This window comes from Sphingopyxis flava (assembly GCF_900168005.1).
GTDB lineage: Bacteria > Pseudomonadota > Alphaproteobacteria > Sphingomonadales > Sphingomonadaceae > Sphingopyxis > Sphingopyxis flava.
In genome coordinates this window covers 1-114619 of the sequence record NZ_FUYP01000012.1, presented here as the reverse complement: position 1 = coordinate 114619, position 114619 = coordinate 1, and the positions used below count along the sequence as shown (strand labels likewise).

General features: G+C 65.1%; 103 protein-coding genes and 2 pseudogenes (1 of these 105 cut by a window edge). 44 read left to right on the top strand and 61 right to left on the bottom strand.

The annotated features are described in order from the left end of the window. A protein-coding gene (gene panC / locus B5X69_RS11580) for a pantoate--beta-alanine ligase (protein ID WP_079638856.1) crosses the window boundary here: on the bottom strand, positions 1–833 show its 5' portion. 7 nt of this gene lie to the left of the window's left edge; 833 of the gene's 840 nt are visible here — the first part of the coding sequence; it begins with the start codon at positions 831–833; its stop codon lies off the left edge, out of view. A gap of 84 nt (positions 834–917) precedes the next feature. Here panC and B5X69_RS11575 point away from each other — a divergent pair, with 84 nt between their 5' ends. The 7 genes from B5X69_RS11575 to B5X69_RS11545 all read left to right on the top strand — a co-directional run bounded on the left by B5X69_RS11575 (position 918) and on the right by B5X69_RS11545 (position 7683). Next, a complete protein-coding gene (locus B5X69_RS11575) occupies positions 918–1727 on the top strand; it encodes a division plane positioning ATPase MipZ (protein ID WP_079638855.1) in 810 nt (269 codons plus the stop codon). 22 nt (positions 1728–1749) lie between these two features. Then, positions 1750–3132 carry a phosphoglucomutase/phosphomannomutase PgmG gene (gene pgmG / locus B5X69_RS11570; protein ID WP_079638854.1) on the top strand — a complete coding sequence of 461 codons (1383 nt, stop codon included), beginning with the start codon at positions 1750–1752 and terminating at the stop codon, positions 3130–3132. Positions 3133–3247: 115 nt separating this feature from the next. Next, positions 3248–4060, top strand: coding sequence for an LPS export ABC transporter ATP-binding protein (lptB, locus tag B5X69_RS11565; RefSeq protein WP_079638853.1), 813 nt, complete (start codon positions 3248–3250; stop codon positions 4058–4060). Positions 4061–4074: 14 nt separating this feature from the next. After that, complete coding sequence (rpoN, locus tag B5X69_RS11560; protein WP_079638852.1) at positions 4075–5529, top strand: RNA polymerase factor sigma-54; 1455 nt, start codon at positions 4075–4077, stop codon at positions 5527–5529. 175 nt (positions 5530–5704) lie between these two features. Beyond that, positions 5705–6733, top strand: a complete 1029-nt coding sequence (galE, locus tag B5X69_RS11555; protein ID WP_079638851.1) for a UDP-glucose 4-epimerase GalE — start codon at positions 5705–5707, stop codon at positions 6731–6733. Positions 6734–6848: 115 nt separating this feature from the next. Further along, positions 6849–6974 carry a type B 50S ribosomal protein L36 gene (ykgO, locus tag B5X69_RS11550; RefSeq protein ID WP_003046794.1) on the top strand — a complete coding sequence of 42 codons (126 nt, stop codon included), beginning with the start codon at positions 6849–6851 and terminating at the stop codon, positions 6972–6974. A gap of 97 nt (positions 6975–7071) precedes the next feature. Next, entirely contained in the window at positions 7072–7683 is a 612-nt protein-coding gene (locus tag B5X69_RS11545) for an HAD-IA family hydrolase (RefSeq protein ID WP_079638850.1), read from the top strand. On the opposite strand, the gene B5X69_RS11540 is transcribed toward B5X69_RS11545, so the two are convergent. From B5X69_RS11540 to B5X69_RS11530, 3 genes are all read right to left on the bottom strand, one after another. Then, positions 7668–8639 (bottom strand): S41 family peptidase, encoded by a 972-nt coding sequence (locus tag B5X69_RS11540; protein WP_079638849.1) that lies wholly within the window; start codon positions 8637–8639, stop codon positions 7668–7670. The two genes, B5X69_RS11545 and B5X69_RS11540, sit on opposite strands and share 16 nt — an antisense overlap. Further along, a complete protein-coding gene (locus tag B5X69_RS11535) occupies positions 8636–9097 on the bottom strand; it encodes a MarR family transcriptional regulator (RefSeq protein ID WP_079638848.1) in 462 nt (153 codons plus the stop codon). The genes B5X69_RS11540 and B5X69_RS11535 overlap by 4 nt, the downstream gene beginning before the upstream one ends. Before the next feature lie 73 nt (positions 9098–9170). Beyond that, the gene (locus tag B5X69_RS11530) at positions 9171–11321 is read right to left on the bottom strand and encodes a S9 family peptidase (RefSeq protein WP_176141583.1); all 2151 of its coding nucleotides are present in this window, start codon (positions 11319–11321) and stop codon (positions 9171–9173) included. Between the two features lie 82 nt (positions 11322–11403). On the opposite strand from B5X69_RS11530, the gene B5X69_RS11525 reads away from it, so the two are divergent. The 5 genes from B5X69_RS11525 (at position 11404) to B5X69_RS11505 (ending at position 16051) form a co-directional block, all read left to right on the top strand. Next, positions 11404–13242 carry an aminopeptidase P family protein gene (locus B5X69_RS11525; RefSeq protein WP_079638847.1) on the top strand — a complete coding sequence of 613 codons (1839 nt, stop codon included), beginning with the start codon at positions 11404–11406 and terminating at the stop codon, positions 13240–13242. Positions 13243–13255: 13 nt separating this feature from the next. Continuing rightward, positions 13256–13714: an acyl-CoA thioesterase gene (locus B5X69_RS11520; protein WP_079638846.1), complete on the top strand. Its 459-nt coding sequence runs from the start codon at positions 13256–13258 to the stop codon at positions 13712–13714. A gap of 250 nt (positions 13715–13964) precedes the next feature. Then, the gene (locus B5X69_RS11515) at positions 13965–14438 is read left to right on the top strand and encodes a hypothetical protein (protein WP_245798704.1); all 474 of its coding nucleotides are present in this window, start codon (positions 13965–13967) and stop codon (positions 14436–14438) included. Between the two features lie 35 nt (positions 14439–14473). Then, positions 14474–15418, top strand: a complete 945-nt coding sequence (ribD, locus tag B5X69_RS11510; RefSeq protein WP_079638876.1) for a bifunctional diaminohydroxyphosphoribosylaminopyrimidine deaminase/5-amino-6-(5-phosphoribosylamino)uracil reductase RibD — start codon at positions 14474–14476, stop codon at positions 15416–15418. A gap of 6 nt (positions 15419–15424) precedes the next feature. Beyond that, positions 15425–16051 carry a riboflavin synthase gene (locus tag B5X69_RS11505; RefSeq protein ID WP_079638845.1) on the top strand — a complete coding sequence of 209 codons (627 nt, stop codon included), beginning with the start codon at positions 15425–15427 and terminating at the stop codon, positions 16049–16051. 45 nt (positions 16052–16096) lie between these two features. Here B5X69_RS11505 and B5X69_RS11500 read toward each other — a convergent pair whose 3' ends face one another. The 6 genes from B5X69_RS11500 to B5X69_RS11475 form a co-directional block, all read right to left on the bottom strand. Further along, positions 16097–16588, bottom strand: coding sequence for an MmcB family DNA repair protein (locus B5X69_RS11500; RefSeq protein WP_079638844.1), 492 nt, complete (start codon positions 16586–16588; stop codon positions 16097–16099). A gap of 114 nt (positions 16589–16702) precedes the next feature. Continuing rightward, positions 16703–17227 carry a single-stranded DNA-binding protein gene (gene ssb / locus B5X69_RS11495; protein ID WP_079638843.1) on the bottom strand — a complete coding sequence of 175 codons (525 nt, stop codon included), beginning with the start codon at positions 17225–17227 and terminating at the stop codon, positions 16703–16705. Between the two features lie 30 nt (positions 17228–17257). Next, a complete protein-coding gene (gene feoB, locus B5X69_RS11490; RefSeq protein WP_079638842.1) occupies positions 17258–19129 on the bottom strand; it encodes a ferrous iron transporter B in 1872 nt (623 codons plus the stop codon). Beyond that, entirely contained in the window at positions 19126–19380 is a 255-nt protein-coding gene (locus B5X69_RS11485) for a FeoA family protein (protein WP_079638841.1), read from the bottom strand. Before B5X69_RS11485 ends, feoB begins: the two co-directional genes overlap by 4 nt. 39 nt (positions 19381–19419) lie before the next feature. Continuing rightward, a complete protein-coding gene (locus tag B5X69_RS11480; protein WP_079638840.1) occupies positions 19420–20091 on the bottom strand; it encodes a COQ9 family protein in 672 nt (223 codons plus the stop codon). Next, positions 20091–20999 (bottom strand): DMT family transporter, encoded by a 909-nt coding sequence (locus B5X69_RS11475; protein WP_079638839.1) that lies wholly within the window; start codon positions 20997–20999, stop codon positions 20091–20093. The genes B5X69_RS11480 and B5X69_RS11475 overlap by 1 nt, the downstream gene beginning before the upstream one ends. Before the next feature lie 114 nt (positions 21000–21113). Between B5X69_RS11475 and B5X69_RS11470 the strand changes: the two genes are divergently transcribed. Continuing rightward, positions 21114–22199, top strand: a complete 1086-nt coding sequence (locus B5X69_RS11470) for an alkene reductase (RefSeq protein ID WP_079638838.1) — start codon at positions 21114–21116, stop codon at positions 22197–22199. 42 nt (positions 22200–22241) lie between these two features. Here the strand turns inward: B5X69_RS11470 and B5X69_RS11465 are convergent, their stop codons facing one another. From B5X69_RS11465 to B5X69_RS11450, 4 genes are read right to left on the bottom strand one after another with little or no spacing between them, the layout of a single operon-like run. Beyond that, positions 22242–22850: a hypothetical protein gene (locus tag B5X69_RS11465; RefSeq protein WP_079638837.1), complete on the bottom strand. Its 609-nt coding sequence runs from the start codon at positions 22848–22850 to the stop codon at positions 22242–22244. Next, positions 22843–23268: a 6,7-dimethyl-8-ribityllumazine synthase gene (ribH, locus tag B5X69_RS11460; RefSeq protein ID WP_079638836.1), complete on the bottom strand. Its 426-nt coding sequence runs from the start codon at positions 23266–23268 to the stop codon at positions 22843–22845. The genes B5X69_RS11465 and ribH overlap by 8 nt, the downstream gene beginning before the upstream one ends. After that, the gene (gene ribB, locus B5X69_RS11455; RefSeq protein ID WP_079638835.1) at positions 23268–24545 is read right to left on the bottom strand and encodes a 3,4-dihydroxy-2-butanone-4-phosphate synthase; all 1278 of its coding nucleotides are present in this window, start codon (positions 24543–24545) and stop codon (positions 23268–23270) included. The genes ribH and ribB overlap by 1 nt, the downstream gene beginning before the upstream one ends. Before the next feature lie 57 nt (positions 24546–24602). Next, positions 24603–25214: an ankyrin repeat domain-containing protein gene (locus tag B5X69_RS11450; RefSeq protein ID WP_079638834.1), complete on the bottom strand. Its 612-nt coding sequence runs from the start codon at positions 25212–25214 to the stop codon at positions 24603–24605. Between the two features lie 77 nt (positions 25215–25291). On the opposite strand from B5X69_RS11450, the gene B5X69_RS11445 reads away from it, so the two are divergent. The 3 genes from B5X69_RS11445 to B5X69_RS11435 are packed head-to-tail and all read left to right on the top strand — an operon-like array spanning position 25292 to position 27091. Further along, positions 25292–25936: an SCO family protein gene (locus B5X69_RS11445; protein ID WP_139375765.1), complete on the top strand. Its 645-nt coding sequence runs from the start codon at positions 25292–25294 to the stop codon at positions 25934–25936. Beyond that, complete coding sequence (locus B5X69_RS11440; RefSeq protein ID WP_079638833.1) at positions 25924–26373, top strand: YcgN family cysteine cluster protein; 450 nt, start codon at positions 25924–25926, stop codon at positions 26371–26373. Before B5X69_RS11445 ends, B5X69_RS11440 begins: the two co-directional genes overlap by 13 nt. Then, the gene (locus B5X69_RS11435; protein ID WP_079638832.1) at positions 26363–27091 is read left to right on the top strand and encodes a M48 family metallopeptidase; all 729 of its coding nucleotides are present in this window, start codon (positions 26363–26365) and stop codon (positions 27089–27091) included. Before B5X69_RS11440 ends, B5X69_RS11435 begins: the two co-directional genes overlap by 11 nt. On the opposite strand, the gene B5X69_RS11430 is transcribed toward B5X69_RS11435, so the two are convergent. From B5X69_RS11430 to hisN, 9 genes are all read right to left on the bottom strand, one after another. Continuing rightward, complete coding sequence (locus tag B5X69_RS11430; protein ID WP_139375764.1) at positions 27081–29165, bottom strand: transglycosylase domain-containing protein; 2085 nt, start codon at positions 29163–29165, stop codon at positions 27081–27083. The two genes, B5X69_RS11435 and B5X69_RS11430, sit on opposite strands and share 11 nt — an antisense overlap. A gap of 183 nt (positions 29166–29348) precedes the next feature. Further along, entirely contained in the window at positions 29349–29753 is a 405-nt protein-coding gene (msrB, locus tag B5X69_RS11425) for a peptide-methionine (R)-S-oxide reductase MsrB (protein WP_079638830.1), read from the bottom strand. A gap of 158 nt (positions 29754–29911) precedes the next feature. Then, complete coding sequence (gene pheT, locus B5X69_RS11420) at positions 29912–32299, bottom strand: phenylalanine--tRNA ligase subunit beta (protein ID WP_079638829.1); 2388 nt, start codon at positions 32297–32299, stop codon at positions 29912–29914. After that, a complete protein-coding gene (pheS, locus tag B5X69_RS11415; protein ID WP_079638828.1) occupies positions 32296–33396 on the bottom strand; it encodes a phenylalanine--tRNA ligase subunit alpha in 1101 nt (366 codons plus the stop codon). The genes pheT and pheS overlap by 4 nt, the downstream gene beginning before the upstream one ends. Before the next feature lie 152 nt (positions 33397–33548). After that, on the bottom strand, positions 33549–34460 hold the full coding sequence (locus tag B5X69_RS11410; protein WP_079638827.1) for a helix-turn-helix domain-containing protein: 912 nt from the start codon (positions 34458–34460) through the stop codon (positions 33549–33551). 329 nt (positions 34461–34789) lie between these two features. Beyond that, positions 34790–35155 carry a 50S ribosomal protein L20 gene (rplT, locus tag B5X69_RS11405; RefSeq protein WP_079638826.1) on the bottom strand — a complete coding sequence of 122 codons (366 nt, stop codon included), beginning with the start codon at positions 35153–35155 and terminating at the stop codon, positions 34790–34792. 13 nt (positions 35156–35168) lie between these two features. After that, positions 35169–35372 carry a 50S ribosomal protein L35 gene (gene rpmI / locus B5X69_RS11400; RefSeq protein ID WP_053555918.1) on the bottom strand — a complete coding sequence of 68 codons (204 nt, stop codon included), beginning with the start codon at positions 35370–35372 and terminating at the stop codon, positions 35169–35171. A gap of 141 nt (positions 35373–35513) precedes the next feature. Next, positions 35514–35864: a GFA family protein gene (locus B5X69_RS11395; protein WP_079638825.1), complete on the bottom strand. Its 351-nt coding sequence runs from the start codon at positions 35862–35864 to the stop codon at positions 35514–35516. 15 nt (positions 35865–35879) lie between these two features. After that, positions 35880–36662: a histidinol-phosphatase gene (gene hisN, locus B5X69_RS11390; RefSeq protein WP_079638824.1), complete on the bottom strand. Its 783-nt coding sequence runs from the start codon at positions 36660–36662 to the stop codon at positions 35880–35882. Between the two features lie 117 nt (positions 36663–36779). Here hisN and B5X69_RS11385 point away from each other — a divergent pair, with 117 nt between their 5' ends. Together B5X69_RS11385 and B5X69_RS21475 are read left to right on the top strand one after the other, a co-directional pair. Then, positions 36780–37322, top strand: coding sequence for a TetR/AcrR family transcriptional regulator (locus tag B5X69_RS11385; protein WP_079638823.1), 543 nt, complete (start codon positions 36780–36782; stop codon positions 37320–37322). A 66-nt stretch (positions 37323–37388) separates the two neighbouring features. Continuing rightward, complete coding sequence (locus tag B5X69_RS21475; RefSeq protein WP_176141581.1) at positions 37389–37547, top strand: hypothetical protein; 159 nt, start codon at positions 37389–37391, stop codon at positions 37545–37547. 178 nt (positions 37548–37725) lie between these two features. Here B5X69_RS21475 and B5X69_RS11375 read toward each other — a convergent pair whose 3' ends face one another. Beyond that, the gene (locus tag B5X69_RS11375) at positions 37726–38661 is read right to left on the bottom strand and encodes a ribose-phosphate pyrophosphokinase (protein WP_079638821.1); all 936 of its coding nucleotides are present in this window, start codon (positions 38659–38661) and stop codon (positions 37726–37728) included. A 181-nt stretch (positions 38662–38842) separates the two neighbouring features. On the opposite strand from B5X69_RS11375, the gene B5X69_RS11370 reads away from it, so the two are divergent. The 4 genes from B5X69_RS11370 (at position 38843) to rpmG (ending at position 43129) form a co-directional block, all read left to right on the top strand. Then, the gene (locus tag B5X69_RS11370) at positions 38843–40504 is read left to right on the top strand and encodes an NAD+ synthase (protein WP_079638874.1); all 1662 of its coding nucleotides are present in this window, start codon (positions 38843–38845) and stop codon (positions 40502–40504) included. 35 nt (positions 40505–40539) lie between these two features. Continuing rightward, positions 40540–41850: a glutamate--tRNA ligase gene (locus tag B5X69_RS11365; protein ID WP_079638820.1), complete on the top strand. Its 1311-nt coding sequence runs from the start codon at positions 40540–40542 to the stop codon at positions 41848–41850. Between the two features lie 201 nt (positions 41851–42051). Next, positions 42052–42753: an energy transducer TonB gene (locus B5X69_RS11360; RefSeq protein WP_079638819.1), complete on the top strand. Its 702-nt coding sequence runs from the start codon at positions 42052–42054 to the stop codon at positions 42751–42753. 208 nt (positions 42754–42961) lie between these two features. Continuing rightward, positions 42962–43129, top strand: coding sequence for a 50S ribosomal protein L33 (gene rpmG, locus B5X69_RS11355; protein ID WP_003042331.1), 168 nt, complete (start codon positions 42962–42964; stop codon positions 43127–43129). Between the two features lie 191 nt (positions 43130–43320). Here rpmG and B5X69_RS11350 read toward each other — a convergent pair whose 3' ends face one another. Then, complete coding sequence (locus B5X69_RS11350) at positions 43321–43983, bottom strand: YggS family pyridoxal phosphate-dependent enzyme (RefSeq protein WP_079638818.1); 663 nt, start codon at positions 43981–43983, stop codon at positions 43321–43323. A gap of 59 nt (positions 43984–44042) precedes the next feature. Between B5X69_RS11350 and B5X69_RS11345 the strand changes: the two genes are divergently transcribed. After that, on the top strand, positions 44043–44669 hold the full coding sequence (locus B5X69_RS11345; RefSeq protein WP_079638817.1) for a thiamine phosphate synthase: 627 nt from the start codon (positions 44043–44045) through the stop codon (positions 44667–44669). On the opposite strand, the gene B5X69_RS11340 is transcribed toward B5X69_RS11345, so the two are convergent. Then, positions 44642–45355, bottom strand: coding sequence for a hypothetical protein (locus tag B5X69_RS11340; protein WP_079638816.1), 714 nt, complete (start codon positions 45353–45355; stop codon positions 44642–44644). The two genes, B5X69_RS11345 and B5X69_RS11340, sit on opposite strands and share 28 nt — an antisense overlap. Positions 45356–45642: 287 nt before the next feature. On the opposite strand from B5X69_RS11340, the gene B5X69_RS11335 reads away from it, so the two are divergent. The 4 genes from B5X69_RS11335 to holA are packed head-to-tail and all read left to right on the top strand — an operon-like array spanning position 45643 to position 50268. Further along, positions 45643–46104 (top strand): DUF3576 domain-containing protein, encoded by a 462-nt coding sequence (locus B5X69_RS11335; RefSeq protein WP_053555929.1) that lies wholly within the window; start codon positions 45643–45645, stop codon positions 46102–46104. Between the two features lie 48 nt (positions 46105–46152). Further along, the gene (gene leuS / locus B5X69_RS11330; protein ID WP_079638815.1) at positions 46153–48702 is read left to right on the top strand and encodes a leucine--tRNA ligase; all 2550 of its coding nucleotides are present in this window, start codon (positions 46153–46155) and stop codon (positions 48700–48702) included. 1 nt (position 48703) lies between these two features. Beyond that, on the top strand, positions 48704–49240 hold the full coding sequence (gene lptE / locus B5X69_RS11325) for an LPS assembly lipoprotein LptE (protein ID WP_079638814.1): 537 nt from the start codon (positions 48704–48706) through the stop codon (positions 49238–49240). After that, a complete protein-coding gene (holA, locus tag B5X69_RS11320) occupies positions 49237–50268 on the top strand; it encodes a DNA polymerase III subunit delta (RefSeq protein WP_079638813.1) in 1032 nt (343 codons plus the stop codon). The genes lptE and holA overlap by 4 nt, the downstream gene beginning before the upstream one ends. Before the next feature lie 35 nt (positions 50269–50303). Here holA and B5X69_RS11315 read toward each other — a convergent pair whose 3' ends face one another. The 6 genes from B5X69_RS11315 to B5X69_RS21470 all read right to left on the bottom strand — a co-directional run bounded on the left by B5X69_RS11315 (position 50304) and on the right by B5X69_RS21470 (position 60502). Then, complete coding sequence (locus tag B5X69_RS11315; RefSeq protein ID WP_176141580.1) at positions 50304–52121, bottom strand: cation:proton antiporter; 1818 nt, start codon at positions 52119–52121, stop codon at positions 50304–50306. Positions 52122–52225: 104 nt separating this feature from the next. Further along, on the bottom strand, positions 52226–55012 hold the full coding sequence (locus B5X69_RS11310; RefSeq protein ID WP_079638812.1) for a TonB-dependent receptor: 2787 nt from the start codon (positions 55010–55012) through the stop codon (positions 52226–52228). A gap of 157 nt (positions 55013–55169) precedes the next feature. Continuing rightward, on the bottom strand, positions 55170–55886 hold the full coding sequence (gene pdeM / locus B5X69_RS11305) for a ligase-associated DNA damage response endonuclease PdeM (RefSeq protein WP_079638811.1): 717 nt from the start codon (positions 55884–55886) through the stop codon (positions 55170–55172). A 39-nt stretch (positions 55887–55925) separates the two neighbouring features. Next, a complete protein-coding gene (locus tag B5X69_RS11300) occupies positions 55926–56990 on the bottom strand; it encodes a retroviral-like aspartic protease family protein (protein ID WP_079638810.1) in 1065 nt (354 codons plus the stop codon). Between the two features lie 90 nt (positions 56991–57080). Then, positions 57081–59489 (bottom strand): ligase-associated DNA damage response DEXH box helicase, encoded by a 2409-nt coding sequence (locus tag B5X69_RS11295; protein WP_079638809.1) that lies wholly within the window; start codon positions 59487–59489, stop codon positions 57081–57083. 104 nt (positions 59490–59593) lie between these two features. After that, positions 59594–60502, bottom strand: coding sequence for a hypothetical protein (locus B5X69_RS21470; RefSeq protein ID WP_176141579.1), 909 nt, complete (start codon positions 60500–60502; stop codon positions 59594–59596). Between B5X69_RS21470 and B5X69_RS11285 the strand changes: the two genes are divergently transcribed. Continuing rightward, complete coding sequence (locus B5X69_RS11285) at positions 60491–61420, top strand: glutaminase (protein WP_079638807.1); 930 nt, start codon at positions 60491–60493, stop codon at positions 61418–61420. The two genes, B5X69_RS21470 and B5X69_RS11285, sit on opposite strands and share 12 nt — an antisense overlap. A 3-nt stretch (positions 61421–61423) precedes the next feature. On the opposite strand, the gene B5X69_RS11280 is transcribed toward B5X69_RS11285, so the two are convergent. Further along, positions 61424–61858: a septal ring lytic transglycosylase RlpA family protein gene (locus B5X69_RS11280; protein WP_079638806.1), complete on the bottom strand. Its 435-nt coding sequence runs from the start codon at positions 61856–61858 to the stop codon at positions 61424–61426. Positions 61859–61962: 104 nt separating this feature from the next. Further along, positions 61963–64509: a DNA topoisomerase (ATP-hydrolyzing) subunit B gene (gene gyrB / locus B5X69_RS11275; RefSeq protein WP_079638872.1), complete on the bottom strand. Its 2547-nt coding sequence runs from the start codon at positions 64507–64509 to the stop codon at positions 61963–61965. 106 nt (positions 64510–64615) lie between these two features. Here gyrB and B5X69_RS11270 point away from each other — a divergent pair, with 106 nt between their 5' ends. Further along, entirely contained in the window at positions 64616–65062 is a 447-nt protein-coding gene (locus B5X69_RS11270; protein ID WP_079638805.1) for a hypothetical protein, read from the top strand. Positions 65063–65099: 37 nt separating this feature from the next. Here B5X69_RS11270 and B5X69_RS21465 read toward each other — a convergent pair whose 3' ends face one another. From B5X69_RS21465 to B5X69_RS11230, 8 genes are read right to left on the bottom strand one after another with little or no spacing between them, the layout of a single operon-like run. Beyond that, positions 65100–65618, bottom strand: a complete 519-nt coding sequence (locus tag B5X69_RS21465) for a hypothetical protein (RefSeq protein WP_079638804.1) — start codon at positions 65616–65618, stop codon at positions 65100–65102. After that, positions 65615–66316, bottom strand: coding sequence for a nitroreductase (locus tag B5X69_RS11260; RefSeq protein WP_079638803.1), 702 nt, complete (start codon positions 66314–66316; stop codon positions 65615–65617). The genes B5X69_RS21465 and B5X69_RS11260 overlap by 4 nt, the downstream gene beginning before the upstream one ends. Then, positions 66303–67178, bottom strand: a complete 876-nt coding sequence (locus B5X69_RS11255) for an RDD family protein (protein ID WP_079638802.1) — start codon at positions 67176–67178, stop codon at positions 66303–66305. Before B5X69_RS11255 ends, B5X69_RS11260 begins: the two co-directional genes overlap by 14 nt. Next, positions 67175–68209 (bottom strand): stage II sporulation protein M, encoded by a 1035-nt coding sequence (locus B5X69_RS11250; protein WP_079638801.1) that lies wholly within the window; start codon positions 68207–68209, stop codon positions 67175–67177. The genes B5X69_RS11255 and B5X69_RS11250 overlap by 4 nt, the downstream gene beginning before the upstream one ends. Continuing rightward, a complete protein-coding gene (locus B5X69_RS11245) occupies positions 68209–69540 on the bottom strand; it encodes a DUF58 domain-containing protein (protein ID WP_079638800.1) in 1332 nt (443 codons plus the stop codon). The genes B5X69_RS11250 and B5X69_RS11245 overlap by 1 nt, the downstream gene beginning before the upstream one ends. Then, positions 69537–70502 carry an AAA family ATPase gene (locus tag B5X69_RS11240; protein ID WP_079638799.1) on the bottom strand — a complete coding sequence of 322 codons (966 nt, stop codon included), beginning with the start codon at positions 70500–70502 and terminating at the stop codon, positions 69537–69539. The genes B5X69_RS11245 and B5X69_RS11240 overlap by 4 nt, the downstream gene beginning before the upstream one ends. Beyond that, positions 70492–71724 (bottom strand): hypothetical protein, encoded by a 1233-nt coding sequence (locus tag B5X69_RS11235; RefSeq protein WP_079638798.1) that lies wholly within the window; start codon positions 71722–71724, stop codon positions 70492–70494. Before B5X69_RS11235 ends, B5X69_RS11240 begins: the two co-directional genes overlap by 11 nt. After that, a complete protein-coding gene (locus tag B5X69_RS11230) occupies positions 71721–72416 on the bottom strand; it encodes a DUF4129 domain-containing protein (protein WP_079638797.1) in 696 nt (231 codons plus the stop codon). The genes B5X69_RS11235 and B5X69_RS11230 overlap by 4 nt, the downstream gene beginning before the upstream one ends. Positions 72417–72573: 157 nt before the next feature. Between B5X69_RS11230 and B5X69_RS11225 the strand changes: the two genes are divergently transcribed. Both B5X69_RS11225 and B5X69_RS11220 read left to right on the top strand, forming a co-directional pair. Continuing rightward, positions 72574–74784 (top strand): dehydrogenase E1 component subunit alpha/beta, encoded by a 2211-nt coding sequence (locus B5X69_RS11225; protein ID WP_245798703.1) that lies wholly within the window; start codon positions 72574–72576, stop codon positions 74782–74784. A gap of 80 nt (positions 74785–74864) precedes the next feature. After that, the gene (locus tag B5X69_RS11220; RefSeq protein WP_079638796.1) at positions 74865–75920 is read left to right on the top strand and encodes an acyl carrier protein; all 1056 of its coding nucleotides are present in this window, start codon (positions 74865–74867) and stop codon (positions 75918–75920) included. Here the strand turns inward: B5X69_RS11220 and B5X69_RS11215 are convergent. Beyond that, the gene (locus B5X69_RS11215) at positions 75870–76505 is read right to left on the bottom strand and encodes a TetR/AcrR family transcriptional regulator (protein ID WP_079638795.1); all 636 of its coding nucleotides are present in this window, start codon (positions 76503–76505) and stop codon (positions 75870–75872) included. The two genes, B5X69_RS11220 and B5X69_RS11215, sit on opposite strands and share 51 nt — an antisense overlap. A 33-nt stretch (positions 76506–76538) precedes the next feature. On the opposite strand from B5X69_RS11215, the gene B5X69_RS11210 reads away from it, so the two are divergent. The 3 genes from B5X69_RS11210 to B5X69_RS11200 are packed head-to-tail and all read left to right on the top strand — an operon-like array spanning position 76539 to position 80520. Beyond that, entirely contained in the window at positions 76539–77702 is a 1164-nt protein-coding gene (locus tag B5X69_RS11210) for an aromatic ring-hydroxylating oxygenase subunit alpha (protein WP_079638870.1), read from the top strand. Further along, complete coding sequence (locus B5X69_RS11205; protein WP_079638794.1) at positions 77690–78919, top strand: FAD-dependent oxidoreductase; 1230 nt, start codon at positions 77690–77692, stop codon at positions 78917–78919. The genes B5X69_RS11210 and B5X69_RS11205 overlap by 13 nt, the downstream gene beginning before the upstream one ends. Next, positions 78916–80520 (top strand): phytoene desaturase family protein, encoded by a 1605-nt coding sequence (locus tag B5X69_RS11200; RefSeq protein ID WP_079638793.1) that lies wholly within the window; start codon positions 78916–78918, stop codon positions 80518–80520. Before B5X69_RS11205 ends, B5X69_RS11200 begins: the two co-directional genes overlap by 4 nt. Here the strand turns inward: B5X69_RS11200 and B5X69_RS11195 are convergent. From B5X69_RS11195 to B5X69_RS11170, 6 genes are all read right to left on the bottom strand, one after another. Continuing rightward, the gene (locus B5X69_RS11195; RefSeq protein ID WP_079638792.1) at positions 80497–81741 is read right to left on the bottom strand and encodes an amino acid permease; all 1245 of its coding nucleotides are present in this window, start codon (positions 81739–81741) and stop codon (positions 80497–80499) included. The genes B5X69_RS11200 and B5X69_RS11195 overlap by 24 nt on opposite strands. A gap of 58 nt (positions 81742–81799) precedes the next feature. Next, the gene (locus B5X69_RS11190; RefSeq protein WP_079638791.1) at positions 81800–84181 is read right to left on the bottom strand and encodes a TonB-dependent receptor; all 2382 of its coding nucleotides are present in this window, start codon (positions 84179–84181) and stop codon (positions 81800–81802) included. Positions 84182–84326: 145 nt separating this feature from the next. Beyond that, a complete protein-coding gene (locus B5X69_RS11185) occupies positions 84327–86141 on the bottom strand; it encodes a tetratricopeptide repeat-containing sulfotransferase family protein (protein ID WP_079638869.1) in 1815 nt (604 codons plus the stop codon). Between the two features lie 11 nt (positions 86142–86152). Further along, positions 86153–87748 carry a thioredoxin domain-containing protein gene (locus B5X69_RS11180; RefSeq protein ID WP_079638790.1) on the bottom strand — a complete coding sequence of 532 codons (1596 nt, stop codon included), beginning with the start codon at positions 87746–87748 and terminating at the stop codon, positions 86153–86155. A 54-nt stretch (positions 87749–87802) separates the two neighbouring features. Continuing rightward, a complete protein-coding gene (locus B5X69_RS11175; protein WP_079638868.1) occupies positions 87803–89206 on the bottom strand; it encodes a M48 family metalloprotease in 1404 nt (467 codons plus the stop codon). A 188-nt stretch (positions 89207–89394) separates the two neighbouring features. Continuing rightward, the gene (locus B5X69_RS11170; protein WP_176141578.1) at positions 89395–92025 is read right to left on the bottom strand and encodes an Rne/Rng family ribonuclease; all 2631 of its coding nucleotides are present in this window, start codon (positions 92023–92025) and stop codon (positions 89395–89397) included. Positions 92026–92757: 732 nt separating this feature from the next. On the opposite strand from B5X69_RS11170, the pseudogene B5X69_RS11165 reads away from it, so the two are divergent. From B5X69_RS11165 to B5X69_RS11135, 7 genes and pseudogenes are all read left to right on the top strand, one after another. After that, positions 92758–93576: pseudogene (locus B5X69_RS11165) on the top strand (N-acetylmuramoyl-L-alanine amidase family protein); the annotation flags it as partial. Between the two features lie 63 nt (positions 93577–93639). Further along, a complete protein-coding gene (locus B5X69_RS11160; protein WP_079638788.1) occupies positions 93640–94893 on the top strand; it encodes a D-arabinono-1,4-lactone oxidase in 1254 nt (417 codons plus the stop codon). Then, positions 94890–96035, top strand: coding sequence for a DSD1 family PLP-dependent enzyme (locus tag B5X69_RS11155; RefSeq protein ID WP_176141577.1), 1146 nt, complete (start codon positions 94890–94892; stop codon positions 96033–96035). Before B5X69_RS11160 ends, B5X69_RS11155 begins: the two co-directional genes overlap by 4 nt. Beyond that, entirely contained in the window at positions 96032–96643 is a 612-nt protein-coding gene (locus tag B5X69_RS11150) for a TetR/AcrR family transcriptional regulator (protein ID WP_079638787.1), read from the top strand. Before B5X69_RS11155 ends, B5X69_RS11150 begins: the two co-directional genes overlap by 4 nt. 58 nt (positions 96644–96701) lie before the next feature. Then, positions 96702–99218 (top strand): penicillin-binding protein 1A, encoded by a 2517-nt coding sequence (locus tag B5X69_RS11145; RefSeq protein WP_079638786.1) that lies wholly within the window; start codon positions 96702–96704, stop codon positions 99216–99218. 61 nt (positions 99219–99279) lie between these two features. Next, positions 99280–100407, top strand: a complete 1128-nt coding sequence (gene prfB, locus B5X69_RS11140; RefSeq protein WP_079638785.1) for a peptide chain release factor 2 — start codon at positions 99280–99282, stop codon at positions 100405–100407. Further along, positions 100407–101132: a class I SAM-dependent methyltransferase gene (locus B5X69_RS11135; protein ID WP_079638784.1), complete on the top strand. Its 726-nt coding sequence runs from the start codon at positions 100407–100409 to the stop codon at positions 101130–101132. The genes prfB and B5X69_RS11135 overlap by 1 nt, the downstream gene beginning before the upstream one ends. Here B5X69_RS11135 and B5X69_RS11130 read toward each other — a convergent pair. The 8 genes and pseudogenes from B5X69_RS11130 to B5X69_RS11095 form a co-directional block, all read right to left on the bottom strand. Further along, entirely contained in the window at positions 101129–101494 is a 366-nt protein-coding gene (locus B5X69_RS11130; protein WP_079638783.1) for a DsrE family protein, read from the bottom strand. The two genes, B5X69_RS11135 and B5X69_RS11130, sit on opposite strands and share 4 nt — an antisense overlap. After that, a complete protein-coding gene (locus B5X69_RS11125) occupies positions 101482–102231 on the bottom strand; it encodes a HesA/MoeB/ThiF family protein (protein WP_079638782.1) in 750 nt (249 codons plus the stop codon). Before B5X69_RS11125 ends, B5X69_RS11130 begins: the two co-directional genes overlap by 13 nt. A gap of 87 nt (positions 102232–102318) precedes the next feature. Next, positions 102319–102780 (bottom strand): annotated as a pseudogene (gene dut, locus B5X69_RS11120) (dUTP diphosphatase); the annotation flags it as partial. Continuing rightward, positions 102743–104005: a bifunctional phosphopantothenoylcysteine decarboxylase/phosphopantothenate--cysteine ligase CoaBC gene (gene coaBC, locus B5X69_RS11115; RefSeq protein ID WP_079638780.1), complete on the bottom strand. Its 1263-nt coding sequence runs from the start codon at positions 104003–104005 to the stop codon at positions 102743–102745. The pseudogene dut and the gene coaBC, both read right to left, overlap by 38 nt. A gap of 2 nt (positions 104006–104007) precedes the next feature. Next, on the bottom strand, positions 104008–104304 hold the full coding sequence (locus tag B5X69_RS11110; RefSeq protein ID WP_079638779.1) for a CcdB family protein: 297 nt from the start codon (positions 104302–104304) through the stop codon (positions 104008–104010). After that, entirely contained in the window at positions 104304–104549 is a 246-nt protein-coding gene (locus B5X69_RS11105; RefSeq protein ID WP_079638778.1) for a type II toxin-antitoxin system CcdA family antitoxin, read from the bottom strand. Before B5X69_RS11105 ends, B5X69_RS11110 begins: the two co-directional genes overlap by 1 nt. A 45-nt stretch (positions 104550–104594) precedes the next feature. After that, entirely contained in the window at positions 104595–106139 is a 1545-nt protein-coding gene (ubiB, locus tag B5X69_RS11100) for a 2-polyprenylphenol 6-hydroxylase (protein WP_079638865.1), read from the bottom strand. Continuing rightward, entirely contained in the window at positions 106136–106873 is a 738-nt protein-coding gene (locus tag B5X69_RS11095) for a class I SAM-dependent methyltransferase (RefSeq protein WP_079638777.1), read from the bottom strand. The genes ubiB and B5X69_RS11095 overlap by 4 nt, the downstream gene beginning before the upstream one ends. Positions 106874–106968: 95 nt before the next feature. On the opposite strand from B5X69_RS11095, the gene mutM reads away from it, so the two are divergent. The 3 genes from mutM to dnaA all read left to right on the top strand — a co-directional run bounded on the left by mutM (position 106969) and on the right by dnaA (position 110068). Next, positions 106969–107781: a bifunctional DNA-formamidopyrimidine glycosylase/DNA-(apurinic or apyrimidinic site) lyase gene (gene mutM / locus B5X69_RS11090; RefSeq protein WP_079638864.1), complete on the top strand. Its 813-nt coding sequence runs from the start codon at positions 106969–106971 to the stop codon at positions 107779–107781. A 178-nt stretch (positions 107782–107959) separates the two neighbouring features. Then, a complete protein-coding gene (gene rpsT / locus B5X69_RS11085; protein ID WP_053555971.1) occupies positions 107960–108223 on the top strand; it encodes a 30S ribosomal protein S20 in 264 nt (87 codons plus the stop codon). Positions 108224–108703: 480 nt separating this feature from the next. Beyond that, the gene (gene dnaA, locus B5X69_RS11080) at positions 108704–110068 is read left to right on the top strand and encodes a chromosomal replication initiator protein DnaA (protein ID WP_217699113.1); all 1365 of its coding nucleotides are present in this window, start codon (positions 108704–108706) and stop codon (positions 110066–110068) included. Positions 110069–110188: 120 nt separating this feature from the next. Here dnaA and B5X69_RS11075 read toward each other — a convergent pair whose 3' ends face one another. From B5X69_RS11075 to secB, 4 genes are all read right to left on the bottom strand, one after another. Beyond that, positions 110189–110884 carry a DUF4136 domain-containing protein gene (locus tag B5X69_RS11075; RefSeq protein WP_176141575.1) on the bottom strand — a complete coding sequence of 232 codons (696 nt, stop codon included), beginning with the start codon at positions 110882–110884 and terminating at the stop codon, positions 110189–110191. 124 nt (positions 110885–111008) lie between these two features. Further along, positions 111009–112025, bottom strand: coding sequence for a tryptophan--tRNA ligase (gene trpS, locus B5X69_RS11070; protein WP_079638774.1), 1017 nt, complete (start codon positions 112023–112025; stop codon positions 111009–111011). A 3-nt stretch (positions 112026–112028) separates the two neighbouring features. Continuing rightward, positions 112029–113639 carry a murein biosynthesis integral membrane protein MurJ gene (murJ, locus tag B5X69_RS11065; RefSeq protein WP_079638773.1) on the bottom strand — a complete coding sequence of 537 codons (1611 nt, stop codon included), beginning with the start codon at positions 113637–113639 and terminating at the stop codon, positions 112029–112031. A 176-nt stretch (positions 113640–113815) separates the two neighbouring features. After that, positions 113816–114334, bottom strand: a complete 519-nt coding sequence (secB, locus tag B5X69_RS11060; protein WP_079638772.1) for a protein-export chaperone SecB — start codon at positions 114332–114334, stop codon at positions 113816–113818. Positions 114335–114619: the final 285 nt, after the last annotated feature.

Here is a 114619-nt window from a genome sequence, read left to right as displayed (position 1 = left end):
ACCGGCCAATTGTCGATCAGCCGCGTCGCCCCGATCCGCGCCGCCGCGAGGAGGCGCGCGGGCTGGCGGAGCTGCGTCAAGCGTTCGAGGCTGTTTGCATCGGCAAGCGCGACATAGTCGACGCGATCGAATCCTCCAGCCAAGATCGCGGCTTCGGCCTCGGCAAGCGTCTCGCCGACGTCGGAACCGCCGGCAATCGACCCGGCGGCAGCCTTCAGCGCGCGCGGGAAGGCGGCGGCGGCGGCGCGCTGCTCATCGGTCAGATAGGCGTTGCGCGATGACAGGGCGAGACCGTCGGCGCCGCGCGCGATCGGGGCGCCCAATATGTCGAGCCCGAAGTCAAGGTCGCGCGCCATGCGGCGGATGATGGCGAGTTGCTGCCAGTCCTTCTCGCCGAAGATCGCCATGTCGGGGCGGACCTGATTGAACAGCTTGGCGACCACTGTCGCAACGCCGTCGAAATGGCCGGGGCGCGCGGCGCCGCAATAATCGGCGCCAAGCTCGGCGACTTCGATATGCGTGCTATGACCCTGCGGATACATGGCGGCGACGTCGGGTGCCCAGAGCAGCGCGGTCTGTTCTTCGACCAATAATGCAGCGTCGCGCGCCTCGTCGCGCGGATAGGCGGCAAAATCCTCGTTCGGGCCGAACTGGGTCGGGTTGACGAAGATCGACACGACGACATGGTCCGCGACGCGGCGGGCCATGCGCACGAGCGACAGATGTCCCTCGTGCAGCGCGCCCATCGTCGGTACCAGCGCCACGCTTTTCCCGCCCTGCTTCAGTGCCGAAACGGCACGGTGAAGCGTGGCAATATCACGGATGATTTGCACCCTTGCCCGCCCTCCGATATTGGCGGCGCCTATACGCCACCGATGCGGCTCCCATGCGCCGCCAACAGGAAAATCGCAACGGTCATGACGACGCCCGAACCGCACCGCATCATCTTTGCCAATGAAAAGGGGGGGACGGGCAAATCGACCTGCGCGGTGCATTTCGCGGTAGCGCTCGCGAGCCTTGGCTGGCGCGTCGCGGGAATCGACCTTGACCCGCGCCAGCGGACTTTCCACCGTTACCTTGAAAACCGCGAGAATACGGCCAAGCGCCGCGGCATCGAGCTGCCGACGCCACGCTTTGAGGTGTTCGAAGGGTCGACGATCGAGGAACTCGACGCGCAGGTCGCGCGGTTGGTGGAGGGGGCCGACTATTTCGTGGCCGATACGCCGGGACGTGACGATATGTTCGCGCGCCACATTGCGACGAGCGCGGACACGCTGGTTACCCCGATCAACGACAGCTTCATCGACTTCGACCTCATTGGTCAGGTCGATCCCGAGACTTTCCAGGTCACCCGCCCGAGCTTTTACTCGGAGCTGATCTGGGACACGCGCAAGGCGCGGGCCAAAACCGATGGGCGGACGATCGACTGGATTGTGCTACGCAACCGGCTCCAGCATGTCGATGCGCACAATATGCGCCGTGTCGGCGAGGCGCTGACCCAGCTGTCGCGCCGTGTCGGCTTCCGCGTCATCCCGGGTCTTGGCGAACGGGTCATTTATCGCGAACTTTTCCCGGCCGGGCTGACGCTGCTCGACAAGGCGCATCTTGGAGGCATGGGCATTGGTCATGTTGTCGCGCGGCAGGAATTGCGCGAGGCGATGGGCGGATTGAACCTTCCCGCCCGCGAGCGGTTGCATCCGGATGGCGACCTGTTCGCCGCTGCCTGACCCGTTTTCGCTGGAGTACCCTATGACGCATGTTTTCGACCCGACACTGCTGCGCGAATATGACATTCGCGGTGTGGTGGGTGACACGCTTTTGGCGGACGATGCCCGCGCGATCGGGCGCAGCTTCGGCACGCTGATCGCCCGCGCGGGAGGTAAGCGGGTCGCGGTCGGCTATGACGGGCGTCTCTCCTCGCCGATGCTCGAGGCGGCAGTGGTCGAAGGGCTGAACGCTGTCGGCGTCGACGCCCTGCGCATCGGCCTGGGGCCGACCCCGATGCTCTATTATGCCTCGGCGACCGAGGAGGTGGCGGGGGGCATCCAGATCACCGGAAGCCACAATCCCCCCGACTACAACGGCTTCAAGATGGTGTTCGAGGGTCGACCCTTTTTTGGCGCCGACATTCAGCGGATCGGTGCAATGGCCGCGGCCGGCGACTGGGAGGTCGGTGAAGGCACGTCGGAGCGTGTCGATATTGTCGATGCCTATGTCGCTCGGCTCCTCGAGGGGTTCGGCGGCGGCGCGTATCGAATCGGCTGGGATGCGGGAAATGGCGCAGCAGGTGCCGTGATCGAAAAGCTCACCGCCAAGTTGCCCGGTGAGCATCATTTGCTGTTTACTGATATCGATGGTCATTTCCCGAACCACCATCCCGACCCGACAGTCGAGGCGAATCTCGCCGATCTTCGCAAGCTCGTAGCCGAAAGGGCTCTCGATTTCGGGGTCGCTTTCGATGGCGACGGGGACCGTATCGGGGCGATTGACGGCAAGGGGCGGGTGATCTGGGGCGATCAGCTGTTGCAGATCTTTGCTGCCGCGGTGCTGAAGGATCAGCCGGGAGCGACGGTCATCGCCGATGTAAAGGCGAGCCAGGCCCTGTTCGACCGCGTCTCCGAGCTCGGTGGCACGCCGCTGATGTGGAAGACCGGCCATAGCCTCATCAAGGCAAAGATGAAGGAAACGGGCAGCCCGCTCGCTGGCGAGATGAGTGGGCATATTTTCTTCGCCGACCGCTATTATGGCTATGACGATGCGCCCTATGCTGCGGTGCGCCTGATCGAGGCGGCGACGAAGCTCGGCAAGAGCGTCACCGAATTGCGCGGTGCGATGGCGCCGATGGTCAATACGCCCGAGCTGCGATTCCAGGTCGATGAGGTGCGCAAGTTCGCGATTATCGATGAGGTTCTGGATCGCCTCACCGCGTCGGGGGAGACAGTCGATCGCACCGACGGCGCGCGCGTTCGCACCGAGGACGGCTGGTGGCTGCTGCGCGCCTCGAACACGCAGGATGTTCTCGTCGCGCGCGCCGAGGCAAAGGACGAGGCGGCCCTCGGCCGCCTCATCGCCGCGATCGACGATCAGCTCGCCCAGTCGGGCGTCGCCCGCGGGGAATCGGTGGGACATTGACCTCTTTCTGATCCCTCCCTGACGGGGAGGAGGCAATGCAAAAATCTTGCCAGATTGACCTTCGGTCTGCGCCTGGGGTAACGCCCAACGGGGCTAGAACGGATCCAAGCTGAGCATGACCGACGATTCCACTCTGGTGAAGCTTTCCGAAGGCGACCACGGCGTTGCCGAGCACACCGCGCATGTCCAGCACGACGCCGCGGCCGGCAACGGGCTCGCAGTGGTGTCGATCGCCAAAAGCTATGACAAGCGCGTCGTGCTGTCCGATGTATCGCTCTCGGTGGGCAAGGGCGAGGTCGTCGGATTGCTCGGTCCCAACGGCGCGGGCAAGACGACCTGCTTCTATTCGATCATGGGGCTAGTGCGGCCCGACGCCGGACGGATCATGCTCGACGGGGCCGACATCACCGCGCTTCCCATGTATCGGCGCGCGATATTGGGTCTCGGCTATCTGCCTCAGGAAACCTCGATCTTTCGCGGCATGACGGTCGAGCAGAATATTTCGGCGGTGCTCGAACTTGCCGAACCTGACAAGATCGCGCGCGAGCGCCGCCTCGATGAGCTGCTGGAAGAATTTGGCCTGACCCGTCTGCGCAGCGCTGCAGCGATGGCGCTGTCGGGAGGCGAGCGCCGCCGTGCCGAGATTGCGCGCGCCCTCGCCGCCAACCCGTCGATCATGCTGCTCGATGAGCCTTTTGCCGGAATCGACCCCATTTCGATCAGCGACATTCGCGACCTTGTGGCCGACCTCAAGACGCGCGGCATCGGGGTTCTCATCACCGATCACAATGTTCGCGAGACGCTCGACCTGGTCGACCGCGCCTGCATCATCTACGACGGCAAGGTTCTGCTCGCCGGGTCGCCCGCCGAACTCGTCGCCGACCCCGAGGTGCGCCGGCTCTACCTCGGCGAGGGTTTTTCGCTTTGACCGCTTGAGGCGCGATGGCACTGGGTCCCCGCCTCGACTTACGCCAGTCGCAATCGCTGGTGATGACGCCGCAGCTTCAGCAGGCGATCAAGCTGCTCGCCCTGTCGAACCTCGAAGTTGAGGCCTATCTCGCCGAAGCTCTTGAAGGCAATCCGCTCCTCGAGACGGCGCCTGGCGATGAGGGGAGCGGTCCCGACGAACCGGGCGACGAGCTGCCCACGCCCTTGGTCGAGGCGCCCGATACCGATCAGGCACTTGCCTCCGAGGCCGGAGTGGCGGACGATCTCGACGTCGATTTGGCCGAGGAGCGCTTTCACCACGACAGCGCAAGTGACAGCGTCGGCCTGTCGGGGGCGGGCGAGGAGATTGATTTCGACAGCTTCGCCGAGGCCGAAGGAACGCTCTACGACCATCTGCTCGCGCAGGTGGGCGAGCGTTTCTCCGGGGTAGAAGCGATGGTCGCCGAGCAGATCGTCGCGTTGATCGACGAGGCGGGGTATCTGCGCGCCGATCTCGCAGACTTGGCGGACCGGCTCGGCGTGCCGCTTGCGCTGGTCGAGAGGCTATTGGCCGAGGTCCAGAGCTTCGACCCTTCGGGCGTTGGTGCGCGTGACCTTGCCGAATGTATCGCGATCCAGGCGCGGGAGGCCGACCGTTACGACCCCGCGATGGCCACGATGATCGCGCATCTCGACCTTGTCGCCAAGGGTGCCTTTGCGCAGCTGAAGCGCATCTGCGGAGTCGACGAAGAGGATCTCGCCGACATGATCCGCGAGCTTCGCGGCTATGACCCGAGGCCCGGCCTCAAATTCGGCGGGGAGCGGGCGCAGGCGATCGTGCCCGACCTTTATGTCCGCCGGACTGCGAAAGGCTGGGTCGTCGAGGTCAATGGCTCCACCCTGCCCCGCCTGCTCGTCAACCGGAGCTATTATGCCGAACTCGCCAAAGGAAGCGCCGCCAAGAGCAGGGCGTGGCTGTCCGAACAGCTCGCCGGTGCGAACTGGCTCATTCGCGCGCTTGACCAGCGTCAGCGCACGATCGTCAAGGTCGCGAGCGAGATCGTCAAGCAGCAGGAGGGCTTCTTCCTCCACGGTGTGGCGCATATGCGTCCCTTGACGCTCCGCCAAGTCGCTGAGGCGATCGGGATGCACGAATCGACCGTCAGCCGCGTGACCAGCAACAAATATCTCTCCTGCGCGCGGGGATTGTTCGAACTCAAATATTTCTTTTCCTCAGGCATCGCTGCGGTCGAAGGCGACGGCGCGGTGTCGGCCGAGGCGGTGAAGAGCCGCATACGGGCGCTGATCGAGGCCGAGGATCCAAAGGCGATCCTCTCGGACGAAGCCATCGCGCAGAAACTCGCTCAGGAAGGCCATGACATTGCGCGGCGCACCGTGGTCAAATATCGCGAGGCAATGGGCTATGGCTCATCGGTGCAGCGCCGACGGCAAAAGGCGCTGGCGGGCTAGCTGACAGACAGGATTTCGGCTCACGCGTGCCCTTCCCTGATGATCGAGAAGCGTAGCGGGCGGCGTTCCGCCACGCGAATCGGCGCTCTCTGGGAGCGACGACGCCCTCCCCTCGCTGCTAACCAATCCCTAACCACTCTCGGGCTAGTTTTTCGGCCAAAGGAGCCGAAAAGCCGTGACCCCTGCCAACCTTTCGTCTGCGCGCCCCTTCACCGTTCTTGTCACCGGCGGGGCTGGTTATATCGGCAGCCATGCCGTCCTTGCGCTGCTCGATGCCGGGTGGCGCGTGGCCGTGCTCGACAATCTGGTCACCGGCTTCCGCTGGGCGGTTCCCGCCGGCGCGAGCTTCTATGAAGGCGATGTCGCCGATGCAGCGCTGGTCAGCCGGATCGTTGCCAAGCACGACATCGGCGCGATACTCCATTTCGCAGGGTCTGTGGTCGTGCCCGAATCGGTCATCAATCCGCTCAAATATTATGACAACAACAGCGCGCGCAGCCGGACGCTTATCGACACCGCGGTCCATAGCGGGGTGCGACATTTCATCTTTTCCTCGACGGCGGCGACCTACGGCATTCCCGACGCGGTGCCGGTGCGCGAAGACGCACCGCAGCGACCGATCAACCCCTATGGCATGTCGAAACTGATGACCGAGGCGATGCTGGCCGACGTCGCTGGGGCGCATGATTTCAACTATTGCGCGCTGCGCTACTTCAACGTTGCGGGGGCCGATCCCGATGCGCGCAGCGGCCAGTCGACCGCGGGGGCAACGCATCTGATCAAGGTTGCGGTCGAGGCGGCGCTCGGCAAGCGCAGCCATGTTGACGTGTTCGGAACCGATTTTGCGACTCCCGACGGGACGGGGGTGCGCGACTATATCCACGTCAGCGACCTTGCTGCCGCGCACCTGCTTGCGCTCGAAGCGCTGATCGCTGATCCCGTCACGAGCCATTGCCTCAATTGCGGCTATGGTCGTGGCTTCTCCGTCCTCGAAGTGCTCGACGCGGTCGACCGCGCGGGCCCGGGCAAGCTCGAGCGTCGGCATTCGGGACGGCGTCCGGGAGACCCCGACGCGCTGGTTGCGGACAATGCGGCGATTCGCGCCCAGTTCGACTGGACGCCGCGCTACGACGATCTCGACACGATCGTCGCGCATGCGCTGGCGTGGGAGCGCCAGCTCGAAGGAAGGCGGCTCGCGGCCTGACCCTTGCCGGCTTTGCGCGGACGATGATTTGCCCTTCCCCCCGGTTGACTTTTCGCCCGCTTCCCCATAGGTGCGCCGCTTCGCGTGTAACGCTGAAAATTTACGGACAAGAGCAATGAAGATTCGCAACAGCCTGAAGTCGCTGAAGGACCGTCACCGGGACAACCGCGTGATCCGCCGCCGTGGCCGGACCTATGTGATCAACAAGACCAACCGCCGTTTCAAGGCGCGCCAGGGCTGATGCTCCGGCGCGGGGCGCGTGCGTCCCGCTTGCCTTTGATGAAAAGCGTTACGCCGTCGGATGCTTCCGGCGGCGCTTTCGCGTGTCTGGAGAGCGCATGATCCGCCGGAGCGTAATTTTCGATGTAGGGCGCGTCCTCTTCGACTGGGATTTGCGGCACCTCTTCGCAAAGCTGATCGATAACAAGGATGAGCTCGAATGGTTCGTCACGCATGTCGTCACGCCCGAATGGCATTTCCAGCACGACGCCGGCCGCCCGCTTGCCGACATGCTTCCCGAGCGCAAAGCTCAGTTTCCGGGATATGATGCGCTGATCGACGCCTATGCAGCGCGCTTCAACGAGACGATTCCGGGCCCCATCGCCGGTAGCCTCGAACTGGTGGAGAGGCTCGATGCTGCGCGGGTTCCATTGTTCGCGATTACCAATTTCGGGCATGAGTTCTGGGAGATTTTTCGTCCGACCCAGCCGATCTTTGACCGCTTTTGCGACATCATTGTCTCCGGCACCGAAAAACTGATGAAGCCCGATCCCGCAATCTTTGCGCTCGCAATCGAGCGCTTTGGAATTGATCCAGCGGGCGCGCTGTTTGTCGACGACAATGGCGCCAATGTCGCTGCGGCCGAAGCCGCGGGAATTGCGGGACACCGGTTTGAGCATGCGGCGGCGCTCGAAGCCGACCTGGTGGCGCGGTCTTATTTGCCCCGCTGAGCCGCGACGGCGTCGCGGGCAAGCGCGAGCGCCTTCTCGAGGGCCTGTTCGGGCGGGACGGCGACGTCGGGGATCACCCCCACCCCTTGCCAATTTGTACCGGTAATCGGGTTGATCGATCGCTTTTCGGGTAGGCTGAGCGCGAAATGCGGGTGAACGCGCCGATATTCGAAGGGGTTTGCGCCGCCGCCGCTCACCGCCCCGACAATCGTCGCGCGATTGAGCGCCTGAAGGTCATAGGCGAGCGCTTCGGCGGCGGAGAAGCTGCGCGGGCCGATGAGCACATAGATGGGCTTGGTCTCGCCGAAGCGCCGCCCGGGAACCCACATGGGCGAGACGCGCGGCGTCAGCGTGTCGGTGGGGCGATCGTAGATACCGCTAAGCGGTGAGCCGGGAGGCAGCACATGCCCGAGGATGATCTCGATTGTCTCCATTCCGCCGCTATTGTGTCGCAGGTCGATGATCAGCGCATCGCCCTGCGCGGCGACTGTCATCATCGCGGTGATCACCTCGCCCGCCAGCGCGGGCGGCGGAAAGACGCGAAGGTCAATAAGCATGATGTTGCCATCAAGCCGCTCGATCTTTTCGACGCCATGGTTGAGCTGCGCGCCGTAGAAGCGTTCGATCTCCTCGGCGGTGAACGCCTGGTCGCCGCCATCGGCGGGGATGGCGTCGACGCTGTAGGTGACCGCCAGATGGCCGTCGCCCGATTGTTGTCGTAACCAGGCGGTGAGCGCGTCCGCGAAAGCGGGGCCATCGGTGGTCACCCTCAACTTTTGTTTCGCCTTGCGCAAAGAGCGCGCAAGCTGCGAGCCCATTTCGGGGTCGACGTAGCGCGACTCCAGCAGGGTGGCGACGGCGTCGAGGGTCTCCGTCCGGTCGGTCGCGCTGATCGGCTGGCCCGAGGCGGGGGCTGCGAGAAGCAAGAGGCAAAGCGTCGCGAGCAGGCGTTTCACGGAATGAGCTCCCTCATAATCAGCGCATGAAAGGATTCGCGATCAAGGCTAGCAAGCGCGGCGTCGATCGTGGCGGCGAGCGGGGCTGGCAGTGCGGCATCAAGCGCCTCGGCGGCGCGGGCAATGGCGTCCCAGATCGATTGGAGTTCGGGCACCCTGCCCCGCGCCGCCGCGCTCAGGGCATAGCGATGCTCACGGCGGTCCTCGCCCGGCACGACCTCGATCCACCCGGAGCGCGCCATCAGCTGCAGCGTCTGGGTAGCAGCCGGCTGGGTAAAGCCGAGGTCCGCGGCACATTCGCCGACTGTAGCCGAAGCGCGGTTCATCAGGAGCTGGAAATAGGGAAAATATCGCGGCCGGAAATCGAGGCCCGCCTCCCGGTAAACGCGCTCGACAGCGTCATCAAGCGCGGCGGTCAACAGACGGAGGCGGGTCCCAAGGCCGGCGGGGCGAATCATATATAAGGGCTTATATAATATGAATGCGCCGCGCAACCTTCCAGAAGAGCAACGTCCGCGAACTTGCGCCGCGTCAGTCTTCGATTCCCAGCTGGGTCAGAACGAAGGCATATTCCTCGGCATCTTCGTGCAAGGCGCCCCATCGGCCTGATTTGCCCGCATGGCCCGCGCCCATGTTGGTGCGCAGGAGCAGCAGAGTGTGGTTGGTGCGCGTCGCACGAAGCTTTGCGACCCATTTGGCGGGCTCCCAATAGGTCACACGCGGGTCGTTGAGTCCGGCCGATACCAGCATCGGCGGGTATGCCTTGGAGGTCACATTGTCGTAGGGGCTGTAGGAGAGGATATAATCAAACGCCGCCTTGTCGGTAAGCGGATTGCCCCATTCGGGCCATTCTCCGGGTGTGAGCGGCAAGCTTTCATCGACCATGGTATTGATCACGTCGACGAAGGGCACGCCGGCAAGCACCGCGCCCCACAGCTCCGGCGCCTCATTATAGACGACACCCATCACCTGTCCGCCCGCCGAGCGGCCCTCGATCGAAATCTTGCCGGCGCGGGTGTAGTCCTTTGCAATCAGTCCCCTTGCGACGTCGATGAAATCGTTGAACGTATTCTTGCGCTGGCTCGTCTTTCCCGCAAGATACCAGGCGCGCCCCAGGTCGTCGCCGCCGCGCACATGGGCGATCCCATAGATCATTCCCCGATCGACAAGGCTCAGTCTTGTCGTCGAGAAGCCCGGCGCGACCCGGTAGCCGTATGAACCATAGGTATAAAGGTGGAGAGGCGCCTTGCCATCGCGTTTCGTGTCCTTGCGATAAACGAGCGAGACGGGGATCGTCGTCTGACCGTCGCGGCTCGCAATATTAACCCGTTCGGTTACATATAGGGATGGATCATAACCTGAGGGGATCTCCTGCACCTTGAGGGTCTCAAGCGTCCCCGACCCTACATCATAATCATAGACGGTTTCCGGTGTGATCATCGATTCATAATCGATACGCAGCTTATCCTGATGATATTCGGGATTGTCGCCGAGCCCCGCCACATAGGTCGCCTCGGGGAAAGCGATCCGACCGGGGGTCAGGGGCTCGTCATAGCTGCGGATATCGACCTGATCGAGCCCGTCCTCGCGCGCCTCGAGGACGAAATAGTCGCGGAACACCGAAAAGCCGGTAATATAGCTGTGGTCGCTGCCCGGGATCAGTGTCGTCCAATTGCCAGGATCCTCCACGCTCGCGGTGGCGACGCGGAAATTGGGATGTTCGTCGTTGGTGACGATGTACAGGGTTCCGTCGCGCTCATCGACACTGTATTCGCGGCCCTTTTGCCGCGCCGAGACGAGCTGCATCGGCGCCACGGGATTGTCGGCGGGCAGGAGATACACCTCGCTTGTTTCGTTATCGCCGGCCGCGATGACGATATAATTGTCGGCCGCGGTTTTGCCGATGCCGACGCCGAAACCGATATCTCTCTCCTTGTAGAGCAATAGATCCTCGGCGATCGGCGTCCCGAGCTTGTGCAGGCGGACATTGTCGGTGCGCCAATTCTCGTTCGCAAGGCCATAGAGGATTGCGTCGCTATTCGCCGACCAGACGAGCGCTGACAATGTTCCCGGGATGACATCGGGCAGAAGTTCGCCCGTGCTGAGATTGCGAATGCGGGCCTCGAATCGTTCGGATCCATTGTCGTCGAACGAATAGGCCATCAACGCGCCGTTCGGGCTGATCGACACTTCGGCAAGGCGGAAATAATCCTTGCCCTCGGCCATCGCGACCTCGTCAAGGATCAGGACGGGCTCACCGCCCGAAGCGGGTCGGCGATACCATTTCTTATATTCGGCGCCCTCCTCATATTCGACCCAGTAAAGCCAATCGCCGTCCTTCTGCGGCACGCTCGCGTCAATCTCCTTGATGCGGCCCTTCATCTCCTGAAACAGCGTCTCGACGAGCTTCGCATGCGGCCTCATCGCGGCATCGAAATAGGCGTTTTCCTGCCGGACATAGTCGAGGACATCGGGGTCGTTGATCTCGGGATAGCCGGGATCGCGCAGCCAGTGCCACGGGTCGTCGATCGTCCGGCCGTGCAAAATCACCTGGTGGGGGCGCTGGTCGGCGACGGGGGCAGGGGGCAGGGCAGGGGCGTTTTCGGTCAATTCAGTATCTTCCTCTTGGGCCAAAAGCGGAGGCGACGTGACAAGCGGGGTGGCAATTGCCGCCAGAAACATCCAAATGAGGCGCATGGAAAACTCCCGCGGCACCGCCCCCGGTAGGCCGGATCGCCCGCGATGTAGGAACAAGGAACGCCGCATGTCTACCCCCCGGCCCAGCGTCAGCCCCGCCGAACGTCTCGCCCGCCTGCGCGCCGAGCTGCAGGCGCGCGGTCTTGACGGATTCATCGTGCCGATCAGCGATGAGCATTTGAGCGAATATGTCGGCGGCTATGCGCAGCGCATGGCCTGGCTGACAGGTTTCGGCGGTTCGGCAGGGACTGCGGCCGTGCTGCCTGAAAAGGCCGCTGTGTTTGTTGATGGCCGCTACACCGTACAGGTCCGCGCGCAGGTCGATGGCAGCCTTTATGACTATGTCGGCGTGCCGCAGTCGAGCGTTGCTGAGTGGCTGGGCGCGAACGTCAGCGCGGGGCAGAAGGTTGGCTATGATCCCTGGCTTCACAGCATCGACTGGGCGCGCGCGCTGGCAAAGGCGCTCCGCGCCCGCGATGCCGAGCTGGTCGCGGTGGAGAGCAACCCCGTCGACGCGGTGTGGATTGACCAGCCGCCGCCGAGCGGTGCGCCGATCATGGTCCACGACACCGCGCTTGCTGGGCAGGCGGCGGCCGAGAAGCGCTCTGTCATCGCGGACTGGTTGAAGACGAGGGGGCTCGACACGACCGTGATGACCGCGCTCGATTCGATTGCCTGGACCTTCAATATCCGGGGCTCGGACGTCACGCATACGCCGGTGGGGCTCGCCTTCGCGCTGCTCAATGCTGACGCGACCGCCGACCTTTTCATCGCGCCCGAGAAGATTACCGACGCGGTCCGCGCCCACCTCGGCAACAGCGTCCGGATTCACGACCGCGACGCCTTCGAGGCCGCGCTCGCCGGCCTTTCGGGCAAGAAGGTAGCGGTTGATCCCGACCGCGCGGTGGCCGCGATCTTTACCGCGCTCGAAGCGGCAGGCGCGACCGTCGAACGCCACCGCGATCCTGCGGTGCTCCCCAAGGCGATCAAGAATGAAACCGAGCTCGACGGCACCCGCGCTGCCCATGCTCGCGATGGCGTTGCGGTTGCACGCTTCCTGAAATGGATGGAGGAAACCGCTCCGCAGGGCGGTCTCGACGAACTCGGCGCCGCGGCGAAGCTGCGCGAATTTCGCGACCAGAGCGGTGCGCTCGTCGATCTTTCATTCGACACCATCTCGGCGGCGGGACCGAACGGCGCCTTGCCGCATTACAAGGTCGACGAAACCACCAATCGCGCAATCGAGGCCGGCACCCTTTATCTGGTCGACTCCGGCGGCCAATATACCGACGGCACGACGGACATCACGCGCACCATCGCGATCGGCACGCCGACCGCGGAGATGCGCCGCCGATTCACCCAGGTACTCAAGGGCCACATTGCGCTTGCAACGGCGCGCTTCCCCAAGGGGACGCGCGGCAGCCAGCTCGATATTCTCGCGCGGCAGTATCTGTGGGCGGACGGTGTCGATTACGCGCATGGCACAGGCCATGGCGTCGGTGCCTATCTTGCAGTCCACGAAGGGCCGCAGCGAATAGCCAAGCCATCGGGCGGACAGGCCGGAACCGAGGAGCCGCTCCATGCGGGCATGATCCTGTCGAACGAACCGGGCTATTACAAGGCTGGCGCCTTCGGCATCAGGATCGAGAATCTCGTCGTCGTCGTGTCTCAGAGTATCGCGGGCGCCGAGGAGGAGATGCTCGGGTTCGAGACCATTACCTTCGCGCCAATCGCGCGCAACCTGATCGAACCCGACCTGCTCTCGCCGGCTGAGGCGGACTGGCTTGACGCCTATCATGCCGCGGTCTTTGAAAAGCTTGCGCCAGCGATGGACGAGACCGATCGCGCATGGCTCGAAGCGGCATGCGCTCCGCTCGAGCGCGCTCCCACTGCGCTCGCCGCCTGAAGGACCCGGGAGAATGAGCGATCGCAGCGAAGTCCCGCTTTGCGACTTTCCTGTGCAGGAGCGCGTGCGCGTGCGCTACAGCGAGATCGACGGCCAGAATATCGTCTTTAACGGCCATTATCTCACTTATGCCGATATCGGGGTGACCGAATATTTTCGCGCCTTGGGCGAAGGGCAACCGGGGCCGTATTTTCACCAATATGGTACAGACATTCGCGAGACGCACTGCGAGATCGATTATCGTGAACCCGCGCGCCTTGATGAGCTGATCACGATTGCAGCGCGAATCAGCCGCTTCGAACGGACCAGCTTCACGTTTCATTGCGGGATTTTCCGTGATTCAACGCGGCTGACCGACATCGAGATCAGCTATGCGCATATCGATCGCGATAGCGGACAGCCGACAGCTCTGCCCGGGAGCTTTATCGCGGAGGTACGCCGATTCGAAAAGCGAACCCCAGCGCAGGACTGATTCGCACAAACCGAATCGACCCTCTCAACCAAAAAGGTCGAAAAAAAGGGCCGCCCAAGGGCGGCCCGTGAAAGTTTTGGGAGAGGATGCCTAAAAGGCAAGTGTGATATTGCACTGCACAACGAATTACGCAACTGCGAAAAGCGTATCCGCGATTGCAATTTTTGCAATCCAGCCGCGGCGGAGCCTCGTCCGATCTGTCATCTTACGGCCCTCGCAAATGGGCGCGATATCGCCTAAATTGGTTCGCATGGGAATGTTCAACAATTGGGATGTGAGCGGCGGGCTCTCCGACTTCTGGGGCTATATCCGCGAGCCGCGCCCACACCGCTGGACGAGCTGGGGAGTCGCGATTGCTTTTGCAATCGTGCTGTTCTGGGGTTTCAGCAAATATCTGATCCCCTATGAGAAACCACAGCCGCAGATCATTTACTTTGAGAATTGGACGGCGAATCGCAGCGAGGCCGAAGTTCACGCCGACTGGGTCGCGCGCGCGAAGGAGACGACGCGTGAGAATGCGAAGCGCCGGGCCGAATTTCAGAAGCTCGCCGACATGATGGGGGTCGAATATGACTCGACCGAGGCTGACAAGGTGACGCGCGAAACGCTCGGCGAGGAGGCCGACGCTCTCGCCAAGAGCAGCACGGCCGCGCCGCCCAAACGCTCGACGCTTGCCGAGCGCGCGGCGCGCCGGCCGCAGCCTGCTCCGCCTGCGCAAAAATAGCCTCGATGCAGCGCTCGCCCGCCGACGCCGACTGGATGGCCGCTGCCGTCGCGCTTGCCGGACGGGGACGCGGGCGGACGGCACCCAATCCCAACGTCGGGTGCCTTCTCGTGCGCGATGGCCGCATCATCGGTCGCGGCTGGACGCAGCCGGGGGGGCGCCCGCATGCCGAAGCGATGGCGATAGCCGCGGCGGGCGAGAATGCGCAGGGCGCGACGGCTTATGTTACGTTGGAGCCCTGCGCACATGCCAGTGTGCGCGGACCTTGTTGCACCAGTCTCCTGATCGAAGCCGGGGTCGCGCGCGTCGTGGCAGCGCTCAAGGATCCCGACCCACGCACAGACGGGCGCGGAATCACGCGTCTGCGCGATGCGGGAATCGCTGTCGAAGCCGGGATTCTGGCGGATGCCGCCCGCGCGGCGATGGCGCCGTGGTGGACGCGCCGGGCTGCGGGGCGGCCGTTCGTGACCCTGAAGCTTGCGACCTCACTCGATGGCCAGATCGCCCTCGCAGATGGGTCGAGTCGTTGGATCACCAGCCACCGCGCCCGCGCACATGTACACCTCGAACGCGCGCGGCACGAAGCCATCCTCGTTGGGCGCGGGACGCTGGAAGCCGATGCCCCCAGCCTCGACGTGCGCCTGCCTGGCCTTGAAGGCCGCAGCCCGCAGCGCTTTGTCCTGACGCGAGGAAGCGCGCCCGAGGGTTGGACCGCGGCGGCGTCGCCCGAAGCGACCGGCGAGGTCCACTCGCTTTTCGTTGAGGGTGGAGCGGGGGCGGCCGCGGCCTTTCTCGCTGCCGATCGGGTCGACCGGCTGCTTCTTTATCGTGCTCCGATCCTGATCGGCGGCGGCCGTGCGGCGATCGGCGACATCGGCCTCGGCGACCTCGCCGACGCGCATGGCCGCTGGCGGCTCTCCGACAGCCGCCTGCTTGGCAGCGACCGGCTCGACGTCTACGAGCGGACCCGAAGGGAATAGGCATTCATGTTCACCGGCATCATCACCGATATCGGCACCATCAGAACGCGTGAGGATCGCGGAGACGTCCGGCTCGTCATCGATACCAGCTATGACGTCGCCGCGATCGACCTCGGCGCATCAATCGCCTGCTCGGGCGCCTGTCTCACAGTGGTCGACAAGGGCGTCGACGACCGCAACGGCACCGCCGGCTGGTTTGCCGTCGATGCGAGCGCCGAGACGCTGGCGCGCACCGCGCCCCATATGTGGGATGCGGGGCGGCGCCTCAACCTTGAACGCGCACTGCGCGTTGGCGACGAACTCGGCGGACATATCGTTACCGGTCACGTCGATGCGGTTGGGCACATGGTGGCGGTCGAGCGCGTCGGTGACAGCGTGAAGATCACTGTCGCGGCGCCCCCCGCGCTTGCACCGCATATCGCCCCCAAGGGCTCGATCACGCTCGACGGCGTATCGCTGACGGTCAATGAGGTCGCCGACCAGGCGGACGGCAAAGCGCATTTCACGCTCAATATCATTCCGCACACCCAGGCGATGACGACACTGAGCGAAGCGGCGGTCGGCCGGCCGGTCAATTTGGAGATCGACGTCCTGGCGCGCTATCTGGCGCGGATGCAACAGGTGCGGGGATAAGGCCAGGATCCTTCTCGCCGCGCATTTTCATCAATCGGCCTCGGGTCATCCCTCCGTCCAGCCACCCGCAAGTTCGGGATCGGCCGCGATCATCGTTCGCCGCATCGCGAGGCGGCCGATGCGCAGCAGCTCGGCTTTTCGCCGCGCCGGGGCGAGGTGGCAGGCCGCAGCTTCGCGCACCACGGCGGCGCCGTAGCGGTCGGCGACAATAAGGCCTGAGGTTTGAGGGCGATATTCCGGAGTTTCGAGGATCGCGGGGTCGAGCCCGGCGGCGAGCGCCCAATAGAAGCGGTCGCACCAGTCGCAATAATCGGGCCATTTTGCGTCGCCGTGCAGATCGGCGCGGCTGACCTTGATCTCGACGATGGTGATGTGACCCTTGGCGTCGATCGCGGTGAGGTCGGTGCGCCGTCCGTTGGGCAGCGGCACTTCGGGAATAGCGACGAGCCCTGCCTGCGCGAACAGCCGGCAAACGCCGCGTGTGACATCGGCGGCAGTAGGAGCGGGCTCCAAGCGGGTTCGAGCTGACCGGGCCATGGCTTCACCCCATGCCGTCCGCCCTGAACTTATGCAAAGGCTGCTCTTTCGCCCTGAAGCCGGGGAACGGCCGCGGCTTGGGCAAGCTCAGCGCGAACAAATCTGGCATAGATCTCAGAACGGAACATCGTCGTCGAGATCATCGTCGAAGGGCGGCCGACCGCCAGCCGAGCCCCCGCCGCCCTGATTCCAGCCGCTACCCGAGCTTCCGCCCTGATCCCAGCCGCCGCTCGAGCCGCCGCCCTGGTTCCAGCTATCCCCGCCGCTGCGCGATCCGCCGCCGCCGGGCGCGCCGTCGAGCATCGTCAGCGAGCCTCCCATGCCGGCGACCACGACCTCGGTCGTGTAGCGGTCGTTTCCGTCGCGGTCCTGCCATTTACGGGTGCGCAGACTTCCCTCGATATAAACCTTCGATCCCTTTTTGAGGTAACGTTCGACCACGCCGACCAGCCCGTCGCCATTGATCACGACATTATGCCATTCGGTGCGTTCCTTGCGCTCGCCGGTCATGCGATCCTTCCAGCTTTCGGAAGTCGCGATGCGGATATTCGCGATCTTGCCACCGTTCTGGAACGATTTGATTTCAGGATCGGCACCCAGATTGCCGATGAGAATAACCTTGTTGACGCTGCCAGCCATCGCCGTCCGCTCCGCTCGAGTGTTGGAGGATCAGCCGAGTCCGAAGGCGACGGCCGTCCAGTAGGTAATACCTGCAGCGGCATAGGCGAGCAGGAACAAATAGCCAACCATGAACATCGGCCATCTCCATCCGTTGGTCTCGCGTCGGGTGATGGCGATGGTCGAAATGCACTGCGGCGCAAAGACGAACCAGGCGAGAAAGGCGAGGGCGGTTGCGATGCTCCAGCGTCCCTGGAGGCGCTCGCTCAGCGATTGGGCCATCGCATCCTCGTCGTCGCCAGCGTCGATCGCGTTTGCGGTTGCGAGGGCCGAGACCGCGACCTCGCGCGCCGCCATCGCCGGGATCAGGGCAAGCGCGATGTCGTGGTTGAAACCGACTGGCTGCACCACGGTTTCCAGACCGCTCGCGATGCGGCCCGCGATACTGTAATCGACTTGCCGCAGCTCGCTGTCCGCAGGCGCTTTGGGAAAGCTGAGCAGCATCCAGAGGATGACCGTGGTCATGGCGATGATCGTTCCCGCGCGGCGCAAGAAGATCCACGCGCGCTGCCATAGGCTGATCGCAATGTCGCGCAGCCGCGGCCATTGATAGCGCGGCATCTCCATCATGAAACCCGCCGCATTGCCCTTGGTGACCGAGCGCCGCAGCGCGAAGGCGACAAGGAGCGCGCCGACGATACCCGCCACATAAAGGGCGAAGAGGACGAGTCCCTGCAGGCCGACTGGCGACCCGCCCACAGAGCGCGCGGGAATGAAGGCGCCAATGATCAGCGTGTAGACCGGCAAGCGCGCCGAGCACGTCATCAGCGGCGCGATGAGAATGGTCGTCAGCCGGTCCTTGGCATCCGGGATCGCACGCGTCGCCATGATCCCGGGCACCGCGCAGGCGAAGCTGGAGAGCAGCGGGATGAAGCCGCGTCCCGACAGCCCGACCTTCGCCATCAGCCCGTCCATCAGAAAAGCGGCGCGCGTCATATAGCCCGACGCTTCGAGCAGCAGGATGAAGAGAAAGAGGATCAGGATTTGCGGCAGGAAGACGACCACCGCGCCGACCCCCGCCAACAGACCTTCGACGATTAGACCGCGCAGGAAGCCGTCGGGTAGCGCGCGCCCTGCGGCCTCCTGCATCACGGCGATTCCGTTCTCGATCCAGCCGATCGGCGCCTCGGACCAGGCATAGACCGCTTGGAACATCACGAACATCAGTGCGAGCAGAATCACAAAGCCCGCGACCGGGTGGAGGACGACCGCATCGACGCGCTGGGTCCAGCGTCGCCCCGGCGTCTCGGAAAGCGTTGCCGCGCGGGCGATCGCGCGCGCGCGCTGGTGGAGCGCGGCGTCGGTTGGCGGCGGTGCGGGATCCGCGTCCTCTTGCGCCTGGTGCGACAGGATCGCGCCATCGATCGCGGCGAGCAGGTCGGCGAGCCCGCGCTTGCGTACGGCAACGGTCGGGACCACCGGCACGCCCAATTCCTGCGCCAGCCGCGCAGGATCGAGCGCCAGGCCGTCGCGCTCGGCAAGGTCGAGCATGTTGAGCGCGACCACGGTCGGCAGTCCCAGCGCAATCAGTTCCAGCGCGAAGCAGAGATGATTGTCGAGATTGGCGGCATCGACGACGACAACAAGCGCATCGGGACGCCGCTCCCCCGCCTGCCGGCCGAGCACGACGTCGCGCGTCACTGCCTCGTCGGGGCTTGCGGGGGTCAGGCTGTAGCTGCCGGGAAGATCAATGAGAGCCAGCGGCCGGCCGTCGGCGAAGCTTGCATGTCCCGCCTTGCGCTCAACGGTGACGCCCGGATAATTGGCGATCTTCTGCCGCGCGCCGGTCAGCGCGTTGAACAGGCTCGACTTGCCGGCGTTCGGGTTGCCGGCAAGCGCAATGGTGGGAACGGCGCCGGTCATGCTGTTGCCGCGGGCTCCACCTCGATTGCCGCCGCCTGGCGGCCGCGGATAATCACCTGCATGCGCCCGATGCCGAGCGCGAGGGGTTCGCGCGAAAAGAGACTGCCGCGATGGAGCGGCTTTACCTCGACCCCCTCCAGCAGCCCGAACTCGCGGAGCCGCCGGCCCTCGTCGTGCGACAGAATATCCCAATCGATACGGGTAATACGCACGGCGGTGCCGAGCGGGGCGGAATCGAGCTTCGAAGTCATTTGCGAGCGATTATCAATAACAGCTGCGCAGCGCCAGCCCTAACTTCCGCGGTAGCGAAGACGTCCGACGAAACGCGCGAGGCTCGGGCGCTGGACGCGTCGCGCGGCGCGGCGATGCTTCCAGCTCTCGAAACGCATCACCGCGTCGATCCGTCGCGAGAGAAAGGCGCGCGTAGCGGTAAAATTTTCGCTTTCGTCATCAAGAAACACTGCCATCGTGGAGGCGTAGACCGCGCCGAGGATCGCGCGCTTGCTGTAATGATTATAGTCGGTTGCGGTGTCACCTGCGAGCCGCCACATCGCGTCGGCGGCGCGCCATCCAAGCTTTGCGGCAAAGGGGACATTGGTGGGCAGCGCCAGCAACGCCAGCGCGCGGCGAAGCGACTCGCGGCGGTGCGCGAGGGTGTTGAGCCGATCCTCGACGAGCGCCGTGATCCGCTCCCGGATCTTGAGCGAGGCCAGGCGTTCTGCGGGCCACCGCGCGGCCATGTCGGCATCAATCCATGTAAACCAGGCATCGACCATGTCACGGCCACCGCCCGGAAAGGCGAGGCGTGCCACGTCGGGATCAACGCCGACGCGCGCGGCGGCATCGGCGAGGGCTGCGTCGCCGAACCCGTCGAACGCAGCGTTTTCGGCGATCAGCGGAGCAAGCGCTGCGCGGATCTCGTCAAGGGTCGGATCGGCGGGCAGAATGGAAGCCATGATCATCAGATAGGCTGCGCGGCGCGGTTGGGCAACCGGATCAACACCAGCGCCGCACCGAGCATCGATCCACCGACGAGGTCGATCGCGGTGAGCCGTTCGCCAAAGATCATCCAGCCCGCGAGGGCTGCAATGGCGGGTTGGACGAGCAGGGTAAGCCCCACGACGAGCGGCGAGAAGCGCGGCAGTGCCCAGATCATCAGTCCCTGGCCGATGATCTGGCTAGACAATGCGAGTGCGATCAGCGGACCCCAGTTCCTGGGAACGATCACTTCACCGAGCGCGATGGCCGCGCTGAGCAGGATCGGAAGCGTCGCGGTCGAGGCGATACCGAGCGCCGTCCAGGCCGGGAGCTCGCCGCGCACCCGCTGCATGAGGATGACGTAGAAGGTGTAGAAAACCCCAGCGAGCAGACTCAAGAAGTCGCCAACAAAATAAGCGGGCGCAAGCTCGTAGCTTTGTCCCATGAGGAGCGCTGAGCCTGCGAAGGCGAGCAGCACCGAGAAAGCCTGCCAGCCGCGCGGCAGCGTGCGGGCCAGGAAAATTCCCCACAGAACCAGCAAGAGGCTGGCGCAATTACCGAACAGGGTCGCATTGGCGATCTTGGTGCCCAGGATGCCGAGGTGCCACGCGGCGAGGTCGAGCGCGAAGAAAACCCCGGCCGCCGTCGCAACGCCGATCGCGGTGCGCGACGGCATCCGCCCGCCCGTCTCGCGCCACGCCAGCCATGCGAGGGCAGGCAAAGCGATCGTCATGCGCCAGAAGCCCGAAGCAACCGGCCCCGTGTCGGCCAGTCGGACGAGCGGCGCGCCCAAGGCCAGGACCATATTGCCAGCGAGCAGTGCCGCGAAGGCCCAGCGGCTTTGCTGACCCGTCCCTTTCCGTCCGTGGGGGGCGTCGCTCTTCGATGCCATATAGATTTTCTTTTGCTACCCACTGTTGTCTTGGGCGCCGCGCGTCCATAGCTCGTGTGGCCCATAGCGGCGGCCCGCCGGGGCGTCGCGAAGAAAGTGAAAGCCGGAGGATATATGACCGCAACGCTTTTCGACCCGATCACGCTTGGCGCCATCGAAGCGCCGAATCGCATCATCATGGCACCGCTGACACGCGGGCGCGCCGGCCCCGGTTTCGTTCCCAATGAGCTCGCGCGCGAATATTACCGCCAGCGTGCCTCTGCGGGGCTGATCATTTCCGAAGCCACCGGCATTTCGCAAGAAGGGCTGGGTTGGCCCTCCGCGCCGGGCCTGTGGAGCGATGCGCAGGTTGAGGGGTGGAAGCCGGTGACTGATGCCGTGCACAAAGCGGGCGGCCGTATCGTTGCGCAGCTTTGGCACATGGGGCGGCTGGTCCATTCGGTATTCAACGACGGAAAGCCCCCGGTGTCGGCCTCGGCGACGCGAGGTCCCGGCAAGGCGCACACCCCGGCTGGCCGGCTCGAGTATGAAGTCGCGCGCCCACTCGAGCTCGCTGAAATTCCGCGCCTCATCGACGATTATGCCAAGGCGGCCGAGAATGCGAAGCACGCCGGTTTTGACGGGGTGCAGCTCCACGGTGCCAACGGATATCTGATCGACCAGTTCTTGCGCGACGGGTCGAACCTGCGCGACGATGATTATGGCGGTTCGGTCGTAAATCGCATTCGCCTGCTTCGCGAAGTCACCGAGACGCTGATTGCGGTGTGGGGCAAGGACCGTGTCGGTGTGCGGCTTTCGCCCAATGGCGAGACGCAGGGCGTCGACGACAGTGCGCCCGAGAGTCTTTTCCCCGCCGCGGCCGCAGCACTCGATGCGCTGGGCATCGCCTTCCTGGAGTTGCGCGAACCGGGACCCGAGGGCACGTTCGGAAGAACCGACGTGCCCAAGCAATCGCCTGCGATCCGAGCTGTCTTCAAGGGACCGCTTATCCTCAACAGCGACTATGATGCGGCGCACGCTGAGGCTGATCTTGCGAGCGGCGTTGCCGACGCGATCAGTTTCGGCCGCCCCTTCATCGGCAACCCCGACCTCGTCGAGCGCATCCGCAGCGGTGCCGAATGGGCAGCTGACAATCCGCAGACATGGTACTCGCCGGGTCCAGGAGGCTACACTGACTATCCGGCGCTGGTCGCAGCCTGATCGTTCCAGCCGTCCTTGCGCATGCAAGGGCGGCCAGAGAGGCTAGTCGCGCGTCGCAATCGCCTTGTCGACGATCCGCGCGCCTGCTGGTCCCACGATTTGCCCGCCGAAGCGAGCGAGCAGGAAGGCGGCGACGAAGAGCAGGGGCAGTGCGACGAACGCCGCGATAATCGCCGCAACCGACGCCCCGAAGAAAAGCGCTAGGAAATTGCCGGTAAGCTCGGCCTGACCTTTAGGGCCGAGCGTGATCGTACGCGGCCCCTTCGCGTCCCACCATTTGCTGGTTGTCATCGTCTTGAGGCCCCCTGTCTGCGCCCGCGGCGGCCGAACGCTCCGCAGGGGCGCGGTCGGCCTACCGTCGTTCCACGGCCGCTTGCGGTTGTCCGCCGCTATGGCCCCCTCTTCCTGGGAATTGGCGGACGAAACGGGCGGCTTCGTCGCGCGTTCAATCCTGTCAGGGGCAAGGTCCGAGACGGCATCTTCCGGCGGGCGGTTTGGCGGGCGCATTGGCTCGTGCCCCATGCGGCGATCGTGCGCTGCCATGCGTTCGGCGGCACTTGGCGGCGTGGTGCCGGTCTCCCTGTCGATTACCACAAGCCGCGCGCCGCGCTCGACGACAGAATAGCGGCTGGGTGGCGGACGGTCAGGCAACGCCGAACTTTTCCTTGAGCGCCAGCATCGCGAGCGCGGCCTTCGCTGCCTCGCCGCCCTTGTCCTTGCGCGTCTTGTCTGCGCGTGCGAGCGCCTGGCCTTCGTTCTCGACCGTCAATATTCCGTTGCCGATCGCCAGTCCGTCAAGCGTCAGCGCCATGATCCCGCGCGCGCTTTCGTTCGAGACCACCTCGAAGTGATAGGTCTCGCCGCGGATCACGACGCCGAGCGCGACATAGGCGTCATAGCGTCCGGTATCTGACGCGAGCGCGATGGCGGACGGAACTTCGAGCGCGCCCGGTACCGTTACGGTTTCGTGGCTGTGTCCCTCAACCTCAAGCGCGCTGCGCGCGCCGTCAAGCAGCATATCGTTCAAACGACTGTAGAAACGTGCCTCGACGATGAGAACATGCGCCATTATTCGGTCTCCCCCGGGATCGATCGTTCGCCAACGATCGATAGGCCATAGCCTTCGAGACCTACAATATTGGTGTGCGACGGCGTAAGAAGCTCCATGGCATGGACACCAAGATCGGCGAGAATCTGAGCGCCGATGCCATAGGTCCGTAGATCCATGCCCCCCGAGGGCGGCGGGCTCGCTTCTGCCGTGGCCGAGCCGGGCAGGGGGCGCATCAGCATGACAATGACACCCGCGCCCGCTTCGCCGATCGCTTCCATCGAGCGTTGCAGGCGGCGTTTCCTGGGTCCCGGCCGGCCCATGACATCATCGAAGATCGAGACGGGATGCATGCGCACCAGCGTCACGCCTTCGGGATCGATAAGCCCCCTTTGCAACACCAGATTGACGCTGCCATCGATCTTGTTGCGATAGGATTTGAGGCGCCAGTCGCCGCCATAATCCGATTCGAACGGTTCGTCGGAAACGCATTCGACCAGCCGATCGGTGCGGTTGCGATAGGCGATAAGGTCCGCGATCGTCCCGATCTTCAGCCCGTGGCGCCGCGCGAAAGGAATGAGGTCATCGAGACGCGCCATCGTCCCGTCATCGTTCATGATCTCGCATATCACGCCCGACGGATTGAGCCCGGCGAGGCGCGCGATGTCCACCGAGGCTTCGGTGTGGCCGGCACGCACGAGCACGCCGCCGTCGCGCGCGATCAGCGGGAATACGTGCCCCGGTGTAACGATGTCGTCGCGGTCTTTCGAAGCATCGATCGCGACCGACACAGTGCGCGCGCGATCAGCGGCGGATATTCCGGTGGTAACGCCCTCACGCGCCTCGATCGACGTGGTGAATGCGGTTTCGTGCCGCGTGCCATTGTTGCGGCTCATCAGTTCAAGTCCCAGCGCCTCGACCCGGCTGCGCGTCAAGGTAAGGCAGATGAGTCCTCGGCCGTGCGTCGCCATGAAATTGATTGCATCGGGCGTCGCCATCTGCGCCGGAATGACAAGATCGCCCTCATTTTCGCGGTCCTCGTCGTCGACGAGGATGAACATGCGACCGTTGCGCGCCTCGGCGATAATTTCCTCGGGCGTTGCCATCGGCGACAGGTCGCTGCCGTGGGCGAGCCAGTTTTCCAGCTTGCGTAGCGTGTCCGCGGTGGGGTTCCAGCTATCCGAATCGAGGTCGCGAAGGCTGTTCGCATGAAGGCCCGCCGCGCGCGCAAGGCCTGAGCGGGACATGGTCCCTTCCACGACGATGGTGCGGATGCGGTCGATGAGCTGCGTAGACATGTCGCCGCCATTTCACATCATAATGTGATTGTCAATTCGCAATTCACATTAGCTAGATCAATTGGGGCCGAATGCCGCCCCCGAATCGCGCGGGGCCCCGTCGGCCTTGACATCGAGCAGCTCAAGCATCTGACCGCCGCGGTCGTCGCGCTTCGCATAGTCGCGAGCCGACATGCCCGCGATATGATCGGCCTTGTCGGGATTTGCGCCGCGCCGCACGAGCAGTCGCACCATGGAAGCGTTGCGCGCCTGCACCGCCAAGATCAGCGCCGTTTCGCCTCGCCGGTTGGTCTGGTCGATCGGCGCCTTGCGGTCGAGCAACTCGCTCGCGCCTTCGGGAAAGCCGATCAGCGCCGCGTGCATCAGCGGGGTCGTGCCCTGGCGGTCGGCGATCGAAGGATCGGCCCCCTTGCCGAGAAGGAATTTGAGCCAGGTAAGATCGCGACGCTTGACGACGATGGCGAGCGCGGTCTCGCCATTGTCGGGGCTGCGCGTATTGACGATTCGCGCGTCATTGTCCGTCAGGAGCTTGGTCGCCTTGTCGCCGTCGCGGCTCTGGACGGCCTGCAGGAAGCTGTAGGTGTCGCTGAATTGCGCCGCCGCGGGCGACGCCGCGAGTCCGGCCAGCAGGAAAAGCGAAGCGAAACGCAGCTTGGCGTGTCGAGACATGAGCGACCTCGGTCAATGGGCGCCGCTGTGCGACGCAAAGGTTGATTTTCAGCGCCTACCCCCGCAAGGCTGGCCCGATGATGAATATCGTGAATATGGGCCAAAAGCTGTTTCGTGCAAGCCTGCTCCTCGCTTTCAGTGCGGCCCTGGCGGGCTGTGACGGTACCGCGCCTGCTCCCGATGCGAGCCCGCCGCTTGAAGGCGCGCGGATCGGCGGACCCTTCACGCTGACCGATCAGAACGGCCGTAGCGTGAAAGACAGCGATTTCACCGGCCAGTATCGCCTCATCTATTTCGGCTACAGCTTTTGCCCCGACATTTGTCCCGTTGACCTGCAAAAGCTGATGCGTGGGCTCGCCCGGTTCGAGAAGGATGCGCCCGAACGCGGCGCAAGAGTGCAGCCGCTGTTCATTACCATCGATCCGGCGCGAGACACACCCGAGGCGTTGAGAGCCTTTGTCAGCCGTTACCATCCGCGCCTGCTCGGCCTCACTGGAACACCCGAGCAGATCGCGCAGGCCGCCAAAGCCTACGTCGTCGTCTACAACAAGGTCGAGGGTTCGGCGCCCGATCGCTATCTGATGGCGCACACCCAGATTGCTTTTCTGATGGACCCCGAGGGCAAGCCGCTCGCAATGTTGCCGGTCGACGATCCCACGACCGATGGCGATGAGGGTGCTCCGGAGAAGGTCGCCGCCGAGCTCGCGAAATGGGTGAAGTAAGACCGGCCGCGCGCCCCTTCTGGGAAGCGCCACTTGCGAGCCTTGACGCCGGCGAGTGGGAGGCGCTGTGCGACGGATGCGGCAAATGCTGCCTGCACAAGCTGGAGGATGAGGAGACGGGCCGTATCTATCCGACCAATGTCGCATGTCGCCTGCTCGACCTCAAAACCGCGCGCTGCGGCGATTACAAGCACCGGCGCCGCCATGTCCCCGACTGTCTCACGCTGTCCAAGGGCAAGGTTGCCGACATAGAATGGCTTCCGCAAAGCTGCGCCTACCGCCTGCGCGCCGAGGGACGGCCGCTGCCCGAGTGGCATTATCTGGTCTGCGGCGACCGCGATGCCGTGCACCGCGCGGGCGAATCGATCGTCGGCTGGACGGTGAGCGAAGACGTTGCAGGCCCGCTCGAAAACCATCTGGTGCAACATGTCGTCTGAAGCGGGCTGCGCGGCCGATGGTCCGCATATCCGGATCGGTGAGGCGGCCTGGCCGGTGCGCCTTGTTCCTCATGCGCGAGCGCGTCGCTATCGGCTTGTTTTCGATGCTGCGCGCGCCGAGCTGCGGTTGACGCTGCCCCACCGTGCGAGCCGCGCCAAGGCCCTGCAATGGGCGGGTGAACAACATGAGTGGATCGCGGCCCAGGTCGGCAAGGCGGTGGCGCCGGTCATCGTCGGTCCCGGCACTTGCATTCCCTTCATCGGAATCGAACGTCGCATCGAGTGGGATCGAGCACGCCCCAGGGCGCTGTGCCTCACCGATGATGCCCTCATTCTCGGCGGGCCGGCCGAAACTGTGGGGCGCCGCGTCGAGCGCTGGTTGAAGACCGAGGCGCTGGCGCTGATGGAGCGCGAGAGCCGCGAGATTGCCGCGGCGGCCGGGCTGCGGGTCGGGCGCGTCGGCATCGGTGATCCCCGAAGCCGCTGGGGCAGCTGCACTTATGCGGGCGATCTGCGCTATAGCTGGCGGCTGATCATGGCACCGGGGCATGTCCGGCGCGCAACCGTCGCGCATGAGGTCGCGCATCTGCGCCATATGGACCACAGCGCGGCATTCCACGCGCTGGTCGATACGCTCCACGACGGTGACGTTACCGCGGCGCGCGGCTGGCTGCGGCGTGAAGGCCGCAGTCTGCACCGCTTCCGCTTTACGGCCTGACTTCGCCTGCCGCACTGTCCTGCGGCGCGCGTGCCGGCGGAATGCGAACCGCCGGCGGCGCGGGCCGGGCTGGGGGCGGTTGAACGGTTTTGGGTCCGCCGCTGCCTTCGGGTGAACGTCGACGCCCCGTTTGCTCCTCGATCCATTGTTGGTCGAGAACGGGCCCGTCGTCGATAGGCGGCGGCGCGACGCCGTCATCGGGGGGCAGGCCCATGCCGGGCAGCTCGATGGGCATGCCGTTCTCGTCAACCAGCCCGTCTTCTTCGGGCGCGCCGAACATGGCACCGTCATCCTCTTCAAGCTGCCACTCGGGCAGCTTCACCTCGGTATCGAATGCCTCGACAGGGCGGCGCGCCACGGCGATGCGCATATAGTCGGCAAAGGCCTTGGCAGGCGCCCGCCCCCCCTGCAGCCCGCCGACGGGTTTCGCATCGTCGCGGCCCATCCACACGCCCGTCGTCAGCCCGCTCGAAAAGCCCAGGAACCAGCCGTCCTTGTTGCTCGACGTTGTTCCGGTCTTGCCTGCGACAGGCCGGCCGATCTGCGCCGCGCGCCCGGTACCGGTGTTGACCGCAGTCTGCAGCAGGTCGGTGATGCCCGCCGCGACCCAGCTATCGACGAGCTGCTGCCCGCCCTCGGGCTTGCGCTGATAGAGGAGGCGGCCGTCGGCGGTTGTCACCTTGGTAATGCCGTAGGGATGCACCGACACGCCTCTGCGCGCGACCGCAGCGAAGGCGGCGGTCATGTCGATCACGCGAACCTCAGCGCTGCCCAGCACCATCGAGGGATGGGTGTTGATCGGCGTTGTGATGCCGAAGCGGCGCGCCATATTGGCGACTGCCGAAAAACCGATTTCGCTCCCCAGCTTCGCTGCAACCGTGTTGACCGAATAGGCGAATGCGGTGCGCAGGCTCATCGGTCCGGCGAAGCGGCCCGACGAATTGCGGGGCGACCAGCCGGCTATCGTCACCGGCTCGTCGACCACTTCGTCGTCAACCTTATAGCCCGCCTCCAGCGCTGCCATATAAACGAACAGCTTCCACGCCGACCCCGGCTGCCGAACCGCCTGCGTCGCTCGATTATAGTTCGACGCGACATAGTCCGAGCCGCCCACCATCGCCCGCACCGCGCCGTCGCGATCGAGCGAGACGAGCGCGCCTTGTACCCCGCTTGGGACATTAGCCTGAATTGCCGCGGTCGCCGCGCGCTGCATGTCGAGGTCGATCGTCGTATAGACGTCGATTGGTTCATTGCCCTCGTCGATCAGCATGTCGAGCTGCGGCAGCGCCCAGTCGGTGAAATAGCGTGCGCTGTTCTGGCCCGTTTCCTGCGCCAGCTCCACGTCGGCAGGCTTGGCGGCATCGGCCTGCGCCCGGGTGATCACCCCTGCATCGACCATGACATTCAAGACAACCCCGGCGCGGCCCAGCGCCGCCTGTGCGTCGGCTGTCGGCGAATAGCGCGAGGGCGCCTTGACCAGCCCCGCGATTACCGCGGCTTCCGACAGGCTCATGTCGGTCGCGCTATGGCCAAAAAAGCGCCGGGATGCAGCGTCGATGCCATAGCTGCCGCCGCCGAAATAAACCTTGTTGAGATAAAGCTCGAGGATCTCGTCCTTCGAGAATTTCCATTCGAGCGCCATTGCCAGCACCATCTCGCGCAGCTTGCGCGACCAGGTGTAGCTGTTTGAGAGAAAGACGTTACGCGCGAGTTGCTGCGTGATCGTCGAGGCGCCCTGCATGCGCCGCCCGCTCCCATAATTCTCGACCGCGAACACCCCCGCGCGCGCGAGGCCTACCGGGTCGACGCCCGGATGGTAGCGGAAGCGCCGGTCCTCGACCGCTACCATTGCGTCCTGCATGACCCTCGGCGTTTCGCGCAGGGTCAACCATCGCCCATAATTGGGGCCGAGCGAGAAAAAGATCGTGCCATCGGCAGCGTGGATGCGCACGGTCTGGCCGGCGGGCGATTTTTTAAGTTCCTCAAAGCTTGGAATGCGTTGCGCTGCAATTCCAACCGCGACCGCGATGGCCACCAGAGCGACGATTGCAAGGCCGATGCCCCAGCGGGCCATGCGGCGCACCCAGACCCGCAGGCGCGAGGGCTCGCCGCGGCCTGCTGAGCGGCCCTTTTTGCTTCTCGATGGTGATTTACCCGACGATGCCTGCTGTCTTTCGCGGCGCAAAGCCTCTGTTCCTTCCCTCGCCGCGCCCCTGCCGGTGCGACCCGTTGACGTCGGCCCCCCGGCGGCGTTCCGCTATTGCCGGCTCTCTGCCTCTTCCTGCCCGCGCTCGGCGAAGTCAAGCGCTGCGCTGTTAATGCAATAGCGCAGTCCTGCTGGCCCGGGTCCGTCGGGAAAGACATGCCCCAGATGGCCTTCGCACCGCGCGCAGCGTACTTCGGTGCGCATCATCCCGTGGCTGGTGTCGGTCAACTCGGTCACCGCGGTCTCGGTGGCCGGCGCCGTGTAGCTCGGCCAGCCCGAGCCGCTGTCATATTTGGTCCGACTGTCGAACAATGGTGCCCCGCAGCCCGCGCAGCGATAAATGCCATCGCCCTTGTGATCGACATATTTACCAGTGAAGGCGCGTTCGGTGCCACCTTCACGCAGCACATGGCGCGCCATCGGATCAAGGTCGCGGTCGGCTCTGGGATCGGTCATGGCATGAACTCCTCTGGGCGCGTCCGATGCCGGAACGCCGTTCTGTCCCTCATATCGTCCCGCGGCCGTTCCGTCGCAAGGGCCGTCTGTCCCTGCTGTCGATGCGGTGGGGCCGCCTTGCGGTGATCAGCGACGGCAGACGCTCGCAAGCATGGTGGCTAGCCCCGCAGCGCGGCGCCCAGTTTCGCAGCCGCGGCGACCACCTTGTCGGCAATCGCCTTGAGCTCGGGATCGGTGAAGCTCTTGTCTTGTGGCTGCAGCTCGACCTCTACCGCGAGGCTCAGCTGACCCTCGGGGACGCCCTCACCCGCAAAGCGGTCGAACAGGCGTACGTTGACGATGTTCGTCTTGTCGGCACCGCGGATCGCGCGGACGAGGTCCGCCGCGGCGAGTGTGTCGGGGGCGAGGAAGGCAAAGTCGCGGCGCACCGATTGCAGCGCCGGCGGCATGAAGGCCGCGCGAGCCGGACCGCTCGCGCGTTTCGCGGGGATCGCATCGAGAAAGATCTGCGCCGCCATCACCGGGCCCGCAACGTCGAAATGCCGGGTCAGCGCGGGGTGGAGCGCGCCGAATTCGGCGAGCACTGCCTTGGGGCCGAGACGCAGCGTTGCTGACTGGCCGGGATGCCAGATCGCGCCTTCGGCGTTGGCCGCCATGACCTGCAGCCGATCGGCGGGTGCCCCCGCGGCCTCGAGCAGCGTGAGCGCGGCGGCCTTTGCGTCAAAGGCGTCAAAAGGCGCGGCCTTCCCCGTCTGCCAATCGCGCGCGCGCTTCTCGCCGGTCATCAGCACTGCGAGCGTGGGACGCTCGGCATCGGCGAGGTAGCGCCGGCCGATCTCGAACAGACGGATGCTCGCGGCGCCGCGATTCTGGTTGCGCGCTGCTGCCGAAAGCAGGCCCGGGAGCAGCGAGGGACGCATGACCTTCATATCCTCGCTGATCGGATTGGCGAGCGACCACGCCCCGCCGCCGAAGGGGGCTGCCTCCCGCTCCGAAACGAAGCTCCAGGTCACTGCTTCGTGAAAACCTGCAGCTGCAGCAGCGCGGCGAAGGCGGCGCTCGATCAATTGCTCGGTGGTAGCGGTCGGCTTTGCGACGCCCTCGGCGCGCGGCAGCGGGGTCGACGGAATCGCCTCGAACCCGTGAATGCGCACGACCTCCTCGACGATGTCAGGGGGGCCATCCATGTCGCGGCGCCAGCTCGGCACGGTGACATGCCACAGCGCCCCCAGCTCCATGATGGTGAAGCCCAGCGCCTCGAGGATCGCGCGCTGTCGGTCCTCCGGAATAGCGACGCCGCCCAGCGCTTGCGCAAGCGCTGGGTCATAATCGATGTGCCGAGAGGCGACGGGCGGCGTTCCCGCGCGCGTCACGGTCGAGGGGGTGCCGCCGCACAGGTTGAGAATATGACCGGTGACAATCGCGGTCGCATCGTCGAGGAAAGCCGGGTCGACGCCGCGCTCGAATCGGCTGCGCGCATCGCTCGTCAGGCCAAGTGCCTGACCGGTGAGCGCGATACGCTCAGGGGTGAACCAGGCGATTTCTACGAGCACGTCGGTCGTCGTTTCGCTGCACCCCGAATGTTCGCCGCCCATGATGCCGGCGATGTCGTGGACGCCATTGTCGTCGGCGATCACTGTCATCGTGTCGGTCAGACGATAGTCCTTGCCATTGAGCGCCGTGACCGTTTCGCCCGCGCGCGCGCGCCGAGCGACGAGTGCGCCCGACAGCTTGGCGCGGTCATAGATGTGGCTCGGACGGCCGAGGTCAAACATCACATAATTGCTGATGTCGACGAGCGCGGAGATCGAACGCTGCCCGATTGCCTCCAGCCGGCGCCGCATCCATTCGGGGGCGGTGCCGTTGGTGACGCCGCGGATCGTGCGGCCGTAAAACGCCGGGCAGCCATCGGGGTCGTCGGTCCGGATTTCGGTCGCGGGCGCGTCCTCGCCCTCGATCGTCGGGACGTCGAGCGGCTTCAGTGTGCCGAGCCCAGCGGCGGCAAGGTCGCGCGCAATTCCGCGCACGCCCATGCAATCCTGCCGGTTCGGCGTGATCGAAACCTCGATCACCGGGTCATCGACGCCCGAATAGTCTGCGAAGGGCGTCCCGACTGGCGCGTCGGCAGGCAGCTCGATGATCCCATCATGGTCGTCGCCTAGCTCAAGCTCGCGCGTCGAGCACATCATCCCGTTCGATTCAACGCCGCGCACGGCGGCGACCTTCAGCACCAACTTGGTGGCGGGAACGACTGCTCCCGGCAGGCCGAGTACGCCGACAAGACCCGCGCGCGCATTGGGGGCACCGCAGACGACCGTGATCGGCGCGCCGCCCTCGCCGGTATCGACGCTGAGCACCTGCAGCTTGTCTGCCTGCGGATGCTTTTCGGCGGTCAGCACTTTGGCGACGCGAAATCCTGCGAACTTCTCGGCGGGATATTCGACGCCCTCGACCTCGTGGCCGATGCGATTCAGGGCCGCAACGACGTCGTCCACGGCGAAATCGCCATCGAGATGTTGGCGAAGCCAATCAAGCGTGATCTTCATGCCGAAATCCCCCCGGAAAGCGTCGGGACCGACAGAGCGCCAAACCCATAATGCGACAGCCAGCGGAGGTCGCCGTCGAAGAAGGCGCGCAGATCGTCCATGCCATATTTGAGCATTGCGAGCCGATCGATGCCGGCGCCGAAAGCGAAGCCCTGCCATTCATCGGGATCAAGCCCGCAATTGGCGATGACGTGGCGGTTGACCATGCCGCTGCCGAGCAGTTCCATCCACGCATGGCCTTCGTCGTCGCCCGACCCGCCAACGATACGGCGACCCTTTTCGACAGCATAACCGACATCGACTTCCGCCGACGGCTCGGTGAAAGGGAAATAGGACGGGCGCAGTCGCAGCACGATGTCGTCGCGCTCGAAATAGGCTTTGAGGAAGGTCTCGAGCGTCCACTTGAGGTGCCCCATGTGGATGCCGCGGTCAATGACGAGGCCTTCCACCTGGTGGAACATCGGCGTATGCGTCGCGTCGCTGTCGCTGCGATAGACACGGCCCGGCGCTATGATTCTGATGGGAGGCGCTTTTTCCATCATCGTCCGGATCTGCACCGGCGATGTGTGCGTCCGCAGCAACATCGCGCGGCCCTCGGCATCTTTCATTTGCGATGGAAAATAGAAGGTGTCGTGCATCGCGCGGGCGGGGTGCGTTTCGGGAATATTGAGCGCAGTGAAATTGCGCCAGTCGTCCTCGATCTCGGGGCCTGTCGCGACCGCGAAGCCCATGTCGGCGAAAATTTCCGCCAGTTCGTCCATCACCTGGCTCACCGGATGGACACTTCCCCGCGGGGTCTCGGCGGCGGGGAGGGTCATGTCGAGCCGCTCATCCGCAAGCTTGGCTTCGAGCGCGGCGCCTTCGAGCGCGGCTTTGCGCTCGGCGATTGCGGTGGTGACGGCCTCGCGCAGTGCGTGGATCTGCGGCCCCTGCTCCTGCCGCTCCTCGGTGCTCATCGCGCCCAGCGTCTTCAGAAGCGCTGAAACGCTGCCCGTCTTTCCGAGCGCGGCGACACGCAGCGATTCGAGCGCATCGAGGTCGGGTGCCGCGCCGATGTCGGCCACGAGCCGGGCCTGCAATGCCGGATAATCACTCATCGTCGTTCGTCCTGCGGCGGCGGTGCGCAGGCGGCGCCGCCACGTATCATGCCTGGTTTGTCGAGCTGCTGGCGGCGGAAGACCCGCTGTCGGCCCGCCGCCGCTTGCACCGAAGCAGCCGGGCGGGTCAACCCCAAGCTTGGCGCGGCGCTCTAGCCCTGCGGACGGTGCAATCCCTGGACAGCCTCCCCTGCGGCAGCGGCGCGGGCGAGCGCGGCGGCGCCGAGGATGGGCTTGGGGCGCGCTGCATACACGCGCGGGCTCATCCCCATGAAGCGCTGGAAGTCGCGGGTGAACTGCGCCTGGTCGTGATAATGATGATCGAGCGTCGCGGTCCACGCCATCGACGGGTCGAGCATGAAGCGCGCGAGGCTGCGCAGAAAACGCTGGCGGCGTAACAGCAGTTTCGGGGGAAAGCCGAATGCGCGGCGGCTGAGCCGTTCAACCGAGCGCTCGGAAAGATTGAGCGCGGCTGCAAGGTCGGCGACACTGCGCAGATCGTCGTCGACCAGCGCGCGATGCGCGGCGAAGATCGCAGGATCGTCGGGAGGCGCCTCGGCAAGCAGCCCGACGAGATGCTCATCGATCGTGCGCGCGTCCTCTTCGGGGCTGGTGGCTGCGGCAAGCCGGAGCCCGAGCGGCGCAAAGGCGGCGAAGGCAGGATGCGCGGCGCCGTCGCAGAAACGATCGGCGAGCGCCTCGGCGGATAATGGAACAAATTTGGCCCATCCCATCGGAAGCAGGCCAATGCCCCAGGCGCGCATCGTTCCCGCTGAAAAATAAGTCGCCATGCTCGTCGGGCCTGCCGCGATGAAGGCTGGGGCGGTTGCGGGAGTTGCACCCGCGATAGCCGCCAGCGGCGGCTCACCTGCGATGAAGCGCAGATTGGCCCATTCGGGGTGGAGATAATCCTCCACCCGTTCGCCGGGAGGCGCGTCTACCTCCGTCAGATAGATGATGCTGGCATAGGGGCGCAGTGCTGCGGACACGGGAAAGAAGCGCGTGGCGACGCGCGTTTCCGCTCTACCCGGTCCGGCCGCGGCGATACACTTCCCCACCGTCATCGGGTGATGGTGTCAGGTTCCTCGGAAAAGACAACAAGCTAGGCGGGCGCTTGTCGGATTCTTACAATTTTTTCCGGCCATGGGACGCTATGGGTCGGCGCCTGTGGGCACGCCTTGTGCCAAATTGTGGGGAACTTCCGCCGGCCGTCCAGCTTTCTGCGACCCACGGCTTATCGGTTCGGAGGGAGGGGGCGATGAATCCTCGCGGATCATTGCCGAGACGGCGCGGGAGGTTCGCCTCCGGCGCCGTCTCATTTTGGGGCCATGCGCATGTGAAAAGGGGCGGCCCGCCGGGACCGCCCCTTTTGATTGGGCAATGCAGCTGAAGTTCAGGCTGCCTTGGGCAGCGCTGCCTTCGCCTGCGCGATGATCGCGGTGAACACCCCGCCTTCATTCATCGCGAGGTCGGCCATGACCTTGCGATCGAGTTCGATCCCCGCCAGTTTCACGCCGTGCATGAACTGCGAATAGGTTAGACCCTCGGCGCGGACCGCTGCATTGATGCGCTGGATCCACAGTGCGCGGAAGCTCCGCTTCTTCACCTTGCGGTCGCGATAAGCGTACTGACCCGCCTTTTCGACGGCCTGCTTGGCAATACGGATCGTGTTCTTGCGGCGACCGTAATAGCCCTTCGCCTGCTTCAGGATCCGGCTGTGCTTGGCGCGCGTCGTCGTGCCGCGTTTGATGCGTGACATGCTCTGGCGCTCCTTACTTCAGGCCGTAGGGCGCCCAGAGGCGCACATGGGCCGCGTCCGAATCGCTGAGCACGCTGGTGCCGCGGTTGGTGCGGATATATTTTGAATTGTGGCTGATCAGGCGGTGGCGCTTGCCGGCGACGCCGTGCTTCACCTTGCCCGAGGCGGTGAATTTGAAGCGCTTCTTCACACCGCTCTTGGTCTTCAATTTGGGCATTTTGGTCTCCTTTGGAAGTCCGTTTGGTACCGGCCTGGCAGCCCTTGTAGCCAGCCGACACAATCGGAAGGCGCGCGCTTAGGGGGATTCGCGCGGAAAAGCAAGCATAGCGATCTTTGCAGGCTCGTGCGCGCGCGTCGTTCAGAAGCTCGCCCCATCGACCTTCTGAATATGCAGCGCCTCAAGGTCGGCGTCGGGAACGCAGCGCAGGTTCACTGCAGCCATCTTCGACCCATCGGGGCCGGTGCCGACGGAAAAGCCCTGGCACCCGCACTCGGTGCAGAACTGGTGGTCGATATTATGCTTGTGGAACCGATATGTCTTGAGCTTGTCGGACCCGCTTTTGAGGCGGAATTGGTCGACCGGCACGAAGCTCAGCAAAAAGCCCTTGCGCCGGCAATGCGAACAGTTGCAGCTCATTGCTGTCCCGGGAATTTCGCCCTCGACTGTAAAGGTTACCGCGCCGCAGTGGCAGCTTCCGTCATAGGCCATGGTCGATCCTCCCGGTCAGTGGTTGCAGGCGAGCCCTTCGATAACGTCCTCGAGCCGCGCTGGATCCCCCAGCGCGACGACATGGCCGTCGCTCTCGGCGTGGAGCGGCTCGCCATTCCAGTCGCACATCGTCCCGCCTGCGCCCTCGACCACCGGCACCAGCGCGGCGAAATCATGAAGCTTTAGCCCCGCCTCGACAACCAGGTCGACATGGCCGCTTGCGAGCAGACCATAATTATAACAGTCGCCGCCGAACACCATGCGCTTGTGTGCGGTCTGCGCGGCGAGCGCCATGAAATGCTCGCCGTCATGATCGGCAAAATATTGCGGCCCTGTCGTTGCGAGGGTCGCATCGGCGAGACTGCGGCAGGTGCGCGTCCCTGCGACCTTGCCGTTGAACAGTGTCGGCCGACCTGCCGCGCCCACCCAGCGTTCGCCAGCGATAGGTTGGTCGATGATGCCGAGTATCGGCCAGCCGTCCTGCAAAAGCGCGATCAGCGTACCAAAGATTGGCCGCCCCGCCATGAAGCTGACCGTGCCGTCGATCGGGTCGAGCACCCACTGACGCGCGGCGCCGGCGCGCTCGGTACCAAATTCCTCACCGATGATACCGTCGCGCGGCGCCTCGGCCTCCAGCAAGCGGCGCATCGCTGTCTCGGCGCTGCGGTCGGCGTCGGTCACGGGCGAAGCGTCGGCCTTTGCCTCGTGCGCACAGTCGGCACGGAAGAAGGGGCGGATGGCCGCGCCCGCTGCATCGGCGAGGCGGTTGGCAAGCGCGAGATCGGATTCGAGCGACATGTGCGCAGCGCTAGCCGAGCCGCGCCGAACCCGCCAGCCTCAACCGCGCCCACGCCGAGCGGAAGAGGATTTTGACCTGTTTTACAATTCTTATATAATCTGTACATTCGTGCCCGAATGGCCGAAAGCTTTCCTCTCGATCCTGTCATCGCGACCTTTGCGCGTTACGGGCTGCGCCGCACCTCGATGACCGATCTCGCGCAGGCGCTCGGCGTGTCGCGCCAGTCCCTCTACAACCACTTCGGGTCGAAGGACGCCCTCGCGCGCTGGGCGGTGCAGGCGCTCATAGACCGCTCGCTTAGCGAGGCGCTGCGGGCGCTCGAGCAGCCGGCGCGGACGCTCGCCGATCGACTCGCCGATTCTCTCGACGCCTGGGTCGGGCGACACCGTGATGCGCTCCACGCCTCGCCCCTCGGGGTAGAAATAGTCGCTGTCATGCAGCCTCACCCGCCAGAAGCGGTGCGGATCGCCGAACGGCGGCTCGTCGCGGCGATGACCGAGGCGATTCGGCTCAGCGGCCCGGGGTCCGCTGTGCCGCGTGCGGGCAGCATGGCGCAGGCACTGTGCTGGACGGCCCGCGGGCTGGTTCATGCTGTCCCAGACCATAAGAGCTTCCGCCGCCAACTCGACCATATAGCCGGCGCGCTCGTGGCGCGTTGATCGAGAGGTCGACGGGCTCGCCCGCTGGTCAGCGTTGCCGCCCACCCCTGCCCAAAGGAGATCCGATTGGCTTTCCGGGTCGCCCACTCAGAATCCGCGCTGGCCATGAAGTTGCTCGCGGGGCGGGCGGCAACGCTCGGCGGGGAGTCCGCGAAGCCGGGATTCCAGTTCGGCAAAGAGCCCGTCGGCGTCGGCCTCATCGACATGGTCATGCGCGCAGCCTGACGGTTTGCGCGCGCCTGTCTCCAGATCGAGCAAGCGAAAGGTGATGCGATTCCCGTTCGACAGCCGCCCTCGCCCTTGCAGAGAATGAAACCAGCGGCTCGGGAAAAAGGTCAGCGCAGGCTTCATCGCGGCGACACCCAGAAAAGATGTCACCTGAATGAGGCCGGATAGCGGGACATCAGTCGAACAGCGAGGAGACGCTTGTTTCGTCAGCGATGCGTTTGATGGCTTCGCCAAGCAGCGGCGCGACGGTCAGCGCGCGAACCTTCTTGCTATCGTTCACCGCGTCGGTCGGCTGGATCGAGTCGGTGATGACGAGCTCTGTCAGCTCACTTGCATCGACACGCGCGACCGCGCCGCCTGACAGGACGCCGTGCGTGCAATAGGCAACGACGCCCTCGGCGCCCGCGGCTCGCAGCGCTGCAGCGGCGTTGCAGAGTGTTCCCGCCGAGTCGACGATGTCGTCGATCAATATGCAGAAGCGCCCAGCGACGTCGCCGATGATGTTCATCACTTCCGACTCGCCCGCGCGCTCGCGCCGCTTGTCGACGATTGCGAGCGGGGCGTTGTCGAGGCGCTTGGCGAGCGCGCGCGCGCGCACCACGCCGCCCACGTCCGGGGACACGACCATCAGATTCTTGCCAGCGAAGCGCGCCTGAATGTCGGCGCTCATCACCGGCGCGGCATAGAGATTGTCGGTCGGAATGTCGAAAAAGCCCTGGATCTGTCCGGCGTGCAGGTCGATGGCGAGGACGCGGTCGGCGCCCGAGGTGGTGATGAGGTTCGCGACCAGCTTTGCCGAAATCGGGGTGCGCGGCCCGGGCTTCCGGTCCTGACGGGCGTAGCCAAAATAGGGGATGACTGCCGTGATTCGCTTCGCCGAGGCGCGTCGTAGCGCATCGGTCAAGATCAGCAGCTCCATCAAATTGTCGTTCGCCGGGAAGTTGGTGGGCTGCACGACGAACACATCCTGGCCGCGGACATTCTCGTGAATCTCGACGAAAACTTCCTCGTCAGCAAAGCGGCGTACGCTGGTATCGGTCAGCGGTAGCTCGAGATAATCGGCGATCGCACGGGCCAGCGGCAGGTTGCTGTTGCCGGAGATGAGTTTCATGGGGTGCGACGCCCTTTCGCGCGGGGTGGAATTGCGGGCCCCCTTAACCAGCAGGCGGGCGAAGGGGAAGGGGGTAAAGTATCGCGCTGCCCGGCGCCGCCGACCAAGGACGGTCGGGGCCGAGGCCGGGGACGCTTCTCTTCGGTTGAACGGGCAGGGCGGTTGCGCCTACACCCTCGGCATGACAACCGAGCTCCTTATCGTTCTGTCCCAGATGACCCAGGTCGTCGGCGACCTTGCCGCCAACGCTGCCGCGATGCGCGCAGTGCGCGCGCGGCATGAGGCCGCTGACCTTATTGTCTTTCCCGAACTGCAGCTTGTTGGCTATCCGCCCGAGGATCTGGTGCTGAAGCCCGCGCTCGCCGAGCGGGCGCGGGCGATGCTCACCGACCTCGCGGCCGAGACCGCTGCCGGCGGCCCGGCGATGCTCGTAGGCTCGGTTGAGCGCGACGACGAGGGGCGGCTCTACAATATCGTTGCCCTGCTCGATGAAGGTCGCGTCGTGGCGACGCGGCGCAAGCATGAGCTTCCGAACTATGGGACCTTTGACGAAAAGCGCGTCTTTGCTTCCGGTCCGCTTCCCGAGATTGTTGAATGGCGCGGGGTGAAGCTTGGCCTGCCGATCTGCGAGGACGGCTGGTTCCCGACCGTTTGCGGACACCTCGCAGCACAGGGCGCTGAGCTTCTGATCTCGGTCAACGGCAGCCCCTATGAGATCGACAAGGACGACCGGCGGCTCAGCCAGGTCTTCGGTGCGCGGGTCGCCGAAACCCGGTTGCCCCTCATTTTTCTCAACCGTGTCGGCGGACAGGATGAACTGGTGTTCGACGGCTGCTCCTTCATCCTCAATGCCGACGGACGCCCCGCGCACCGGCTTGTGGACTGGGAGGAGGAGGAGCGCGTCACCCGCTGGACGAAGCGCGGGACCGGTTGGACTTGCGAGGCCGGTGCGATTGCCGAGTGGGAGGCGCACCCCGCCGACATCTACAGCGCAATGATCCTCAGCCTGCGCGACTATGTCGAGCGCAACCGTTTCCCGGGCGTCGTGCTGGGACTTTCGGGCGGGATCGACTCAGCGCTCTGCGCCGCCATTGCCGCCGATGCGCTTGGTCCCGACAAGGTCTGGAGCGTCATGCTGCCCAGCCGCTTTACCAGCCCGGCGAGCCTTGAGGATGCGGCCGCCTGCGCGGCGATGATCGGCTGCCGCCTCGATACGATCCCGATCGTCGATGCGATCGATGCGTTCGACGCGATGCTGAGCGGCACCTTTGCCGGCCGAACCCCCGACACCACCGAGGAGAATGTCCAGTCGCGCATCCGCGGCGTCACCTTGATGGCCCTCAGCAACAAATTCGGCCCGATGCTGCTCACCACCGGCAACAAGAGCGAGATGAGCGTCGGCTATGCGACCATCTATGGCGACATGGCGGGCGGCTACAATCCGCTGAAGGACGCCTATAAGACAACCGTCTTTGCCGTCGCGAAATGGCGTAACGCGAATCTCCCGCGTCTATCGCGCAACCCGGTGACGCCGGTGATGCCCGAGTCGATCATCAGCAAGCCGCCCAGTGCCGAGCTTCGCCCCGACCAGAAGGATGAGGACAGCCTGCCACCCTATGCCGATCTGGACCGGATGCTCCACATGCTCGTCGAAGAAGAAGCGAGCGTCGACGATGTGGTCGAACGCTATGGTTTCGAGCGCGACGCGGTGGCGCGGATCGAGCGGCTGCTGATGATCGCTGAATATAAACGCCGCCAGGCGCCGCCCGGTGTCAAGCTGTCGACCCGCAACTTCGGGCGCGATCGCCGCTATCCGATCAGTCACGGATTCCGGACGGGCTGACTCGCCTTCACGGCGAATCGGGCTATAGGCGCGCCATGACCGTCACCACCCGCTTCGCCCCCTCGCCGACCGGCCACCTCCACGTCGGCAATGTTCGCACCGCGCTCCACAACTGGATGTGGGCGCGCAAGCATGGGGGGCGCTTTCTGCTCCGCATCGACGACACCGATCTTGAGCGGTCGAAGGAGGAATATGTCGAAGGCATTCGCGCGGACCTCGCGTGGCTGGGACTCGATGTCGACGGCGAGGAACGCCAGTCGGAACGCTTCCCCCTCTATGAGGCCGAATTTGAGAAGCTGAAGGCGGCGGGGCGCGTCTATGCCTGCTACGAGACCCCCGAGGAGCTGGAAGTCCGCCGCAAAATCCTCCTCTCCCGGGGCTTGCCGCCGGTCTATGAGCGCAAGCCTGCAGGCGCGCCGGCGCCCGACGGCGCCGCGCCGCACTGGCGCTTCCGGCTCGATCATGACGCGCCGATCGCATGGATCGATCTGGTTCGCGGGCCGCAGAATTTCGACCCGAAGACGCTCTCCGACCCCGTGGTGCGGCGCGCCGACGGCAGCTGGCTCTATCTTCTCCCCAGCGTCATTGACGATATCGCGATGGGGATCAGCCATGTTGTACGCGGCGAGGACCATGTTTCGAACACCGCGACGCAAATCCAGATGTTCGCCGCGCTGGGCGCCGAGCCCCCGCAATTTGGGCACGAGGCGCTGCTCGTCGGCACCGAGGGCAAACTGTCGAAGCGGCTCGGCGCGCTTGGCATGGGGCAATTGCGCGACGCGGGGATTGAGCCGATCGCCCTCGCGGCACTGCTGGCGCGGCTCGGGACAAGCGATCCGGTCGAGCCGGTGACAAGCCTCGCGCCGCTGATTGCGGGCATCGATTTTGCGCGCTTCGGGCGCGCGCCCGCGCGTTTCGATGAAACCGAGCTTGCGCTGCTCAACCAGAAGATCCTCCATCACACCGATTATCATGCGGTCGCGCCGCGACTGCCCGCGGCGATCGACGAAGCCCGCTGGAATGCGATCCGACCGAACCTGATGACCGTTGCTGAAGCGGCGGACTGGGCGGCAATCTTCGACGGGCCCTTCGCACCGCCTGTACCCGATTCCGCGGACCGCCCCGTGCTCGCCGCCGCAGCCGCGGTGGTGGATTCGCTGGACTGGTCCGCCGATCCATGGGGCGCGCTGACAGACTCCGTGAAAGCGGCGACGGGGGCAAGCGGCCGGGCCTTGTTCCTCCCTCTCCGCCGCGCGCTTACCGGGCGCGACCACGGCCCCGACATGCGCGAACTGCTTCCGCTCATCGCGAAAGCGGAAGCCGCCGCGCGCCTCGCAGCCGTCTAATCTCGGCCGGCTCCCTCCCGCTCCCCATGCTGACGCGGATCCTCATTCGGGGATGACGCCTCGCGCTTTCTGTCTCCGATTGACAAGGAGAGTGATGTTATATTATCACACGCCCTGGATCCTTCCTGATATTGCGCGGCACGTTCGCTGACATCCGCGTGTCAGCATTGATCGGGGGGCCACAGGCTGAGGAGAGAGGCCATGACGCTGATACCCTTGATTTCCGCCCTCACCGTCACTCCCGAGCGAGCTTTTGTCGGCGCAACTGGTTATGATCCCGGCGCCGGGCATCGACCGATCGCCGCGGCATTTGCGATCGGGCTTCCGGCCGCGCTCGTGGTCGCCGTGGCGCTATCGCCGATGATTGTCGAGCCCGCACCGGTGATCGCCCCGATCCAGGGGACGCTGATCGAGCTGCCTCCCCCGCCCGCGCCGCCGCCCGATCCGAAACCCGAGATCAAGGCGCAGCCGAAGAGCGCACAGGCGACTGAAACCCTCGATACCCTCGTCAAGCTGCCCACAGCTCCAGACAATAGCGTGATCAAAGGGCCGCCGGTGCTCGACCCGCCGCCGCCCATCGCCGGTCCTGTCCATCTCGACCCCGCCCCGCCCAAACTCGTGCTGGCGGAGGTGGACCCCCGCTTTGCCGGGCAGTTCCAGCCCGAGTATCCGCTTCGCGAACAGCGCGCGGGGTTGGAAGGCAGCGTTACGCTGCGCGTGCTGATCGGCACCGACGGGCGCGTGAAGGCAGTTGAACTGGTGCGCGCCGATCGACCTGGCTTTTTCGAGGCAGCAAAGAAGCGCGCGCTGTCCAAATGGCGCTTCCGGCCCGCGACGCGCGGTGGCACGCCCGAGGAAAGCTGGAAGGAAATGACCGTTCGCTTCCAGATCCAGGACGGATGAAATTGCGGCCGGACGAAGGGGCCTTGGCGCCCTTCGCCCGCTGCTTTTGCTTGACAGAGCCCGCGAATCCCGCCAATGGCGCGCGGATAAATGGGGGCGGCGCCCAGAGCGCGGCCCTCTTGTTTTTCACACCGACCGCCGGGGCCACCAGTCCCGCCGCATCGGCCGGACGCCCGGCAGATGTGCCAATATTTCGAGGAACAGGGCCATGGCCAAGCCGACGACCGTCAAGATCAAGCTGGTGAGCACCGCCGATACGGGCTTCTTCTATGTCACCAAGAAGAACCCCCGCACGATGACCGAGAAGATGTCGGTGCGCAAATATGACCCGCGTGCCCGCAAGCACGTCGAGTTCAAGGAAGCCAAGATCAAGTAATGCTGACCTCTGCGCGGCTTCGCCGCGCGGATGGAGATGTTCTACCCCCGCTTCGAACCGGGATCTGAAGGGCGGCCGTGTGCCGCCCCTTTTCATGTGGGTGATGAATTCGGGCGGTGACGTCGGGCGGCGGGCGTTGGTGCGTCGCCGCTCGCGAGGGGAATGAGTCGACCCGCCACCGTTGACCTCGCCTAAGCCCGCGTCCCGAAAAGCGCGGTTCCCACGCGGACATGCGTCGCGCCCAGCATCACCGCGGTTTCATAATCGCCGCTCATGCCCATCGAGCGGAGGGGAAGACCCTGGCGCTTAGCCAGTTCGTCGAGCAGGGCGAAATAGGGCGCAGGTTCGACGTGGGCGGGGGGGATCGCCATCAATCCGTCGATCGTCAGTCCCGACGCTTTTGCTTCGGCGAGCAGGCCGGGCAGGCCCTCCACCGCGCACCCGCCCTTTTGTGCCTCGTCGCCGACATTGACCTGCACGAACAACTGCGGATGTCGGCCTGCCTTGGTGCATGCCTTGCCGAGGGCCTGGACGAGCGAGGAGCGATCGACCGAATGGATGGCGTCGAACAGCGCCACCGCGTCCTCGGCCTTATTCGACTGGAGCTGGCCGATCAGATGGAGTTTGATGTCAGGCGCCTCGGCGCGCAGCGCGAGCCATTTGGCGGCCGCCTCTTGAACACGATTCTCGCCGAAGTGCCGTTGGCCCGCGGCGATCAGCGGACGGATCGCCCCGGCATCGTGCGTTTTCGACACCGCGATCAGGCAGACGTCGTCCGCGTGCCGCTGCGCCCGTTTGGCCGCTCCGGCTATCGCCGTGCGCACCTTTGCCAGCCTGTCCGCCGCGTTGCTCATCCTGCCTCCTGTTCCGCGCGCCCGTTGCGCGCCGTGGCCCGGCGCCTATAGAAAGCGCGATGGCCCGACACCAGCCCCCGCTGCCCATGCTCTGGTTGCTGAGCGACGAACGCATCGGGGCGCCTCTCGCGCGGCTGGCGGTTGAGCTGCCGCCGGGCAGCGGCATCATTCTGCGTCACGACACACTGCCCGATGCCGAGCGCTGGCGCCTGCTGCGACGACTGAAACATATCGCGGCGGGGCGCAGACTCGTCGTCATTCTCGCGGGAACACCTGCGCTCGCCCGGCGCTGGGGCGCCGACGGTGTTCATCTGCGCCAGCATCAGGCGGCGCAGGCGCGTGCGGCGCGCCGCGCCAGGCTGCTCCTGACCATGCCGGTTCATGACGCTGCCGAAGCGGCCGCTGCGCGCCGCGCCGCCGCTCGAGCCGTCTTCGTTTCTCCGCTTCATCCGACGCGGTCGCATCCCGGCGCCGCGGCCCTGCGGACCGCAGCCTGGCTCAGGCTTGCACGGCGGGCGGGAGGTCAGGCGATCGCACTCGGCGGGATGACACCGGCCCGCGCGCGCGCGCTGCGCCTGCAAAGCACAAGCAGTCAAATCCAGCCTGGCTGGGCGGCGATTGACGCGTGGGCGGAAAAGGCGGCGCAGCGCCGGAGGCTTCAGAAGCGGAACTGCGTTCCAACATAGACCGCCTGACTGTCGCGCCGGGCGTCGGTCAGCGGTTCGAGGCGGTCGTCGGCCTTGTAGCGGACGCCGGCAGTGACATCGAGGTTGCGCGTGATGCGATAGCTGCTGACGACGTCGACGGACTGAGTTTCGCCCGGCGCGGTCACGCGGTCGGTTGCACCCGCGGGGTCGCTCGTCCGATTGATCATGCGCGTCGCAAAACGCGACCTGCGTTCGGCCTGCTCGGGCGCACGCGCGACCGGAAGATTGCGAAGGTCGGTGCCGCGCGGCAGTTGCGGCGTTACGAATTTCTCGAATCCGACCGAAGCTCCGAGGTCATAGGCGACCGGTGCGATCGCGACAGGCGCAGTACGTCCTTTGGCAAGCGCGGCGGTGCGCGCGGCGCTCGACGCGTCATCGCGGGCGCGAATCACGACGGTGATCGCGCGATTCTTGCGGCTGTCATCGGTGACGGCGGGCGTGAAGCTGAAATTCCGGCGGGCCGCTTCGGATACTTTGGCGTAGCGAGCAATGAGCCGCGGGTCGCCTGCTGCAGGTGTGAATTCGCCAAGCAAAGTCTTGGAAATCGACAATTTTTGAACGCTGTCGGAGCGCGTCATCGCGGCAAGCGCGGGGGGTAGCGCAAGCGAAAGCCCCGCCGCAACGACGAGACCCCCCTGCCAAAAATGTCGCGGCGATCGCGCCATCTCTCTGCGACTCCAACCCCAATTCGATCGATAGATAGGCGGGCTTGCTCGACAATTCCAGTGATTCGCGATTCTTTGTTGTCGGCGTTCCGATTTTTGCCCTGGTTGTTGCGCGATGACCACAGTCGGCGCATTTTTCTGACCCGACCCTGACTGCCGCCTGAACCACGACGAACGGGAAATTGCCGCGCTTGCCGGACGGCGGCAAGGGCGATAGAGACGCTCCCAATCCGCAGCAACGCGGCCGGGTCCGCCCGCATCCCGCGTCCAAGATAAGGTGTTTCGGCATGTCTCAGCTTTCCGCCCTCGCCGCGCTCGGTCGCCGTCCCGCCACCATCGCGCTGCTCGGGCTCGCGGCGCTCGGTCTCACGGGCTGCGGCGGTAAGGAACGGCCGCGCGCCGACCTCGCCGCGTCGCAGGTCACGACCATCGGCGTGAACAGCTATTTGTGGCGCGCCTCGCTCGATGCGCTCTCGTTCATGCCGCTACTCCAGGCCGATTCGTCGGGCGGGGTCATCATCACCGACTGGTATGCAAACCCGCAGAACCCGAACGAGCGGATGAAGGTGACGGTGTCGATTCTTGACCGCGACCTGCGTGCCGATGCGCTGCGCGTTGCAGCCTCGCGGCAAGTCACGCAGGGCGGCACATGGGTCGATGCACCGGTGGAAGCGGCGACGGTGCAGAAGCTCGAGGAAGTCATCCTCACCCGCGCCCGCGATCTGCGTCGTTCGGCCATCGAGGGCTAATCTTGCGGCGCGCGCGCCGCTCTATGATGATAACGGGGTAAGACAGAAATGACCCGCGAAACGCGCTTTGGCGCCCTGGCCGCCGACGCCCGATGGCAGGCGGCGTGGGAGCGTGCGAATAGCTTTGCCACCACCGATTCCGGCGACAAGCCCAAGGCCTATATTCTCGAGATGTTCCCCTATCCGTCGGGACGCATCCACATGGGGCATGTGCGCAACTACACGATGGGCGATGTGCTTGCCCGCTTCAAGCGGATGACCGGGCATGACGTCCTTCACCCGATGGGCTGGGACGCGTTCGGCATGCCCGCCGAAAATGCGGCGATGGAAAAGGGTGTCCACCCGAACGGCTGGACCCGAGCGAATATCGAGGCAATGCGCGGCCAGTTGAAGCGGCTTGGTCTCGCGATCGACTGGAAGCGCGAACTCGCGACGTGCGACGCCGACTATTACGGACAGGAACAGGCGCTGTTCCTCGACCTTTTCGCGGCGGGGCTCGTTACGCGCAAGGAAAGCTACGTCAACTGGGACCCCGTCGACATGACCGTGCTCGCCAATGAGCAGGTGATCGATGGCCGTGGCTGGCGCTCGGGCGCGCTGGTCGAGAAAAAGAAGCTGTCGCAATGGTTCCTCAAGATCACCGAATTCGCCGATGCGCTGCTCGAGGGGCTGAAGAGCCTCGAGAAGTGGCCCGACAAGGTGCGGCTGATGCAGGAAAACTGGATCGGCAAGTCGCAGGGGCTCGAATTCTCGTTCAAGCTCGCCGGCGGTGCGCCGGGGTTCGAGGTGTTCACGACCCGTCCCGACACGCTCTACGGCGCAAGCTTCGCGGCGATTTCGCCCGACCATCCGCTTGCCGAACGCCTCGCGAAGGATTCGCCCGAACTCGCGGCCTTCATTTCCGAGTGCCGCCGACAGGGGACCTCGGCCGAGCAGCTTGAAACCGCCGAGAAGCTGGGCTTTGACACCGGTCTCGCGGTCCAGCATCCGCTCGATCCCGACTGGCACCTGCCCGTGTGGGTCGTCAATTATGTGCTGATGGATTATGGTACTGGTGCGATTTTCGGCTGTCCGGCGCACGACCAGCGCGACCTCGACTTTGCGCGCAAATATGACCTCCCCGTCCACCGCGTCATCGCTGACGGTGAAGAGGATGGGCAAGTCTTTCACGGCGAGGAGGCCTATGTCGGCCCCGGGCGCCTCGTAAATAGCCATTTCCTCAACGGCATGAGCATCGATGAGGCCAAGACGGCCGTGATCGCGCGCGCCGAGCATGAGGGCTGGGGCAAGGGCACGACCGTGTGGCGTCTGCGCGACTGGGGCGTGTCGCGCCAGCGCTATTGGGGGACCCCGATCCCCTTCATTCATTGCAGCACCTGCGGGCTGGTGCCCGTGCCGAAGAGCGAGCTTCCCGTAACCCTGCCCGAGGACGCCGACTTCTCGGCGCCCGGCAATCCGCTCGACCGTCATCCAACGTGGAAGCATGTCGCCTGCCCGTCGTGTGGCGGCGGAGCATTGCGCGAAACCGACACGCTCGACACCTTCGTTGATTCTTCCTGGTATTTCTTGCGTTTCGCATCGGCCCCGTCGGACCGGCCTTTCGATCCGAAGGTGATCCAGCGCTGGTTGCCTGTGGATCAATATATCGGCGGCATCGAGCATGCGATCCTCCACCTGCTCTACGCGCGCTTCTGGACGCGTGCGCTCCACAAGCTCGGGATGATCGATATCAAGGAGCCCTTCGCCAGCCTCTTTACGCAGGGCATGGTGACCCACGAAACCTATTTCCGCGCACAGGGCGAGGGGCTGCCGCCGCTTTATTTCACTCCCGAGGAGGTGGCGCGCACCCCTGAGGGCGCGACGCTTCTCGCAGATGGTGCGCCCGTCGAGGTCGGCCGCGTCATCAAGATGTCGAAGTCGAAGAAGAATGTCGTCGATCCTGACGCCATCCTCGATCAGTACGGCGCCGACGCCGCGCGCTGGTTCATGCTCTCCGACAGTCCTCCCGAGCGCGACCTGCCGTGGAGCGAGGCGGGGATCGAGGGGGCCTGGCGCTTCGTTCAGCGCTTGTGGCGCCTGTTCGGCGAAACAGAGACTGCTGGCGACGGCGGCGAGGATATCGCGCTCGCTCGCAAGCTCCACCGCGCAATCGCGGGGGTCGCCGCCGATATCGAGGCGCTGGGCTTCAACAAGGCCGTGGCAAAGATTCACGCGCTTGCCAATGACATCGAAAGGGCAATGCCCTCGGCTACCCGCGCTGAGGCGTGCCGGACCTTGATCCTGCTCGTCGCGCCAATGATGCCGCATCTTGCCGAAGAGGCGTGGGCTGCGCTCCCCGACGCGCAGCGGACCGCCGCGTTGGTCGCGGACGCAGCCTGGCCTACCGCAAATCGGGCACTGCTCGCCGATGACGAGGTCACGATCGTGATCCAGGTCGCAGGCAAGCGCCGTGACGAAATCACGCTCGCAAAGGGGCTGGACAGGGTTGCGGTCGAGGCTGCGGCGCTCGCGCGCCCGCGCATCGCGGAACTGCTCGGCGGTGTAGCTCCGAAGAAGGTGATTGTGGTCCCCGACCGTCTGGTCAATATTGTCCCCTGAGATGCGCGCCCTCCTTGTCTCCTGCCTCGTTGCCCTTTCGCTGCCGCTCGGCGGCTGCGGACTCCGTCCGCTCTACGCGAGCGGCGCGAAGGGCGGGGTGGCAACGATGCTCGCCGACATCGATGTCGGTCCGATCGAGGGACATTCGGGTTGGCTCGTCCGCAACGCGCTGCGCGACCGCTTTGTCGCGGCGCAGGGTGGGCGGGGCGAAGGCAATCGCTACCGGCTCGACGTCAGGCTTGAGGACAGCATCACCGGCTTCGGCGTGCGCTCCGACGACGCGGTGACGCGTGAGCGGCGGACGCTGCGTGCGCGCTACCAGCTTGTTGATTCGCAAACCAACCAGGTTCTGCTCGACGCGACCGCCGCGCAGGACGCCGGCATCGACGTCGTCGGTAGCGAATATGCGACGATCGCTGCCGAAAATTCGTCGCTTGAACGACTGGCATCGGGGATTGCCGACCAGATCGTCGCGCGGCTCGCGGTCTATGCGAACCGCGGCGGACCCGCGGCAGCACCGACCAACCCCACTCCGTGAAGACGGTCAAGCCCGCAGAGCTTGAACGCCAGACCCGGCTCGACCCCGCGGTTCGCCTGACCCTGCTGACGGGTCCGGATGACGCGACAATGAACGCTGTCGCGGCGCGGCTCGTTGCGCTTGCGGGCAAGGAGGCCGAGCGGCTCGACCTTTCCTCATCGCAGCTTGGGCAGGACCCCTCGCTGCTTGCTGGCGAAGCGGCGTCGATGTCGCTCTTCGCCGCTCAGCGCGTGATTCGGCTCGAGATCACGGGGAGCGGCGACGATTGCGTCGAGGCGGTCGCGGCGCTGATCGCAGCCGAAACCGCCGTCAATCCGGTAATAGCGACTGGCGCCACGATAACCGCCAAGTCCAAGCTGGTGAAGCTGATCGAAGGGGCGGACCATGCGGTCGCTGCCATCTGTTACCAGCCCGACCGCCGCGCGCTCGTGGGCATTGCGATTACTGCAGCCGAAGAACAGGGGCTGAAGCTCTCCAATGCGGAGGCTCAGCTACTCGTCGATCTTGTCTCGGGCGATCAGGCATTGATGCGGCGCGAGCTGGAAAAGATCGCGCTCTATCTCGACGCGGCGCGCGATCGGCAGCGGCAGGTTGCCGCCGCCGATATCGTCGCGCTGGGGGCCGCGACCCACGAGGAAGATGTCAGCGAGTGCATCAACGTCGCGCTCGGCGGCAAGGTGCGCGAACTTCCGGACATGCTGGCAAAGGCGGCGGCGGTCGGAGTTGCCGAGATCCGTATCATCCGTGCGCTCGCCATTCGCACGATGCAGCTCGCGCGGCTGCGCGCCGAGGTTGACGCGGGCGCGCATCCTGCAACGGTGGTGTCGGCGCGCAGCAGCGGGGTCTTCTGGAAAGAGCGCGATGCCGTCACTGCACAACTCCACATCTGGGATTCGCTCCGCATCGCTCGGCTGATGAGCCGGCTGCTCGACTGCGAGCGAGCGCTCAAGGCGTCGGGCACCGCGGGCGCCGTGCTGTTTCGAAAGCTAATGACCGATATCGCCTGGCAGGCCGCGCGGGCACGCTAGGGGCCGTTCTCTTTCGCTAAAGGGAAAGTGGCGCGCTATGCCGCGACCTCGCGCGCTTCGAGCCGAGCCTTGGGGTCGTCGGGCGGTACAAAGGTCCAAAGCGTATCGCCTGCATCGATGCTCGGCCGGTGCTGGACCGAAAATACCGCAAGGTCGCCCGAGGCGCGCACCACCGCCAGCGTGTCGCCGCCCGACGCCTTCATCCGTGCGACGAAATCGGCATAAGTGAACTTCTCCGTGATCTTCGTCCGGCCAAAGGTCCAGCCGGCCAGCAGCCGGTCGAGTTGTTCTTCGATCGGCGTGCCTGCGAGCGTGAGCACGCGCCCGCGCCGCTGGTTGCCGGGCCGGGCTACGCCGATCATTCGGCTGACCCGGTCATGCCCGACCTCGGGCGCCAGCTCGCTGCACACCAGTGCGTTATAGGCGTCATTGTCGGTCGCCGCGATCAGCTGCTGATAACGGCCCATGTCGAGCCGGTCGTCATGCGTCTCGTCCAATATGTCGCCGTGATAGACCGGCAGACCGGCGCGCCGCGCGCGGCGCAGCGCAAACAGGCTCGTGTCGGCGATGAGTACGTCGCGCCCCTGCGCCTTGATGAACTGGGCAAAGGCGACCGTCCAGCTGTTGGCCCCGACGAGCAGCACGCCGTCGCCCTTGCCGCGGTCGAGCCCCAGCCAGCGAGCGAAGGGAGCGGCTGTGAAGCCGTGGGCAAAGATTGTCGCGATCACCACCGCAAAGGAAAGCGGCACCAGCGCCTCGGCGCCCGGGATGCCATAGTCGGACAGGCGCAGCGCGAACAGGCCGGTTACCGCTGCGGCGACGATACCGCGTGGCGCGATCCACGCGACGAAAAGTCGCTCCTTGAACGGAATGCGTGTGAAGAGCAGGGCGAACATGATCGTCAGCGGACGCACGACGAACAGCAGCAGGACCAGGAAGACGACAAAGCGCGCCTGGAAATTGGTCACCACGGTCCAATCGAGCGTTGCCGAAAGAATGATGAATACGCCCGACACGAGGAGGACGGTCAGATCCTCCTTGAAGCGCAGCAGCATGTGGCTTGAGTCGGTTTCGCGGTTCGCCATCACCACGCCCATCACGGTGACGGTGATCAGGCCGGTTTCGTGCATGATCACATCGGCAAAGACGAAGGCCGCGATCACCGTGGTCAGCAGAACCGGCGCCTTCAGATATTCTGGCACCCACCCCCGTACGAAAGCGGAGGTCAGGGTGAAAGCCGCGCCGCCGCCGATCAGCATTGCGAGCACGCTCGCCGCGACGACGTCGGTGGCAATGGCGATGCCGTTCGCCTGCGCACCGCCGTGAGTGATATAGGCGTAGATACCAACCGCGAGCAGCGCCCCGATCGGGTCGTTCACGATGGCTTCCCATTTCAGCATATGCTTGACGCGCGGGGTAATATTGAGCGAGCGGAGCAGCGGCACGACCACCGTCGGACCCGTGACGACCATGATGCCGCCGAACAGCGCTGCGATCTCGAGCGGCAGGCCTGCCCCGTAATAGGCGGCTGCGGTGCCGAGCGCCCAGCCTACTGGCACGCCGACGAAGACGAGCATGAACACCGCGACGCCAGCGTGGCGAAGCTCGCGAAACTTCAAGGTCAGCCCGCCCTCGAAGAGGATAACCGCGACCGCGAGCTTGATCATCGGTTCTCGCAGCGCGCCGAAATCCTGCTCAGGGTGGAGGAGCCCCAGAACCGGGCCGGCAATGATGCCCGCGATCAGCATCAGTGCAATCGCCGGCCGTCCGGTGCGCCACGCGATCCACTGGGCGCCGATGCCGATGACCCCGATCAGGGCGATTTTGACGAGCAGGGAGTCGATTGCAAACATGCCGCGGAGCCTAAGACATGGCGCGAAAAAGACGCCACAAAAAAGCGACCGCCCGCTTGCCGCAAGGAAAGCGGGCGGCCCCTTCTTTCAGCGAAGCTGTGCGATCAGAATTTGCCGCGCAGCGTCACGCCATAGGTCCTGGGCTCCGCCAGGAACTGCGAGAAGATCTGGCCTCCGCCAGGAAATTGAGGGTCAGCGAAGGCGGCGCCAGTCGACGTCGCGCCTTCCTGGAAGGGCGAGTTGAAGGCAACCTGTGCATATTGCTTGTTGAACAAATTCTGCGCCCATAGCTCCAGCGCCCAGCGCTCGCCTGGACCGCGCACGCCGACGCGCGCGTTGACGATCGCATAGCCGTCCTGCTCCTTCTGCGGGAACAGGTCGGAGCCGGTGTTATAGTCGCTCGAGAGGCGGCCATCGAGATAGACGAGGCCGGTCAGTCCGCTGCTGCCGATCTCGGGCGTCCACGCGACGCTGCCGGTCGCAACCAGTTCAGGCGCGTTCGACATATTGTCGCCCGGCAGCTTGCGCAGCGCCTGATCGAGCGGTTCCCCACTGCTGTTGCCCACGAGATTGTCGCGATATTTGGTTCGGGCATAGGTCAGGCCCGCAGTCATGCGGAAGCTGCGCGCGGGAACCAGCGAGGCCTCAAGCTCGAACCCCTGTGAGCGCACGCCCCAGCTCACGTCATCAGCGGGACAGGCGCCCGTGGTCGCCGCAGCTGCATTATAATTGGGCGCGCCCGCGAACTTGCTCTGATCGCGGTCGGCACCCCCCAGATCGCTCGAGCAACCGTTGATCATCTGGACGATATAGGTCGATCCGTTGAAGGTGTTGAGCTGGAAATTTTTGAAGTCAGACCGGAAGAGAGCCAGCCCCACGCTGAACGGCCCCGTCGCATATTTGGCGCCCAGCTCATAGCTGTTCACCAGTTCGGGGTCGAACTGCAGGTTTCCTACGAGCGCCTGCGTGCCTGCCTGTCCGCCGAAAGGAATGATAGGGGATTTCAGTGCCGAGCGGTCAAGATTGAAGCCGCCCGCCTTGTAGCCGCGCGCATAGCTCGCATAGACCAGAAGGTCCGGGGTCGGCTTCCACGACAGGATCGCCGTTCCGGTGAACTCGTCCTCGCTTCGCTGGTCATTGATCGACACGCCATTGAGTTCGGCCGTCGAATTGCCCTGACAAGCAAGGCCGATCAGTCCGCCGGCAAGCGCCTTGGCGGTTGCGTTCGATGTCGCGCTCGTCAGGTCGTCAAGCACCAGCCCCTGGACCTGTGGGCAGACCACATTGTCGTTGGTGAAGCTTGCCGAGAACTTCTTCTTGTCGTGGGTGTACCGCAGGCCGAAGGTGAAATCGATCGTGTCGGTGACGTGGAAAATATTGTGGGTGAACAGTGCCCAGTTGGTGTCATTCTGATAATAGCGATCATTGATGCTGCCAAGGTCGCTGAGCCCGTCCAGCAGATTGAAGGCGGCGATGATGTCGGGGCCCGACGCGCCGCTGGCGGCGGCGATTGTCGCGGGACCGACGCCGGGGACGGCGCACAGCGGACTGTTGGGCGAATAAAGACCCGCAAGTCCGCCGCCCGAAACGATACGGCAGCTAGCAAAGCGGCCATATTGTGTGCCGAAGCGAATATTATCGCGTACCGTCAGCTTCTCGTTGGCGTAGAAACCGCCGATGAGCCAGTCGAGCTTGCCATTGAAGGCCTCGCCGTTCAGCCGCACTTCCTGAGTGAAAGTGTGGAACTGGCGATAGGCGTCCGGATCGTCGGCACGATAAAGAATGTCGACCGAGCCGTAATCGAGGTCGCCGGCCTGGCTTGACCGGTATTCGCGATAGGCGGTAATCGAGGTCAGCGTTGCGCCGCCAAAATCATAATCGATCTGGCCCGAAAAGCCGTAATCCTTGGTCTTGCCAGCGTAGCTGCGGCCCGGCGTAACCGACAGGGTCCGCTGATAGCCTTGATTGAAAGCGCCCGGATCCTGGCCGAGATCGATCAGAACTTGCGTGATGCTGTTCGTCGTCGGCGTTGCGGGAATTCCGGGATTATTGAGGTCGCCGATATAGGGATTGACGCTGTTGTCGATATAGATCGCGCCGCAGCATTTCTCGTCGCGGAAGGTATAGTCGGCGATCAGCCGGATCGACAGCGCGTCGGTTGGTTCGAACAACAGCTGGCCGCGCAGGAAATAGCGGTCGCGGTCATTGATATCGGTGTTGTTCGCCGGATCCTTGTAGAAGCCGTCGCGCTTGACCCAAACCCCGTCGAGGCGAGCGGCGAGCGTGTCGCTGATCGGCCCGGTCACGCTCGCGGCGGCGCGCCAATAGTCATAATTGCCATAGGTGACCTCGCCGGTTCCGCCGAAGGTGAATTCGGGCTTTTTCGAATAGATGCTGATGAGGCCCGCTGACGAGTTGCGTCCGCCCAGCGTGCCCTGCGGCCCGCGCTGGACCTCGACGCGGTCGAGCTCGCCGAGCTCGTTGAGGCCAATACCTGAACGCGAACGATAAACGCCGTCGATAAAGACCGGGACCGAGCTTTCGAGGCCGGGGTTGTCGCCGACAGTGCCGATACCGCGGATACGCGCCGACCCGTTGGCCTCGCTGCCGGTTGACGACACGAGCAGCGACGGCGCGACCTGGTTGAGCTGGCGGATGTCGTTGGCCCCGCTGTTCTGCATCGCCTCGGCGCCCACCGCCGAGATGGCGACCGGAACGTCGGAAAGCAGCTGCGCGCGGCCCTGCGCAGTGACGACGATGACGTCGCCTGAGGAATCATCGGCGGCCGTGTCCTGCGCAAAGGCGGGCGCCGCGGCCGCAGCAACCGCGAGTGAAACCCCGAGCGCGCTGGTACGCAAAAGACGGGCAGCAAGAAGGGAAGATGATTTCATGGTGGCACTCCTCTCAACAATTTTTTTTCGTTGCGCACAGAAACATACTCAAACTGCGCGCCTGTTCCAGCGACGGCGAGCGGCTTCGAGCGATTGTTTTTCGGAGTGATGCAATAAGGCCACAGCCCTGAAAGACAGGGATTTTCCTCGCTTGAAGCTAGGCCCGGGCGCGAACCCGGCGTGCCGTAGCGTCATCGCGCTCCCGACCGTTGCACGGAAGGCGGAGCAGCCGTCCGCCCGCCGCAAGCATCGCCTGATAGGGGCCGGCGAAATTTGCCGCGATCGCGTCATGGTCGACGTCGAGGCCGCCGGTAAAGCTGCCGAAGGCGGGGAGAATCAGCCGCTGGTCATCGCCTGCGACGCAGGGTCGCGACACAGCGCGCCCGCGTACCGTCAGGCGGAGCTTGGGGTGGAAATGCCCTGATACTTCGGCGCGCGTCTCATCGGCGCGGCACTGGTGGCGGAACACAATGCCGTCGATAATCATCTCTTCGGCAACCTCGCCGCCCCATGCGCCGCCCGTAAGGCCGTCGTGGTTGCCCGCGATCCAGACGATCCGGGTCGCAGCCGCCTGCGCAGCGAGCCGCGCCGCAACCGCAGGAGCCATGCGCTCTGCCGCCGCGACATCGTGGAAACTGTCGCCAAGACACCAGATCGCGCGCGCGCCCGTTTCGGTTGCCAGGCGCGCCAGTCGGTCGAGCGTGTCGTGGCTGTCATAGGGGGGCAGCGGCTGGCCGTGTCCAGCGTACCAGCTTGCCTTTTCCAGATGCAGGTCGGCGACGATCAGCGCCGCATGACGGGGCCAGAAGAGCGCCCGGTCGGCGAGCAAGACGAAGGTCTGGCCGGCAAAAGAAAGGGTAGCGGCGGGCGGCATGCTGACGCTATGACGCGGCCGGCGTTCCGCGGCAAGCGGCTATCCTCCGCGCTGCCAGTCCGCCGCGGCATAGCGTTGCCCGGTCTCGCGCCGCGCGCCGCTCGGCATGTCGAGCACGACGCGCTTGTTGGGAAAGTCTATCTCGACGCGGTCGAATAGCGACAAGCTGTCCATCCCGAGCAGAAGCGCGGGCCGCTTGTCGAGGCCGAGTGCATCGAACGCCTTTGAATCGGCGAAGGAGACGGGCAGATCGTTAATCGAGATACCCTCGATCTCGATCCGCTTGATTGCTGTGCGCCGCGCTGGCACGTCCTCACCTGTCACTGCCCCCAGTACTGCAGGGTAAAAGGGCATGCTGTTCTGGCTCCGCGCAGCAATCAGTCTTTGCAGCGCGAGATTTCCGACGCTCGACTGGGCTCCGGTATCGACGACCACGTCAATGTGGCGACCGTCGATGCGGGCGTTGGAGAGGATCAGGCGTCCCGCGCTGTTTCTCGCGGTTACGACGATCGCGTCGCTGCCGCGGATGAGCGGCCGAGCATGCCGGCGGCTTGCCAAAATCTCCATCGTCTCCTTGCGGAAATCGATGAGCAGGCGGCGCTTCTCGAGCATGTCGACCCCGATCAGTCCCGCTGCACCGATATGGCGCCCGGCAAAGGCCGGCGCATCGAAGGGGCTGAGCCGAAGATCGGTCATTTCGAGCGAGGCAACGCGAAAGCTCGGCGCGACCGCGACCGAGGTGCCGATCGTTGCCAGCCGCAGCCGCTCGCTTCGGTCGAGCCCAAGGCGGGCTGCGAGTTCGCGCGCGATGATGGTACGCTCCGCCCCCGTGTCGACGAGGAAGGAAAAAGGCCCTTGCCCATGGACCATCACGGGAACCGACATGCGACGTGTCGCATCGAGATCGAATGGCTGGACGAAGGGGACGACATTCTCGAGATTCTCGCCTAGAAGCGCAGGATCCTGAGGGGATGCAGCAGCCGGCGCGCTCGCTTCGCGCCCGGGCGGGGCTGCGGGTGTCGTCGGTCCCGGCGTCGCCCCGCCGAGCAACGGTGCGGCGAGCAGCAAGGGCCAAAATGGTGACCGGACGGCAATCGGCGTCATATCGGCATCCCCTCGTCATTTTCCTGGAGTTTACGCCTGATCGGGCACTCCGGCAAGCGAGGGCTCGAGGGAAGAAAGTCCCCCCGCTGCTTAATGCGCGCCCATCGCCCTGTCGGCGAGAGCGTCGGCCAGCTCGCCGAGCAGCAGATCATCGAGATCGGGGCCTGCAACGCTCTCGCGCCCGATCAGCATCAGCACCGGAACCGCGAGCGGGCTGATCCGGTCGAGCCGCCTGTGCACCATCGTCCCCGCCGCGCGGTCGAGCAGGTCGCCTAGCCGCGCCACGTCGGTCAGCCGTTCGCGCGCATCGGCCCAGGCAGCCTCGAGCAGGAGGTGATCGGGCTCATATTTCCTGAGCACATCGAAGATCAGATCGGTGGAGAAGGTCACCTGCTTGCCCGTCTTGCGCTTGCCCGGATGCTGGCGCTCGATCAGTCCTCCGATTACCGCGACCTCGCGAAAGGCACGCTTGAGAAGATGCGACTGCTCGACCCATTCGACGAACTCGTCGGACAGGATTTCAGCGTCGAGCAGCGCCTCGGGATGCGTCACTTCGCGTAGCGACCAGACCGCAATCGCATAGTCGGTCGCGACAAAACCCGCCGGCTGAAGCCCCATCCGCGCCATCCGCTTGGTAATCAGCATGCCGAGCGACTGATGCGCGTTCCATCCCTCGAAGGGGTAGCAGACCATGTACTGGTGGCCTTCGTGCGGAAAGGTTTCGACCAAGAGTTCGCCGGGACGCGGCAGCACCGATCGGCGCGCCTGCATTTCCAGCCAAATGCGGACATCCTCGGGAAAGCGTTGCCAGCTTGCCGGATCGGCCAGGAAATTACGCACCCGGTCGGCCAGCCGCGTCGAGATGGCCAGCCGCGCGCCCATATAAGATGGGATGCGCGCAGGGCGGGACGTCGCGCGTACGATCAGGTCGGTGTCGCGGATCGCCTCGACCTCAAGGCTGAGCCCGGCAAAGGCAAATGTGTCGCCCGCAGTCAGCGTGCTTGCGAAATATTCTTCGACCTGACCGAGGCGCCGACCGTTCCGAAAACGAACCGACGCCATCGGCGCCTCGACGATGATTCCAGCGTTGAGGCGGTGCTGCGCTGCAAGGCGTGGATGCGAAATGCGCCAGCGCCCGCGTCCGTCCGGGGCGAGACGCCGGAACCGGTCATAGCTTTTGAGCGCATAACCGCCGTCGCGCACAAAGCCGAGCAAGCGGCCGAAAATCTCGGCATCGATCCACTGATAGGATGCAGCGGTGCGGATTTCGGCGAGCAGTTCGCTCTCCTCGAACGGCGCCGCGCAGGCGAGCGCCATCACATGCTGCGCCAGCACGTCGAGTGCGCCGGGACGGAACCGGTCAGCATCGCGCTCGCCCGCCTCGACGGCATCGAGCGCCGCGCGCGCCTCCAGATATTCAAAGCGATTGCCCGGGACAATCAACGCGCGGCTGGGCTCTTCGAGGCGGTGATTCGCGCGCCCGATGCGCTGGAGCAGGCGCGAGGATCCTTTGGGCGCACCCATCTGGATCACACAATCGACATTTCCCCAATCGAGCCCGAGGTCGAGGCTTGCCGTGGCGACCAGCGCGCGCAGCCTCCCTTCGGCCATCGCCGCCTCGGCGCGCTGCCGCGCCTCGCGGTCGAGGCTCCCGTGGTGGATCCCGATCGGCAGGCCGAGGTCGTTGACTTTCCAAAGCTCCTGAAAGATCAGTTCGGCGAGGCCGCGGGTATTGCAGAAGATGATCGTGGTGCTGTTCCTTGCGATCTCCGCCATCACCTGATGCACCGCATAACGTCCCGAATGCCCGGCCCACGGTACCGCGCCTTCGGGCAGCAGGATCGCGATTTGGGGCTCGGCGCCGGGCTCACCCTCGACGATCGTCACCGCTTGCGCATCGGCATTGGGTGCAAGCCACGCCGCATATTGCGCAGGGTCGGCGATCGTCGCCGACAGGCCCACGCGGCGCAGGGCGGGGGCCAGCCGCTGAAGCCGCGACAACGAAAGCGACAGAAGATCGCCGCGCTTGCCGGGCGCGAAGGCGTGGATCTCGTCGATAACCACCGACTTCAAACCGGCGAACATCGCGAAGCTGTCGGGATAAGAAAGGAGGAGCGAGAGCGATTCGGGGGTGGTAAGCAGGAGGTTCGGCGGCCTGGCACGCTGCCGCGCCTTCTTGTCCGACGAGGTATCGCCGCTGCGGCTCTCGACGCTGATATCGAGCCCCATTTCTGCAATCGGCCCGAGCAGATTGCGCTCGACGTCGGCGGCGAGTGCCTTCAGCGGCGAGACATAGAGCGTGTGGAGTTGGTCCGAGGGGTGCCGGGCGAGATCGACGAGCGTCGGCAGGAATCCCGAAAGCGTCTTGCCTGCCCCCGTGGCAGCGACCAGCAATGCGTGCTCCCCGCGCTCCGCCGCCGCCAGCATGTCGGCTTGGTGCCGCCGCACCCGCCACCCGCGGACGGCGAACCAGTCGGAAAAGGGGGAGGGAAGCTCCATGGACCCGATGTGGCGTTCCGGGAGCGAGCGGGCAAGGTCTGCTCGCATCGTGCGAGACATCGCGATCGCGATGCGACAGAAGGGGCAAGCCTTCCAGTCAAGCCCTACCGGCGCGCGGACCGCCGCCCGACGCCATAATCGATCCGGATTCGAACCCAGCTCCCCACCAGCAGCTGTCCGTTGCGCCGCGGGGGCCGCACCCGGAACTGCCATGCGGCGGCGAGCACCGCGCGATTGATCTGCGATCCGAACGGATATTCGTCGAGCCCGACGCAATCCTCGACCCGATAATCGGGCGCGGTGCGGCACGCAATCAGACCCCAGCCTGGCCCGCTTGCCGTCGAGAGATATCCGCGCAGCTCGGAATCGCTCGGCTCGCGGTACCAGCTCGCGGCATAGAGCGGCTCGCCATTGGGCGCGGTGCCGACCTGTTCGGTATCGCGCGACGCTGATCCGCCGATATTGGGCGGCCCGTAGACCCGGCCGTCGGAGGGGCGCAGGATCGCCTGGGAGGCCGGCGCCGCCGGGGGTGTCTCGCTCGGCTGGGGCAGCAGCGGTGGAGCCTCGGGCGAGCGGAGCGGCGTGGGCGGAGGCGCGACAACCTCGGGCTGCGCCCGTCCCGGCGTCGTCTTCGCCGGCGGGGTTTCGGGCGCGGCGGGATCGGGCGAGGCATCCGAGCTCTCGGCTGTTTCCAGCGTCACGAGCGTGACGGCCTCTTCCCGGATCACGCTTCGCTTTGAAAAACCAAAGCTTAAGAGCAGGACGAGCAGTCCGCCGGTAATGAGCAAGGCGAGGCCGACGGCCACCGTGCGCCGCGCCGCACCAATCCCGAGCGTATGGCGGTCATGATCAGCGAGAGTGCCCGGCGGAAGCCATCCGGGGAAGCGGCGAGCGCTGATTGAGAGGCCCGGCGGCACCATCCGCGCGGGGATAGGGACCACCTGCGCCGATGACAAGGTGCTGGGTCGTCGTGCGCGCGGGAAGTTGCTAGGGGAGGCCGAATGAAGGATCATCTCGCCCGCTGCGTTGCCGAAGCCTATGCCCAGGCTCTGCCTCACCGCGGGTCGGGGCGCGTTGCCGACTATATCCCGGCGCTGGCAAAGGCCGATCCGAACCGCTTCGGTTTCGCCCTCGCTCTCCCCGACGGCACCGTCCATACGGCGGGCGATGCCGACGAGCCCTTCTCGCTCCAGTCGGTATCAAAGGTCTTCACTCTCGCGCTCGCGCTGCGCCGCGTTGGCAGCGCGCTATGGGGGAGCGTCGGCCGAGAGCCGTCGGGAAGCGCTTTCAACTCGATCGTCCAGCTCGAAAGCGAAGGCGGCCTTCCGCGCAATCCGCTGATCAACGCCGGGGCAATCGCGACCAGCGACCGGTTGATCGACGCGCGCAGCGCCGACGCGGTGGTCAACGAAATTCTCGATTTTGTTCGCGCCCGTGCGGGCGATGCCAGTATTGCGATTGACCCTGAGGTCGCGGTGTCCGAATCCGAAACCGGCGCGCGCAACCGCGCGCTTGCCCATTTCATGGCCTCGTTCGGCACTCTTCGTCATCCGGTCGAAACGGTGCTTTCCGTCTATTTCCGCCAATGCGCGATCGCGATGAACTGCCGTCAGCTCGCCCGCGCAGGGCTGTTTCTCGCGATGGGCGGCCGCGACCCCTTGACCGGCGAACAGCTGATCGAGCCGCACCGCGCGCGGCGCATCAATGCAATCATGATGCTCTGCGGTCACTACGACAATTCGGGCGAATTCGCATTTCGCGTCGGCCTGCCCGGAAAAAGCGGTGTTGGCGGCGGCATCCTGTGCATCGCACCGGGGCAGGGATCGATCGCGGTCTGGTCGCCGGGGCTTACCGAGGCGGGCACGTCGCTCGTCGGCGCGATTGCGCTCGAACATTTCGCCTGCGCGGCGGGCTGGTCGGTTTTCGATTGAGGATCAGTCGGCGATGCCGACTGAGCCAGCAGCTCGGCTGCTTTCGGCAAGTTTCGTGTCCGCGTCGAGCAAGGTCATGCTGACTTTCGCGGTGCCGCTGCGATGCATGCCGATCTCGCGCGCCGCGGCGCTGCTGACGTCGATCACACGGCCGCGGCTAAATGGGCCCCGATCATTGATGCGTACGACGACGCTCTTCCCGTTTGTCATGTTGGTGACCCGCACGCGACTGCCGAAGGCGAGGGTGCGATGCGCGGCGGTGAACTCGTCGGGGTCGAATCGCTCGCCGCTCGCGGTGCGGTTGCCGGCGAGCTCATTGCCGTAATAGCTCGCCACTCCGCTGCCCATCTCGGTGCCGTCGTCCCCCGCAATCTGCTCCTGCGCAGCGACCGGGATCGCAAGCAGAAGCGGCAGGGCCATGACCGTGAACCGGCGCATATCAGCCTCCCCTTGTCAGGTGGGCGGCATGAAGCAGCGTCCGGCCGGGGTCGCAAGCCGTCAGCGCCGCGCTGGGCGGAAACTGCGGCTAGCCGTTTTGGCGATCAGACGTCGAGATTGGCGACCGACAGCGCGTTCGTCTGAATGAAATCGCGCCGCGGTTCGACCTCGTCGCCCATCAATCGCTCGAAGATTTCATGGGCGATATCGGCTTGCTCGGCCTCGACCCGCAATAGCGAGCGGTTGGCGGGGTCGAGCGTGGTTTCCCACAATTGCTCGGCGTTCATCTCGCCCAGCCCTTTGTAGCGGGAGATGCTAAGGCCCTTGCGGCTGTGCGCGAAGATTGCCTCGAGCAGTTCGGACGGGCGGGTGACCGGACTCGCCTTCGCAGTCGGCGACGCGGTGGCTTCGCCTTCACTCTCTTCGTCGGCGGGATCGGCCTCGACCGCAGCCGCCCCGCCGGCCTTTACGAGCCGTACCGGGGTCGCATAGGTTTCGGTCTGTTCGCCCGCGAGCTTGTGAAGACGACGCGCCTCCTGGCTCGCAAGGAAAGCGGCATCGACGGCGTGATGATCGCTAACCCCGCGCCAGCGGCGCTCGAGCGTATATCCACCGCCTTCGACTGCTTCGACGGTCCACGTCGCCTCATTGCCTCCGCTCTGCGCGCGCTCGGCGGCGCGCAGCCACCGTGCCGCGGTCTCGGCGGCGCTATGGCGCCCGGCAGCGTCGAGATCGGGATCGAGCGCGCCGGTCAACGCCAGCGCCTCGACGAGGCCGTGGTCGAGCGTGCGCGGGACATAGCGCATCAAGGCCCGCAATCGCCGCGCATGGTCGATCAATCCGCGCAGATCCTGGCCGGATCGCGCCCCGCCCGCGCTTTCGAGCAGCAGGGCGTCGATACCGGCATCGACCAGATAATTTTCCAGCGCATTGTCGTCCTTGAGATAGACCTCGCTGCGCCCTTTCGAGACTTTGTAGAGGGGGGGCTGGGCGATGTAGAGATGACCATTCTCGATGATCTCCGGCATCTGACGATAGAAGAATGTCAGCAGCAGCGTGCGGATATGTGCGCCGTCGACGTCCGCGTCGGTCATGATCACAATCTTGTGGTACCGCAGCTTGTCGATCGTGAACTCGTCGCGAATCCCGGTGCCAAGCGCCTGGATCAGCGTGCCGACTTCCTTTGACGAGATGATGCGATCGAAGCGCGCGCGCTCGACGTTCAGGATCTTGCCCTTTAGCGGCAGGATCGCCTGGACATGGCGGTCGCGGCCCTGCTTGGCCGACCCGCCTGCCGAGTCACCTTCAACCAGGAACAGCTCGCATTTTGCAGGATCGCGTTCCTGGCAATCAGCGAGCTTGCCAGGCAGGCTTGCGATGTCCATCGCCCCCTTGCGCCGGGTGAGCTCGCGCGCCTTGCGCGCCGCTTCGCGCGCCGCGGCGGCATCGACGATCTTCTGGATCACTGTCTTGGCATGCGAGGGGTTTTCCTCCAGCCATTCGGACATCCGGTCGGCCATCAGGCTTTCCAGCGGCTGGCGGACTTCCGAAGAGACGAGCTTGTCCTTGGTTTGCGAGCTGAATTTGGGGTCGGGCAGCTTGACCGAGACAATCGCGGTCAGGCCTTCGCGCATATCCTCGCCGGTCAGACTGACTTTCTCTTTCTTCAACAGCCCCGACTTTTCGCCATAGCTGTTGAGCGTGCGCGTCAGCGCGGCGCGAAATGCGGCGAGGTGGGTGCCGCCGTCGCGTTGCGGGATGTTGTTGGTGAAGCAGAGGACATTTTCATAATAGCTGTCGTTCCACTCGAGCGCGACGTCGATGCCGATGCCGTCGCGCTCGCTGCTGATTGCGATCGGATCGGGCAGCAGAGGCGTCTTGTTGCGGTCGAGCCATCTGACGAAGGCCGCGATGCCGCCTTCATAGAAGAGATCATGGACGACATGTTCGGTGCTTCGGGCATCGACCAGCTTGATACGAACGCCCGAATTCAGGAAGGCGAGTTCACGATAGCGATGCTCGAGCTTCTCGAAATCAAATTCGGTGACATTCTTGAAAGTCTCGGTCGAGGCCAGGAAGGTGACGCGGGTTCCCTTCTTTCCCGCGGGTGCCGGACCGCGAACCACAAGCGGTGCGACCGAATCGCCATGCTCGAAGCGCATCCAATGTTCTTCGCCATCGCGCCAGATCGTGAGTTCCAGCCATTCCGACAGCGCGTTCACCACCGATACGCCGACGCCGTGAAGGCCACCAGACACTTTGTAAGCGTTGTCGTCGTTCGTATTCTCGAACTTTCCGCCGGCGTGGAGCTGGGTCATAATGACCTCGGCTGCCGAAATGCCTTCCTCGGCATGGATGCCGGTCGGGATTCCGCGGCCGTTATCCTCGACGCTGACCGATCCGTCGCTGTTCAAGGTAATGAGAACAAGATCGCAGTGCCCGGCGAGCGCTTCGTCGATTGCGTTGTCCGAAACTTCGAACACCATGTGATGCAGACCCGACCCGTCGTCGGTGTCACCGATATACATGCCGGGGCGCTTGCGTACCGCGTCAAGGCCCTTGAGCACCTTGATCGAATCGGCGCCATAGGCGTTGGCATTGGGCTGCTTGGCGCCGCCTTCGGGCGCCGGATTCTCAGGGGTGTCCGTCATGCCCATCATATAGGGTCGAGGGGCGCAAAACCCAAGCGAAAATGCGCCTCTAAGCGTTGTCGTGCGGGGCGTTGCGCCCGCGCCCCACCGAGGCTAGTTTCGGGTCATGACCTCACGCCTCCCGCTTCGCCCTCTTCTTTGCACCTTCGTCCTTTCTGCGCTCGTGCTCGCCGGTTGCTCGCAGCCCGCACCGCCTTTGGACAATGCGAAGCTCGCGGGGGGCGAACCCATTGCGACGCGCGCCGTGATGATCGGGACCGAAGGACCGACGCTTCCCGCCTGCTCGAGTATCAGCCGCGTCCAGGATGGTGGCACCGACGTCTATTGGGCCCCGGACGAAACGCGCGTCGTCAAGGCGCGGCTGGCCGGAGGCACGCCCGTATCCCTGTGCGAGGCGGCCGAGAACGATGCCTGGTTCGGTATCGTGTTCGCAGCACCCGGCACCGACAAGGATCTATGCGGGATTGGCCGTTCGGTCGCCAGCGCGCGCGAATATCAGGGACCGTGCCGCTGGGGCTGGATCCGCGGTGGAACCGTGCGACTGGGCGCCTGACCCGGGCTCCTTACCCCGGCCTTGCAAGGGGCACTGATTACCGGCAATCCTCGATGACGCGGCCGATCTCCGAGTGCACCGGCAGAGTGAGGGCACGGCCGTTGCTTGCCTCCAGCGCAAAGCGACCACGGCTGAAGGCTATGCGGTCGAGTCTTCCGTCATTCGCAGGCAAGGTGATGCCCGTCCCGTCGAAGCGCATCCGGTCAGTGCCCGTACTGGTGAGCAGCACCACGTCGATCGGCTGCCCTGCCGGGCCGAGCCCGGCTGAAAGCCGGATTCCGTTGCCGCGGCACGCCAGCGTGACGAGCGGATTGGCGGCTCCGGTCTGGACGAAGGCTGCGGTGCGGCTGCCTGCATCGTAGCGCCAGGCGCCATTGTCGAGCGCGCGCTGGTCCCATGGCAGGGCAGGGCTCGCTGCTGGGGGCGGAGCCGGCGGTGTCGCCGGAGGCGGCGCGGGCGGAGGCGCCTCGGGCGTCGGAATCGCGGTGCAGCTCGCGGCCAATAGCGCCAGCGTTGCGGCCAGCGTATAGTGGGTAGCGCTCTTCCATCGCCTCATCGGTCGAACCCCCGCCAGTCGATCACTTCGTCCAGTTGAACGCGGGGCACCGGCCATTGGTTCACCGCCGCGCCGGTGTCGGCATGGCCGATTGCGAGGCCGGTGAACAATATCTGATCCTCGCCCAGCCCCAGCGTCTGGCGCACCTTTGCGCCATACATCGCCCAGCATTCTTGCGGGCAGCTTGCAAGGCCGTGCTCGACGAGCAGTAGCATCACCGATTGCAGCCACATGCCCATGTCGGCCCATTGCGGCGGTCCCATGATGCGCGAGCAATGGAGAAAGAGCATCACCGGCGCACCGAAGCCGCGGTAATTTTCCATGAACTGGCCGAGCCGCGCCTTCTTGTCCTCGCGCGGAATTCCGAGCGAGGCATAGAGCGCCTCTCCCACCCTGAAACGTCTGCTTTCCCAGGGATCCGTAAGTTCCTTGGGGTAGATGTCATATTCGGGTTGATAGCCCTCGCGCCCCATGGCGATGCGCGCCGCAACCGCGTCCTTCACCGCCTGCCATGGCGCGCCGGTGAGGAGCGTCGCCTGCCATGGCTGCAGATTGCCCCCCGAGGGGGCGCGCTGCGCGGCTGCCAAAACCGACGCCAGCACCGAAGGGTCGACCGGTTCGCTGGTGAAGGCCCGCACCGACCGGCGGCGATGAAGGGCTTCGGTTACGCAAAGAGAGAGTGTGTCAGTCGCTGGCATATTTGTCCTCACGGCGCTTGCCGAACAGCAATTTGCGTTCGAGCCGGGCCTTCAATTGGCGATAATAGGAAAGCAGGAAGACGTCATCCTCTTCGGCGACGGGGCGCCCGATCTTCGCGCGGATCGTATCCGCGACCTCGCGCATCGCGCGCGCGTCGGCGGCGCGAATCACACGCTCAAGCTCCTGCAACTCGAAAATGCCATATACGGCAAGCTCGGCATCGCTGAAGGTCAGCGCCCCGGCCGCCGCCTCGGCGGCCGCGGCAATGTCGCGGTCGAGCGTCACACGCTCTGCCATCACGACCCAGGTTCCGGCGATCAGGTCGCCCATCCGCATTCGGTCGCGATTGAACAAGAGGAAGAGGCTGAGGGTCAGTGACCAGACAAAACCCGCGAGCATTGTCCACCAGTTCACCATTTCCTCGGCGGCGCTGAATCCGATGAAGGTCAGCGGCAGGAAGATTTCGAGCTCACGAATCAGGTTCCGCGCCACAACGGCGTCGGCGGTCAGTCGACCGCCGTCGCGCGCAACTACACGGATTCCGACGAGCCTTTTGCCCGGCGTTGCTGCGCGCTGCCCGAGCTCGAACCCGATGAACCAGAAAGTACGCAGCAGAAAGGCGCCGAGCATCCAGATGCTGATCGCGATCGACGACTGAGACGCGCCCAGCACCCAGATCATCAGCAAGGTGAAGCTAAGAAGGATGAGCTGGATAAGACAGATGTCGATGAGCAGCGCGCCCAGGCGGAGCCCGGAACTTGCAATCCTGAGCTCGAGATCGACGCCCTCGGGAGTCACGAACTGGCGGATCTTGCTCTTGCGCAGCGCCTGCGCGCGCGCATTGACAGCGGCTGTGGTCATATGCCCGTCTCCGGACGCGGCAGGTAGTAATAGCCGAGCCAGAAGAGCAGCATCAGTGTGCCGATGCCATAGCGCAGCAGCGTGTCGGTGATCAGCTGCCGGCCGAAGCCTTCGAGCAATCCGGCGGCAAGCAGCATGATGATCACGCCGACCATTACCTTGCCTGCGGTACGCCCGGCGTCCGCTGCCGCCTGAAGCCGCCCGCGCGCGCCGGGAAAGACAACCGCGGCTCCGATTCGCAGCCCCGCTGCGCCCGACAGCGCGGCGGCGAACAGCTCGGTGGTGCCGTGGATGAAAAGCCAGCCACCGAAATCGAACCCCAGCCCTTTCGATGTGAAGACGGCGATCATCGCGCCAAGGCTGATGCCTTGATAATATTCGAGCATCATGGTCGGAATGCCGAAGGCGAAACCCAGGGCAAAGGACATGATCGACACCTGGCTGTTATGGGTGAACAAGTAGGTCGCGAACATGTGGAGCGCTCCCTCCTGTTCGCCGGCGGCCCTGCCGTGGCCGAGGGTGCCTTGCAGGAACTCGGCGCTCGCGCGCGGATCGCGTCCACCCGCCAGCTCTTCGGGGATGAAATTATAATACCACTCGGGGTTGTGGGTAACGAGACTCCAGCTCGTCAGCGTGCCGAGCAGCAGGATCAGCACGATTAGGAGCGTCTCCTTCCACACCGATCGCACCGCCGCAGGCCAGTCGTGAAGCAAAAAGCGCTTCATCCGGTCGAGCCGCGACTGGCGCACACCATAAATCAGGAAATAGCCGCGGATCGAAAGCGCCTCGAGATGGTCGAGCAGTGCCTTGTCGAGGCTCGTGGCACGCGCGATCGACAGCGACGAGAGGGTTGCGCGATAGAGGAGCGGGAGTTGCAGCAATTCCTCGCTGGACAGCGCTTTGGCACCCTTCTTCTCGAGCCGCGCGAGCAAGGCGTCGAATGCGATCCAGTCAGCCTCGCGCTCGGCCCTGAAGCGGCTGGTCGAGAAGGCCGGGGTCGCGGGAGCCGAGCCGGAAATCGAGGGCCGCATCAAAGGCCGCCCTGCTGCTTGATGCCGAGATAGGCCTCAACAACGCTCGCTCCCATCGCGTCTGCTGGCACCTCGATCACGTCAACGCCCAGCCGCTGCAGCCGCGCAATGACGAGCTGGCGGTCCAAGAGCAGCGCTGCCGCGACATTGGCGCGCGTGACGTCGGCGGCACATTCGGGGCGGCGACGCTCTTCGCTTTCCAGCTCCTCATCGCGCATCACCACGCAAAGCAGCCGATGCGTTTTCACGAGCCGGCCCGCGGCGCGTATCATGAGGTCGGCGCTGGTCGCGTCGGTGAACTCAGTGAACAGGATGATGAGCGAGCGGCGGTTGAGGGCGGCGGACAGCGTTGCCAGCGCGAGCGTGAAATTGCTTTCGACATGCGCATAGTCGATCCGGCTCGCGGCACGCTGCAGCGACGGGAAATCCTGCGTGTGCATATAGGCCGGGGTCAGCGCCTGCGGCTGCGCGGCGAAGGAGAAGAGGCTGATCCGATCGCCAAGCTTGAGCCCTGCATAGGCAAGCAGCAGCGCTGCGGATACGGCGCGGTCGACGCGCGGCATGCCGCCGACAGGTTCGGCCATCGTGCGTCCAGCGTCGATCGCGAGCACGACGCGGTTATCGCGCTCGACCCGATATTCCTTGGCAAGCAGCTTGACGTGCCGCGCCGAGGCGCTCCAGTCGATCGCGCGGCGGTCCATCCCCGGATGATATTCGGCAAGTGCTTCGAACTCGCTGCCTTCGCCCCGCAGCCGCTGTTGCCGGAGACCGAACCAGCTGTTGCGTTGGAAAAGCCGCCGGCCTTCCTCGCTCACTGCGCGCAAGCTGGGGACGACGGCGATCGAGCGGCCTATTGCGAAGCGACGCTGCTTCCAGACAAGGCCGAGCGGCCCGGCCCAGCGGATCCAAAGGGCCGCAATCTCGGCCTGGCCGCGCCGGGTGGCTGTGAGCGAGAGCCGGCGCGTCAGCATCCGGGCATCGCCGCCTTCGCCCTCGGGGGCGCGTATTTCATCTGCAATGCGGCCCCCCGGCGCGATCCGTTCGTCGGCAGCGAGTGCGATTTCGGCGCGGCGCGGCACCGCACGCGGCCCGCTCGCGTTGATCGAGAGGTCGAAGGGTTCGCCCACGCCAATCTGGTGCGGAAAGCGCGCGTCGAGCGCGAGCTGCTGCGGGCTTGCCCCCGCCATTGCATCGAGACACAGGCACGCAAGCAGGAAGCCGATCCAGCCTGGCGCGACCAGCCACAGCTCGGGCCGGATCAGCCCGAGGGCGAGCGCGGTCGGCGCGCCCACCAGCAGCAGATAAATGGCCCGGCGGGTCGGGTATATCACCGTGGCACCTCTTCCAGATCGAGCAGCGACGCCACGACCTGTTCGACGCTGCGACCTTCGATCTCGGCCGCCGGCGACAGGATGACGCGGTGGCGGAGCACGCCCGCGGCGAGCCGCTGGACGTCGTCGGGGATCGCATAGTCGCGTCCGTCGAGTGCCGCCGCGGCGCAGGCCGCGCGCGCGAGCAGCGTGGCGGCGCGCGGGCTCGCTCCACACTCAAGATCGGCGCTCTCGCGCGTCGCGCGGACGAGCCGGACGATATAGTCGATGATCTCGTCAGCGAGGCGCACCGTCGCAATCGTGTCGATCGCCGCCGCGATTGCCTTGGCGTCGGCGACCTGCGTGACGCCGAAATCGCCGACCGCCGGGCTTTTGAAGCGCCCGCCGTGATCGGCTACGATGCGCCGTTCCTCGTCGGCATCAGGATAGCCGACGACGAGTTTGAAGAGGAAACGATCGAGTTGCGCCTCGGGCAGCGGGTAGACACCCTGCTGTTCGATCGGGTTCTGCGTTGCGAGCACGGTGAAGCGCGGGCTCATCGGATGGAGCTCGCCGTTGATCGTCACGTGCCGTTCCTGCATCGCCTCGAGCAGCGCCGCCTGCGTTTTGGGCGGGGTGCGGTTGATCTCGTCGGCGAGCAGGAGCTCGGTGAAGATCGGGCCCTTGGTCAAGGTGAAGCTCGACGTCTGAAAATTGAAAAGGTTGGACCCCAGAATGTCCCCGGGCATCAGGTCGGGGGTGAACTGAATACGCCCGAATTCGAGCCCGACCGCGCGCGCAAATGCTTGCGCGAGCAAGGTCTTGGCCGTTCCGGGCGGCCCCTCGAGAAGCACGTGGCCGCCAGCAAGCAGCGCAATCGTCACCATGCGGGTCAGGGGGCCCTGTCCGAACACCGCCTTTGCAACCTCGCCCTCGATCGCGGCGCCGAGCGCCGCAACGCCTTCGATGCTGTTAGCCGTCACGCAATAGATCCTTCCTGATATCGTGCAGCGCTTGCGCGTCCGCGAGAAATTCGGGTGCGCTGCGCGCGAGCGGCAGCCGCCGGGCGAGCGCTGAAAAGCCGCCGTTGTGCCCGGTCAGGCGGCGATCGATCCATGCATCGATTGCGCTCGCATCAAGACCGGCCGGCGCGTGCAGTCGCCGCGCAATGGCCGCGCGCTGGTTCAGCACATAGGCGTCTGCACTGTCGAGCTCGCGCCCTGCCTGCTTTATGAGATCAGCGCTGTTGGCGATCAGTGCCGCCTTTGAAACCGGGATAGCGCGAGCCGGCCTGAGGGCCGGGCCGAAGCGCATGGCGGCCTGCCACAACGCGAGCAATCCCGCGGCAATCAGGCAGAGCGTGATGCCGATAAAGGGCGGAACAAAGGCGAAGCGCAGCAGCGATCTTTGGCTGCCGAACCCGTTCAGCGTCACGTCAAAGGCGAAGCCGTCGGCATCGGCATCCTCACTGATCGCATCGAGGAGCATCGCTCCCGCGCGCGCTGTGTCGCGCGATGCAAAGGCAAGATTGTCGATAAGGTCGGGGTCGGCGAGAATGTAGATGTCGCGGTTTTTTGTCCGAGCCAGCACCGCGCCGCCGCCCGGCGCCACGATCAGCGCTTCAAGGTGCGGCCCCGAAAGTGTCTGGACCTCGTCGGGAAGCGGAATGTCGATCGCACGCCCTGCGAGAATAGCGCGTCCGCGTGCGCTCTTCGCCGCTTCGCTCTCCACCTCAGTCTCGCCGAACCAGTCGGCGGGCAGTAGCCGGGTCGGTGCCGCTGCGCGAAAGCCGGGGCCGGACCAGCCCGGCTTTTTTCTTTCGCCCGGCGTCTGGAGCACCTGCCATTTGGGCAGGACGATCAGGATAGGGGCGCCGGCCTGCGCCGCCAGTATTTCCTGCATCGCGCCGGGCCGCGTCTCGTGGGTCGGGGTCAGAACGGCGAGCTGGGTATAATCCTGGTAGCGATAGGGTTCGACCCGCCGCCTTACCTCGACTTGGGCGCCTGCGCGCTCGAGCAGATCGATCATTGCGGCATAGCCTGGCGCGCCTTTCGACAACGCGTGCCCGCCGCCGTCCTTGCCGCCCGAAAGCTGCGGGCCGAGCGCAATCAGAGCCCACAGCGCGATAAAGGCGGCGACGCCGACCGCGACGACCCCGCCGATCAGCCTCGGATTGAAGCTGCTATCGCTCGGCGCGTCCGTCACGCGCGGGCCCAGTTTCGCGCAACCGTCAACTCGGCATATGCCGACCGGCACGCTGCCCAAGCGTCCGAGTCGATCGAGCGCCCGCCGAACAGGCTGATCTCCACCGCGCGCGCAATGCGACTGAAGGCGCTGCGCGCGACTGCCGGCAGGTCGCGCGCATCGGCAAGCGCGCGCGACGTCATTGCGGGCTGTACGAGTCCCGGCCGCCGCCCCTCAATATCCTCGACGCTTCGACAGAGCAGCAGATGCACCGCCTCGTCGAAGCGCCCTGCGGCGGCGAGTGCGTCGGCCTCGGCGAGCAGCGCGCGCGCCGCCCCCGCTTCGGCGTGGCCCACCGTCTCGTCCTCGACCTCGGATCGCCGCTCGCGCATCAAGGGAAGATTGTCGACCCAGCGCGCGAAGGCAGGGACGAAATGATAGAGCAGGAACAGCGCCAGCAGGATCGCCGCGATCCAAAGCATCGGCTTGAGGGCGGGGGCGCTCCACCGGAAAAACTCACCGATCGCCCCGAACAGGGTCTTGAGCCACTCCGGGGTGTCGGGTGGCGGGGGGGAAGCAGGAAAGCGCGTCTGGATATCCCCCCCTGCCATCGTCTGGCTGTATCCGGGGTCGACGAGTTCGGGATCGATCAACCATCCCTGCCCGGGTTCGCCGGCCGTGGCCGATGCCTGCGCGATCCACAGCGACATCATGTCGAAAATTTGGCCCCGCCCAGCATGTTCACGCGACAAGTGGTAGCGCGAGGCCGCGCGACAAGGCAAGAGATGCTTGCGCGAGGAACTGCTCCGTTTTAGCGCGCGGCACGGTCCGGATAGTTACAAATGCAACCTTTGGGCCGGCGGATGGAGGATGGCGGTGGACGCAGCACAGGCGGTACATGAAAAATTCCTCGCGGCGCTCGCCGCCGGCGCGCTCCCGCGCTGCGACGAGAGCCCCGATCCTGCCGCTGCAGGCCTGCCGCGCGCCGAGGCGATCGACATTTTCCTCTCGCAGTTGACCAGCCGCCAGATGGACCGGCTATCGCGCCATCTGCAGGCGCGCGGCGAGGGATATTATACGATCGGGTCGTCCGGGCACGAGGGCAACGCCGCAGTCGCGGCGGCGCTGCGCGTTACCGATATGGCCTTCCTTCACTATCGCTCGAATGCTTTCCAGCTCCACCGTGCGCGCCAGCTTCCCGGCGGCACGCCGACGTGGGACATGCTGCTGAGCTTCGCCGCGTCGAGCGAGGACCCCATCTCGGGCGGGCGACACAAGGTCATCGGGTCGAAGCCGCTCGCCATCCCGCCCCAGACTTCGACGATCGCATCGCACCTGCCCAAGGCGGTCGGCGCCGCTTTTTCGATCGGTATCGCACGGCGGCTCGGCATGACCGGCCTGCCCCTTCCTGACGATGCGGTGGTGCTCGCGAGCTTCGGCGACGCCTCGGCGAACCATTCGACCGCGCAGGGCGCCTTCAACGCGGCAGGCTGGGCAGCGTACCAGGGATCGCCGATGCCCCTCATTTTCCTTTGCGAAGATAATGGGATCGGTATTTCGACGCGCACGCCCACGGGTTGGATCGAGGCGCAATTCCGCCACCGCGCGGGGCTCCATTATATCCAGTGTGACGGTACCGATCTGGTGTCAGCCTATGCAGGCGCGTGCGAAGCCGCCGACTATTCGCGGCGCTATCGCAAGCCCGTGTTCCTTCACATGGCGACAGTGCGGCTCTACGGCCACGCCGGCTCGGACGTGCAGGGCGCCTACCTGCCCAAGGCACTGATCGAGGCCGACGAGGCGCGTGATCCCTTGTTGAAGGGAGCCGCGCTGATGGCCGAGCAGGGCTGGATGACTCCCGCCGAGATCGCCGACGCCTATGACGAGATCGGCGCGACGCTCGCGCGGCAGGCGGAAGAGGCGATTCGGCGGCCAAAGATCACGACACCCGCCGGAGTCATGGCCAGCCTGATTCCGCCGAAGCGGGAGAGGGTGCGCACGAACACCCCGTCGGCGGAGGATCGCGTCGCGATGTTCGCCAGCGATGCGAGCCAGATGGACAAGCCGATGCATATGGCCCGGCTCCTCTCCTGGGCGCTCGCCGACCTGATGCTCGCCTATCCCGAGATTGTCGTCGCGGGGGAGGATGTCGGGCCGAAGGGCGGTGTCTACAACGTCACCGCCAAACTCCATCAACGCTTCGGGTCCGCGCGCGTCGTCAACACATTGCTCGACGAGCAGGCAATATTGGGGCTCGCGATCGGCATGGCGCATAACGGCTTTATCCCGATGCCCGAAATCCAGTTCCTCGCCTATGTCCACAACGCCGAGGACCAGATTCGCGGCGAGGCCGCGACCTTGAGCTTCTTCTCGAATGGCCAGTACACCAATCCGATGGTCATCCGCATCGCGGGGCTCGGTTATCAAAAGGGCTTTGGGGGTCATTTCCACAACGACAACAGCCTTGCGGTCTTTCGCGACATTCCCGGCATCATTCTTGCGGTACCCTCGAACGGGCGCGATGCGGTGCAAATGCTCCGCGAATGCGTGCGGCTGGCGCGCGAGGAGCAGCGGGTGGTCGTCTTCGTCGAACCGATCGCGCTCTACATGACCCGCGATCTCCACGAGGAAGGGGACGGTCTTTGGACCAGCATCTACGACGCGCCGGGTGAGGGAATGCCGATCGCTCTCGGCGATGTCGGCGTGCACGGTGACGGGACCGAGCTGGCGATCGTCACCTATGGCAACGGCTATTATCTCTCGCGCCAGGCGGAGAAGCTGCTCGCCGCGCAAGGCGTGAAGGCGCGTGTCATCGATATGCGCTGGCTCGGCCCGGTCGACGGCGACAAGCTCCTCGCCGCGGTGGGGGAGGCAAAGCGCATCCTGATCGTCGACGAATGCCGCATCACCGGATCGCAGAGTGAGGGACTGATGGCCTTGTTTGCCGAGCGCGCGCCCGACAAGAAATTCCAGCGCATCGCCGCCGACGACAGCTTCATTCCGCTCGGCAAGGCGGCAACGCTGACCCTGCCGAGCCGGGACAGCATCGTGGCCGCAGCGAAAGAATTGCTGGCGCGATGATCCTCTGCACCCTCAATCTGTGGGCGGTGTGAAGGGCGAAATTGCTTCGAGAGGCTCGGCACGAGCAGAGGTAGGACATTATGGCTGAGAGAAGAAAATCCGCCCTCATCATCGCCCCGGGCCGCGGCACATACGGCAAGGGTGAACTTGGCAGCATATCCCGTCTCCACGGCACGCGCTTTGACGACCTCATCGCCCGTTTCGACGCTCATCGACGCGATCGGGGCCAGCCCCCGCTGACCGAACTCGACGGCGCCGAGCGCTTCAGCGCCGTGCACATGCGGGGCGATGTCGCCGCCCCGCTGATCTACACCGCGACGATCCTCGACTATCTCAGCGTCGATCGCGACGCCTTCGAGATCGTTGGCACTCTCGGCAATTCGATGGGCTGGTACAGCGCGCTCGCGATCGGGGGGGCGGTGTCGGTCGAGGACGGCTTTCGCATCGCCAACGCCATGGGAGTGAACAGCCAGTCGCACGGCCCCGGCGGACAGATGCTGCTTCAGATCGTCGATGAGGACTGGCGTCCCGTGCCGGGCCTGCGCGAAGCTTTGCTCGCTTGCGCCGCCGACATCGATGCGCGTCCGGGCCATGCTCTCGGCCTGTCGATCGACCTTGCCGGAATGCTCGTGCTCGCGGGCAATGAGGAGGGGCTCGCCGCGCTCGCCGCCGAAGCGCCACCAACACCGGGCCGCGATCCTCTGCGTCTCGCCGGTCACGGTCCCTTTCACACGCCGCTGATGGTGGGCAGTTCAGACAAGGCAAAGGCCGAACTCCCGCCGTCGCTGTTCGGCGGACCGGTGATGCCGATCGTCGACGGCCGCGGCCATATCTGGCGCCGCTTTTCGAGCAATCCGGCTGAAATCTGGGATTATAGCTTCGGCCACCAGATCCTTGCCACCTATGACTTCGCGCGCTCGGTGCAGGTTGCGGTCAAGGAGCTTGCGCCCGACGTACTGATCCTTCCCGGCCCCGGCGATACGCTAGGCGGCGCCATCGCGCAGGCGCTGATCGGGATCGGCTGGCAGGGACTGACGGGCAAGGCCGATTTTGCAGCGCGGCAGGCCTCCGACCCGATTCTTTTCTCAATGGCCCGTCCCGAGCAGCGCGCCCGGGTCGTCCGCGCCGGGTCGTAGAAGCGCGGCGACCGCCTGCTCGACCATCTGTGCTGCTGCCTCGCCGCCGAAGCTTGCGGGGTCGAGCGACAGTTCGAGCCACAATCCGTCGACCATTGCCGTCAGCATGATAGCCAGTCGACCGGACTCAGCTGCACCGCACGCGGCCAGGAGCTCAGCGAGCCGGGCACGGTAGCCGGCGTAGCTTTCGGCGTGGATCGCGGCCATCCGCCCATCGCTCCGCGCCAGCGCCCAGAAAGCGGTCCATGCGCCCAATAGTTCGGGGTCGGTTACAGGCGGGCGGAAACTTGTCGTCAGATAGGCGTTGAGGCGCGCGCGCGGGTCACTGCCTGCCGCCTCGACCGCAGCCGCGAAAATCGCGTCCATCCGATCGCTCGTCGCCCGGTAGGTAGCGGCGATCAGCTCATCGATCCCGGCGAAATAATGGCGCAGCAACCCCGGAGACACCCCCGCACGCGCGCAGATGGCGCGGACATGGGTTCCAGCCAGCCCATGCTCAGCAAGGCACGCCGCGGTTGCTTCGATCAGGGCGTTTCTGCGGGCATCGGCGCTCTCGCGCGTAAAGGCTTGGCGGGCGGGTCGCATATTGTTATACGTATGTATAACAAGGATCGGATCATGGCAACGCTGCGCGGAACAGTCCCCAACATCGACCCCCTGGATGGCTGGTCGCTTCCCGCTTGGACATACAGCGATCCCGAATTTTATGCGCTCGAGGTGGAGCGCATCTTCCGCCCCAGCTGGCAGGCCGTCTGCCACGACAGCGACATTCCGAATCCCGGCGACTGGCACAGCATCGATTATATCGGAGAAAGTGTCATTCTCGTCCGCGGCGCCGACCGCATCGTGCGCGCCTTCACGAATGTCTGCCGCCACCGCGGCTCGCGCCTCGTCGATGGATCGTCTGGCTGCGCGAAAAAGCTCGTGTGCCCCTATCACGCCTGGACCTATGAACTCGACGGCCGGCTCACCGGTGTTCCCGATTCAGCGAGCTATCCGACGCTTGACCGTGGCCGGGCCGGGCTGGCGCGCGCCGAGGCAGAGCGATGGCACGGTTTCTGGTTCGTGCGTCTTGCCGACGACGGCGGCCCATCGGTTGCGTCGATGATGGCGCCCTATGAAGCGATGATCGCGGCCTATCGTTTCGACGAACTCGGTGCGCTCGGCCGTGTCACCCTCCGGCCGCGCGACGTCAATTGGAAGAATGTCGGCGACAATTATTCGGACGGCCTTCACATCCCCGTCGCGCACCCTGGCCTCACCCGGCTGTTCGGCAAAAGCTACGGCGTCGAGGCGGAGGAGCGCGTTGACCGCATGTGGGGAGACCTGATCGACCGCCCCTCGCCCAACTGGTCGGAACGCCTCTACCAGAAATTGCTGCCCCCGGTCCCCCACCTTCCCGAGGATCGTCAGCGCCACTGGCTCTATTTCAAGCTGTGGCCCAATGTCGCCTTCGACATCTATCCCGACCAGGTCGATTTCATGCAGTGGCTGCCGACCGGTCCCACAAGCTGCCTGATCCGCGAGATCAGCTATGTCCTTCCCGACGAGCGCCGCGAGATGAAGGCCGCGCGCTATCTCAACTGGCGCATCAACCGTCAGGTGAATGCCGAGGACACCGCCCTGATCACGCGCGTCCAGCAGGGGATGCAATCGCGAAGCTTCAGCATGGGGCCGCTCAGCGAGAAGGAGGTCTGCCTCAGGAATTTCGCCTCGCGCATGCGCGAGATCATCCCCGAAGCACGTCTCGAAAAGGCGCCGACGCCAGGGTGGAGCCGTTGAGTGCCGATGCACCTGTCATCATCGTGGGCGGGGGGCCCGCGGGCATGGTTTCAGGGCTCCTCCTCGCGCGCGCCGGGGTAAAGGTGGCGGTGCTCGAAAAACATGCCGACTTCCTCCGCGATTTTCGCGGCGACACGGTCCATCCCTCGACGCTCGAGCTGTTCAACGAGATCGGCCTGCTCCAAAAGCTGCTCGAGGAACCGCACGCGAAGCTCGACATGATGACGCTCAATTTGCTCGGGCAGCGTTACACGATCGCGACACTGAAGCACCTGCCCGTCGCGGCGCCCTTCGTTGCGATGATGCCCCAGTGGGACTTTCTCGATTTCGTTGCAGAGCAGGCGAAGCTATATCCGACCTTCGAGCTGCGCATGTCGACCGAGGCGGCAGGGCTCACTTATGATAGCAGCGGCCGCGTCAACGGTGTAGCGCTCGCGAATGGCGAACGCGTGCCCGCGCGCCTCGTCATCGCCGCTGACGGGCGCCGATCGGTGCTTCGTACCGCGGCCGAGCTCCCGCTTGAGGATCTGGGAGCGCCCATGGACGTGCTCTGGTTTCGCGTTCCCGTTCCCGCAGGGACCGATATGTCGGACGTTGCGCTCGGCACAATCGGCCGCAGCGGCATGATCGTCGCCATCCCGCGCGGTGATTATTGGCAATGCGCGCGGGTCATCGAAAAGGGTCAGCTTGCCGCAATCGAGGCCCGCGGCATCGCCGCCTTTCGCGCCGATGTGGCGGCGCTCGTTCCGGGCCTTGCTGCAAGTATCGATGCGGTTCGCAGCTTCGAGGACATCAAGCTGCTCTCCGTCGCGCTCGACCGGCTGACCTGCTGGTCGCGTCCCGGCCTGCTCGCGATCGGTGACGCTGCACACGCCATGTCGCCGATCGGCGGCGTGGGCATCAACCTCGCGGTGCAGGATGCCGTTGCGACCGCGAATATCCTCGCAGCGCCGCTCGCTGCCGGTGAAAATCCCGACCCTCTGCTCGCGCGCGTGCAAGCGCGGCGCTCGAAGCCGACGGCGCGGATGCAGGCGCTTCAGCGCTTTGCCCACCAGCGCGTGATCGAGCCAATGCTGCGCGGCGATATCACCCGTGTCCCCCTCGCTGTACGCCTGCTCGACGCCGTTCCGCTGTTGCGCCGCATACCCGGCCATGTGCTCGGCCTCGGCTTCGGCCGCCAACATGTCGAATCCCCGCTTGCGAAAGAATATTCATGACCAAAGCCTATGACGCCCTCATTGTCGGTGCCGGCCACAACGGTCTTGTGTGCGCCTTCTATCTCGCGCGCGCGGGGCTGAAGGTCCGCATCCTTGAGGCGCGCGAGGTCGTTGGCGGGGCCGCGGTGACCGAGGAATTTGCACCTGGCTTTCGTAATTCTGTCGCGAGCTACACCGTCAGCCTGCTGCAGCCGAAGGTGATCGCCGACATGAAGCTTGCCGATCATGGCTATCGCGTCATCGAGCGTCCGATCAGCAACTTCCTGCCGCAGGAAAATGGGGGTTATCTGAAGCTCGGCGGTGGGCTGGAGCGCACGCAGGCCGAGTTTTCGAAGTTCAGCGCCCGCGATGCCGCGGTGCTGCCCCAATATTATGAGGCGCTCGAAAATGTCGCCGAATTGCTCCGCGACCTTGCGCTGCGCGTCCCGCCGAACGTGGGTGAGGGGCTGCGCACGCTGCTCGACGGTGCGCGGCAGGGGCGGCGGTTCGCCAGTCTCCAGCTCGAACAACAGCGCGACGTGCTCGACTTCTTCACCAAGTCGGCGCGCACGATGCTCGACGGCTGGTTTGAAAGCGAGGCGGTCAAGGCCGCCTTCGGCTTCGATGCGGTCGTCGGCAATTATGCCAGCCCCGACACGCCAGGCAGCGCTTATGTTCTCCTCCATCACGTCTTCGGGGAAGTAAACGGCAAGAAGGGGGCGTGGGGCCATAGCGTCGGCGGCATGGGACGGATTACCGAGATCATGGCAAAAGTCTGCCGCGATATGGGCGTTGAGATCAGCCTCGAAAGCCCGGTCGCAAAGATACTGGTCGACGCTAGCAAGGCGGTCGGGGTCAAGCTTGCGGGCGGCGAGGAAATCGCTGCGGCGCGGGTCATCGCGAATGTCGGGCCAAAGCTGCTTTACGAACGGTTGATGAATGCAGCCGACCTGCCGCATGACTTCCAGCGCCGGATCAAGGGCTTCAAGGCGGGCAGCGGGACGTTCCGCATGAATGTTGCCCTGTCCGAACTGCCCAAATTCACATGCCTGCCCGAACCGGGCGAGCACCATCAGTCGGGGATCATCCTTGCGCCTACTCTCGACTATATGGACCGCGCCTTCCTCGATGCGAAGCAATTCGGCTGGTCGAAGGCGCCGATCGTCGAAATGCTGATCCCCTCGACCGTCGACGAGAGTCTTGCGCCCCCGGGGCAGCATGTCGCGAGCCTCTTCTGCCAGCAATTCGCGCCCGAACTGCCCGACGGCCGCGACTGGGACGATGAAGAAGAGGCGGCCGCCGATGCTATCCTCGACACGGTCGAAAAATGCGCGCCTGGCTTTCGCGCCAGTATCGTCGGCCAGGCTCGGCTCAGCCCAAAGGGGCTCGCACGCAAATTCGGGCTGGTCGGCGGCGACATCATGCACGGGAATATGAGCCTCGACCAGCTCTGGGCGGCCCGGCCGGTGCTGGGGAATGGCGGCTATCGCGGGCCGGTCCAGGGCCTCTACATGTGCGGCGCGGGCACCCATCCCGGCGGAGGCGTGACCGGGGCGCCTGGGCACAATGCCGCGCAAGTCATCCTGCGCGACCGGGGCCTATTCGCGCCCCGCTGGCGCTGAGCTACGCTGCGTCCACCAATAGAGCGGCAGGCCCGCCGCCATCAGGATCAAGCTCATCGCGCTGACCCCGATACCGGCGCCCCAGAGGGTCCAGATCGCGTAGATAAGCCCAAGCGCCGCGACCGGCATTGCGACCCCGAGACGCAGCGCAGCGCCCGCACAGGCGAGGTAAAGCCACAGCGTCACCGAGGTCGAGAGCACGGCCATGAAGTTGAACATTTCTGCGGTGGACTTGTTGTCATTGAGGATCACGCAGGCGGTTGCGATTGCACTGGAAAGAACGAGCGCATTGGCCGGCGTGCCGTGGCCGTTCGCCTGCGCGAACCATCGCGGAAGCAATCCTTGCCGCGCGAGCGTTGCGGGGAGCTCGGCCTGGATCAGCGTCCACCCGTTCAGTGTCCCTAGCGCACTCACCGCAGCGAAGGCGGCGATCAGCAGGGCGGGTTCGCGGGACCAATAGGTTTCGACGAATAGCGAGAAGGGCGAACCCGAGCCCGCCACCGCCTGTGCTGGCAGCATCAGGATGATCGCCGAACAGACGGTGAGATAAAGAAGGCCCGTCGCGGCAGTACCGATCATCGTCGCGCGCGGGATCGTCACCGATGGCCGATCGACCTTGTCCGCTGCCACGCTCGCCGATTCGAAACCGAGCAGCGCCCACAAGGTGAAGATGGCCGAGGCGCTGACCGTCGTCAGCGACAATCCTTCTGCGGGGAAAGGCGTCAGCGCCACGGGTTCGTCGCGGGTGAAGGCGATGGGGATCAGCACGATCACCGCGGCGAGCGGCACCAGCTTGATCAAAAGCGTCGTGATCTGGAACCGCCCCGCCGCGCGGGCGCCGCGCCAGTTGATCGCAGTGACGATCCAGATCAGCGCGATCGTCGCCGCGGCCATGTGCCGCCCGAATGCGGGCACGAAGATGCTGAGAAAGCTGACGGCGGCCACTGCGAGCGTCACATTGGCCGTCCATACCGATATCCAATAGGCCCAGCCTATCATGAAGCTCGGGGTGCGGCCGAATGCGCGCTCGACAAAGCCGGTTGGGCCTCCCGCCTCAGGAAAGGCAATGGTGAGCTGCGCGAGCACGGCCGCGAGCGCAAGTGCCCCCGCGATGGTAAGCGTCCAGCCCGCGACCGCATTCCAGCCGAAGGGGGCGAGGCTTGCCGGGAGCAGAAACACCCCCGACCCGATCATATTCCCCATGACCAGCGCGACGCACATCAGGAGGCCGAGCCGTTGATCCGGCCCGGCGCTCCCGGTCAGAGACGCATGCGGCCGATCAGAAATCCTTGTTGACCTTCAACCCGATCAGCCGAGGGCGGATGACATTGTCATAGAAGACGCCCCCGGTGGAACTGGTGCCCTCCGGATCGCCGCAGATCGACTCGCCGCACTGGACCGCGCTGTTCACGACGCCGCGGCTGTCGAACAGATTGGTCGCGAACAGTTCGGCGCTCCAGTCGTCGGATTTGACACCGATGCTGACGTCGGCGGTCGTATAGGCCTTGAAATTGCCGACGATTCCATTCTCGAAGATACGCAGATCCGACCGGCGCTTGCCGACATGGTTGACCGCGAACTGGACATGTCCGTCAAGACCCGCGACCGGGAAGTCGTAGCGCGCGACCGCATTGCCCTTGAATTTGGCGGTGACGGGAAGCCGCGTGCCCGCGGGCGCGAGTGGCGCGTTGGTCTGGCCTGGCGGGTCGATCGAGCAGTCGAACTGGTCGTTGGCGATCGCGCAAAAATCGCGCCGGATCGTCGCGTCATTATAGCTGCCCCCGAGGTTGAGCGACAGCCCGCCCTCCCGATAGCCGACGTCAAATTCGAAGCCGCGGATCCGCGCAATGCCGGCGCTGCGGATTTCCGTCAGGCCGTTGGCGCCGAGGAAGGACAATTGAATATCATCCCAGTCTTCCTGATAGACGGCGCCGTTAAAGCGCAGCGGCCCGAAGCTCGATTTCCACCCGAATTCGTAATTGTCGAGCGTATCCGGGCCATAGGGTGGCAGCGTACCGCGCCGATTGATGCCGCCGGGCCGGAAACCGCGCGACCAGGTCCCATAGACGAGGACGTCGTCGGTGATCTTGTAGGTCAGGTTGAGCTTGTGGATGAAGTCCGTGTCCTTCGTCCGCTTGTCGAGGTTGGTGCAGGGCGATCCCGCGACGACAGGCCCGGCGAAACAGCCCGCGACCCCGGTGCTGCCGAAACCGTCCGAATAGCCGAAGAAGCCGACGAGACTGTTGTCGAACTTGTAGACCCGGCCGCCGCCGGTCAGCGTCAGCCGGTCGGTGATGTCGAAGCTGAGCTCGCCGAACACCGCATAGTCGCGATCGATGCGCAGCTGCTTGGTCAACCAGATGTCGCTGGGCGTGCCGGGAACAGTGATCGCGTCGGCGATGTCGTCGATAATATAGTTCTGCTCGATATTATGCGACTGACGCTGCCAGAAGACGCCGCCGATGAAGCGCAGCCGCGCGTCGGAGGGAGAGGCGATGCGGGCCTCGAAGAAGCTCTTCTTGTAGTGGTCGATCCCGTGAATATACTGGTTCGGGCTGACGAGATCGCCGTTATTATCATAGAAATAGACGCCGTAGCCATAGAGTGCGTCGTAGAAATAGGCGTAATCCGAATAGTCGCTGTCGACCACGGTCTTGCGCCGCAGATGGCCGCCGGTAACCGTCAGATCCCAATTGCCGACCTTGCCCTCGATCGTCAGCGCGGCCTGGAGCCATTTGTCCTTCGACATCTCCGGATTATACTGCACGATCTGCAGGTCGCGGGCCACCGCGGACGAGCGTTCCTGCGCAAAATTTCCATTCGCTTTCTGCACCTGGCCCATCACCGTCGGGCGCAGTGTCCAATCGTCGTCGAGTTCGATGCCGAGGGCAAGGCGCGCGCCATAGGTGTCGACATCATTATAATCGTTTTCGACGAGCGCAGCGTTATCCTGCGTGATGCCGCTCGTTGGATAGGTACGGCTGCCGGCGATATTGTCTATAAAACCGCCGTCGTGGCGATACCAGCCGACGAGACGCAGCGCGGCACGGTCGCTCAGTTTTGCATTGATGAAGCCTTCGGCGACGCCGCCAATGTCGCCATGCGCGACACTGTTGAGCTCGAGGCCCACCGAGCCATAGGTGCCGCTGGTGTCGGGCGGATTGGTGACAAGCTTGATCGTGCCCGCCATCGAGCTTGCGCCATAAAGCGTGCCCTGCGGTCCCGCGAGCGCCTCGACGCGGGCAAGATCGTATGCGTGGATGTCGAGCGCGCCCTGGATCGTCGTGATCGGCATTTCGTCGAGATAGGTGCCGACTGTGGGCAGTGACGCCGAATGGTTGGCATTCTCCCCGCTCGCAACGCCGCGGAAATAGACCTGGCTGAAGCCCGGCCCGAGCGACTGAATCGTGACCGACGGCAGAAATTTAACGACGTCCTGGAATTCTTTGACCTGCAGCTCGTTAAGTCTCTCGGTGCCGATTGCGGTGATCGCAAGCGGAACGTCCTGCAAATTCTGTTCGCGCTTTGACGCAGTGACGACGATGTCGTCACTGCTTTTTGTCCCCGATTGCTGTGCGAATGCCGCGCCCGATGTGCAGAGCATCGTACTGCCCAGCAGAAGTGCGCTGCTCGTTGCTACCGCTGCCCTCAAATCCCGCATGAGAACCCCCCTCAAATGACAGCTGTGTGATGCGAGCATGACGCAGTGCAGCGCAAGCGCAAGCTTTGTTGTCTAGGCGGCGGGGCGGTTGGTCGAAAATATCGGCCGCTGTTGCCCAAACGCAACGAATTCGCGCGCCTCCACCTCAGTTGAAAAGGTTGGGTATCTCTGGATAAGCCTCCAAGACCGGGCCCAGGGCCTCGCGAAGTGGATCGAGCCAGGCTTTGTAGGGTTGCCACTGGCCCACGCCGTCCCGGTTGATTGGCCGGCGCACCTGTTCGCTCGACGCCGTCCGGACGGCGCGCGCATTGGTGTGAAAGGCCATGCACGCCGCCTCGTACGGCTGGCCGAGGAAGGCGAGCATGGCGCGAACTTCGCCTTCCGGGTCGTCGAGGAGCGCCTCGTGAAACACGCGGTGCACCTTCCCGGGCTGTACCGCATCGATATGCGCCATCAGCCGCACATAATCGTGATAATAGGCGCCCATGTCGGCGAGATCGTAGCTGAACGCCTGCCCCTTCGCATAATGCTGGCGGAAATTGGACCAGCAGCAGTCGAGCGGATGCCGGCGCGCGTCGATGATCTTCGCGTGGGGAAGTATCAGGCGGATCAGCGGAACATAGAGCCAGTTGTTCGGCAGCTTGTCGATATAGAAGGGCTTGCCCGTTTTGCGCTGCACCTGCGTCCGGCGAAGGAAGGCGGCGCCCATCTCGGCGAGTTTCTCGGGCGAAGCGGCGGCAATGGCCTCGACCCAGCGGCGCCCGTCACCGAGCGCCTCGCGTCCGATGCCAAGCGCGAGTGCGGGGATATCGGGGAGTTCCATCGTGCCCTCGATCGCCGAATGGCTGGCGAGGATCTGTTCGACGAGCGTCGATCCGGCGCGCGGCATGCCGAGGATGAATATCGGGTCCGGCGCGGGGTCGCCGCTGCCCGCGCGGTCGGCGAAAAAGGCAGGTGTGAAGACCGCGATGGCGGCATCGACGATAGCGCTTGTTTCCTTCGCCGCATAACCGAGCTGGTCTGCGCGGATCGCATTACCTGCCGCATAATGGCGAAAGGCCGCTTCCGGCTCGCCGGCATCGTCATGCGCCTTGCCGAGCGCGAAATGAAGATGCAGCCGATCGTCGTCGCGGCCGCTGTCGGCCGGATCCGCGGCCGCCAGTGCCGTCTCCATCGCGACACGGTCGCCCTCGTCGAAGCGGATCGTCTTCAGATTGGCAAGGCTCCACCACAATTCTCCGAGACCGGGATCGGCGCCGAGTGCGTGGCGATAGGCGGCGATACTGTCCTCCTGCCATCCGACGGTCTTCAGCATATGGCCATAGCTCATCCACAGCTTGGCATGGCCGGGAAAGCGGCGCGTCAGCTCCTCATAGAGGGCGATCGCCTCGTCATAGCCGCCGATGCGGCCGAGCGCTGCGGCCTTAAGATTTGCGTGCGCGGGATTGTCCGGGTCTTCGCCCAGGACCGCATCCAGCATCTCGACGGCTTCGGCATAGCGGTTCTGCTTGTAATAGACGGTTGCGAGATTGGCGCGCGCCGCGCCGAACCCCGGGGCAAGCTCAAGCGCGCGGCACAGCAGCCTTTCGGCGTCGGCATAGCGCCCGATCCGCCCTGCAACCTCGGCAAGCATACGGATGGCCGCGACATCGGTCGCATCGGCCTTCAGTCGCGCGCGTAAGGCTCCTTCGGCATCAGGCAGGCGATTCTCGGCGAGCGCGAGCGCCGCCTCGATCAGCGCGGGATCGTGGATCGCGGCGCTCACCGCTGAGAGCGATGCTTGCTGAGCTTCCTCCTCGCGGCCGAGCGCGCGCAGGGCGTGCGCCGCGATCCGGTGGGCTTCTGCCGACACCGGCAGCGCCGCGATGATGGCGCGGACTTGCGCGAGTGCTGCCGCGGGCTCGCTGCGCAGCAGCCGGCGAGCGTTGGCGAGCGCTTCGTCGACGGAAACGGTCGCCAAACCCGCAGTCGTCACGTTTCAGACCGCGCCTTGGCGATCGCCTGGCGCAGCGCGTCATAGCCAACCTGCCCCTGAAAGATCTGGTCCCCAACCACCCAGGTCGGCGTGGCGTTGAGCTGAAGCTGGCTCGCGATCGCGAGATTGCTGTCGAGTTCGCGTTGGAACAGCGCCTCGTTCGCGGTCGCGTCCGCGCTCCCGTCGGTTACCACGCCCGACTTTTCGGCCGCGGCCGCGATCGCCGTCCCATCGAGCGACGTCGCCGCAAACATCGCGTGGTGGAAGGCGTCATATTTGCCCTGTCGCGCCGCCGCCAGCGCCATCAGCGCCGCGTCCCGGCTCTGCGGCGAAATGATCGGCAACTCGCGGAACACGACCTTCAGCCTTTTGTCCTCGCGCAGTAGCCGGTCGATGTCGGGGACGCTCGCCCGGCAGAAACCGCAGGCATAATCGGTGAAGACGACCAGCGTGACGTCGCCATCGGCATTCCCCGCCCATGCGCCGGCATAAGGTTTTTCCAGCGCGGGGCGAATTGCATCGATCGCCTTGGCGATCTCGCGTCCCCGCTGCGCTTCGAGCGCTTCAGGAATGATCTGCGGATTGGCGCGGATATAGTCGGCGACGATGGTCTCGACCTCGCTCTTGCTCATCCCGCCACCAAAGCGACCGCCGAGCCAAAAGGCGGTGCCGACCAGCAGAAGGACGCCGAGCGCCAGCGGCCAGCTGCGGGTGCGGAAATCATTCATGGCTATCCTCTGCACCCGCGCCGGGAGTGGCGCGGCCATTGCCTTGGCGCGTTGCGGGTGCTTCGCTGGGCGTGCGGCAGGTCCGGCATCGCTCGTGCGGTCGTCGTCCTCCGCTCCGGCGCGGTGCGCTGCAAGGGCCTCTGTGACCGTCGGCGGCGCGCCGGCGAAGAGCGGCAGGTCTGGCGCTGCGGGCTTCGCCTTGCGCGCTTCGGCCTCCTCGCGCGCAAGCAATTGTTCCAGCCCCGAAGGGGGCGGGTCAGGATCCTCACGCGCGGGGCGTAGCTTGGTCGCGGCCTCCCCGAGCCCCTCCTTGCCTGCCTTCGCGACCTCCGCCAATCCGGCCTTGGTCTTTCCTGCGACCTCGCCCAGCCCGCGTCCGGCCTCGCTCGAGAGCTTTCGGGCCTTGTCGCCGAGCGCCATCTTCTCCCACGCCCTGCCGCTCGTCGCGGCGACGGCGCGGGCCGCCTGTACCGAGCCGCGTCCTACCGCCCGCGCACCGGTCGCCATGAGGCTTGCCGTAGCGGCGGCGACTGCGCGCGACCTGCGCGGAAGCTCCATCGCTTCGAGGCGCGCTGGAATGTCGGCGCGTTCACCTGCCTTGATGGTCCAGTCGGCAAAAGCGCTCGCGCCGCTTCGCATTGCGCGCCAGAGGCCTGCGGCACCTGCGCGAATCTGCTCGGATTTGAGCAATGGCTCACGCGGCGTCTCCGCGCGCTGCTCGTAACGCTTCAGATCGACCCCGATGGGCGGCGTATCCTTCGGCTTCGCGAGACCCTCGTCGATCCTGGACACAGGCGGGGCTGCTTGCGGCGGCGCCGGGTCGCGCAGCCAAGGCTGGTAATATTCTTCTTTCTTCTCTGTCACTTGTCGCCCTTGCGCATCGTCCGGTTGCGATGCCGTCCCCAAAATCGCGTAATTCTAGCGCCGTTTGCGCGTCCGTTCTACCTCGGCGCGCGCAACGAGCGAAATATCCTGCGCGCGTATCCAGTCGGATGAGCCTTGCGGAAGGCCTTGCATCGCCATCTCGGCATTACGCAGGGCGAGCGCCGGCTGTCCACCCTCGAGGCTATAGCGTTCGGCCGAGGCGAGCGCTGCCCGCGCCTGATCGCCGCGCGCGGCATAGACGATTCCGAGTTGATACCAGGCAAAGGGATTTTCATTGTCGAGCGCCACTGCGGTTTTCAGCACCTCTTCGGCTTCGGCATAGTTGGCTGTGTCTTCGGTCGCGATGAGGGCATGGCCGAGCGTTCCGGCAATGAGCGGCGCCGCCCGCGAGTTGGCAACCGCCTTGCGCAGCGGCGCGATCGCTTCCTTCGGGTGCCCCGATTCGAGAAGCACCTGGCCTTTGAGCTCGAGGAAATATGGGTCCTCGGGGTCCGCCTTGAGCAGCGCCTCTGTCTCCGCGAGCGCCTTATCGGGATAGGCGCCCTTATGCCACGCATAGGCCCGGGCATAATGTGCAGGAATGCTCTTGTCGCTTTCGGGATAGAGGCGCAGTGTCCTGGCGGGCTCGGCGATATAGCCGACCAGTTTTGCCTTTACGCGCTTGAACCTCTCTTCGATGCCCGGATCGCTCGGCTTGTTCCATGCAGGGTCGACGACATAGACCTCGCGCAGGGCCTGAATGCGGTCGCCCGACAGCGGATGGGTTCGCCCATAGGCCTGATCGTCATCCTGCTTGATCGCATAGCGGAACTCGATGTTCTGCAGCCTCTTGAAGAAATCGAGGCTGCCCTTCCCGCTGATTCCAGCCTTCGACAGATACTGGGCCCCTGCGGCGTCGGCGGTCGCTTCCTGAACGCGGCTGAAGGCGAGGAACTTGCCGAGTGCGGCCTGCTGACCTGCCATCATGATACCCATGCCGGCGTCGGCTCCGCCGGCGGCCATCGCCGCAGCGCCCAAGAGCAGGCTGAGCAGCGAGATGCCGGTTGCGACCTTGGCGCCCTCGCCGACGCGAATCGCATGACCCCCCATGATATGGCCAAGTTCGTGCGCGAGCACGCCCTGCACTTCATTGGCGCTGTCTGCCGCCTCGATCAGCCCGCTGTGGACGTAGATGTCCTGGCTTCCCGCGACGAAGGCGTTGATGCTGCGATCGCTGAGCAGATGAACGCGCACCTGCCCAGGGCGCAATCCCGCTGCGACGGTGATCGGGTCCATCATGTCCTGAAGCAGCGCTTCGGTCTCGGCGTCGCGCAGGATCGACTGGGCCGCCGCGGGGCGCGTTGCGACCGCAATCAGCGCGAGCAAGGTGATCAGGAAACGGGAGAAGGCTCGCAAGCTCTGCCCACCGAGCGCGGCCTGCTGAAGGGAGGCGGTCATTGCCGCCGGTCTTGCGCCGGGCGCCTGAACCTCGAATGAAGCCATGGGATGATTATTGGGGGCCGCGCGCGCCAAGGCAAGGCGCGATATGGCCTTTTTGCGGTCGGTCGCCCGAAAAGATAAGCCGTGCGTTCCCGCTTTCGCTGGAGCGCACGGCTTTATCCGCTATCCTGTCGAAGAAGCTGCGATCAGTTTCCGAAGGTGCGCTGCCACCACCCGCGGCGCGGCTCGCCTCCGGTCGCCTCATCGGTAGCCGCCGACTCGTCGGCCGCGACCATCGTGGCGGCTTCAAGCGATTCCGTCTCTGCCGCTGCCTCGGCAGCCGCGGCCTTCTTGCTCCTGCTGGCGCGCTTGCGCACAGGCTTGGCCGCCGGTTCAGCCTCCACGGCTTCGGCAGCGGGGGCTTGTGCGAGCGCGGCCTCGGCCCGCGGCGCTTCGGTTTCCTCAGCTGCGGGCTCTGCTTCGGCCGCTTTGGCCTTGCGCGGAGCGCGTTTGCGCTTGGGCTTCTCCTCCGCGGCGACTGGTGCCTCCTCCGCCGCTGCCTCGACGCTCTCGGCCGCGGCTGGCGCTTCGGCGGCCGCGGTCACGCTTTCAGCCTCGGCCTTCTCGGTCTTTGCCTTGCGCCCGCGGCCCCCGCGGCGGGGCTTCGCCTTCGCATCGTCCTCCTCGGGTTGGGCTGCGACTTCGGCCAGGGCTTCGACTTCGGCAGGGGCGGCTTCCTCTACGGGGGTGACGTCCATCTGCTCTGGTTCGCCCTCGCGCTCGGCAGGGTCGCCTTCGGCCGATTCGCTGCCCTCTTCATCGCGGCGGCCGCGGCGGCCGCGGCGGCGGCGGCGGCGGCGCTTGCGGCCTTCGCCTTCTCCCTCGCTCTCATCACGCTCCGGGTGGACGGGTTGTTCGTCGTCTCCGGCGTCCTCGCCTTCCTCCTCGTCGACGACATCCTCGCTTTCATCGTCCTCGATCACTTCGATCGGAGCGAAGCTGCGGCGCGCGACCGGCGGGGGGCCGCCGACCTCAACCGCCATGCGTGCACCCTCGGTTTCGCCGTCGGGCAGGATTTCGACGCTGACGCCGTAAAGTTCCTCGATTTCGCGCAATTCGCGGCGCTTTTCGTTGAGGAGGTAGAAGGTTGCTTCCTGGCTGGCGCGCAGCGTAATCTTGCTGCCCTTGCCGCGCGCGGCTTCCTCTTCGATCAGACGCAGCGCGCTGAGGCCCGCCGACGATGCGGTGCGAACGAGACCCGTGCCCTCGCAATGCGGGCAGGGCCGTGTCGAAGCTTCGAGCACGCCGGTGCGCAGGCGCTGGCGGCTCATCTCCATCAGACCAAAGCCGGAGATGCGGCCGATCTGGATGCGCGCGCGGTCGTTCTTCAGCGCTTCCTTCATGGCGCGCTCGACCTTGCGGACGTTCGAACCATGATCCATGTCGATGAAGTCGATCACGATCAAACCGGCCATGTCGCGCAGACGCAGCTGCCGCGCGATTTCGTGCGCGGCTTCGAGATTGGTGTTGAGCGCGGTCTGTTCGATATTATGCTCGCGCGTCGACCGGCCCGAGTTGATGTCGATCGACACCAGGGCCTCGGTCGGATTGATCACGAGATAGCCGCCCGATTTCAGCTGCACGACGGGATTGAGCATTCCGGCGAGCTGATCCTCGACGCCATAACGCTGATAGAGCGAAACCGGATCGGCATATTGCTTAACGCGCCGCGCATGGCTTGGCATCAGCAACTTCATGAACTGCTTCGCTGCCTTGTAGCCCTCGTCGCCCTCGACGAGCACTTCCTCGATATCCTTATGATAGATATCGCGTATCGCGCGCTTTACGAGGTCGCTATCGGAGTGGATCAGCGCAGGCGCACTCGACTGCAGCGTCTTTTCGCGGATTTCGTCCCACAAGCGCGCGAGATAGTCGAAGTCGCGCTTGATCTCGGTCTTGGTGCGGCTCATCCCGGCGGTACGCACGATGCACCCCATCGTCGGTGGCAGGTTGAGCTCGTCGATCATCGCCTTCAGCTTTCGGCGATCGGCGCCGTTCGAAATCTTGCGACTGATCCCGCCGCCGTGCATCGTGTTCGGCATCAGCACGCAATAGCGGCCGGCGAGCGAGAGATAGGTGGTCAGCGCGGCGCCCTTGTTGCCGCGCTCTTCCTTGACAACCTGAACCAGCATCACCTGGCGGCGGCGAATGACGTCCTGAATCTTGTAGCGGCGGCGCAGCGACATGCGGTTTTCGCCGTCGTCCTCGTCGCTCCGGCGGCTGCGCCCGCGGCCCCGGCCGCCCTTGCGGGCATCGCGCCCGCGGCGGCGGCGGTCGCCGCGTCCGCCTTTGCCTTCCTCGGAGGCCTGTTCGCCGTCGCCAGCTTCGGCTTCACCGCCCTCATCGGCGTCCTCGGCGTCCTCGGTCTCTTCGCCGATGGTTTCGGGGGTGCGGGCGTCGCCGTTGTCGTCGTCATGCTCCTCGACGTCAGCGACATCCCCTTCCAGTTCGTCGAGATCCTCCTCGGCGCGCATCGCTGCCTCGGCTGCGTGCTCGGCTTCTTCGCGCAGCAGCGCTTCGCGGTCTTCCTTGGGGATCTGGTAATAGTCTGGGTGGATTTCGCTGAAGGCCAGGAAGCCGTGACGGTTCCCGCCATATTCGACGAACGCCGCCTGCAAAGACGGCTCGACGCGGGTGACCTTGGCCAAATAGATGTTGCCCTTGAGCTGCTTGTGCTCGGCGGACTCGAAATCAAACTCCTCGATGCGGTTTCCCTTGGTGACGGCGACCCGGGTTTCTTCCCGGTGCCGCGCGTCGATCAACATGCGCGTGGTCATTATATGCACTCCAAGCGCGCCGCGGCGCGCCAACAGAAAATCCCGCGAACTGCCCCCGGGGGCGGTTGCGGCGGATAAAGGTGAAAAGAACAAAGACGTTATTGCAGCGAGGGGCTTGCGTCCGGTCCTGGACGCGCATGCGGTCTTCGAATCCGGCGACGGTCCGGGCAAAGGCGCCCGCGCCGGGATCAGAAGAGGGCATGGCAAGCCTCATGCGGCATCAACCTGTTACGGGATGAGCGAGCAGGGGGCAGGATGGCTCCGCTGTCCGGTCAACCGGGTGGACTGACGGCAGGTCGCCCTTTCCCGCATGTCCGGCGCCAGGGCTGCAGCGGTCTCGCAGGTTCGCGAGATCGGCGCCTTTCCCCTCAAAAAGGCCGGACGGACCGGATAAGGCACCGTCAATGGTGGCGTTGCTAGCATCGGCACGGACCAACGGCAACCTCCGCCTCCGCACAAAGATGGGATCGCGGATCAATTGTTGCAACAATGCACACGCGCCTTCGCGCCCGCCGGACAGGAAAAATCGGGCGTCAGCCGCGCTGATTCACGCCTGGATGCAGCAGGAAAGCGGCTCTTTTGGAATAAGCACTGGACCAAAGCCCGCTGGGCGTCATAGTCGCCTCCATGGGCCTCTTATTCCTGTTGAGCGCGACGCTGCTGACGCCGCCGGTGTCCGCCGGCGATAGTGCGCGCGCAGTGCCGGCGCCGCGGCCGGGCCTCCTCCAGTCCGCGAGTTTTCGCGCAAGACCGCCCGCAAAGCGCTATTCGGTCACCGTGCCGATCGGCAAACCGCAGCCCGCGCCGCCGCTGCCGCGGGTTGAGGGCCCGGACGATGCACGCCTGCCGCTCGTCGTTATTGATCCCGGGCACGGCGGACACGACCCGGGCGCGATCTCTCCCTATGGCGGTCGCCGGGAAAAGGATGTGACGCTCGCGCTTGCGCGTGCGATTCGGGATCAGCTTGTCGCAACTGGCCGTGTGCGCGTCGCGCTCACCCGGGGTGACGACCGTTATCTCGTGCTCGAGGAGCGCTACGGCATCGCGCGGCGGCTGAAGGCTGATCTCTTTCTCTCGATCCACGCCGATTCAGCCGAGAATGAGGAAGCGCGCGGCGCATCGGTCTTCACCCTCTCCGAAGTCGCCTCGGACCGCGAGGCGGCGAAGCTCGCGGCGCGCGAGAACAAGGCAAACATCATCAACGGCGTCGACCTCGGCGCGCATGGCGGTGAAGTATCGTCGATCCTGCTCGACCTGACGCAGCGCGAAACCATGAATGTCGCGTCGGACTTCGCGCGTCTGCTGCAGCGGGAGGCGGCGAACGAGGTGCCGTTCCGCAGCAATGCGCACCGCTTCGCCTCCTTCGTGGTGCTGAAGGCGCCCGACACGCCGTCGGTACTCTTCGAAACGGGCTTTCTGTCGAACAAGGACGACGCCGCCTTCCTCACCTCAAGGGCCGGCCAGCAAAAGGTGGCGCGCGGGGTGCGTGAGGCCGTCCAGATTCACTTCGCCCGCCGGATTGCCGACGAGCGTCAGGATAGCACTCGATAAATATAGTCTTGACTAACTTTTTGCAACGCCCCAGCTTCCGCACCATCGCAGCGGAGAAAGGTCATGGGCTGGAGCAACTGGTCAGGAAGCGTGACGGCCGCCGCGACGCTGGCGCGGCCGCGCGACGAGGGTGAACTCGCCGCGCTGGTCCGGGAAGCACGCAAGGTTCGCGCGGTCGGCGCAGGACACAGCTTCATGCCACTTTGCGAATCGGACGAACTGATCGTCGCGCTCGACGCGATGGAAGGGGAGATAGGGGTCGCCCCTGACCGCCGGACCGCGCGCATCCCGGCCGGCTGGAGCATCAAGCGTCTGACGGCGGCGCTCTGGGCCCAGGGGCTGGCGCTGGCCAACCAAGGCGACGTCAATCCGCAATCGCTCGCCGGGGCGATGGCGACGGGCACCCACGGAACCGGGGCCGATCTCGGCAGCCTTGCGACCTTTGCGCGCGGCTTTCGGCTGGTCGGCGCCGATGGCGAGATGCGCTGGTGCGACGCCGCGACCAACCCCGATCTGTATGAGGCGCAGCGCCTGTCGCTGGGCCTGTTCGGCATTGCGACCGAAATCGAAGCGGCAGTGGTGCCCGCCTTCCATCTCGCCGAACGGATCGAGAAGAGGCGCTGGGCGGAGGTGCGCGAAAGCTATGACGAACTCGCGGACCGGCATCGCCACATCGAATTCTGGTTCTTCCCCCATGCGGACATGGTGATCCTGAAGACGCTCACGCCCTGCGATCCCTGCGATCCGCCCGCGTCGACCGCCGACATGGAGGAAGCCGCCTTCCGCCGCGTCCTTGATGTCGCGGCGAAACTGCCCTTTCTGACTCCCTTTCTCCAGCGCGCGATGATGCGGACGCGCTTCGACGGCGGGCGCCGTGGCCCCGCGCATGCGATCTTCCCCTCGGACCGCACGATCCGTTTCGAGGAAATGGAATATGAACTGCCGCGCACCGCGGGGCTTGCCGCTCTGGACGAGGTGGTCGCGCGGATTCGCAAGGGGCGCCTGCCCGTGACCTTTCCCTTCGAATATCGCACCGTCGCGGCGGACGATATCTGGATGAGCCCGATGAATGCGGGGCCGGTCGCCGCAGTCTCGATGCACCAATATGCGAAGATGCCGTGGGCGGACCATTTCGCGGCCGCCGAAGCGATTTTTCGCGCCCACGGCGGTCGGCCGCACTGGGCAAAGCGCCACACGCTGGGCCGCGCCGACGTCGATGCGCTTTATCCGATGGCGGAGCAATACCGCGCGGTGCGCCGCGCCGCCGATCCCGCGGGCAAGTTTCTGAATCCTCATCTGGAGGTGCTGTTCTCATGATTGACGATCTCACCCTCCACGCGCATCTGATCGGCCGCCAAGGGTCGCGCGCCGATCTCAACACGCCGGTGCTTGTGCTCGACGTCGAAGCGCTCGACCGCAATATCGCGGCGATGGCGGCGCTTGCGGCGGCGAAGGGGGTTGGCCTGCGTCCCCACGCCAAGACACACAAGAGCGTCGATATTGCAAAGCGCCAGCTTGCCGCCGGTGCATTCGGGGTGTGCTGCGCAAAGATCGGCGAGGCCGAGGTCCTGGCGGACGGCGGCATCACGGGCATCCTCATCACCTCGCCGGTCGCCGCGCCGCGCGCGATCGAGCGCCTCGCCGCGCTCGCGGCGCGCGGCGAAGGGTTGATGGCGGTGGTCGATCACCCGGCGGTCGCCAAGCGCCTCGCGGCGGCGCTCGCCGCGACAGGCGCTACTCTGGACGTTGTAATCGATATCGATCCGGGGATTGCACGCACCGGTGTCGCCTCGGCGGAACAGGCGGTAGAATTGGCGCGCACGGTCAGGGGGCTTCCTGCACTTCGCTACCGGGGCGTCCAATTTTATTGCGGGTCGCAGCAACATATCGAGGATTATGCCGAGCGCCGCGCCGCGATCGTCGAGCGAACCGATTATCTGGCATCGGTCATCGCCGGGCTCACCGATGCGGGCTTTACCCCCGCTATCGTCACCGGATCGGGCACCGGTACCCACCGCATCGACCTCGACCTCGGCGTCTTCACCGAGCTGCAGGCGGGCTCCTATGTCTTTATGGACAAACAATATAACGACTGCGATCTGACCGGCGACGGCAGCCGGCCGTTCGAGACCTCGCTCGGCGTCGACGCGCGCGTGGTCAGCGCAAATCATTCGGGGCTGGTCACCATCGACGCAGGCTTCAAGTCGCTGTCGACCGACGGCGGGCTAGCGGTGGTGCGACGCGGCGCGCCCGAAGACGCTTTCTTCGCCTTCATGGGTGACGAGCATGCGGCGCTGATCGCGCCCGACATCGGCACCCTGCTCGCGGCGGGCGATCCGGTAACGCTGACCGTCCCGCACTGCGACCCGACGGTCAATCTCTACGACCATTATCATGTGGTCGCGGGTGATACGCTGGTCGACATCTGGCCGGTCAGCGCGCGCGGCCGCGCACGATGAAGCCGCCCCCCAAACAGGCGCGCGCCGCTGCCACGCGCGAGCGGCTGCTCGACGTTGCGGGAGAATTGCTCGCCGAGGTCGGGATCGAGCGCATCTCGACGAACCTCATCGCGGCGCGCGCGGGAGTCAGCCCGCCGGCGCTCTATCGCTATTTCGCCGACAAATATGCGGTACTCGAAGCGCTCGGACGGCGGCTGATGGCGCGCCAGAACGCCGTGCTCGACGAGTGGGTCGAGCGGCATGCTGCGGGGGGGATTGCCGCGATGGCCGGGCATATCGGCGATCTGCTGGCCGATACCGCCGCGGTGACGCGCGCCGAGCCGGGCGCAGTCTGGATATTGCGCGCGCTGCATGCAACGCCGGCGCTCGCGCATGTCCGCCTCGAATCGCACCGGAGCGTCACTGATTGCCTCGCCGCTGCCTGCGCCCCCTTTCTGCCCGGCGTCGCCCCCGAGGTCCTGTGGCGCCGCCTGCGCCTTGCCGTCGAGATCGGCTTCGCGGCCGACGAAATGCTCTACGAGGAAACGCGCATCGCACCCGACGCAGCGCTCGCCGACGTCGCGGCGATGCTGGATGCCGCGCTCACCGATCTCGACGCGCCGCGCTGAGCCGCCCACCGCAACCATGCTTCCCTTTCGGCCATGCAGGCTTTAGAGGCGGAACCCTATGGTCGCCGACGCCTCTTCCCATTTCCGCTACCGTCTACGCCGCGACAGCAATGCCGCGATGGCCTGGCTGCGCGATATGTGGACGCGCCGCTGGTTCCGCTTGCTCGGCTGGCTGGCGCTCGCCGGGCTGCTCGCGTTCATCCTCATCTGGATCATCTTCGCGCGCAACCTGCCCTCGGTCGACCAGCTTCGCGACTATGAGCCGCCCCTGCCGACGATGGTCCGCGACGGCGAGGGCAAGCCGGTGCACAGCTATGCGCGCGAGCGCCGGGTTCAGCTCGAATATAGTGAATATCCGCAGCTCCTCGTCCGCGCCTTCCTCGCCGCAGAGGATCGCACCTTCTTCGAGCATGGCGGTATTGACTATCCGGGCATTGCGACCGCGATCATCACCAACCTCAAAAATGACGGCCGCCCCATCGGCGCGTCGACGATCACCCAGCAGGTCGCGAAGAATCTGCTGCTGACCAACGAGGTCAGCTACACGCGCAAGATCCGCGAGGCGATCCTCGCCACGCGCATCGAGGCGGCGCTGACCAAGGAGCAGATCCTCGAGCTCTATCTCAACGAGATTCCGCTCGGACGGCGCAGCTTCGGCGTCCAGGCGGCGAGCCGCGCCTATTTCGACAAGGACGTCGATCAGCTGGCGCTGCACGAAATGGCCTTCCTCGCCATTCTGCCCAAGGCGCCCGAAACCTATGGACGCGCCCGCAACGCGGCGAGGGCGCTGGCGCGGCGCAATTTCGTACTCGGCGAAATGGCCCGCAACGGCTGGATCACCCCCGTGCAGCGTGACGCTGCAGAGGCAATGCCGCTCGGCCTGACCGAGACGGGCAACCGCGCGGTCGCGCAGGTTGGCGGATATTATATGGAAGAGGTAAGGCGCCAGCTGATCGACCAGTTCGGCGAAACCGCCGAGGACGGGCCGCACAGCGTCTATGCAGGCGGCCTCTGGGTGCGCACAGCCTATGATGACAAGATGCAGCAGGCCACCGCGAAAGCGCTTCGCGCCGGACTGATCCGCTACGATGCTGGCAAGGGTTGGTCGGGGCCGATCGCGACGATCGAGGCCGACGCGCAGTGGCAGAGCCGGCTCGCCTCGAGTTTCGTCGGGATCAGCTATGATAATTGGCGCATCGCCGCGGTGCTTTCCAAGACCGGCAGCGAAGCACGTCTCGGATTTTCGGACGGCACGACCGGGCGGCTGCCCGCCAGCGCTGCGCAAATGGCCTATCGCAAGCGCGGGACAAGCGCCTTTGTGGCGATGAAACCCGGTGACCTGATCGCTGTCAAGGCGACCTCGCCCGGCGTCTATGCGTTGCGCAACATTCCCGAGGTGTCGGGCGGCATGGTCGTGGAAAGCCCGCATTCGGGTCGCATTTATGCGATGCAGGGCGGTTTCGATGTCCGGCTTTCGCCATTCAACCGCGCAACGCAGGCCGAGCGCCAGCCAGGATCGACCATCAAGCCCTTCGTCTATGCGACCGCGCTCGACAATGGCATGACCCCCGCGACGATGATCGTCGACGGGCCATTCTGCGTCTATCAGGGCGCGAACCTCGGAAACAAATGCTTCCGCAACTATGGCGGGGCGGGCGGGGCGGGCCAGCACACGATGCGCTGGGGGCTCGAGCAGTCGCGCAACCTGATGACCGTCCGCACCGCAAGCCAGGTCGGAATGGAGCCGATTGTCGAGACGATCAAGACGATGGGCATCGGCACGCACGAACCCTATCTCTCGACTGCGCTCGGTGCCGGTACGACGACAGTCGAAAAGCTGGTGAACGCCTATGCGATGCTTGCCAATCACGGCCGCGCGCTGAAGCCGCGGGTAATCGACTATGTCCAGGACCGCCGCGGCAAGGTGATCTTTCCGCGCGACTGGCGCCCGTGCGAGGGCTGTAACCAGAAAGACTGGGACGGCCGACCGATGCCCCGTTTTGCGCCGTCGGGCAAGCAGCTGATGGATCCGATGACCGCTTATCAGGTCGTCCACATGCTCGAAGGCGTCATACAGCGCGGAACGGCGCAGCGCCTTCGCGACCTCGGTGTTCCCCTGTTCGGCAAGACGGGGACGACTACGGGGCCGAAGGATGTCTGGTTCATGGGCGGCACCGCCGATGTGGTCGCGGGCCTCTATCTCGGCTTTGACCAGCCGCGCAACATGGGCGGCTATGCGCAGGGCGGCAGCCTCGCCGCGCCCGTGTTCAAGGATTTTTTCCTCGAAGCGTTGGCCGACCGTCAGCCGGTGCCCTTCACCGCGCCCAAGGGTATCCGCATGGTTCGTATCGACCGTCAATCGGGTCGCCGTGTCTATGGTAGCTGGCCGGGGAGCGACCCCAAGGCGGCGATTATCTGGGAAGCGTTCAAGCCCGAAAGCGAACCCCGGCGGACAATTCGCGAAGAGGAAATCAAGCCGTCGAAACCCGCCCCGCGACAGGACGCACCGGTGGAGCAGAGCAGCGGGCGGCGCAGCGACAGCGACTTCCTCGACGATCGCGGCGGAATCATCTGACGGCTTGTCACCGGCGCCCGAGCCTCTATGGCCGGGACCCATTGAATTCAGGAGCAAGAACATGCGCGCCGAAGCGCAGGATCATATCGATACGATCAACGCCGCGCTGGCATTGCTGCGCCGATTCCTCGACTGGGACCGCGCCGTGCGCCGGCTCGACGAGCTAAATGCAAAGGTCGAGGACCCGACGCTGTGGGACAGCCCCAAGGCGGCGCAGGAGGTCATGCGCGAACGCCGCCGGCTCGATGAGGCGATCAATGCGACGCGCGCTATCGAGAAGGAGCGCGACGACACGGTCGAGTTGATCGAACTCGCCGAGATGGAGGGCGACGAGGCGCTGATCGACGATGCTGTCGCCAGCCTCGCTGCTCTCGCGCAGCGCGCCGAACAGGACAAGATCAAGGCGCTGCTCGCAGGCGAGGCGGACGGCAACGACTGCTATATCGAAATCCACGCGGGCGCCGGTGGCACCGAAAGCCAGGACTGGGCCGAAATGCTGCAGCGCATGTATATGCGCTGGGCCGAAAAGCGCGGGATGAAGGTCGAACTCGTCGAATATCAGGCGGGCGAGCAGGCGGGCATCAAGTCGGCGACAATGCTGATAAAGGGCGAAAGCGCTTATGGCTATGCCAAGACCGAGAGCGGTGTGCACCGCCTCGTGCGCATTTCGCCTTACGACAGCTCGGCGCGCCGTCATACCAGCTTCTCGTCGGTCTGGGTCTATCCGGTGATCGACGACGATATCCAGATCGACATCAACGAGAGCGATCTCAAGATCGATACCTACCGCGCCTCGGGCGCGGGCGGCCAGCACGTGAACACGACCGACTCAGCCGTGCGTATCACGCACATTCCGACCGGCATTGTCGTTGCCAGCCAGAATGACCGTTCGCAGCACAAGAACCGTGCCACCGCGATGAACATGCTCAAGGCGCGGATGTACGAGGCCGAGCTTCAGAAACGCGAGGCCGAGGCGAGCGGCGAATATCAGGCGAAGACCGAGATAGGTTGGGGCCACCAGATCCGCTCCTACGTCCTCCAGCCATATCAGCTGGTGAAGGATTTGCGCACCGGGGTGACCTCGACTGCTCCCGGCGACGTCCTTGATGGCGCGCTCGATGCCTTCATGGCAGCGGCGCTGTCACAAAAGGTGACGGGCGAAAAGGTCGAGGTGGAGGACATCGACTGATGCAGCCCCGCGCGGCCTTGCTCGCCGCACTGGCGCTTGCACCGTTGCTCGGCGGCTGCGATGCGCCCTGGCAGGACGATGGTGACCGCATCGAAACCGCGCGCGATTTCCCGCCCGCCGACCGTCCGGTCGCGCCGATCACCTCGACCAAATGGTCGACCGAAGAGGCGCGCGACCGGGTCAACGAAGCCGATGACGTCATGGATTTGGCCGACGTCCGCCCCGGCATGACCGTTGCCGACATCGGCGCGGGCGACGGCTATTACACCGTCCGCCTTGCAGGCCGGGTCGGAGCCGATGGGCGCGTGCTCGCGCAGGACATCCAGCCCGAGGTGATTGAGCGACTCGCCGATCGCGTCGCTCGCGAACGGCTCGACAATGTCTCGCTGAAACTCGGCGCGGTCGACGATCCGCGGCTTCCCGCGAACAGCTTCGACCGCGTGTTCATGGTGCATATGTATCACGAGATCGGCGAACCCTATGCCTTTCTCTGGCGACTGCGACCTGCCCTGCGTCAGGGAGGGCAGGTGATCGTTGTCGATGGCGACCGCCCGATTGCGCAGCACGGGACACCGTTTCGCCTGCTCGTCTGCGAGTTCCAGGCGGTGGGCTACAAATTGCTTTCCTATAACGACAAGCAGACCGCAGGGGGTTATCTCGCGCGCTTCGTGCCCACGGGCAAGCGCCCCGATCCTGCAGCGATCAGCGTCTGCAAGAATCCCTAATAGGCGATAAGCCGGTCGTCCGGCCCGACGCCTGCAAGAAAGCCGACGAGCCCGCCGGCGCGTATGTGTGATCCCAAGTCGCCCGCCGTAAGGCCAGCGAGCGTCATGCCCGATTGGCAGGCGATCATGGCGACATCCATCGCCGCGGCTTCAGCGATCATCTGCGCAAGGTCGGGCTGGCCCGCCGCGACGCGCGCCGCGTCGCCCGCAAATTCGACCGGCGCGCAAAGCAACGCGACCGCCTCGCCCTGCATGAAGAGCCGCACGGGCTGGCCTAGCGCTGCCGCCGCCATCGCGGTCTCGAGTGCCGCATAGAGGCGCGATCCGTCGGCGCTCGCTACGATCAGGTTCAACCTTGGCATATCGGGCACCCAGGGTCCGCAGGCACGGCGACTTCGCGCCAGCGCCGCTCCAACATGTCGATGATTGCGAGCCGGCCGCTGAGTGGACGACCCCACCCGGTAAGAGCACGCACCGCCTCGAGCGCCGCGGTCGTGCCGATCATCCCCGGCAGCGCGCCCATCACGCCCGTCTCGGCGCAATTGATCCCCTCGCGGTTCGGGTCATTGCCGACGAGGCACGCGTAGCAGGGGCTTTCGGCGCGCCAGCCCTCGTAAAGCGCAACCTGCCCCTCGAACGCCCCGATCGCAGCCGAGAGCAGCGGTATCTGGAGTGCGACCGAGGCACGATTCACGGCCAGCCGGGTCGCAAAATTGTCGCAGCCGTCGAGGATCAGCCGGGCGTCTGCCAGCAGCGCTTCGGCATTGCCCGCGTCGAGCCGCTCCACGCGCGGGATGGCTTCGACGTGAGGGTTGATGCGCCTAGCAACCCGCGCTGCAACCTCGGCCTTGGGCGCCCCGATGTCGGCGTCGGCGAACAGCGGCTGGCGATGGAGGTTCGACAGTTCGACGTCATCATGGTCGATGATCGTCAGCCGGCCAGTCCCTGCGGCTGCCAGATAAGCGATCGCCGGACAGCCGATTCCGCCCGCGCCGATCACCGCGACATGCGCTGTCTTCAGCTTCGTCTGTCCCGCACCGCCGAACTGCGGGAGGATGATCTGGCGCGCATAGCGGTCGAGTTCGGCATCCGACAGCAAGGGTCAGGGTCGCCGCAGTTTCATCGTCGCCAAGGATCCGACGCCTTCCGGGGCGCTGTCCTCGGCTTCGGCCGCTGCGGTGGCGACGCCGGTCGAGCCGAATCCGCCTGCGCCGCGCGCGGTGGCGTCGAGCGCCCCGACCTCGGTGAAGGCCGCGCGCTGGACCGGGGCGGGCACCAGCTGCGCGATACGGTCGCCGCGCCGAATCTCGAAATTATCTCCGGAAAGGTTGGCGAGAATCACCTTCACCTCTCCGCGATAGTCGCTGTCGATGGTTCCCGGCGTATTGAGGCAGGTGATGCCATGTTTGAGAGCCAGTCCCGAGCGAGGGCGCACCTGGACCTCGTAGCCTGGGGGGATTGCCATCGCAAAGCCGGTCGCGACCGCGTGGCGTGTGCCGGGACGCAGCGTCAGCGTTTCGGCTGCAACCACGTCCATCCCCGCCGCGCCTTCCGAGGCATAGGCGGGCAGCGGCAGGCCGCCGCCGTTGGGCAGGCGCTGGATCTGGATCTCAATCGGAATCAGCGGGTGAACATTTGTCGAGCTCATCGGCGATCTTTTCCATCAATTTGCGGGCGACGGCCTGTTTGGGCAGTCGGTCCCAACTGTCCACACCGTCCTTGCTGACAATGTGGACACGGTTGGTTTCGCCGCCCATCGGGTCGGCGGAAACATCGTTGGCGACAATCCAGTCGCACCCCTTTCTGGCAAGCTTCGCCTGGGCGTGATCGATCACGTCGTTGGTCTCCGCGGCGAAGCCGATCAGCAGCGGCGGGCGCTTGGCGCTCCTCGCGAGCCCGGCGAGGATGTCGGGATTTTCGGCGAGCGCGAGCGGCGGGACATGCCCGCTGCCGTCCTTCTTGATTTTCTTTGCGCGCGTGTCGGCGGCGCGCCAGTCGGCGACGGCGGCAACCATGATCGCGGCATCGGCGGGCAGGGCCGCCTCGACCTCTGCGGCCATCTCGACGGCGGTTTCGACGTCGATACGGACGACGCCGGGCGGGGTGGGCAGCGGCACCGGCCCTGCGACGAGAAGCACCTCGGCCCCTGCTTCAGCGGCGGCCGCGGCGATCGCAAAACCCTGCTTCCCGCTCGACCGGTTGGCGATGTAACGCACCGGGTCGATCGGCTCGTGCGTGGGACCAGCGGTGACCAGAAGGCGGCGGCCATAGAGCGGGCGGTGGTTCGCGGGTGCGAAATCGGGCTGGCCGGTCAGCGGAACCGCGGCGGGAGCGCGAGCGAGCGCGTCGTCGATCGCCTGCTTGATCGCCTCGGGCTCGGGAAGGCGGCCCGGGCCATATTCGCCGCACGCCATCTCGCCCTCGTCGGGCTCCATCACCGTCACCCCGTCGCCGCGCAGCGTGACGACGTTGCGCTGTGTCGCCGGGTGGAGCCACATGCGGACATTCATCGCGGGCGCCGCGAGCACGGGCTTGTCGGTGGCGAGCAGCAGCGTCGTCGCCAGATCGTCGGCGATGCCCGCCGCCATCTTGGCGAGCAGGTCGGCCGTCGCGGGTGCGACGACGACCAGATCGGCCTCGCGGGAAAGCTGGATATGCCCCATCTCGACCTCGTCCTTGAGGTCGAACAGGCTGGTGTAGACCTTGTTCTCGCTGAGCGCCGCGAGGGTCAGCGGCGTCACAAACTGCTCGCCCGCGCGCGTCAGGACGCAGCGCACGGTCATCCCCGCCTTGCGGAGCAGGCGGACGAGTTCGATGCTCTTGTAGGCCGCGATGCCGCCCCCGATGATGAGCAATATGCGTTTGGCCGCCATCGTCACACTCCCGTCAGCAGCATGTCGACTGCGTTCAATATGTCATAGCGCCGGTCGCCCAGCGACGCGACGCGGGCGCCCAATTCCCGTGTGTCGACGGCCGACGCCAACTGTGTTGCCATGATATGATGCTCACCTTCGATCTCGAAGACCGGATGGAGGCGGGACAGCTTTTGTGCCGACTGCGCCGGAACCAGCGGCACGACAAGGCGCGTGTCGAAATGTCCCAGCAGGTCGCTCTGGCAGTCGAGCAGCAGCGCCCTCCCGTCGCGACTTCGGTGGACGTCGAACTGCGCCATCAAAACAGCCGATATTTGGCGAGCGGCAGTCCATGTTCGCGCGTGTAAGCGTTCCAGCTTTCGATGGCGGCGCGATTCTCTTCCTTCCATGCCGCCTCGCGCGCTTTCTTCACCTCGGCGGCCAGGCCGGTCTGGCAGGCTTCGCTGACGTTGATGCCCAGCCTCTTGGCTTCTTCAACCAATTCGGCGTTCAGCGACACGTTGGTCGGCCTTTTAGGCCCCTCGAATCGCGCAGGACGGTTCATCACCCATTCTCCTTGCGCATTAGATATGCGCATCGAACTTGGTCTTCAACCCAACCAGTGAATCAGCCCTGCGCCCGCAGCCGCGCCGATCAGCGCTGTCAGCGCATAGCGCCACCAGACGTGCTTCTCGCCCGGCTCCCACATCAGCGGAATGTCGGGGAGCGGCGGGGCGGGAGGGGCGGCGCCCTGACGCGGCAATTGCGCATCGAGGCGGCGGATGATGTCGGGGATCAGCGCCAGCGTCCTGCCCTGTTCGCGAAGGCCGTCGGCAAGCGCGGCTTCGGGGCCGAGCTCGTCGCGGATCCACGCGCTGACGAACGGTCCCGAGACGTCCCACATGTTGATCGCGGGATTGAGCATCGTCGCTACGCCCTCGACCATCACCATCGTCTTCTGGAGCAGCAGCAGATGCGGCTGCGTCTGCATGTCGAAATCGCGCGTGATGGCAAAGAGACCGTCGAGCATCTGCCCGACGCTGAGCTCGCTCACGGGCTTGCCGCGCATCGGCTCGCCCACTGCGCGGAGCGCCGTCGCGAACTCCTCGACGCTGTGATAGTCGGGCACATATTGCGCCTCGAAATGAATCTCGGCGACCCGCCGGTAATTGCCCGTAGTCAGGCCATAGAGAATCTCGGCGAGCCAATAGCGTGCCTGCCGGTTTATCCGCCCCATGATGCCGAAATCGACCGCAGCGATCGTCCCGTCGGCCTTCACGAACAAATTGCCCTGATGCATGTCGGCGTGGAAAAAGCCCTCGGCAATCGCCTGCCGCAAAAATGCATGGACGAGGTTTGCGGCGAGCGCTTCCATGTCGTGCCCGGCGGCAAGGAGCTGATCGCGGTGCGAGATTTTGATGCCGTCGATCCAGTCGAGCGTCATCACGCGGCTGTTCGTTCGGTCCCAGTCGATCGCGGGCACTTCATAGGTGGGCACGCCAGTCATCGCGTCGGCGAGTTCGGATGCCGACGCCGCCTCGCGCCGCAGATCGAGTTCGCGTAGTGTCCAGCGTCGGAAATTGGCGATCACCTGCCGCGGACGGAGCCGGCTTGCCTCGCCGCCGAGGGCCTCAAGATGCGCCGCCGCCCATTCATAAGTTTCAATGTCACGGGCGAACTGCTTGTCGATGCCGGGGCGGCGCACCTTCACCGCGACTTTTCGCCCATCGGTCGTTACCCCGCGGTGGACCTGCGCGATCGAAGCCGATCCCACGGGGTCAGGGTCGAATTCGGCATAGAGGCTTTCGAGCGGTGCTTCGAAGCTTGCCTCGACCTCCTGCCGTATGCGCTCGAAGGCGACGGGGGGCAGCGCGTCCTGCAAGGTCAACAGGTTGCGCGCGGCTTCCTCGCCGACGAGATCGGGGCGCGTTGCGAGCGTCTGCCCCAGCTTGACCGCCGCGGGTCCGATCGCCTGAAAGGCCGCGGCATAATCGGGCACCTTCGGCTGGATCGTCCCCAGCCGCGCGATCCGGCAGAGCCGCTTGACCCCTGGCGGGGTCTGCGGGGCCGTTTCGATGCCGCGCAGCGCTCCGTGGCGCGCAAGAATGCGGCCCCAGCGCAACAGGCGGACGATATGCGTGAGCGGACGGGTCAAGCCTTCCACCCGCTGTGAATGGCAACCAGCCCGCCCAGAATCGGTTCGAACTTCACCGCGCTGAACCCCGCCTCGCGGATCATCTGCGCGAAGGCAGGCATCGGCGGAAAGCGGCGAATCGATTCGATAAGATAGCGATAACTGTCCTCGTCCTGCGCGATCAATTTGCCGAGCTTGGGCACCAGATGGTGCGAATAGACGTCATAAACCTGCGCAAAGCCCGGCCATTCATTGGTCGAAAATTCGAGGCAGAAGAAGCGCCCGCCATAGCGGAGCACGCGGTGTGCGTCGGCGAGTGCGGCCGGGATGTCGGTGACATTGCGGATGCCGAAGGCTATTGTATAGGCGTCGAAAAACTGGTCGGGAAAGCTCAGCTTCTCGGCATTCTGCTCGGACCAGACGAGGCTGGTGATGCCGCGTTCGGCCGCGCGCTCCATCCCGACGCCCAGCATGTCGGGGTTGATGTCGGCGACCGTGATGCTCGCCCCCGATGGCTCCATGCGAAAGGCTATGTCGCCCGTACCCCCCGCCATGTCGAGGATCGCCTCTCCGGCGCGCGGTTTTACGCGGCGCACGAAGCGATCCTTCCATAGCCGGTGCATGCCCCCCGACATCGCGTCGTTCATGATGTCATATTTGCGCGCGACGCGGCTGAATACTTCGCCGACCATCGCGGTCTTGGCGGTGGCAGGAACCTCTTCATAGCCGAAGCTGACGGTATCGGGCGTAGCCATGTGTCGCGCCTTTGCGAGGGGGAGTGCGGAAGTGCTGCAGCGCCTTTAGCTGGGCCTTGCCGCCCGCGCAAATGGCGCGTAGCGCCGCAGACCTGATGCCCGAACTCCCCGAAGTCGAAACGACCGTCCGCGGCCTGGCACCCTTTCTCGAAGGGCAGCAGCTTGTGACCGTCACAACCTTCCGTCCCGACCTTCGCCGGCCCTTTCCAGCCGATCTTGCGCAGCGGCTGACCGGCGCGACCGTGACGGCGCTGTCGCGCCGTGCCAAATACGGCATCGTCTCGACCGACCGCGACGATCATATGATTTTCCACCTCGGCATGTCGGGCCGCTGGCGCACCGAGGGCGGCGCGGCGGGAAAACATGACCATTTGCTGATCGAAACCGCGGGCGGCCATCGGCTCTTCCTCCATGACCCGCGCCGCTTCGGCTCGGTCGATCTCGTCACGGGCGACCCGCTGGCGCACTTCCCGGCCTTTGTGACGCTCGGTCCCGAACCGCTGTCCGATGATTTCGACGCTGCATATCTCGCGCGTCTGCTTTCGGGGCGCCGCGCGCCGATCAAGGCAATGCTGCTTGACCAGACGGTCGTGGCCGGGCTGGGCAACATCTATGTCTGCGAGGCGCTCAACATGGCGCGCATCTCGCCGCTGCAGCCCGCCGCCGAGGTGCCCAAGGCGAGGCTCACGGCGCTCGCGCCCGCGATCAAGGCGGTGCTGGCGGCCGCCATTGCGGCTGGGGGGTCGACCTTGCGCGATTTCCTCAGTCCCGAAGGCGACCTTGGCTATTTTGCGAAGGAGTGGCGCGTCTATGGGCGCGAAGGCGAGGCCTGCGAATGCGGGGGGACGATCGCGCGCATCGTCCAGAGCGGGCGCTCGACCTTCTATTGCCCCAAATGCCAGCCTTGATGGGGCCGAAAAGCATTGACCCGCTCCCGCTTCGTGGCTATGGGCGCACCCTTCGAGCAGGGTCCGGTCATCCGGAACCGGCCGCATCCGGACATTGATTCGCCGCCCGCGCGCGATTCGGCTGCTCCGCATTCGGCTGTGCTCCGACCGTTGAACCGATTGGATTTTTGAGGAACTTATGGCCAATACGCCGCAGGCAAAGAAGCGCATCCGTCGCAACACGGCGCGCACGATCGTCAACAAGAACCGCGTCTCGCGCATCCGCACGCTGGTGAAGAAGGTCGAAGCCGCCGTCGCCGCGGGCGACAAGGATGCCGCCGCGGCGGCGTTGAAGGCGGCTCAGCCCGAGATGGCGCGCGGCGTCGCCAAGGGTGTGCTTCACAAGAACACCGTCGCGCGCAAATATTCGCGCCTGACGAAGAGCGTCAACGCGATCGCCTGATTCGGCTTTCGCTGCGCATCAAATTCAAAGACCCGCCGGGTGCTCTCGGCGGGTCTTTTTTTGTCCGTCGAAAACTCGCGTCTGTTGCAGCGCGGTAAGTGACGGATTCATCACGATTCGTTCAGGCGTCAGATTTGCATCATCTTTAAACCACTGAAAATATAGCAATAATTGCCTCATACTCGCATTTCCGAGGGGTACTGCGAGTCAAGAATTTTATTTCAGATATTTTACGCGTCGCGGCCTTGATCCCGTCTCCCACTCCTGCCTAGACAAGGGGGTCGTTGGCCTTCGCCGACGGCCGCCACATGAACATGATTCGACTCCTTCGGGCTTGTCCCGCTTGGGACGCTTGCGCTTGCCGCGGGCGGAGGATCGGCGCGTGGGGTGGCTGGGCGTGGGGGCGACGGGGGACCGAAGGGGGCGGCGCAAGCGATGGAAAGCAGGAGCAGACATGACGGTCATGCGGGACACAGGGCGATGAGCGGCGATGCCGCAACGCTCTGGCCGCGGGTCGCCGAAGGGCTGCGCCGCGACCTCGGCGTCCGCACGTTCGATCATTGGCTAAAGCCCGTGCGCTTTGCCGATTATTGTTCACTCTCGGGCGTGGTGACGCTCGAAACCCCGAGCCGCTTTTCGGCAAACTGGATCAACGAGCGATTCGGTGACCGGCTGGAACTTGCATGGCGGCATCATCTGCCTGCAGTGCGCTCGGTGCTTGTTCGCGCCGGGACTGCTTTCCCGGAGCGCAGCGCGGCGGCGCTGACGCCCCCGCCATCTTTGCCCGGCCTCCAGCCGCCAGCGGCGTTGACGCCGGCAGCTGCCTCACCCTTTGATGTCCGTCTGAGCTTCGACCGCTTCGTCGTCGCGCGCTCGAACATCCTTGCTGCCAATGCCGCCCGCCGCATGGCGATGGCTGAGGTGCCGCAGTTCAATCCGCTCTATCTTTGCTCCGGAACCGGACAAGGCAAGACGCACCTTCTGCACGCGATTGCGCAAAGCTATGCTGCGATCGACCCTGGGGCGACAATCATTCTGATGTCGGCGGAAAAGTTCATGCTCGAGTTTGTCGGCGCGATGCGCGGCGGCGACATGATGGCGTTCAAGGCGCGGCTGCGCGCAGCCGATCTGCTGCTGCTCGATGATCTCCAGTTCGTGATCGGGAAGAATTCGACGCAGGAGGAATTGCTCCATACGATCGACGATCTGATGACCGCGGGCAAACGTCTCGTCGTCACCGCAGACCGCCCGCCGGCGATGCTCGACGGCGTCGAGGCGCGACTGCTGTCGCGCCTGTCAGGCGGACTTGTCGCGGATATCGAGGCGCCCGAGGATGACCTTCGCGAACGCATCATCCGCCAGCGGCTCGCGGCGATGCCCATGGTCGACGTGCCCGACGATGTCATCGCGTATCTGGTCAAGCACTTCACGCGCAATATCCGCGAGCTCGAGGGCGCGCTCAACAAGTTGCTCGCCTATGCGGCCCTCACCGGAGCGCGCGTCGACCTGACGCTCGCCGAGGACCGGCTCGCCGAGAATGTGCGCAGCGCGCGCCCGCGCATCACGATCGACGAGATTCAGCGCGCGGTTTGTGCCCATTATCGGCTCGACAAGGCCGAAATGGCTTCGAAGCGCCGTGTCCGCGCGGTCGCTCGGCCCCGGCAGGTCGCCATGTATCTGGCGAAGGAGCTGACGCCGCGCTCCTATCCGGAAATCGGGCGTCGCTTTGGCGGGCGCGACCATTCGACGGTGATCCACGCCGTGCGCACCGTTGAGGCGCTGCGCCTCACCGACAGCGAACTCGACGCCGAAATCGCGGCTATCCGGCGCAGCCTGAACAGCTGATCTTGAGGGGGCAGGGGGGTCCCGCCACGGTCAATCATCCGGGGTTCCGGCATGCTTGACATGAAAATGCCCGCCTTCGGTGTGGAAGGCGGGCTTTTTCGATCTGACGCCGATCGCGGGTCAACCCTTTTCGGGCGGCGCCACCGTGATGCGGACCTTCTCGCCTGAATTGCCGGGAAAGTCGGTGAACATCGCCTGGATCAGGTTGGGGACGATGTCGACAAGGTCATTGTCGCGCGACTGTGCTTCGGCGCGGCCCTCGAACAGGCGATAGCCGTCCGAAGCGCGGTCGATGCGCAGATTGAGGTCGCTTGTATAGACGGTGTAGCTCGACACGTCGTTATAGCCCCAGCCGGGCCCGAAACCGCCCCACAGGAAGGGGTCGTAGTAGCCGGCGACATAGCGGCGGCCGTGACGCCCGCGTACGATGACCGGACGATAGAAGCCGCGGCCGTACCAGCCGCCGTACCAGGGGTCGCGAAAGCCCGGCGCGGACACCACGCGCTCGCGGCCCTTGTCGATCCCATAATCCATATGGACGACGAGATCCGCCTTTTCACCCGGCGCGGCAGGGCGATAACCGTAGCGGGTCAGTTCGCCAGCGACGAGATTGGCATATTGGCCGAATTCGATCCCGCCCTCGAGGGCGGGGTTGCTCGCCTCGACGGTGAAGCTCTGGCCCTGCGGGGCCGGAAGCTGCGTCTGGAAGCGCGCGACGTCGGCCTTGAACGGTGTCGCGCAGCCGGCGAGCGCCAATGCGGCGCCGGTCATGGCGGCGAGGCCAAGGCGCCTGAGGGTGATCTTGCTCATTGTCATGCTCCGTGATTCGGTACGCGAACTTTCCCGCGCTTTATACCATGACTAAATCAATGCGACTTAACCTTGGTTGAACCCGGTTCGTCGCAGCTTTGTTCCGGACCAGTTCCGGTTCAGCGGTCGGTCAACGGCACAGGCCCAACACCGCATAGGTGGCGTCGAGCGTCGGCCTTGCAAGAGCGCGTGCTTTTTCGGCACCCTTGTCGAGAATGGCATCAAGCAGCTGATGGTCATCCTTGAGCGCCACGAAACGCGCATTGATTGGCGCTAGCTTCTCGACCAGCAGTTCGCCGAGCGCCGGCTTGAACGCGCCAAAGCCCTGACCTGCGAAATCGGCAAGCACTGCATCGACGCTCATATCGGCGAGCGCGGCATAGATGCCCACGAGGTTGCGCGCCTCTGCCCGTCCTTCGAGCCGCGCGGCTTCAGACGGGAGTACGTCGGGGTCGGTGCGCGCCTTCCTCACCTTCTGTATCATCGTGTCGGCGTCGTCGGTGAGGTTGATCCGACTCATGTCGGAGGGATCGGACTTCGACATTTTCGCCGATCCGTCGCGCAGGCTCATGATTCGCGCCGCCCCCGGCGGGATGATCGCCTCGGGAAGCGTGAAAACCGGAGCCTCGGGGCTCGCATAGTCATTGTTGAACTTCTGCGCGATGTCACGCGCAAGCTCGAGATGCTGCTTCTGATCCTCGCCCACCGGGACGTGCGTCGCTTGATAGAGCAGTACGTCGGCCGCCTGCAGCACCGGATAGGTATAAAGTGCCGCCGATGCACTCTCGCGTTTCTTGCCCGACTTGTCCTTGAACTGGGTCATCCGATTGAGCCAACCCAGGCGCGCGGTGCCGTTCAGGAGCCATTGCATTTCGGCATGCGCGGGAACGCGCGCCTGGTTGAACAGAGTCGACCGGTCGGGGTCGATCCCGCACGCAACGAGCGCGGCGGTCATCGCGCGCGTGTTAGCGGTCAACTCGGCGGGCACGTGCGGCATCGAGATCGCGTGGAGATCGGCGAGGAAAAAGAGGCATTCACCGCCTTGCGCGGCGGCATCGTCCTGCATTCGCACCCAGTTGCGGATCGCACCCAGATAATTGCCAAGGTGCAAATTCCCGGTGGGCTGGATGCCCGAAACGATCCGCATGCTCTACTCCTGTGTCGGCGCCGCTCTGTCGCGAGCGCGCCGCCGCGTCAGCATGGCGAGAAGATCCTTGTCAAGCGCGCCAACGAGGAAAGCGGCGGTAAAGAAGGCCGCGCCGCCAGCAGCGACAAGCGCGGTGAGCGACCAGGCGCGCTCGAACGCCGAACCACCATAATGGTCCGCAAACATGGGCATCATCCACCAGAGCAGCGCTCCCATCATTGCCACCGCAACAAGTTGGCGGACGATGCGCCCCGCGAGCCGCGCGGTGAAGTGGAACCAGCCGCGCCGGTGAAGGATGATGTAGAGGAGCAGGCAGTTGACGCTCGCCGACGCTGCCGTCGCCCCGGCAAGCCCCACAATTCCGTAGCGCTCGACGACATAGAGGTTGATCGCGATGTTGATGATCAGCGACGCGAGGGCGGTCCAGACCGGCGTCCGCGTATCTTCGCGCGCAAAGAAGCCGGGATTCAATATTTTGACGATCACATAGGCCGGAAGTCCTGCGACGAGTGCGACGACGATATTTGCCATGATCGCGCCGTCGGCCGCCGTGAATTTCCCGCCGACGAAGAAAGCAGCGGTGAAGGCGGGCGCGCAGATTGCCAGCGCCGTCGCCGCGGGCAGCGTCAGCAGGGTCGCCATCTCGAACGCGTTGCTTTGCAATCGCTGCGCCTCTGCGGCGTCGCCCGCATGAATATGCCGCGACAGCATCGGCAGGATCGCGGTGCCGAGCGCGATGCCCACGATGCCAAGCGGCATCTGGTTTAGCCGGTCGGCGAGTTTGAGCAGCGTTAGCGACCCCTGCGGCAGCGAGGTGGCGAAGAAGGTGTCAACAAACTGGCTGATCTGATAGATTCCGGCGCCGAAGGTCGCTGGCAGGATCAACATTCCGAGCTTGCGCACCTCGGGGGTGAGGCGCGGCAGCCGCCAATGAAGCCGGAGCCCGGCGCGGCGGACCGCCCAGAGCAGATAGGCAAGCTGCGCTACCCCGGCGAGACTGACCGACACTGCCAGGGCAATCGCCACGATGCGGTCGTTGTCGCTGTCGCCGCGCAGCCACCACCCCGTGATGATGCCGGAAATCAGAAGCACGTTGAGTAGAACCGGGGCAAAGGCGCCGGGGGCGAAGCGCGAGCGCGCGTTGAGAAGCCCGGATAGCATGGCAACGAGGCTGATCAGCCCCAGATAGGGAAAGGTCACCCGGCTCAGGAACACGGCAAGATCGAATTTGCCCGGCACATCCTGAAAGTCGCGCGCGAGCAGCCACACGAGTCCTGGCATGATGACCATCATGACCGCTGAAAAGGCCAGCAATACCCATAGAAATACGGCGAGTACATCGTCAGCAAAGCGAGCTGCCGCGGCCTCGCCGCTTTCCTCGTCCGGCGCGCCGTGAAGCGCGCGGCTGTACATGGGGACGAAAGCGACCGAGAAGGCACCCTCGGCGAACAGGCGGCGAAAGGTGTTGGGAAGGGTGAAGGCGAGCTGGAAGGCATCCGCCGCCAATCCGGCACCGAGCACGCGTGCGAGCAGCATGTCGCGCACGAAGCCGAATATCCGACTGACCAGGGTCAGCCCGCCGATCGTCCCGACGCTCTTGACCAGGCTGCTCATAACGCGGCGGTTATGCGGCGCCAATGCAAGGGGGCAGAGCATTTCGTCATCGCACGCCCTTCGCTTTCGTCGTGGGCTCTCAGGCTAAATGGCGCAATGCCGGTCAGGGCGGCGTCGAGCCGCTCTGGATTGCCGCGGACCCGGCGCCCTCGCAAGGACGATGAGGGCAATGGGGCTCAAGCCTCGCCGACGGGCGCGGGGATCTCGCCCGGACCCTCACCTTGTTGCGCCTGCACCTGCTGCATGAACAGGCCGTGGAAGTCGATCGGCTCAAGGAGCAGCGGCGGGTAGCCGCCGTCGCGCACAGCGTCGGCGACCACGCGGCGCGCGAACGGGAAAAGGATGCGCGGCGCTTCGGCAAGGAAGAAGGGTTGGAGCTGGTCATCGGGCACGTTGCGGACGCCGAACAGGCCGGCATATTTGAGCTCGATGACGAAGAGTGCGCCTTCGTCGGCCTTCGAGGTCACATCGATCTTGAGCGCGACCTCAAAAAGATTCTCGCCGACTCCTTCTGCGCTAATGTTGAACTGGACATCTATCTGCGGCGTCGACTGCCACTGATAAGCTGCAGGTGCGTTCGGATTCTCGAACGACAGATCCTTCACATATTGCGAGATCAGGCCGATAGCCGGGCTGTTGTCTTCCCCGTTGCTGAGAGTTTCGGGCTTGAACTCGGTGGTGGTTTCGTCGGCCATGAACTGCACTTTCGCTGGAATCTTGAGGGATGGGAGCCGCGCCGACGAGGCAGCGCGCGCGCATTGCGGGCGCGCTTAGCAGCCGCTTGCGGCCAGCACAATGGGGGCTGCCCGCCCCGCAGGGCAATCGCTTCAGGTTAACAAACTGGGGTGGCGTTTGAAGTGCCGAGCTGATTCAGGGTGCTCCAGCTAGTCATCTGGAACTGAAGTAAGCATCATTGTATATGCTCTCATCGGACATTTGGGAGCGTTTCATGATGGCGGGTAGACAGGCGGATTTGGTCG

Coding starts and splice junctions, on each gene's coding strand:
- B5X69_RS11345 (WP_079638817.1), top strand. CDS start 44,043: ATGGCCCGACACCAGCCCCCGCTGCCCATGCTCTGGTTGCTGAGCGAC.
- lptE (WP_079638814.1), top strand. CDS start 48,704: ATGCGCGCCCTCCTTGTCTCCTGCCTCGTTGCCCTTTCGCTGCCGCTC.
- rplT (WP_079638826.1), bottom strand. CDS start 35,155: ATGTCACGCATCAAACGCGGCACGACGACGCGCGCCAAGCACAGCCGG.
- B5X69_RS11280 (WP_079638806.1), bottom strand. CDS start 61,858: ATGCGCCGGTTCACGGTCATGGCCCTGCCGCTTCTGCTTGCGATCCCG.
- B5X69_RS11285 (WP_079638807.1), top strand. CDS start 60,491: ATGAAGGATCATCTCGCCCGCTGCGTTGCCGAAGCCTATGCCCAGGCT.
- B5X69_RS11515 (WP_245798704.1), top strand. CDS start 13,965: ATGGGAATGTTCAACAATTGGGATGTGAGCGGCGGGCTCTCCGACTTC.
- B5X69_RS11135 (WP_079638784.1), top strand. CDS start 100,407: ATGCAGCCCCGCGCGGCCTTGCTCGCCGCACTGGCGCTTGCACCGTTG.
- B5X69_RS11410 (WP_079638827.1), bottom strand. CDS start 34,460: ATGACGGTGGGGAAGTGTATCGCCGCGGCCGGACCGGGTAGAGCGGAA.
- pheS (WP_079638828.1), bottom strand. CDS start 33,396: ATGAGTGATTATCCGGCATTGCAGGCCCGGCTCGTGGCCGACATCGGC.
- B5X69_RS11260 (WP_079638803.1), bottom strand. CDS start 66,316: ATGCCAGCGACTGACACACTCTCTCTTTGCGTAACCGAAGCCCTTCAT.
- B5X69_RS11435 (WP_079638832.1), top strand. CDS start 26,363: ATGTCGTCTGAAGCGGGCTGCGCGGCCGATGGTCCGCATATCCGGATC.
- B5X69_RS11195 (WP_079638792.1), bottom strand. CDS start 81,741: ATGTGCGTCGCGCTGGTCATGGGGAATATGATCGGGTCGGGGGTGTTT.
- B5X69_RS11075 (WP_176141575.1), bottom strand. CDS start 110,884: ATGACAATGAGCAAGATCACCCTCAGGCGCCTTGGCCTCGCCGCCATG.
- rpmI (WP_053555918.1), bottom strand. CDS start 35,372: ATGCCCAAATTGAAGACCAAGAGCGGTGTGAAGAAGCGCTTCAAATTC.
- B5X69_RS11130 (WP_079638783.1), bottom strand. CDS start 101,494: ATGCCAAGGTTGAACCTGATCGTAGCGAGCGCCGACGGATCGCGCCTC.
- B5X69_RS11095 (WP_079638777.1), bottom strand. CDS start 106,873: ATGGCTACGCCCGATACCGTCAGCTTCGGCTATGAAGAGGTTCCTGCC.
- B5X69_RS11160 (WP_079638788.1), top strand. CDS start 93,640: ATGGGCTGGAGCAACTGGTCAGGAAGCGTGACGGCCGCCGCGACGCTG.
- B5X69_RS11310 (WP_079638812.1), bottom strand. CDS start 55,012: ATGAAATCATCTTCCCTTCTTGCTGCCCGTCTTTTGCGTACCAGCGCG.
- leuS (WP_079638815.1), top strand. CDS start 46,153: ATGACCCGCGAAACGCGCTTTGGCGCCCTGGCCGCCGACGCCCGATGG.
- dnaA (WP_217699113.1), top strand. CDS start 108,704: ATGAGCGGCGATGCCGCAACGCTCTGGCCGCGGGTCGCCGAAGGGCTG.
- B5X69_RS11315 (WP_176141580.1), bottom strand. CDS start 52,121: ATGTTTGCAATCGACTCCCTGCTCGTCAAAATCGCCCTGATCGGGGTC.
- B5X69_RS11505 (WP_079638845.1), top strand. CDS start 15,425: ATGTTCACCGGCATCATCACCGATATCGGCACCATCAGAACGCGTGAG.
- coaBC (WP_079638780.1), bottom strand. CDS start 104,005: ATGGCGGCCAAACGCATATTGCTCATCATCGGGGGCGGCATCGCGGCC.
- prfB (WP_079638785.1), top strand. CDS start 99,280: ATGCGCGCCGAAGCGCAGGATCATATCGATACGATCAACGCCGCGCTG.
- trpS (WP_079638774.1), bottom strand. CDS start 112,025: ATGCGGATCGTTTCGGGCATCCAGCCCACCGGGAATTTGCACCTTGGC.
- B5X69_RS11350 (WP_079638818.1), bottom strand. CDS start 43,983: ATGAGCAACGCGGCGGACAGGCTGGCAAAGGTGCGCACGGCGATAGCC.
- B5X69_RS11220 (WP_079638796.1), top strand. CDS start 74,865: ATGGCTGAGAGAAGAAAATCCGCCCTCATCATCGCCCCGGGCCGCGGC.
- B5X69_RS11270 (WP_079638805.1), top strand. CDS start 64,616: ATGACCTCACGCCTCCCGCTTCGCCCTCTTCTTTGCACCTTCGTCCTT.
- B5X69_RS11545 (WP_079638850.1), top strand. CDS start 7,072: ATGATCCGCCGGAGCGTAATTTTCGATGTAGGGCGCGTCCTCTTCGAC.
- B5X69_RS11530 (WP_176141583.1), bottom strand. CDS start 11,321: ATGTTTCTGGCGGCAATTGCCACCCCGCTTGTCACGTCGCCTCCGCTT.
- ykgO (WP_003046794.1), top strand. CDS start 6,849: ATGAAGATTCGCAACAGCCTGAAGTCGCTGAAGGACCGTCACCGGGAC.
- B5X69_RS11340 (WP_079638816.1), bottom strand. CDS start 45,355: ATGGCGCGATCGCCGCGACATTTTTGGCAGGGGGGTCTCGTCGTTGCG.
- msrB (WP_079638830.1), bottom strand. CDS start 29,753: ATGACCGATCCCAGAGCCGACCGCGACCTTGATCCGATGGCGCGCCAT.
- B5X69_RS11370 (WP_079638874.1), top strand. CDS start 38,843: ATGACAACCGAGCTCCTTATCGTTCTGTCCCAGATGACCCAGGTCGTC.
- B5X69_RS11430 (WP_139375764.1), bottom strand. CDS start 29,165: ATGGCCCGCTGGGGCATCGGCCTTGCAATCGTCGCTCTGGTGGCCATC.
- B5X69_RS11230 (WP_079638797.1), bottom strand. CDS start 72,416: ATGATGTCGCTGTGGATCGCGCAGGCATCGGCCACGGCCGGCGAACCC.
- B5X69_RS11215 (WP_079638795.1), bottom strand. CDS start 76,505: ATGCGACCCGCCCGCCAAGCCTTTACGCGCGAGAGCGCCGATGCCCGC.
- B5X69_RS11500 (WP_079638844.1), bottom strand. CDS start 16,588: ATGGCCCGGTCAGCTCGAACCCGCTTGGAGCCCGCTCCTACTGCCGCC.
- rpsT (WP_053555971.1), top strand. CDS start 107,960: ATGGCCAATACGCCGCAGGCAAAGAAGCGCATCCGTCGCAACACGGCG.
- pdeM (WP_079638811.1), bottom strand. CDS start 55,886: ATGCCGCCCGCCGCTACCCTTTCTTTTGCCGGCCAGACCTTCGTCTTG.
- B5X69_RS11250 (WP_079638801.1), bottom strand. CDS start 68,209: ATGCGGCCCTCGATTTCCGGCTCGGCTCCCGCGACCCCGGCCTTCTCG.
- B5X69_RS11480 (WP_079638840.1), bottom strand. CDS start 20,091: ATGATCATGGCTTCCATTCTGCCCGCCGATCCGACCCTTGACGAGATC.
- B5X69_RS11360 (WP_079638819.1), top strand. CDS start 42,052: ATGACGCTGATACCCTTGATTTCCGCCCTCACCGTCACTCCCGAGCGA.
- B5X69_RS11535 (WP_079638848.1), bottom strand. CDS start 9,097: ATGATTCGCCCCGCCGGCCTTGGGACCCGCCTCCGTCTGTTGACCGCC.
- B5X69_RS11385 (WP_079638823.1), top strand. CDS start 36,780: ATGGCCGAAAGCTTTCCTCTCGATCCTGTCATCGCGACCTTTGCGCGT.
- B5X69_RS11440 (WP_079638833.1), top strand. CDS start 25,924: ATGGGTGAAGTAAGACCGGCCGCGCGCCCCTTCTGGGAAGCGCCACTT.
- B5X69_RS11295 (WP_079638809.1), bottom strand. CDS start 59,489: ATGGAGCTTCCCTCCCCCTTTTCCGACTGGTTCGCCGTCCGCGGGTGG.
- B5X69_RS11445 (WP_139375765.1), top strand. CDS start 25,292: ATGATGAATATCGTGAATATGGGCCAAAAGCTGTTTCGTGCAAGCCTG.
- B5X69_RS11395 (WP_079638825.1), bottom strand. CDS start 35,864: ATGGCCTATGACGGAAGCTGCCACTGCGGCGCGGTAACCTTTACAGTC.
- B5X69_RS11485 (WP_079638841.1), bottom strand. CDS start 19,380: ATGACTTCGAAGCTCGATTCCGCCCCGCTCGGCACCGCCGTGCGTATT.
- B5X69_RS11225 (WP_245798703.1), top strand. CDS start 72,574: ATGGCGGTGGACGCAGCACAGGCGGTACATGAAAAATTCCTCGCGGCG.
- ribD (WP_079638876.1), top strand. CDS start 14,474: ATGGCCGCTGCCGTCGCGCTTGCCGGACGGGGACGCGGGCGGACGGCA.
- B5X69_RS11145 (WP_079638786.1), top strand. CDS start 96,702: ATGGTCGCCGACGCCTCTTCCCATTTCCGCTACCGTCTACGCCGCGAC.
- ribH (WP_079638836.1), bottom strand. CDS start 23,268: ATGGCGCATGTTCTCATCGTCGAGGCACGTTTCTACAGTCGTTTGAAC.
- B5X69_RS11255 (WP_079638802.1), bottom strand. CDS start 67,178: ATGACCACAGCCGCTGTCAATGCGCGCGCGCAGGCGCTGCGCAAGAGC.
- lptB (WP_079638853.1), top strand. CDS start 3,248: ATGACCGACGATTCCACTCTGGTGAAGCTTTCCGAAGGCGACCACGGC.
- B5X69_RS11375 (WP_079638821.1), bottom strand. CDS start 38,661: ATGAAACTCATCTCCGGCAACAGCAACCTGCCGCTGGCCCGTGCGATC.
- rpoN (WP_079638852.1), top strand. CDS start 4,075: ATGGCACTGGGTCCCCGCCTCGACTTACGCCAGTCGCAATCGCTGGTG.
- B5X69_RS11575 (WP_079638855.1), top strand. CDS start 918: ATGACGACGCCCGAACCGCACCGCATCATCTTTGCCAATGAAAAGGGG.
- B5X69_RS11335 (WP_053555929.1), top strand. CDS start 45,643: ATGTCTCAGCTTTCCGCCCTCGCCGCGCTCGGTCGCCGTCCCGCCACC.
- B5X69_RS11170 (WP_176141578.1), bottom strand. CDS start 92,025: ATGACCACGCGCATGTTGATCGACGCGCGGCACCGGGAAGAAACCCGG.
- murJ (WP_079638773.1), bottom strand. CDS start 113,639: ATGAGCAGCCTGGTCAAGAGCGTCGGGACGATCGGCGGGCTGACCCTG.
- mutM (WP_079638864.1), top strand. CDS start 106,969: ATGCCCGAACTCCCCGAAGTCGAAACGACCGTCCGCGGCCTGGCACCC.
- B5X69_RS11155 (WP_176141577.1), top strand. CDS start 94,890: ATGATTGACGATCTCACCCTCCACGCGCATCTGATCGGCCGCCAAGGG.
- B5X69_RS11190 (WP_079638791.1), bottom strand. CDS start 84,181: ATGCGGGATTTGAGGGCAGCGGTAGCAACGAGCAGCGCACTTCTGCTG.
- ssb (WP_079638843.1), bottom strand. CDS start 17,227: ATGGCTGGCAGCGTCAACAAGGTTATTCTCATCGGCAATCTGGGTGCC.
- gyrB (WP_079638872.1), bottom strand. CDS start 64,509: ATGACGGACACCCCTGAGAATCCGGCGCCCGAAGGCGGCGCCAAGCAG.
- B5X69_RS11300 (WP_079638810.1), bottom strand. CDS start 56,990: ATGACGCCGATTGCCGTCCGGTCACCATTTTGGCCCTTGCTGCTCGCC.
- B5X69_RS11105 (WP_079638778.1), bottom strand. CDS start 104,549: ATGAACCGTCCTGCGCGATTCGAGGGGCCTAAAAGGCCGACCAACGTG.
- B5X69_RS11150 (WP_079638787.1), top strand. CDS start 96,032: ATGAAGCCGCCCCCCAAACAGGCGCGCGCCGCTGCCACGCGCGAGCGG.
- B5X69_RS11210 (WP_079638870.1), top strand. CDS start 76,539: ATGGCAACGCTGCGCGGAACAGTCCCCAACATCGACCCCCTGGATGGC.
- B5X69_RS11200 (WP_079638793.1), top strand. CDS start 78,916: ATGACCAAAGCCTATGACGCCCTCATTGTCGGTGCCGGCCACAACGGT.
- B5X69_RS11475 (WP_079638839.1), bottom strand. CDS start 20,999: ATGGCATCGAAGAGCGACGCCCCCCACGGACGGAAAGGGACGGGTCAG.
- B5X69_RS11470 (WP_079638838.1), top strand. CDS start 21,114: ATGACCGCAACGCTTTTCGACCCGATCACGCTTGGCGCCATCGAAGCG.
- feoB (WP_079638842.1), bottom strand. CDS start 19,129: ATGACCGGCGCCGTTCCCACCATTGCGCTTGCCGGCAACCCGAACGCC.
- B5X69_RS21470 (WP_176141579.1), bottom strand. CDS start 60,502: ATGATCCTTCATTCGGCCTCCCCTAGCAACTTCCCGCGCGCACGACGA.
- B5X69_RS21465 (WP_079638804.1), bottom strand. CDS start 65,618: ATGAGGCGATGGAAGAGCGCTACCCACTATACGCTGGCCGCAACGCTG.
- hisN (WP_079638824.1), bottom strand. CDS start 36,662: ATGTCGCTCGAATCCGATCTCGCGCTTGCCAACCGCCTCGCCGATGCA.
- pgmG (WP_079638854.1), top strand. CDS start 1,750: ATGACGCATGTTTTCGACCCGACACTGCTGCGCGAATATGACATTCGC.
- B5X69_RS11175 (WP_079638868.1), bottom strand. CDS start 89,206: ATGACCGCCTCCCTTCAGCAGGCCGCGCTCGGTGGGCAGAGCTTGCGA.
- pheT (WP_079638829.1), bottom strand. CDS start 32,299: ATGAAGATCACGCTTGATTGGCTTCGCCAACATCTCGATGGCGATTTC.
- B5X69_RS11520 (WP_079638846.1), top strand. CDS start 13,256: ATGAGCGATCGCAGCGAAGTCCCGCTTTGCGACTTTCCTGTGCAGGAG.
- rpmG (WP_003042331.1), top strand. CDS start 42,962: ATGGCCAAGCCGACGACCGTCAAGATCAAGCTGGTGAGCACCGCCGAT.
- B5X69_RS11110 (WP_079638779.1), bottom strand. CDS start 104,304: ATGGCGCAGTTCGACGTCCACCGAAGTCGCGACGGGAGGGCGCTGCTG.
- B5X69_RS11450 (WP_079638834.1), bottom strand. CDS start 25,214: ATGTCTCGACACGCCAAGCTGCGTTTCGCTTCGCTTTTCCTGCTGGCC.
- secB (WP_079638772.1), bottom strand. CDS start 114,334: ATGGCCGACGAAACCACCACCGAGTTCAAGCCCGAAACTCTCAGCAAC.
- ribB (WP_079638835.1), bottom strand. CDS start 24,545: ATGTCTACGCAGCTCATCGACCGCATCCGCACCATCGTCGTGGAAGGG.
- B5X69_RS11525 (WP_079638847.1), top strand. CDS start 11,404: ATGTCTACCCCCCGGCCCAGCGTCAGCCCCGCCGAACGTCTCGCCCGC.
- B5X69_RS11365 (WP_079638820.1), top strand. CDS start 40,540: ATGACCGTCACCACCCGCTTCGCCCCCTCGCCGACCGGCCACCTCCAC.